We start from the raw sequence: 115,343 nt of genomic DNA, 5'->3' as shown, positions 1-115,343 counted from the left end.
TTTGCATCACGAAAGGTACTAAATTATTCGGAACTCCAATAGGTAACTCCCCTATTTTTGCTGAAGGATGCGCTCCGATCGGATTGAAATATCTTAATAAAGAAATTTTGCGGTGATATGCTTTTGCAAAATCAATCAGGATCTCCTCTCCCATCTGCTTTGTCTTTCCGTAAACGCTTTCAGGCATTTTTAACGGAGTATTTTCGTGGATCGGCATTTCATCCGCCTGTCCGTAAACCGTGCAGGATGAGCTGAAAATAAAGTTTGAAATTCCTCTTTCTTTAAATTCCTGTAAGATATTGATTAATGAAAACAAATTGTTCTCATAATAATCAACAGGTTTCACCTGACTTTCGCCCACCGCTTTGAATGCCGCAAAGTTGATACATCCGTCAATTTCATGAGCATCAAAAACCTGCGTTAAAAGTTCTTTTCTTTTTAGATCGAAAGGATAAAAAACAGGTTTTTTTCCTGTAATTTCCTCAATATTTTTTAATATAAATCTCTCGGAATGCGATAAATCGTCTACAATAACAACCTCAAAATTGCTATTCAGAAGCTCAACAACTGTATGCGAGCCGATATATCCTAAACCTCCTGTTACGAGTATTGCCATTTAATTATTTTTTAATCTTGATTTTCTCCTATTTGATTAATTTCTAACTGAAGATAATCAATTTTGAATCTATATTTTATTATTAAGAACTGCAGCCCGAACAATATTGAGTAAACAATTGGAGTCATAATATAATCCATATCGTTATTTCCAAAATCTCCCAAAAAGATTTTTTTAGAAATACCAAAAGAGATAATTAAAAAAATCAAAATTAGTGATATCGAAAAAGTTAAAACTGATATTTTATTCTTCTTAACTAATAAAATCAATGATTGAAAAGAAAGTATTTCAATTATGAATATCAATGCTGTATATATATCAAAAAGCAAATTACTTATTATTTTATTGTAAAGACCAAATCCAAATGCAATACAAAAAATAATATTAGTTAAAATAGCGATCCAATAAACAAATTTATATTTAAAAACCTTCTTTTCCATTTATCTCATTTCCCCATAAACTCCAACACCGCATCCGTAATATACTTCAGTTGCTCATCATCCAGTTCCGTATGCATCGGAAGAGAAATTACCTGATCTAAAAGTTTGTCTGTATTTACAAAATCAGCGTCGTTACTTTCCTGAAAATAGGCTTTTTGCTTTCTTAAAGCTACCGGATAATAAATCATTGCGGGAATTTCCTTTTCAGCTAAGAATTTTTGCAAATCATTACGCTTTCCGTTCAGAATTCTTAAAGTATACTGGTGGAAAACATGAGTAGAATATTCCGCTCTTTTTGGTGTTAAAATATGTTCGTGTCCGGCAAAAGCTTCATCATAATAATCTGCTGCTCTTCCTCTTGCTTCGTTATAGTTATCCAGATGCGGAAGTTTTTTTCTCAAAATAGCAGCCTGAACACTGTCCAATCTTGAATTTACTCCAACCTCATCATGATAATATCTTTGGTACATTCCGTGGTTTACAATTCCTCTTAAACGGTGCGCCAGATCATCATTATTCGTGAAAATTGCTCCACCGTCTCCATAACATCCTAAATTTTTAGAAGGAAAGAAAGAAGTCGTTCCCACCGTAGACATGGTTCCCGCTTTTTTTACAGTTCCGTCCGAAAAAGTGAATTCAGAACCGATTGCTTGTGCATTGTCTTCAATTACATATAAATTATGCTCTTCAGCAATTTTTAAAATTTCTTCCATATTCGAGCACTGCCCAAAAATATGTACCGGAATAATCGCTTTTGTTTTCGGAGTAATGGCTTTTTTAATCGCCTCTGTTGAAATGGTGAAAGTATCATAATCCACATCTACCAAAACCGATTTAAGTTTAAGCAAATGAATAACTTCCACCGTTGCCGCAAAAGTAAAATCTGCCGTGATGATCTCATCACCTTCCTTCAGATCAAGACCCATTAAAGCAATCTGAAGTGCATCAGTTCCGTTTGCGCAGGGAATAACATGTTTTACGTCCAGATAGGACTCTAATTCATTCTGGAATGACTTTACTTCAGGACCATTGATAAAAGCCGCTGAATCCATTACATTTAAAACGGCATTATCCACATCATTTTTTATCTTGTAATACTGACTTTGTAAGTCAACCATTTGAATCTTTTTCATAAATAAATATTTCTGTAAAAATAAGGAATTTAAAATCCCTTCAAAAATTTTATTGATTTTGTTTTATCTTTATACAAAATAAATACATGAAAAAAACTTTACTTTTTTGTCTTTTAGCAGGTTACTCTGTCAGTTTTGCACAGACATCGCTTGTTTTTGTATTTTTTAAGGACAAACCGAACAAGGCTGCATTTTATGCAAATCCGTTATCAGAATTATCTCAAAAATCCCTTAACAGACGTGCTTCGTTAGGAATTGCACTCAATGATCAGGATGCTCCTATAGAACCGACTTACATTACCAATATTCAGAATTTAGGGTTCACCGTAACCGATTATTCGAAGTGGCTGAATGGTGTCGCCGTGAATGCAACTCCGGCTCAGATTACCACGCTTCAGGCGCAGAATTATGTACAGTCTGTAGAAAGTTTTGCAAGAAATTCTTCGGGAGGAACAAAATTATGTCATCAGAATAAGTGGGATAATCCAACAGATTCCGCTAATAAAAATTTAACCACTTTTGACTATGGTTCTGGTTCTGCACAGATCGACCAGATCAATCTTCGCCCCCTCCATTTAGCTGGCTACACAGGAAGCGGAGTTACCATTGCAGTAATTGATTCCGGATTTCCTTACGTCAATACAGGTTCTGCCTATTCAAGATTATGGACGAACGGACACATCAAAGGCGGATATGATTTTGTGGCTAAAGGAACAGACATTTACAATACTTCACTCAATAATCACGGTTCTGCTATTTTGGGTGCAATCGGAGGTTACATTCAGGATACTTTTGTAGGTTCCGCACCGGATGCCGATTTTTATCTGTACCGAAGTGAAAATGCTACAATCGAAATTCCTGAAGAAGAACTGTACTGGATTGAAGCTGCAGAAGAAGCCGACCGTAAAGGAGTGGATATGATTACAACTTCTCTGGGCTATGCTACTTTTGATGATCCGAAATACAACTACACTTATGCCAATATGAACGGAACCACTTCCTTTATTGCAAGAGGAGCCGAAATAGCTGTTAACAAAGGAATTTTCACATTATTTGCCGCAGGAAATTCAGGAGCTCAGACTTGGCATTACATTTTAACTCCGGCGGATAATGCAAAAGTCTTTACCATCGGAGCCGTAGATTCTTCAGGAGCTTCTTCCACGTTCTCATCTTTCGGTCCGAATTCTGCGGGTGTTGTAAAACCCGATGCGAGTGCAAGAGGAACCGCTGCAACAAGTGTTATCAATAATAATTCAACCATTTCAGTTAACGGAACATCCATTGCCACTCCCATTGCTGCGGGAGGAGTCGCCTGTCTTATTCAGGCTTTTCCTACCTTGAACAGAGATTTAATGAGGGATAAATTAAGACAGAACGCTTCTCTTTATCCGAATCATACCGATCAGATTGGATTTGGAATTTTAAATTTCGGAGGTCTTTACAATAACGTTTTAAACACTTCGGAACTGGTAAAGAAAAACAATATTGCCATTTTCCCGAATCCTGTTAAAAATATTCTGAATGTGGCTTCGGAAAGTGATGTTTTATCCTTGGAAGTTTATGATAACTTAGGAAGATTCATTACAAAAGCCGATAATCAAAAATCTGTAAAAGTCGAAGATTTTGCAAAAGGTGTTTATTACCTGAAAATCCAGACGAAGGATAAAATTTATTATGAAAAATTCATAAAAGAATAAACTGAATCGCAATCCAATAACTTGAGTTGTTCGGCGTAAATTTTTACATTCTTCTTTTCATTGGTTTTCAATATATTTTTGAATGAAATTTTTTTTACTGACCAAATCCTTAAATTATTTAAAATCTTATGTGACTTAAGTGTTTAAAAACACTGTCGTTTAATCTGCAACACTGTCATTTTGAGCGCAACAAAGTGGAGTCGAAAAATCTCAAATAACTGCATTTTAAGAGATTCTTCATTGCATAATGCTTCGCAAAATTTCATTCAGAATGACAGATTTCCTTTACGGATTTCGTGGTTAAATTTAAAAGGCTGTTATTTAAAAAAATTACGTTCAGATCAATCTTCAGATTCTCTGAGATTGTGATGAAAAAATACGGTTAAAAGCAACAGATTGTTGAAATCATCTGCTGTTTCGATCTTCGGCTTTTGTTTAAAAAAAGAATTTCTGAAGCTGAATGTCATCATTAAGGCATCATCCTGAAAACGGTATAAAGAAACAGTTATATTGATAAAACCCTTTGATCTGTAGAAATATATTTCGGTATATCGATCCTGATAATGAAATATTCTTTGGTTTACGCGATCAATCATTACGACAACATTTCCCTTTTCATCAAAGTATTCAGTTTTCTCCCAAAAAAGACCTGAATATTTAATCCTGTATATTTGATCTTTGATTTTCAGTCTTTCATTAGTTGAGAAAACAAAATTAGCCAGCCTTTCCGCAACGATATTCCCTGCTTCATCTAAAAGCTGACAAGAAGATAAAATTTGCTTTATCGTGAATAATTTCATCCTTTAAAAATATCATTTTCCTGATGAAAAACAATTTTTACTTTACAAATAAATCTTTGCAGGTATACTGAAGCTTTTTGTTATTGATGCTTACTCTTCCGTTATATTCGTAGAGAGAAACCGAGTCGAAATGCACTGCAATTTTATGAATCTCAATTTCAAGATCCACATCATGGTTGTTCGAAAATCTTAAGATCTGTTTTTTCTGGTTGCCCAATGAATCTGTAATCTTTTTATTCTCGCTTAATTTTACGGTATCTTCATAGACTCTGTAATCTTTTTTCCATCCCTGAAATTCATCAAGCCCGATGTAGAACAATGAATCATTGATCCTTTTTACAGAAAACAGATCATACATACAGTGCATCGTAAGATCGCTCAGGTTTTCTTTGTTATTAAAACTGCTGTTTAAATAATCCCATTCGTCCTTTTTCACCTCATGATCTTTTTTACAGGAAACCAGAGCCAGAAATAGAAAAATGTAAAATATTTTATTCATAAAAAACAAGTTGAGTACTTTAATTATTAAGCAAATTCATGATTAAAGTAAAAAAATGCTGTTGAACTAATATTCATAGACATCAATTAAATCAATCTTTTCGGGTATTTTTAAAGATTCCCGTTTTCTTTTGAAATCATTCTTCTTTAAATTTTTTAAGACATAATTTTCCTCAGTATTTAAAATCCAGTAATCTGTACTCTCTTTATCCGGAATCTCAAGAGTATCCATACTATCGTGTACATTCATCCTTTTCATTCCGTGTCTTTCTGCAATAATGAATTCCTGATAAATATTCACTTTAATAACTTTTGCAGGAATGATCGCTGTTTCCGAATCCCATCCGTCATCCGGAGCTATAAATATTTCTTGCGCCGAATTTCTGTAAAGCGTATAATTTCCTGTTAAGTCCTTTGTAAAATCCTGTACTCCCGGACCAAAAGCGAAAGGCAGTCCCAATGGAATTTTATTACTTCTTAAAAGTCCAATTATTAGCAGAAAGAGAATAATTCCAATAAAAAACACAGTTACTTTCAGATATTTTCTCATGCAAAAACAGTATTTAAACTTTAAAAAATTTTCTTTCTGAATACAAAAACAATCACTCCCGAAAATAGCAGATACGCGATTGCTACACAAAAACTAATCAGTTCGGTTCTTCGTATGGGTTTGGTCTGAAACTTAATTTCCTTAATTGCTTTCTTTTGTACATGATCGATTACAGGCGGTGTATACAACGCCAGTCTTTCTTCAAGAACAGGCTTATTAAAACCGTACTCTTTTGCCATTTTATAAGTTTCTGCAGCTTCTTCTTTTTCCTGCATCAGATAAGAAATATTTCCGAGATCAAATAAAAGCTGTGCTACGATTTTATCCTTCGGTTTTACAAAAGAAATCCTCTCATTAAGTTGGTAATACAATTGCTTTCTTAAAACAAAAAGTTCCCCATTACCTCTTTCCGATTCAGGAAATTTTCCATTTCCGAAATCCATGCCGATTAAAAATCTGGAATTGATCAATTTTCCGCCTTTCATTTTGGCTTTCAGAATATTGATGTGAATCCATTCGGAGCCGTAGTGAGAATTGGGGTTTATTTTTACTGCTTTTTCGATCCAGCGCAACGCTTCGGCATTATTACCGAAAAGTTCATAAGCTGTACCGATATTGGAAGCGGTAGAATATCGGTTGGGTTCCGCTTTTTCAATCTTTTTGTAAAGTTCAATGGCTTCCTTATATTTTCCCTGAATAATCAGGATCAGTCCTTTATCTGAAAGATAATTCAGTTTTCCTGTTTCCCTGTAACCCTTTTCCAGCGATAACAGTATTTTATTCAGTTCTTCGGTATTGGTAAAAGAATGACCATAAGGAACATATCCTTCATAATCTTCATAAAGAATGGTTCCGTCTTCGAGATGCAGTGTTTCTCCGTTCAGGCATCCGAATGCAGGAACAGAAAATAAAACACCGAACAGTACACTAAAAAAATATTTCCTCATATACAATTTCTATGGTTACAGGTTTTAAAAAGTTTTTATCTGCAAAAGATACAAAACCTGCCGCATAAAATTAATTTTAATAATCAAATAAGTCACATTATTTTAACCAAATATAAAAGATCACACGAGAAGAAAATCAAAGATTTTTAAAACTAATGTGTTCTGATCTAAAGCTTAGAAATTATAATAAAATCTTATGTGACTGATGTGTTTAAAAACACTGTCATTTAATCTGCAACACTGTCATTTTGAGCGCAACGAAGTGGAGTCGAAAAATCTAAAAATAACTGCATTTTAATAGATTCTTCATTGCATATTGCTTCGCAAAATTCCATTCAGAATGACAGGGAAATTTAATCGCAAAAGGCACAAAAGATAATGAGAAAGCTGATTTTTAGAATTATAAAAGTCCTCAAAAGCATAAAAATCAAAGATTTTTTTTAAACTGTTGTGTTCTTTTATTCTTACGCTTGTTGACTTTAATAAAGCATCAAAATCTTTTGTGGCTTTTGTGATTAAAAAAAACCTTCTTAAGCCGCAACACTGTCATTTTGAGCGCAACGAAGTGGAGCCGAAAAATCTAAAAATAGATTTATTTAAAGAGATTCTTCATTGCATAATGCTTCGCAAAATTTCATTCAGAATGACAGGGAAATTTAGTAACAAAAGATAATTAAAGCCCAGTTTCAGAATAATTAAAGTCCTCAAAAGCACAAAAATCAAAGATTTTTTTAAACTGTTGTGCTCTTTTATTCTTACGCTTGTTAACTTTAATAAAGCATCAAAATCTTTTGTGGCTTTTGTGGTTAAAAAAGTACGTGCAGCAATCAACAAATCGTTGATTTTACGGCTGGTTTCCGGAAGTTCCGGTTTTTCCTTCGCTGTTCGTCTTTTGCAGGGAAGAATTTTTGGCGGCCTTTACCAGTTCATTCGTGTCGCTGTACAGAAGTTCCCAGCCGGAAACGCCCTTCATCACAGTTAATAAACTGATGTAGGTTTTCAGGTTTTTCTCAAGGTCTTTGCGGATCGCACTTGCGCTTGTCATTTGTCGGAGGTCTGCATTGGCTTCAGCCTGATCGGCAAATAAGGTCTCAAAATCCTCATGCTTGGTTTTCATTTCTGTGAATGCAGCATTGATGGAAAGCAGTCCGATTTTCTGAATATTTTCAGGAGTTTCGAGTTCTTCGATGAGCTTTTTCATCTGTGCGGTCTGCGAAGAATAGCTTAAACGGTCGAGAGCCAGTCCGTACTTCTTCAATACATTGTACAAATCTTCGGCAGCCTGATAATTGGGTGCAGAAGAAAGTTTGCGGTATCCGTTGAGAAAAGCTTTCAGATTGGTGTAAGCGACATCCCTTTCATGATCTGCCGTTGCCACATCCTTCCCTTTTCCGCTGTAGCTCTGCTTTGCATAGACTTTATCGTATTCTATGTACGAATTCTGTAAAGCCAAAGTAAGAGGATGATTATCAACTATTGTATATTTCCCTGACTGTGCATTTGAGAGAATACGTTGAGATAAAGTAGCGAGATCTTTAGTACTCAGTTTTGTGAGTGCAATTTTCATTTTGTTTGCGTTTTTTTTGATTAATAATTTAAAAAACCAAATATAAAAAAACTTCTTTGATTACAAACAACTCTGTTTTAAACCTCCGGAGTTCTCCGAAACTTACAAACACTATTGTTTTAAACGACAGAAGTCCTCCGGAGGTTTCCCGCAACTTGCAGGAGAATTCCGGAGATGTACGGAATTCATAAACAACATTGTTTTTAATCTCCGGAGTTCTCCGGAAGTTTCCTGCAGATTGTTGGAGAGGTTTTGCGGTTGGAGAAGATTAATAAGATTTTACGAACTATAAATTTCCGTAGAAATACGGAAAGGATTATAATCATCGTTTTTTTATATTTGAAATATAATATTTATAACTATAAATCAAATAATTATGGATTACGATTATATTATTGTACAAAGTGTTTTAACAAATGAAAGAGGCAAACATGGACCGGTTCATATAAAACCGCTTCCAAATCAAGATCCTTATTTAGAAACGATGTTTGTGCAATGTTCCAAAGTTCTGTCAACTGATTTTCCAGTTGGAACAAAATTTAGAATAAAAGCAAAGATCATAGTTCCAACAAACGGAAATCGACCTTTTGCATCTAGCCATTATACCTGGCCTTTTGAGGTAATTACAGATTAATGATATTAGTTAATAATGTAACTTTTAAAAATGAAGTTTAAAATAAATGAAGAAGTATTAGAAATAGCTTCTGGGAAAAAATGCATTGTTGTGGCAACAAAAGAAGAGCCATATACGCATACGTATAATCAAAAAGAAATGTATCCCCCAAATAATTTCGATTACATTGTTTTAATAAAAATAGACACAAATCAATATAAAGGGGAAATGTATGTATATGAGCATCAATTGATAAAAATAATTAATTAACCTAAAAAATAAGTATGAAAAAAAATTATCTATTCATTTTGCTTTTATTTGTTTTTAATATTACTCTTGCTCAAAACATTTTAATCTTTGGAGGAAAAAATCATGATGTTTTTCTGGGGTGTTTAGATTGTGACAAATATAATGATAACTCTATATGGAATAAATATGGTAATAATGGTTCTAAATATAGTTCCAATTCTATTTGGAATAAGTATGGAAACTACGGAGGCAAATATAGTAGCGACTCACCCTTTAATAAATATGCTTCTAATCCTCCTGTTCTAGTTGACAGAGATGGTAATTTCTATGGATATTTTACTGCAGATGTCTATTTTTCAAAAAGAACCAATAACAAATTAGCTCTATTTATTATTGATTATTGGGAAAGTATTCTTGAAGATGTTGGAGAAGCTTATAACAAAATATTTAATTAATATGTATTACCTAAATATTTGAAAGCTTATAATTTGTAATAACAAATAACAATATCCTTTTAAATAATCACATGTTATGAATAATAAAATTCTCTCATTTATTTTTATTTTGTCTCTAAATTGTTTGCCTGCCCAAAAAAAAATAAACAATTCAGCCTATCATAAACAGAGTGCTGATAAAATGTATCAATTATTTCCAACTAAAAACTTTTGGACATTTATAAAATTAAATACAAGAAATGGTAAAATGTGGCAAGTTCATTTTGCAGTAAAAGAGGGAGATAATCGTGTTATTTTAAATTTAAATTCTATATCTCTTGTTGCAGAAGAAAAAGAGGTAAATGGAAGATTTACTCTTTATCCTACAGAAAATACTTATAACTTTTTATTGCTTGATCAAATTGAAGGAACTGCTTATCAAGTTCAATGGTCAATGGAAGAAAACAATAGAGGAATTCTTCCGATTCAATAACTTAATTTCAATCCCATTGAGTTAATAATTTAATAAAGTATAAACCTAAATTATGGAAAACCGTATTTTTCATTAAATGATACTATTTATTTTTGAAAAAACAAAAATATTATGATATTACAATTTAAAACATCAAATGCAATTAATTTTAAAAATGAAATCATTAAGCTAGTCGAAGCTGGTAAACTTTCAACTTGGGATATATCGACTATTAATGGAGTAAAATATTTAAAACATTTGGGACAATGGGGTGAAAAAGGTGTAGCAAAACTAACATCAAATAATAACAATGATTATTTATCTTTAGAAATTTTTAAATTTAGTTCTTATAAAGGAGAAATTACGGATTTTGAAGGTTATTATTTAGGAAGATTTTGTGAGTTAATTTTTATAAACTTTCCTGAAAAATTTACAAGTATTGAAAAAAAAATAATTTAAAAAAATGAAATTTCAAGTACATGATTTAGGATATTTAAATGGTGGAGAAATAGTTGAGATAACTCTATTAGGAAACGCTGCGAACGTCAAACTAATGGATAATTTAAATTTTTCAAACTATAAATTAGGAAGAAATCATAAATATTATGGAGGCTACATAACTCATTCACCTTACAGAGTTTTAGTTCCGAATTCAGGGAGGTGGTATATAACTGTAGATTTAGGAGGCTATTCAGGAACAGTACGTTCTTCCATTAGAATTATACATTAATAGTAATAAATAAAAAATTTACTTACGTCGATTCATTGTCTGAAGATTAACATACAAAAAAACCTGCCTCACCGCAGGTTTTTTCATATCCATTCCCTACGCTCAAATTTTCTATCTTTGAAAAGCAATTCTTAGAAAAAACGATAGCCTTCATGAACAAAAGAATACAAAAAATTGAGAATCATGTTCAGGATAGAAATTCTGTGGCATGGAAGAAAATTTGTGATTATATCGATCGGGTTGCCGAAGACGGAAGGGAAGAATTTTCGCCTGCGGAAGAACTTGGCTATGATCTTTTTTCCCAGATTCATACGCTTCCGGAAACGATTTCAAAGCTTAAAAAGGTCAAAAAAGTCCGGCTGTACGGAAGTAAACTCAAACGCATTCCACCTGAAATCGGACAGATGGAAGCACTGGAATATTTTGATGTGTACACTTCCTACGATTTGCATTGGTTCCCTTATGAGATCATCCACTGCAAAAATTTAAAAGACAGCAGAATGAGCACAAGAGCCGTCTACGGCAATTATAAAAACAGAATGGGCTTTCCTGATTTAAGCCAAAATTCTGTCCGTTACTCAGGCGAAACCGTACAGTGCAGCGTGTGCCGCAAAACAATGAGCTATGAACAGACCAATCAGCTCTGGATTTCCCTTTGGGTAGGAACCGATGTGATGCCTTTACTGGTGAATGTCTGCTCAGAAGAATGCAGAAATGCACTCCCACAACCGCCAGAAAATTATATTCAGCACGCCCATAAAGGAAGTTCCGCCTTACAACAACCCTTCCGATGAAAATGAACGTTTTCAGCAACAATTGAAAGCATATAAATTGAAGAAAATACGATTGAAACTTTGCAGGAAAAGGAAGTCCCGACGAACGAAATAAATACAGATGAACCGCCAAAACTGATCAGATTCATCAGAAAAATATGGGAGCAATAAGCGTTAACACTTATGACATTTAATTTATACTGCTGTCATTTTGAGCGCAACGAAGTGGAGTCGAAAAATCTAAAATCACAACGTTTTTAATAGATTCTTCATTGCATATTGCTTCGCAAAATTCCGTTCTAAATGACAGTTTTACTGCTTTAAAATATAACACATTAGTCACATAAGTTTAGTTAAATATTTAGAAGATCACATAAGAAGAAAATCAAAGATTTTCATAGACTAATGTGTTCTGTATAAAGCTTAAAATTATTTTAAATCTTATGTGACTGATGTGTTTAAAAACTCTTCAACCTGCAAGGCTGTCATTTTGAGCGCAACGAAGTGGAGTCGAAAAATCTCATATTAAAAGATTCTTCATTCCATAATGCTTCGCAAAATTTCATTTTGAATGACAGAGGGATTTTACTGTTTGAAGATATAACACATAAGTCACATAAGTTGTTATTTTAAATATTTAAAAGATCACATAAGAAGAAAATCAAAGATTTTCATAAACTAATGTGTTATGATATAACGCTTAAATTGTTTTAAAAGCTTATGTGACTGATGTGTTTAAAAGCTCTTTCATTTAATCTGCAACACTGTCATTTTGAGCGCAACGAAGTGGAGCCGAAAAACCTCAATATTAAGAGATTCTTCATTGCATAATGCTTCGCAAAATTCCATTCTAAATGACAGTTTACTATTTTAAATTATAACACTTAAGTCACGTAAGTTTAGTTTAATGAAATATTTAAAAGATCACATAAGAAGAAAATTAAAGATTTTCATAGACTAATGTGTTCTGATCTAAAGCGTAGAAATTATTATAAAATCTTATGTGACTTAAGTGTTTAAAAACTCTTCAACCTGCAAAGCTGTCATTTTGAGCGCAACAAAGTGGAGCCGAAAAATCTAAAAATAGATTTATTTAAAGAGATTCTTCATTGCATAATGCTTCGCAAAATTTCATTCAGAATGACAGGAATAGTTTTGAAATGTAATAATGAAAGTATTGTATTAAATAAAAAATTTAAAAAGATCTTTCATTCATCACCCTTCTCAACTTTTCATTACATTTGTTTCCTCAATTCAATAAATAACCACGAAATTGCTTTCTTATTTTATGCAAAAAATTGTCATTCTGTTGTTTTTCGTTTTATCGGCATCTGTTTTCGGTCAGGATTATTTAAATAAAACCGAAAAATATGACGTGGAACTGTTTAATTATTTAGACAGTTTGACGGTGGAGAAAAAAGTTCCTCTGGAAGAGTATCTGAAGTTTTCAAAGCCTTTTTCGAAATGGGATATCCGACCTTTGCATCATGAGAGAATCTACGCGCTTGATTCGGTACGCACATCAAGTGAAATCTCCAATTTCTTCTGGGGTGGTTTTTCTCAGAGGTATGAACTAACGGAAAAGGAAGCGGCAGACAAACCGAATCAGTTTTTAAAACAAGGCATGATTAACGAGGACAGGCATATTCAGTTTCTGAAGGATCATTTTTCGGAGTTTAAAACACTGGCTGCACTGGTGGGGAAAAGCAGAAATTTAATTTATGTAAACCAGAGTTCTCTGCAAAGGGTAGATGGTATTTTTAAAGAAAACAATGGATACTGGTCTTATGTGATTCCGCAAAAATCGCCTTTCCCGATCTCGGCAAAAATAAAAGCGGAAGGGAATTACCGTTTCAGCTCGTTACAGCAACAGATCCTTGAACAGATGAAGAAGGTAAATATTTATTCGATTGTAAAAACAGACTTGGGAATGTTCTTTCTTCTGGATGGATTTTCAGATAATTCTTACGGCTATTATTTTTCCCCGTCGGGAATGCTGGAAAACAACAATCACTTGTTTGAGATCATGAGTTCCCGGAATATCAGCGACGGATTTTACTATTATATTGCGAATTAGGGAGGATTCTACAATTGAGAGATAAAAGATACGGTTTTCGACTTTGGATATGTGATCTGTAATGGCGAAGATGATAACGGAAACACTGTTGATTTTGACAAGGAATATAATAAGATATTATCGAAAGTTTTAAAAAACAAAGATTACTCTAGATAAAAAAACTGCCTAATGAAAGGCTTCTTTTATATTATGTTATCATAAAGCACGAAATATTACGTTTGGCATATTGAAAAACTCTTCATTATCCCTCCTCATAATTGAAGCAGAAAATGCACATCAGATTGTTTCTTTAAAATAATCCACTATTTTCTGAATAACAGGAGGTTGAAACCAGAAAATATCTCCATGTCCCGCATCTTTTACCATAACAAGTTTAGCATCGTTATTTTTTGCTTTCAATTGCTCGAACAACTGGATACTCTGTACAGGAGAAACAAGCTGATCTTTGGTTCCGTGCATGATCATAAAAGGAGGATGTCCGGATTTAATATGTCCTACAGGACTTGCAAATTTTGCTTTATCCAGATCCCCGAATATAGTGTTGCCCGGAGAATTGTAAAATGCAGGACCATGAAGCAAAAGAGCCTCCGTAGAAGCCGGTGAACGGTGAAATGCCTTTAGTTTTTCTTCATATCCTTCTCCAATATTAGTAAGATCGCTTATGCCAAACATAGATACAACAGAAGCCACATCGCTATTCTCATCAAGGTACTCTCCTTCTTCGAAAAAAGTTTCGCCCATTGTGGTTCCAAGCATCTGAACGAGATAGCCTCCCGCAGAATCGCCGAGAAGCCCTATCCGTAATGGATCAATTCCAAAATTTTCAGCATGTGCCTTTAGATATCGTATCGCTGCTTTACCATCAACCACAGGCGCAGGAAAAGTATCGGGAATGGTTCTGTATTCTGCTCCTGCAACTACAAAACCTGCCTGAGCTAATGCGTGTCTGATTTCATAAAACTTATTATAATCTGCTGATGTAAAACCACCTCCGGGAAAATAGAGAATAGCCGGTTTCGGTTCGTCGTTTCGCGGAACAAGCACCGTCATCTGCAACGATTTTACAGAACGCTGAGAAATAATCTGGCGGTAAACGATTCCGGTAATCATATCAATCTGTCCGTTACTGATCTCGACACAGATTTCTTCTTTATCCTGGCTGCTCATCTTTAAGTTTTTTAGAGTTAAAAAGAATTAACAGATGTCCTGTAATATTCAAATTCTTATATCAGGAGTTACTCTTGTACACTTAAAAAAGTGCCAAACTTAAAATGATATTGATTTAATGATAATTCTGGTACTGTTACCCGATGTAATTTAAAAAGGAATGTTTTGGTTCTTAGTAACTCCAACAACATAAACTAACCTGAGTTCGGGATAAGAAATAAATTTAGATAATTGATTTATAGAATTATATTAATTTATCGCAAAGAAAAACAAAAGATTTTTCTACTTATTGAAAGTTTGCAAGCTAAACAAAGGCACTTCGTTTATGTAAAAAAGACAAAAATGGTATTACTTTGATAAGTTTTACGCCTTTGTATATCTTAAAAGCTGAATTCCTGATAATTGAATCTCTTTGTTTGCCCTTGCGGTTAAGAAGACTTATCCCGAACTCAGGTTAAACTATTAAAAACAGACCATTAAAATCCTTTACTTTAGCTCAGAATTTTGTTCAGAAGCTTTACATTTTAGTTCAGAATGAAACTTTTTGAAAGTCTCTGAATAAAAAAACCGGTTTTGAAGCCGGTTTGTTGTGAAACTTTGTCAAAGTTCTTAAACTTTGACAAAGTTGATTTCATTTCTAAATTAAAAAAGATTTTCATCTACAAAATTAGGAAGCGTTACTTTCAGATTCGGTTCCATTTCCATGGCTCTTTTGATGGCGAAAACAGCACCTTCATTTCTTGCCCAGCTTCGTCTTGAGATTCCGTTGTTCACGTCCCAGAACAGCATGGATTTTAATCTTCTGTCGGCATCATCGCTTCCGTCCAGCAGCATTCCGAAGCCACCGTTAATCACTTCTCCCCATCCTACTCCGCCTCCGTTGTGGATCGAAACCCAGGTTGCCCCACGGAAACTGTCGCCAATCACGTTGTGGATCGCCATATCTGCCGTAAATCTGGAACCGTCATAAATATTGGATGTCTCTCTGTACGGCGAATCTGTTCCGGAAACATCATGATGATCTCTTCCCAAAACTACGGGTCCGATTTCTCCGTTTTTAATGGCTTTGTTGAAGGCTTCTGCAATTTTCATTCTTCCTTCTGCATCGGCATATAAAATTCTCGCCTGCGAACCGACCACCAGATTATTTTCCTGTGCTCCTTTGATCCACTGAATATTGTCTTTCATCTGCTGCTGGATTTCTTCAGGGGAATTCTGCTGAATTTCTTCTAAAACCGCACATGCAATATCATCCGTTTTCTGTAGATCTTCCGGTTTTCCGCTCGTACAAACCCAACGGAATGGCCCGAAACCGTAATCAAAACACATCGGTCCCATAATATCCTGCACATAAGAAGGGAATTTAAATTCTCTTCCCAATGTAGGATTTTCCGCCATTACATCGGCTCCGGCTCTGGAAGATTCCAGCAAGAAGGCATTTCCATAATCGAAGAAATAGGTTCCTTTTGCCGTATGTTTATTGATGGCTTCTGCGTGTCTTCTTAAACTTTCCTGAACTTTATCTTTGAACAGTTCCGGATCTTCCGCCATCATTTTATTGGATTCTTCAAAGCTCTGTCCCGCAGGATAATATCCTCCCGCCCAAGGATTGTGAAGCGAAGTCTGGTCTGAACCGATGTCGATTCTTAAATTCTCCTGATCGAATTTTTCCCAGACCTCAACAATATTTCCCAAGTACGCCAGAGAAACAGATTCTTTATTTTCCTGTGCCTGTCGAACTCTTGCAACTAATTCGTCAAGATTTTCATGAATTTCGTTCACCCACTTCTGCTCATGGCGGATTTTGGTAATCTTTGGATTGACTTCGGCACAAACGGTAACACAGCCTGCAATATTTCCTGCTTTCGGCTGCGCGCCGGACATTCCGCCTAATCCTGAAGTCACGAACAGTCCGCCTTTCGGATCTTTATTGATTTTTCTGAACGCGTTCAGTACCGTAATGGTTGTTCCGTGAACAATTCCCTGCGGACCGATGTACATATAGCTTCCCGCCGTCATTTGTCCGTACTGTGTAACGCCCAAAGCATTGAATTTCTCCCAATCGTCCGGTTTGGAATAGTTAGGAATCATCATTCCGTTGGTTACCACTACTCTCGGCGCATCTTTATGGGAAGGAAACAATCCCATCGGATGCCCGGAATACATGACCAAAGTCTGTTCATCCGTCATTTCAGAGAGGTATTTCATCGTTAAAAGATACTGCGCCCAATTGGAAAATACTCCCCCGTTTCCACCATACGTAATCAGTTCATGAGGATGCTGCGCTACGGCATAATCCAGATTGTTCTGAATCATCAGCATGATGGCTTTTGCCTGCTCCGATTTTCCGGGATATTCAGAAATCGGTCTCGCCTTCATCTCATAATCCGGACGGAAACGGTACATATAAATTCTTCCGTATTTTTCCAGTTCTTCCCTGAATTCCGGCAGTAATTCGGCATGAAATTCTGGCTCGAAATAACGCAAAGCATTCTTCAGTGCCAATTTTTTCTCTTCCTCTCCTAAAATTTCTTTACGCTTCGGCGCATGATTGATGTTGGTTTCGTAAGGTTTCGGCTGTGGCAAACGGTTGGGTATGCCCTGCTGTATCTGTTGTTGGAATGTCATGTATTTGTTGATCGTTGTTAGTTTAGCAGATTTATTTTTGTGGTTTTAAAGATATTCAAATTAGAAAATCCCTGCAACTAATGTGATAAAATTTGAAACAGTATGAAAGATTCCCCTCCTCTGGAGGGATGGCGAAAATTCGGAAGAATTTTTGACGGGGTGGTTTTAATAATCACCGAGTGATGTTTTTGTTTATAATTTTTCCACCCCGTCTTCTCCCTTTGGTCGAATCCACCCCTCCGAAGGAGGGGAATTTTGTGATGGATATTTTATTTGTATTTATAATGTTCAACAATGAAATATTCTAAATCTTTCATCACAACAGACAAATTATGTCGTACATCAAAATCTGTTATCCTGAATATTTTCAGACCTAAAGATTCCAGATATTTCTGCCTTACCTCATCATCAACTTCTTTTCCTTCGTGGCTCCAGCCATCAATTTCTATAACTAACCCCAGCGTTTTCACATAAAAATCAACAATGTAATTGCCGATGATTCTCTGTCTGTCAAAATCAATTCTATGAAATATTCTTGCGCGAACCTGTTTCCAGAAAATGACTTCACTCAAAATTCCGGCTTTACGTTTTCCTTGCAACAGAGGTTTTAATTTTGGATTGTAGGGCAGATTTTCCACAAAATTCCTTCGAACAGGAACTCCATTGATGATGGTAAGGATTTCTTTCATTATTTGTTGTTTTTATTGTTTTGTGTTCTTCGATTAAACCACCCCGTCAAAAATTTTCATCAATTTTTGCCACCCCTCCAGAGGAGGGGAATTTCCATTATGGATATTTCGAAGGTTTAAGATTTTCAAAAATAAAAAACCTCACTGAAAATTTCAATGAGGTTTAGTATGAAAGGATTTTTTAGATTTAATTATGATTTTTCACCACAACCCAGCCGGTAAATGTTCTGCCGTCCGGTATGGTAATTACGTACCAGTAACTTGCGGTTGGAAGCACTCTTCCTTTTATCATTCCGTCCCAATAGAACTGTGTATTTGAATTCTGTTCAAAAATCAGCATCTGATAACGGTCGAAGATTTTAAGGTTAGACATTTTTGTTCCGAATACCTGAAGATCTTTAATTACCCAATGGTCATTAAGTCCGTCACCGTTTGGTGTAATTGCATTGGTAATATCCAGTACCAAACCGTCTTTTTTCACAATACAGTCGCTGTCGGCAAATCTCACATAGAATGTGGTAATTCCTGTCGGTAAATTATTGAAACTGTTGCTTGCCTGCCAGTTGATACCGTCTATAGAATATAATATTGTTTTTGAGCCTGTAGCATAAATCATCACATTATTACCGCTAAACTGAATGCTTGTAATAACAGGAACTTCATAATGTTTGATTTCGAAAGTCTTGGTGTAAGAACATCCGTTATCTGCCGTCACGGTTAATGAATAAGTTCCTACCGTGTTAATTCCTGTAATTGTATTGGTGGTAGAGATGGTCTGCCCTGCAGGATTAGTCCACTGATAGCTTACAATCGTGTAATTGGTAATGTTTACAGTATAACTGCTCAATGAGCCTTCCGGACAGAAATACAATGTCGGGATATCGAAAATAGGCGTTTTCTTCAGTGAAAGCTGAATCTGCACGAGATTGGAACAGGAACCCGGAACGCTTACTTTCACATAAATGGTACTGGAACCTGAAACCTGATTATAAAGATACGCTGAAGGATTGGCAATGGCATTGGTTCCCGCATTAAGATCTGCTAATGAAGCATAATACGTAAAGGTAACGTTTGCGCCATTGTAAATCTGTGTCTGAAACTGGGTTAGATTGACCGTCTCAGATCCGTCATTTCCGATATCACAGGTTGCTAAAGGGAAAGGTCCGTTGTTCAGCAGGGTTACTTTATTTCCGTAAGTGAAAGTTATGGTTGCAATATCGTTACAGCCCGGAATATTCTGCACATTCACCCACATCTGTGCAGGGAAAGGATTGGCTGTAAAGTTAGAAGGATTGGCAATAGGATTGGTTCCGTTCTGCGCATCCAGAAGTGTAAGATAGAAGGTAAATGTATTTGCAGGATTCGGTGCATCAACCATTAAATTGGTAAAATTCAAAAGGTTCACTTCATAACCTCCGTCGAGATTTTCATCACAAACTGAAATGGTAGAATTGATGGCTTTCGGAGGGAAATACGTATTCAGCTCAATTGACGCTACGGAATAGCATCCCGTTGTATTCACCTGAAATCTTGCCCAGACCTGAACGGTAGATATATTGGTTGTAACGGTATTTCCGATCTGGTTGGCAGGGTTTCCTGCATTGGCTTCCGCCTGTGTATTATAATAAGTAACGGTGATATTCGATAAAGGATAGGTGTTCTGAGCCGGAATAAACATCTGAGAAGTAGCATCACTCAACTGGAAAGTTTCACTTAAATTAAAATCTTCATCACATTTATTTAATACCGCATTGTTCAGAACTACAGGAGGTAAGAATGACATCTGAATGGTTAATTTAACGGCTGAAAAACAATCGTTGTTATTAAATTTAACCTTTACATAAACTGTTGCAGTTCCTCCGGTAACCACAAACTGGGTAGGGTTTGTAATTTCATTGGTGAAAATGTGTGTCACCGGATCATAGTTCAGATAATACGTGAAATTCACATTGGAACTTGTTGTAATCTGGCTTTGTGCCTGTGTAAGATCATAGATTTCCGTATTGTCATTATTGTTGTCACAAATATTGGTCAGGTTAACCGTTACCTGAGGATTTACGGCAGGTGTAGAAGTTAATCCTACGGTGAAAGGATAAATCTGCTCACAGTTATACGAGTTGATTTTCACAAAAAACTGCTGTGTTCCGGTAAAGGTAACGTTATTCACAGGATTGTTTCCACTTGCAGCGTCCGCAGCAGTAAGGTAGAAAGTTACCGCAGCATTCTGGCTTCCGATCATCGCAGATGAAAATTGTGATAATTGTACATTTTCTGTATTATCATTATTAAAATCACAAACCGTAAAACTGGACTGTTCAATCACCGGATGAACCAAATTGATCGTGATAGGTCTTATGGTATAACACGAATCTGAAATTTCGAAACGTACATAATACGTCTGCGTAACAAAGTTTCCGTTGGTCGTGATGATCTGATTCGGGCTTATAGGATTTATTCCGAAACTTGCATCGGGATAATTTGAATAAAACTCTACCACAGGAACTGTTGCCGGAGAAACCAGCATTCCGCTTGAAAGGGTATTTAAATTGATACTGATGTCATCCGTTCCGTTAAAGCAGATGTATTCTGTTTTAGAATTCACCACAATTTTATTAAACGTAACATTCAGATTTACGGTAGCAACCGCAATACATCCGTTCGGAATCTGAACTCTGATAAAAATGGTATAAGTTCCTTCATGCACGGTACTTAAAACACCTCCCGAACCTGTAAGTGCCTCATTGTAGGTGGCGTATGCGGTAAAAACAGCTCCCGGTTGTGATGAAATCAGCGGTCCGAAAGTTAAAGGAAAATCAAAAGGCTCTGCATCATCATTGTTGATATCACACGTTGAGTAGTTATAGTTAATCGGAGAATTGAGATTAACTCCCGGTTTGAACTGGAAAGTGACCGGACCTAAAACATAGGTACAGTTTCCTTTCTGCAATCTTACCCAAACCGTTGTTCCTGCCGTTACATTGATGGTGCTGATTGCATTGGTGTTGTTCTGAGCATTTGCCTGTGTTGCAAAATAAGAAATTCCTGTAGTTCCGGGTGGGAAAAGTTCAGGATCCAGAAACGATAAATTATAGTTCGCTTCTACTCCATCGTTATTGGTATCACAAATCTCAACTGTATTTTTGAGTAAGCTTTTCGTCTGTAAATTTAACGTTAAAACAGCAACCCGGTAACAGCCAGGAACATTGGGATTCTGAATTCTTACATATAAAACCGTACTTGCTGTTAAGGTATAGTTATTGGGAAGCGGACTGACGTTATTTTGGGCATTCTGTAAGCTTGTATGAAAGCTGAATACAAAATTCGCCGGATTCTGTGTGGTTACATTTCCCTGAAAACTACTTAAAGTAAGGTTTACGGGATTGTTTCCGCAATAATCCTGAGTGAAATTTTTTGCCGCCGGATACGTAGGATCAAATGTTAAAGGAAAATCATCTATTAAAGTTATGGTACTGGTTCCGCAGGTATTAAATACCGCAGTTGCCGTATACACTTCATTCTGGGTAGGGCAAATTGTTGCCTGAATTCCTGTAGCAACCGTCTGTCCTGCAGAATTCGTCCACGTTACATCCGGTTGAATGGCATTTCCAAGCGGATTAAATCTATATCCTTCCTGCAAAGCCTGCCAAACGCCCGTATTTCTGTTGGGAGGAGAAACACCGAGTGTTCCGTCTGCATTAATTACGCCTATTAAAGCATTTTCAAATTTTCTTGTCGGACACGGCGTTGGTTTTTTATCCACGAAAACCTCAATCACATTTGTAGTTTCATGCAGAACAATCTGTGAGGAAGCTCTTTCTGTACATCCTGCAATTCTTCCTTCATAAAAACTGATTACGAATTTTCTGTAAGGAGCCGTTCCGATGGTGGAATAATATATTTCGGAGGGATCATTTGCCGAAAAAACCATGTCGTTGTACACTCCGAAAATAGAATTTTTGGGAAGACTGACATTGGGATTCTGCCACTGAATATTGGGATAGTTAATGTTTCCCAACTGGCTCAGATCAAAAGTAACCATTCCGTTCGAGCCGACAACCAAGGCATTGAAATTCTGATTATAAAAACAGAACTGAAAAGGCAGATCCAGTTTGGTAGGAAAAGCATCATCATAATTAGCATTAAGCGGAGTTCCCTGATTCAAAGCAACGGGAGGGGCAAAAGCCTGTGAAACGACTTCATAATTTGTGGTCTGCTTAATGACAGAATACTCCACATGAAGATCAATACAGCCGTTTGCATTAAGACCATTGGTACAGGTAACATTAAAGCTCTCGTTGCCGACTGCGTCTTTGATGATGATATTTCCGGGAGTTTGGGCAAGCCCGAAAACACTCATCCATACAAGGATAAATTGTAAAGGTTTTATCATAATCAAGTTTTCTTTTAATCACTATTTATTGATAAATTTACCATTTTTTATGACACAATTACCAATTGTAAACAATTATTTACATGGTATTCATAACAAATTTTTAAATAAGTTCAGAATATAATAATTTACAATATAAATATAGACAAAAAAAACCTTGCCTGAACAGCAAGGTTTACAATTATTTGATACTGAGTTGATATTACGTTAAAACATCGTCATTTTCCTCTTCATGATCGTCGTCATTATCGCTTAGACTCCAGTAGTTATTTTCTTCATCTTCACTCCCGATTTCTTCCATTTCATCATCATCTTCCACTCCGGGAATATCCAATCCTTTATCCAGTTTGTCATCATCATTTTTTTCATTAAAAATTGGTTTTCCGTTTCCGTCTAAGGAAATATGCTCTTCCTGATTAAAAATATCTTCACTGGATTTATACTCTCGCTGTTCCAGTCTTCTTTCCTGTTCCTGTTCGCTGTTTTCGGGTATCATAATGCTATTTTTTTGGTGTTACTTATTATTAAACAAAAATAGTTCCAAGATATTAACCGTAAATTTCCGGATTTACACAGGCAGGCATTTTTTCTCCTTTCGAAAATGCGATAAGATTTTCAGCCGCCAGTTTTGACATACCGTTTCTTGCTTCTTCCGTTGCAGAGCCAATGTGAGGAAGCACACAAACGTTAGAAAGTTCTAAAATAGGATCGTCTTTAAAAATAGGTTCAGGATTAGTAACATCCAGTCCCGCTCCCCAGATTTTGTGCCCTGAAAGCGCATCGTAAAGATCTTTCTGATGATGAAAGCCTCCTCTTGCGGTATTGATGAAGATTGAATTCTTCTTCATTTTATCGAAAACAGAAGCATTAAAAAGCTCTTTCTGCTCTGTTTTGAAATTGGCATGAATGCTCAGAACATCGGCTCGTTCAATAAGCTCATCAAAAGAAACATATTGGGCTCCCAAATTCTTTTCCGCCTCTTCATTGCGGTGACGATTATGATAAATAATATCCATCTCAAAAGCAGCTTTGGATTTTTTTGCCATTTCGTACCCAATTCTTCCGAGACCAAAAATACCGAGCGTTTTTCCGTATAGTTCCTGACCTAAAGCGTGGAGAGGATCAAAATCTCCCCAGTTTCCGGATTTTACTTTTTCAAAATTATAACTTGCTCTTCTTGCAACCGACTGCATCAGTAAAAAGGCAACATCTGAAGTGGCTTTGCTTAACACATCGGGCGTATTTCCGACCGGAATTTTTCTTGCACTTGCCTCCTTAATATCAACATGATCAAAACCTACGGAATACAAAGCGATCGCCTTAATATTCGGGCATTCGTTGAAAAAGTCTTTATCGAATTTAAACTCTCCTCCCACGCTTAAAATGGCATCATTGCTTTTGCAGTAACTCAGCCATTCTTCATGTGAGAGATTTTCATGTTCAGGAATGAATATTTCAAGACCTGCGTTTTTAAGAAGTCTCATTCCTGCTTCAGGAATTCTTTTGTTGATGAATATTTTCATATTTTTTTGTGATGGTTAAATGATTTCTTCAAGTAAAAAACCTCACTTTTCGCAAGCAAGGTTTTTCAACTTTAATATTAAAAATATACTTTAAATTTATTTTTTCTAAGATTCGGATGCCAGTTCTTCTATTTCTTCCCAGATTTCCAGTGCAGATCTTCTTACTTTTCTTTTCGGTTCCGACTTTTTAGCTTTGAAATCCTTTATCTGAAGATTATTTTCGGATTCTTTTTTATCCGGATTATCTTCTGCTCTGTTTCGGAAATTCATTTTAAAACTGTTCTGAATATTACTGAAATCTTGTAATATTTTAAATCTTTTGGTATTCATCATATTAAGATTTTAGTTAATTAGACAATTATGTATATTCAATTTTCGTTCCGAAACGTTATGTAATATTTGTTTTTTTAGTTGATTTTAATAACAGATGATTATAAATCGAAGATTTAAAGTTTAATAATAAGACTTAAAATTATAATATATAAGTCAGTAATAAAGTTTGCTTACAAAAAAAGATACTACCTTTTAAGACAGTATCTTTTCTTATTCTCATTGTCCGGTTAATTAATTGTGATTATACTCGTAATTAGTCGTATAAGTCCCCGTTAATGTATTATTATTGTCATAGCTTTTTAGGACACTCTGTGTAGGAAAATTATTAGAGTTATACTGATAAGTTTGCGTGAATATATCAGAACTTACACCACTTGACCCACTTCCTGTAGTAGTATTGACTAATTTGTAAGACAGTACATTATGTTCAGATGATTGATCTACCTGATAATAAATCTGAATATTCCTTAAACCTGTAACATTTTTGAAAGGATTGTTTTTATTATCATAAACAATAGGTTGCAGATTACCTGTTCCACTTTCAACCACAGTTCCGTTTTGTGTTGCTTGTATCGTTTGGGTATAGCTTTTTACAGATCCGTCAGTATTTAAATAGGCGTCTCTGGTATATGTTTTTACATAATTTCCACTTGTGTGTTTTTCTATTATGGTAACATGATCGGCCGATAAATAATTAAACGTTGTAACTGTACTGTTCGAACCCGAAGTATCCTCCGCTTTTATTAAACGATTAGAACTGTCGTAAGTGAAGGTCTCTGTAGAAGGTAATCCGCCGGATGAGATGGTAGCGATTTTTGTAATCAAATCACCTGTATAAGTAAAGTTACTTATATCTCCGTCAACTAAACCTTTTTCCTGTATCATTTTTGAACCATTGTATGTATAAACATAGGTTTCACCATTATCCATCATTTTGGTAAGAAGAATCGGGGTTGAATCTACAGGATCTACAGTATTTGAATCATTAGAGCATGATATTGCAAGCAATGCAACAGACAGAAGCATAATTTTTGTTCTCATGGAGTTTTTTTTTAAAAATTTCGGCTAAAATAGTTTTTTTTAATTGTCTTTTTGATATTTTTTTTGAAAGATTTCTAAGAAGCTGTAGCTGATTACGAAACACACACTGTAATAAAAATCTTCCTTATGTGATAATTATAAAATTTTATTTTCTGAACGTTGACTTATACCATTTTTTATCCTAAAATAAAGCTTTTAATCAAAATTCATTTTTTTTGAAATTTCTAACATTTAAAAAGTTTCAGGGCGTCTGAAATTAGTCTGGAAATTTATTGATTAGTTTTCCCCAACATCGGAACAAATTTATAAGCCCCGAATTCCTCTTTTTCAAATTCAGTCTGCGAGATTTTTGTAAATCTGTATAAAACCTGCTCATCGGTTGGCCCGAGAGGAATGACCATTTTTCCTCCGACTTTAAGCTGTTTCAGAAGTTCGGTTGGCAAAACGGAAGCGCCGCAGGTCACGATAATTTTATCAAACGGAGCAAAAGTAGGAAGTCCGGCAAAGCCATCCCCAAAACTCTGAAATTTTGGATATAAATTCATTTCACGGAGTTTCTTTTTGGAAAAATCGAAAAGATCTTTTTGTCGCTCAACCGTGTAAACATGGGCTTTCATTGCCATTAAAACGGCGGTCTGATAACCACAACCGGTTCCTATTTCCAACACTTTTTCTCCTTCTTTCACCTGCAGAAGTTCAGACTGCTCGGCAACAGTTGAAGGATGCGAAATCGTCTGATGCGCAAGAATAGGAAAAGCACGGTCTTGGTAGGCAAAATCTTCGAAAATACTTTCAATAAAAAGGTGTCTCGGAATTTCATTCATCGCTGAAAGTACGTTTTCATCCGAAATTCCGATTCTGTTTCGGAGATATTCCACTAAAATCTTTCTTTTTCCTTTATGTACAAACGAATCTTGCGCCATTATAGATAGTAGTTATTAGGTTGCAGGTAACAGTTCGCACAAAAATATGAAATTTTGTCGGGGGTTAAAAACTGTTGCATACAGTTTTTAATTTTCTGATAGGGGTCTACGTACAACCAACAACAAATTGTTATATTTACAGAAATTTAATACAGCTATGTTGAAAGCAGGTTTGGTAGGAGCCGGACATTTAGGAAAAATACATTTACGACTTTTAAATCAGTCAGATAAATACGAATTCATCGGTTTCCACGATAGAGACGCAGAAAACGGAAAAAAACTGGAAGCAGAATTCGGGTATAGATATTTTGAGAATTTTGAGGAATTGCTGGAGCAGATTGATATGCTGGATATTGTAACGCCAACTATTTATCATTACGATTACGCGCTAAAAGCAATTGAAAAAGGTCTGCACTTTTTCATTGAAAAACCTGTAACCCAAACTCTTGAACAGGCGGAAGAAATTCTTCAAAAATGTCAGGAAAAAGGTATCAAAGCTCAGGTAGGACACGTTGAAAGGTACAATCCTGCGTTTATTGCAACGAAAGAGTACATTAAGAATCCAATGTTTATCGAGATTCACCGGTTAGCAGAATTCAATCCGCGCGGAACAGATGTTTCTGTAGTTCTGGATCTGATGATTCATGATCTGGATATTTTATTAAGCATTGCTAAATCTAAGGTTAAAAATATTCACGCAAGCGGCGTTTGTGTGGTTAGCAAAACACCGGATATTGCGAATGCGAGAATTGAATTTGAAAACGGCTGTGTTGCAAATTTAACGACTTCCAGAATTTCGATGAAAGCAATGCGAAAGAGCCGTTTCTTCCAGAAAGATGCTTATATTTCCGTTGATTTTCTTGAGAAAAAAGCGGAAGTGATCCGCATGAAAGATGCTCCTGAAAACCCTACTCCATTCGATATGATTATTGAAAACGCAGAGGGAGAGAAAAATCAGATTTTATTTGAATATCCGAATATTCAGCCGAATAATGCCATTCTGGATGAGCTGAATTCTTTTGCAGATTCTATTACTGAAGACAAACACGTAGAAGTCTCTATTGAAGACGGAACGGAAGCGCTGAAAGTGGCTTTGGAGATTATGAAACTGATTTCTTAATCTCCAAGGTATTATACAGATAAAAGAATTATTTCATATATGAAAAAGGGAATAATCTTAACTTTTAGCTTTTTAATCTTAATTTTTTTTGGATTTTACAGCTATAAAAATAATTATTTTATTCCTGAAAGTCAAGAGAGCATTGACCAAAGACGAATAAAAATTTTTGAAAAAACAATAAAAGAATTTAAAAATTCCAAATCTGGAAGAATTGATTTGACAAGCACAATAAATCTTCGTTGGAGAATTAAAGATTTTAAAGCCAGTGAAAATGACATTGAATATTGTGAAAACGAATCTCAAAATGTAAAATACATCTGTGAAATTAATAACGAAGCTTGGTATGGCTCAGAAACAAAAACAGAATTACCAAAAAACGAATTAAAGTCTCTTGCGATTTTCATTGATGGGAAATATATTAAATTAGATGTATCACAAATGTTTAATCCAAATTTTAGTGGAGAATTAAATAAAAGTCAATTTCAAATTAAAAAATTTAAACATTATTATTTACTCTTTGGCTTTTTCTCTGATGGCGCAGGAACATACACCGCTCATTGGAAAATTCAGAATGAAAAAACTGAGAGAATAAAAATATCTAATAATGATGAAGACTTTCAATGGCAAAATTTTAAATAAAACTTATTAAAAACGGGCTAAAAACCCGTTTTTTTTGTTTTCAATTGGCAATAACCAAACTTAATCCATTTCATCGAAACAATACTAATTTTCTCATTCATCCCGATCCCGATTTGCACCACACAATATTCGTAATCATGATTATTTTTTCAATTCAATTTCTGTTTTTAATATTATTCAACATATTTTAAATATATTTGCCATTATTCAACAATAATTTCTTTATAACAATCCCTTAACAATTCAATAATTAAAATCACTATGAAAAGAGCCATCCTATTATCCGCTTTTTTATTGTCTCAATTTGGGACATCACAACTTTTAAAAACACAAGGTGAAAAAATTATTAATGATAAAGGTGAAAATATTCAGTTGCGAGGTCTTGGCTTGGGAGGATGGATGCTTCAGGAAGGATATATGCTGAAAACGGCTGACTTTGCAGGTCCGCAATACAAAATCAAGGAGAAAATTGCTGAACTGATTGGTGAAGACGGAATGAATGAGTTTTATAAGGCTTATCTGAAAAACGGAATTACCAGACAGGACATTGATTTTCTGAAAAAAGCAGGATTTAATTCGATCAGACTTCCAATGCATTATAATCTTTACACTCTACCGATTGAAAAAGAATCTAAAAAAGGAGAAAATACATGGCTGGAAGAAGGTTTTAAAATGACTGATGATCTTCTGAAATGGTGCGCTGATAATAAAATTTACCTGATTCTCGATCTTCACGCAGCACCGGGCGGACAGGGAAATGATGTGAATATTTCTGATAACGACAAATCGAAACCTTCTCTTTGGGAAAGTGAAGAAAATCAGAAAAAAACCATCGCATTATGGAAGAAATTAGCTGAAAGATACAAAGATTCTCCATGGCTTGGCGGTTATGATCTGATTAACGAACCGAATATCAATTTTACAGGAAAAAATATAAACGGAACGGATGAAATGTCGAATGCTCCGCTTTGGAAACTTCAGAAAGAAATTACGGAAGCGATCCGTACTGTTGATAAAAAACACATCATTATTATCGAAGGAAACGGCTGGGGAAATAATTATAACGGTTTAAAGCCGCTTTGGGACAATAATATGGTCTTCAGTTTTCATAAATACTGGAATAATAATGATGACGCTACGCTGAAATTTGCGCTGGATTTAAGAGAGAAACACAAAATCCCGATCTGGCTGGGCGAAACAGGCGAAAATTCGAATGTATGGTTTACAGAGCTTATTCAGCTTTTGGATAAACACAACATCGGTTACGCATTCTGGCCGATGAAAAAGATAGACAATATCGCAGGAATTACCAACGTAAAAATTACTCCGGAATATCAGGAATTATTGGATTACTGGAAGAACGGAGGTGAAAAACCATCTAAAGAATTTGCCAAGAAAGCTTTGATGCAGATCGCCGAAAACTACAAATTCAGCAATGTGGAAGTTAAAAACGATGTGATTGATGCGATGTTCAGGCAGACAAAAGACGGTTCCACAAAACCTTTCAAGAATCTTCAGGCTCCGGGAAAAATATTTGCAACCGATTATGATCTGGGAAGAATGGGTTCTGCTTATTCGGATAAAGATTTCATTAATCTTTGGGTAAGTGATCCCGCAAAAAGATCGGAATGGAATTCAGGAAATCAACTGAGAAATGACGGTGTTGATATTTACAGAACAAAAGACAATGAATATTACGTCGGAAAAACGGAAAGCGGAGAATGGCTTCAGTATACCATCAACTCAAAAGCAGATAAAACGTATACTTTCGACATAAAATATGCGAGTGAAAACGATGTGAAAATACGGATTGAGGATGCTTCCGGAAAAAAATTAGCTTCAGTTTCATTAGCTTCAACAGGCGGAAATGAAATTTGGAAAACGGCTTCTGCAAAAGGAATCCATCTTAAAAAAGGAGAAAATAAAATCAGAATTTATTTCGAAAATGATGGGGTCAATCTGAATTATTTTGAAGTGAGATAAAGAAAAAATCATAAATTGCAAATCCCTTTTAGTTTCTAAGAGGGATTTATTTTTAAAACTATTTTAAATTTTATTTTAACCGCAAAAGAAGGAAATTTTTAACACTTTAGTTATTTTAAGTTCAATACTTAAATAAAAAAAAGAACACATAAGTTTAAAAATCAAAGATTTTTATCCTTTACAAACTTCTGATCAACTAAAAAGTATTTAAACATTACAGAATTTCTTTTGCTTCTTTTGCGGTTAATAAAAATATGATTAAACAAATATTATGAAAAAAATCACCTTATTATTTCTTTTGATTTCGGCATTTGTTTTTGCCCAGAAATCTTCTTTAGACACGCAAATCAACTCCATTATTAAAAATAAGAAAGCAACGGTCGGAATTTCCGTTCTGGGATTCGAAAACGGCTTTACCTACAACAAAAATGCAGACAAAAAACTTCCGATGCAGAGTGTTTTCAAGTTTCACATTGCCATTGCGGTTTTAGATTATGCAGATAAAGGAAAACTTTCTTTGGATCAAAAAGTTACCCTTAACCAATCGAATTTACATGAAAACACATGGTCGCCTCTTCGCGAAAAATATCCAAATGGCGGTACTGTTCCTCTAAGTGAAGTTATTGAATACACCGTTGCTAAAAGTGACAATAACGGCTGTGATATTCTTTTAAAATTATTAGGCGGAACGCAGGTTGTTCAGAAATTTATGAATGCTAAAGGGGTGAAAAACTTTCAGACCAAATACAATGAAGAAGCGATGCATAAAGACTGGAATGCACAGTATGAAAATTATAGTACAACGAATTCCGCGGTTGATGTGCTGAAAAAGTTTTATGACGGAAAATTATTATCAAAAAAATCGACCGATTATCTGATGAAAGTAATGCTCTCCACTTCCACAGGAACAAATAAATTAATTGAACAGCTTCCGAAAGATACGCCTATCGCAAGAAAAACGGGATCTTCCGGCAAGAATAATGCAGGTTTAACGGGTGCTGAAAATGAAATTGCGATCATCACTTTACCGAATGGCAAGCATTATGCAATAGCTGTATTTGTCAGTAACTCAACGGAAACAGCCGAAGTGAACTGTAGAATGATTTCAGACATTTCAAAAACAGTCTGGGATTATTTTAATAAGTAAAAATTTAAGCTTAATTTTAAAACCATTAAAAATGAAAAAAATAGTATTAATCATCGGGTTATTCACTTCCGCAGTATTTTTTGCACAGAAAAGCGAAAATTATCTGCAGGTAGGCTATCACAGCATTTGCTGCGGTACACCTTCGGCTAAACCTGTGATGGATTTTATTAATCAGTTTCAGAAAAAAAACAAAATAAAAAATTTCGAAGTGTACAAACAAAGCGGTTTGGGAAGAGAAGGTGAATTTAACATTTACATTGGAACAGATACATTCTCCAGAACCCAGAAAACCAAATTTGTAGAAGGACTGAAAGCTGCCATCAATACTCAGAATCAGATGAAAAGACCCAACAGAGACGGGAATGTAAGTTTTGACGAAACGATGACGGTAAAAAAAGCAGATCTTTCCAATGCACGAAATTTAACTTTAATCAACAGCAAATAATTAAAACTTAAATAAGGAAAAATGATCAAAAACATTGTAGTTATCGGAGCCGGAACCATGGGAAATGGTATTGCGCACACATTTGCACAAAGCGGTTTTAAAGTAAATCTTGTAGATGTTTCTCAGGAAGCTTTAGACAGAGGTCTTAAAACCATTACCACCAATCTCGACAGAATAATTGCAAAGGGAAACCTTACCGAAGAACAAAAAGCAGAAACTTTAGGGAACATCACCACATTTACAGCACTTCAGGATGCAGTTGGATCTGCCGATCTTATTGTGGAAGCTGCTACTGAAAATCAGGAATTAAAACTGAAGATTTTCGGACAGATGGATGAATTTGCTCCTGAAAACTGTATTTTGGCAACCAATACTTCGTCTATTTCGATCACTAAAATTGCTGCGGCTACCAAAAGAGCCGACAAGGTAATCGGAATGCACTTTATGAATCCGGTTCCCATTATGAAACTGGTTGAAATCATTAAAGGCTACTCCACTTCCAAAGAAACTTTCGATGCGATCTATGAAATGAGCAAAACGTTAGGAAAAGTTCCTGTAGAAGTAAACGATTATCCGGGATTTGTTGCCAACAGAATTTTAATGCCGATGATCAACGAATCTATCGAGACATTGTACAACGGAGTTGCAGGTGTTGAGGAAATCGATACGGTAATGAAACTGGGAATGGCGCATCCGATGGGACCGCTTCAGCTTGCCGATTTTATTGGTCTTGATGTTTGTTTAGCGATCTTAAACGTAATGTACGACGGCTTCAAAAATCCTAAATATGCTCCGAATCCATTGTTGGTAAACATGGTAATGGCAGGGAAATTAGGCGTAAAATCAGGCGAAGGTTTCTATGATTACTCCGAAAGCAAAAAAGCGGAAAAAGTAGCGAAAATGTTTTCTAAATAATTTTTAAGTTGTGACTTATAAGTTATAAATTTAGACTCTAAATCTGCAATCTATAACCTAATAACTGCAACCTTGATAAAATTTAAAGAAAAAAATATTCAGATATCAATGGTCATCATTACTTTAGTGATGACCATTTTGCGTTTTCTGCTTAATGAAAAAGGGCGTGTAAATCCGGATTCCATCCGTTATATGAGATTTGCGCACGTTTTCCCGACGATCGACAATACCACGACTCCTTTAGGATATCCTTTAGCAATAAAATTTTTTACGTTTTTCGGGTTTGATGAATTCTGGGGAAGTAAAATCGTAGGAATTTCCGCATTTTTCTTCATTCTTTTTTTCACCTGGAAAAAGAAATTTTTCTTTAGAGAATCCGTTGTTTTATGTGCTTTATTCAGCTTTTTGTCTATTTTCTCCTACACCATGAGCGAACCGCTGATTTTGCCGTTCGTTGTTTTATTTTTATATATTTCAACATTAATTATTGAAGGAAAACTAGAAAAAGGAAAAGCTGTTTTTTATCTTTCGTTAAGCCTTATTGCATTGTATAACATAAGATACAGCGCTCTTTTCATCATGGGCGGAACCGGACTTTTCGGATTGATTTTCTGGAAAAGAAAATATTCGGGAATATTTATTATTTCAGGACTCATCGGAGGAATTTTTGTGGGTCTGTATAAATTTCTTTTTATCGATTACTTTAACGAAAACTATGTCAGTCAGTTTCTGGAAATCGGTCTACATCCTACCTCTAAACTTCTTGCTGAATTGTTTCAGGGATTGTGTACCACTTTCAACCCATTTATTCACATTGCAGATCCGGGAGGCGGAATGATCAATTATGCGATCTACGGAATCGGCTTTTTAAATATTCTTCTGATTGTATTTTTTTTTATTAAATATAAACTTTCAGAAACCGAGGCGTTTTATATTTTCGTGAGTGTTTTCGGGATAATCTGCTCGTATTTTATTCAGTATTTTTATTCTGTAAATGCGATCGATTACAGATTAATGGCTCCTTTCAGTCTTCCGGTCTGGCTGGTTTATTTCAGGAAATTATTCATGATTTTTGAAGTTAAAACATACGCTTTAGGCTTTTTAAGTCTGCTTTCCGGAATGTTATTTACATGGCTTTCCAAAGGCAATTATCTTGAAAACAGAAAAGAAATGAGACAGTTTCTGCAATCTGAAAAAATGGAGAAGATTCCGCTGAAGTTTTATCTTGAAACAGCAGAAGATCTTGACAAAATACAGGTTGCCGAACTGATGAGTACCATCAACCCGAATGTTACGTTAACTTTTAAACCGAAAGATACGCTTCAGAAAACAACGTTAACAAGGTATAAAGTTTTGCAAAAAATAAAGATTGACAAGAACAAATACCAATAATTTTATTATCTTTGATTTAAAGTTAAAACATTAAAAAAATGAAATTACCAAAGTTTTTATTAGCAGATAATTCGGAATTTCCAGAAGATTTATTCGTGGTTCATACAGAATATCCAAGATTTATCTTAAACGTTGAGGAAGAAGAAGTTGAGTGGCTGGATGATCTGGAAGGTGACGACGAAGAAACAATGGCAGACGAGGCTACAAAAGTAGTAGAAGCTGCGTTTAAATGGTGTGATGAAGAGTTGGCTAAGTACGACGAAGAAGAGGAAGATTAATAACAATTTAAACATAAAAAAGGAACTCGATTGAGTTCCTTTTTATTTTATTCAGCTTTATTGAATTTTAAAAGTAAAAGATTGTCCTGATACAATTCCAGAACATTTCCGGTTACTACATATTTATTGGCTTTTCCTACCATATCCATAAAGTTTTTTTCTACACTCATGTTATCGCACGCCATTCTTGTAGAACCTAAAGCTCCCGCAGAAAAATTTCCCATAGAAGGATCTACTTTTGCCGTTCCGAAGTAATTGTTGCATCCCGCATTACCGCTGATTTTTTCTCCCTCAATATTCAGGGTGGGAATTTTACCTTTCACATTATCAGCCAAAGCCCATTTTGTACCCGCAAGAGAAGGCTGCGCTTTTCCTACTTTGGAAGCAGAAGAGCTCGACATTGTTCCACATGAAACCAAAACTGCAGCAGTACATATACTTAAAAAAAGATTCTTCATTGTTTACTTTTTGATTTAAACCAAATTTACGGAATTATTATTATTTAAACGGGTTTCGGAAGATTTTATTATTCTTTAACACTTCAGATAAAATTGTAATTGAATATGATTTATCCTAATTTAACCTGAGTTCGGGATAAGTATTAAACGCAAGGTTAAACAAAGAGATTCAATTATCAGGAATTCAGCTTTTAAGATATACAAAGGCGTAAAACTTATCAAAGTAATACCATTTTTGTCTTTTTTAAATAAACGAAGTGCCTTTGTTTACCTTACAAACTTTCAATAAGTAAAAAAATCTTTTGTTTTTCTTTGCGATAAAATAATACAACGCTATAAATCAATTATTTAAAACTTTTCTTATCCCGAACTGAGGTTAATTTAATAAAACATTCAATCTTTAAATTGCTGTCAATTTTAATTTTGTCCATAAAAAAAACGGACAAATGTCCGTTTATATTGTATTCGAAAGATAATTTTTTTAACCTCTTAATTCTGCATTGAATTCTTTCTGAAAAGATTTGATTAATGAATCCATTACCGCAGTAATTTCTTTTTCTTCCAATGTTTTCTCCTCGTTTAAAAGTTCGAAACTCATTGCATAAGATTTCTTGCCTTCCGGAAGATTTTTACCTTCGTAAACGTCAAATAAATTAATATTTTTCAGGTACGGAGATTTATTTTTCTTTGCAGTCTGATAAAGATCTTCGTAATTCACGTTCTTATCAATCAGTAAAGCAAGGTCTCTTCTGATTTTATTGAATTTAGGAATATCTTTGAATTTCAATTGATTTTCAGAACGTAATTTCTGCGCAAATTCAAGTTCGATTTCAGCGTAGAAACATTCCTGCTCAATATCGAAATCTTTCAGCATCTGAGGAGCTACTTTCCCGATCCTTACCAAAGCTTTTCCGTCCGCTTCATACGCCAAAGCATCAGAAAATCTTTCATCAGACAAAGCCACTTCTTTATAATCAACTGCTAATCTTTCCAGTAAAACTTTTACATAAGCTTTCAGATTATAGAAGCTTGTCGCAGATTTCGGCTGCAGCCAGTTTTCTGCAACGTCTCTTCCGGAAACAAGGATAGCCAATTGCTTTCTCTCCTCGTATTGATCTCTCTTATGATAAATTTTCCCGAATTCGAAGAATTTTATATCCTGATTTTTTCTGTTGATATTGTAAATTGCATTCTGCAAAAGCCCTTCCAGTAAAGACTTTCTCATAAATGCCAAATCGTTGCTTAAAGGATTTAATAATTTTACAGCATCCGTTTCATCTTTCAGCGAAGTCAATGAATTGTTCATTACTTCATTGAAACCTAATCCCTGTAACGTTCTTGCCCAGTTATTTTCAAGTTCATCCTGATCCTGTGCAGCCAGTTTTACCGGCGTAAACGAAATTTTCTGAGGAGCATCGATCTTATTGTATCCGTAGATTCTTAAAATCTCCTCGATCACGTCAATTTCTCTGGTAACATCTGCTCTGTACGCAGGTACAGAAATTTCATACCCGTTCTGAATTTCATTTAAAACCTGAATTTCAAGGGCTTTTAAAATTTCTTTTACTTTTTCTCTGTGAATTTTGGTTCCTAAAATCTGCTCGATTTTTGAAAATCTGATGATGACATACTGATCTTCAATTTTCTTAGGATACTGTTCCAGCAATTCTCCCACAAGTTTTCCTTCAGTAAGTTCCTGAATTAATTTAATAGCGTGCGTAATTGCTGTTCTTGTAATATTAGGATCTACTCCTCTCTCGAATCTGAAAGAAGCATCGGTATTCAATCCATGGAATTTTGCTCCTTTTCTCACCGCAACCGGATTGAAATAAGCACTTTCCAAAAAGATGGTAGTTGTTTCAGCAGAAACACCGGAATTAGCACCTCCGAAAACTCCGGCAATGCACATCGGTGTATCTTTTCCATCTTTGATGATGATTTCAGAACCGTTCAAAGTTCTTTCAACGCCGTCTAAAGTCGTGAATTTTGTTCCTTCTTTTACTGTCCCTACTTTTACTTTTTTATCTGCAATTTTATCTGCATCAAATGCATGAAGCGGCTGTCCGTAACCGTGAAGAATATAGTTGGTAATATCTACAACATTGTTGATCGGGCTTAATCCGATGGCTTTCAGTCTTTCTTTCAGCCAAGCCGGAGAATCTGCCACTTTTACGTTTTCGATTACCGCTCCGATGTATCTCGGACACAGTTCTGCATCTTCCACTTCTAATGTAAAATCGTGAGAGCCTTCGTTGTTCAGTGCAACAGAAGATACTTTTTCGAACTCAGATTTCTGCTTGTTTGTGGAAAGATAAGCATGAAGATCTCTTGCAACACCGTAATGAGACATTGCGTCGGTTCTGTTCGGCGTTAAACCGATTTCCAGAACTTCATCGTTTGTTATTTCAAAATAATCTGCGAAATTTTTTCCGACTTCAAACTTTTCTTCATCCAAAACCATAATGCCGCCGTGATCGTCGCTAAGACCCAATTCGTCTTCTGCACAGATCATTCCCTGAGAAACCTCTCCCCGGATTTTTGCTTCTTTGATCTCAAAAAAGTTTCCGGTTTTATCATAGATTTTTGTTCCGACAACTGCAACAGGAACGGTTTGTCCTGCTTCCACATTGGGAGCTCCGCAAACGATGTTTAAAATCTTTCCGTTTCCTACTTCTACGGTTGTCTTTTTTAATTTGTCTGCATTCGGATGTTTCTCGCAGGTTAAAACTTTACCTACAACTATTCCTTCCAGGCTTCCTTTTATGCTTTCAAATTTTTCTATCCCTTCAACTTCAAGTCCTATATCTGTAAGGAACTCACCGATTCTTTCAGTTTTCAGGTCCGTTTTGATATAATCTTTAAGCCAGTTGTTTGATATTTTCATCTGATAATTTATTATTTTTCAAGGTTAAAAGAAACCTTGCTTATTTTGAAAATTTTACTTGAATTTTTCGCGTTACAAATATCGTGTTTTTTTAAGAAACAGAGAAATGTGAGAGAAACTTTAAGAGTTATTTAGCAGCTTTCTTTTTCCTGCCGGAGCAGCAAGGCATTGTCATTACGAAGAGCGAAGCGACGGGGCAGTCTAAAAAACCTTCTTTTTAACGCAAAAGATCGCTAAGAAAAGAATTGTTAAATTTCGAATATTTTTGTTCGCTAAGGCGTTCTACTCAGCAAGTGACAGCAGAATTTAAATCTGTTATTACTGTTTCTAAAACTAAGCCTCGATTTCTACTTGTAGATGTATTCCATAGATTACTTCTTCTCTTTGTTCATTGCAAAACGGCGGACTGCAATTCTAGCCCCGATTGAAGCTTTGTTTGAGCTCATTTACTTAGGAATCGGCTGCGGCAGCGAAGCTGCCGCAGCCGATTCCTAAGTAAATAGCGAGTGCGGAAAGCGGGAAACAGCTCCTAAAAAATAAGAGGTTCTGAAAAAATCAAAACCTCTTATCCTATTTTATTTACGTTAAAATTACAATCCGATGACCGGCATTGATAACATTAAAATACTTTCGTTTTCTTCAAGACCATCAAGAGGTTCGATAATTCCCGGTCTGTTTGGCTGAGACATTTTCATCGTAATATCGTCTGAACCAAGAATCGTTAACATTTCCGTTAAGAATTTAGAGCTGAAGCCGATGTTGATGTCTTCTCCGTTGTAATCGCAAGGAATCTGCATATCTGCTTTGTTTGCGTACTCCGTATCTTCTGCGTGAAGGTGAAGTATGTTTGCAGAAAGCTTAAATCTTACCTGATTGGTGGATTTATTAGACATGATGGAAGCTCTTTTAATCGCTCCTAACAAAAGATTTCTGTTGATGGTTAATACATTCGGGTTCTCTTTTGGAATTACCGCTGTATAATTAGGATATTTTCCGTCGATTAATCTACAGATCCAAACGTGCTTTCCAAAAGTGAATTTTGCCATATTCTCGTTGAATTCGATCGTTACGTCTTCATTGGAACTCGCTAAAATATTTTTGAAAATGTTTAAAGGCTTTTTAGGCATGATGAATTCCATAGGTTCGGCATTCATCAGATCTTTTCTTTTGTATACTACCAATCTGTGAGAATCTGTAGAAACGAAGTTGGTTTCATTTTCTCCAAACTGGAACAGTACTCCCGTCATTACCGGACGAAGAGAATCGTTACTTGTGGCGAAAAGCGTATTGGTAAGGGCTTCAGATAAAACTCCTGCAGGCATGGTAACACTTTGTGCGGCATCAAATTCCGGCAATTCCGGATAATCGTCTGCGTTATCCAATGCTACGGCGAAGTTATCTTTTTCATCTAAAATCTCAAGCTGACTTCCTGTTCCTTCCGCATTGTCCTTCACAACCAACGTAAGAGGCTGTTCTCCATAAGTCTTGATGAAGTCCTGAAAAATCTTTGCAGGAACGGCAAATTTACCCGTATCATCAGACTTTGCCTCAAGAGAAGTTACAAGAGTCGTTTCGCCGTCAGATGCGGTAATGGTAACCTGAGTTCCGTCTAATTCAAAAAGATAGTTTTCTAAAATCGGTCTCGACTGAGAGCTTGATATTACGCCACTTACAGTTTGCAAAGCCTTCTGTAGTTCACCACTTGAAATAATAAATTTCATAGATTTAAAAATAAATTTTTACAAATATAATAAATAGAAAACAGAATGAAAAGAATAATTCTGAGAGTTATTAACATCCATCAAAATAATTTCACAACTTCTCCTGCTCTGCTTTTTGATGCCCGAAAACATCCTAATGCACTAAAGATAAGGATTTTCTTTTAGCAATTGACTATATTTGTAAAAAACTTTCAATATGCGAAAACCTCCTGTACATAAGAGTTTACGAAATGCTTTCCGGGGTGTTTTTCTCATGATGAAGCATGAAAGAAATTTTCAGCTTGAATTTGCCACTTTCTTTGTTAATTTGTTTCTGATTTTTTACCTAAAGCTTTCTTCTACAGATACTATTTTAATTTTAATGGTTTCCTTCGGCGTTTTAGCAACTGAAATTCTGAATACCGCTATTGAGAAAATCTGCGATTTTATTCACCCTGATTTTGATAAAAGAATTGGTTTCATCAAAGATATTTCCGCCGGAGCCGTAGTTTTGATGGCTATTTTATCGGTTATGGTTGGAATAATGGTTTACTGGAAATATGTAGAGTTCATATTCAATAATTTATAGATATTTTTCTATAATCGGAATGGCAATTTCAGCCATGATTCCATAACCTTTTTCATTGGGGTGAATGCCGTCTTCTGAAAGCAGGATTTCTTTATCCTGCAGAAAAGCAGAATGAAAATCTATATAATTCAGAGAATTTTCTCTGGCAATTTGTTTTAGAATCTGATTGTATACCAAAACCTCATCACTTGTTCTTAATTTTCCGGAGGCAGTGATAATTCCGTCTAATTTTTCAGCAATCGGAAGAATGCTTATTAAGTAAATTATTGGTGAATATTTTTCCGCTTCCTGAACCGCCTTTAATATATTTCCCCTGAACTTTTCCGGTTTTACAAGGTAATTATCTTCTTTTACAGCCAGATCGTTTGCGCCGTATCCAAGAAAAATAATATTTCCTTCATCTGAATTTCTTGCTGCCATTTCGGAAGAAATTCTTTTTACCAAACCTTCGGTTGTTTCGCCGCCGATTCCAAGGTTGAAAATAATCAGTTCTTTGCTTCCTTCATTGTATTTTTGCAGAGCATATCTTTTCAGAATGTCGACCCAGCCGCCAAAAACACCATCGTATTCTCCATAAGTAATGCTGTCGCCAAAAAATAATCCGTACATAATTTAAGCAAATGTTAATTGTTCAATTAAAAATTAATCCAAAATTAGGGTAATATTTTTATGCGATTCTATAATTTCTATTAAAATTTCAAATAGCGTTTGTCCGTTTCCATTGATTAAATCATCCAGTTTTTGCTGAATCAATGTAACGTTGAAGGGTTTTCCCTGTCGGATTTTATTTTCGTAAAATTCCTTCGTGAGATCAAAACCTAAATTTTCTTTTGATTTTTGGACATTTTTCCAGATAATTTCACCTTCATATCCATATAAAATATCATCAAAACCATCTAAAGTTCCGACTTTCCAATCCTCATCTTTCAAAAAAAGTGATGAAACTTCTTCGTAGAATGCTTCCAGATTTGAAAAATGACTGCCATTGATGACAGTCATTTTGTTTTTATGATGTTGTTTGTTCATATACTCAATATCAAAATTTTGCTTCCTTTTAAAAGCTATCCTTTTTAAAATTACAAAAAATTAATTATTTAAAGATGGGTATGAATTTTAAATCGCCTGTATATATTGTATCTGTCCCTGAAATTTTAAAACTTTCCTTATTGTTTTCGAAAAGCTGTTTGGAATAGTCTTTCTTTTGATATTTATAATATTTTTCTACGCTCTGCGGATTCGCCTTAAATACAAAACCTGTAACAGAATCAATTTTTAAGTCTGTCGTCAGCTTTCTGTTCATTTCATTGAGGATCAGAAATTCTGCTTCTGAATTAGGTTTTGGATTCAGTGCAGAGACTATAAGCTCAGAAACCGGCTCTGTTGTTACTTCTGGCTCCTGTTCTTTATAAACAATTTGTTTTTCAGGCTCTTTAAAAAACTGAAACCATGCTAAACCTGAAACTGCAGCGAGCAAAAAAACAGAAAGAATGACTGTTGCTGTTTTAAAAATATTGGACTGCTCTGTTTCCTTTTCTTTTCTGCCGGAGTTGTTGTAATAAGAAGATGAATATACGGGAATTTCACGTTCCCGAACTGATCTTGGCTGCGAAACAGAATCCAGTTCCGGTATTCCTAAGTTTCTGATGTTGTCTAAAAAAGTATTTTTATCTGCCTTGTAAGACTGCGTTATATTATTCAACATAAGACTGTCGGCCGTTTTCAATTGGTTCAGAAATTCATCAATTTTCTGAGAGAATGCATAATAAACTTCGTTTAATTTCTCTAAATTTTTCTCAGATTCTTCTATCTTTCTGCCGTTAGCAAGATGCAGTTCTTTGTTTCTTTCAATTTTAGATTTAAAATCTTCACCATTCTGTTTTCTGGAATTTTCCCATTTTATTTTTTCATTTTCAAATTCCGTAACGGTTTCCTGTATTTTACGTTTTCTTTCGTCGTTCAGTTTTTTGATTTCATTTTCAAACCCATCTTTCTGAACAAACTGAAAAATATTTTTCTGATGAACAAATTTTGCAATGTCCGAGCTTTCTGTGAAGTAAATTGTATCATATACATTCAGCAGATCAACTGCTTTTTTCAGAATGATCTGTAATGCGGAAGGATTGGTTTCACAATATACCATCAGTTGACGGTTTGTACTCTGTACGGAATCGAAGATATCTATTTTTTTCAGATTAAAATTTATTTTATCAAAATCTGCAGGTTTACCAATTGAGAAATTTTCTGAGTGATTTACCGTAAGTGTATCGTTCTGAACGTTTCTGCTGATAAGATTGGAGTGGAATTCGTTAAGACAGCGGACGGTAATATTTTCTTCTGCAATTTCGTCTGTAAACATAATACTGGAGCCTATAAAAGACCCTTCCCGCGCCGAAGTAGGTTCTTTGGCATAAGTATAAATGGTGTAGGTTATTATATAAAAACCATCTTTATATTCTTTCCGTAGAGAATACAGTTTACTGTTCGGATAAATAAGTACAGCTCCTCTTATGTCTAAAGTCTTTATTTCTACGGGTGTTCCTGCAAAAAAAGTCTGGGTAAAGCCATTGGGATTTCCAAAAGTTCCGAATGCAATTAAATTAACACTGCTCATTAATTTGTAAGACTAAATTTTATACGTTCCCAAAAAGTTCCTTCATAAGACAGCGGATAACCCACGATACTTTCATACAGCCACTCTGATAATTTCTGCGCTCTGTCTAAATTCAGAATGGTGATCTGATTGGTTTCTTCATTAAGCTCTCCCACGGTGTAGAATGTTTTTGCCAGACCATAGGTATCCATCGCAGTAGAAGTCATCGGAAGCCTTTCCTGAATAAAATCATCTAGCTCCGCCGAGGCTTCCACATTGGCTCTTCCGGATTTATCCCATTTTGAGATGACCAGAATAATATTGACGGATTTTAATTTTTTCTCATACTTTTCAAGCTTATTTAAAAAAGTATTGATTAAAATATCATCTTTATGCGCGCTTTCATAGCTTGTTACAATTATAAATGTAAGAGGAAGATTGGCAGAAAGATAGGTTTCTATGCTGCTGTGATAGCTTCCTCCCCTTTTTATTTCGTTATGATTTTCTCCTGAAGTTTCTAAAAAAGTAAGGTTAATGGGATTTATTTTCTTCGATTTATTGTTAGGTTCGAAAACAAGATCCAGTCTCGTTACCTGATCTTTTACTGTTCCTGCAGGTAAAATTCCTTTACTGATATTTTCAAAAAAATCATAAAGAAGGCTTTCTGCTTCAGCGGTATTTGGTGTCCCTATTTTGGGTCTTATAACTCCTGCTTTCGATCTGAGATAATAAAGCATGGTTGCCAAAATAACAGATTTTCCGGAAGAAGCAGTTCCGAAAAAAAACACGAAGTTGCTGTCTTTATTTTTAATTTCCGAGACATTGCCTTTTGCAATAGGAACAAAACGATCGTTCACAGCTTCTTTGTTATGGTCTAAAGACAAAGGCTTCAGTGCGTCTTCTTCATCAAAAGTCAAAGGTTTAAGAACTTCCTGATCTTTATCAAAAGACAATGGTTTCAAAGGTTCATTTTCCCATTCCATATTTTATACTTTGTATTAGATTATTGTTTTTCCGCTGCGTTTGCTGGTAAAGATACTTTCGCTGCTGTTTCCTGTATTTCTGTTAGTTTCTGTTGGCATTAAAAGAATGATAAACATAATACCGAAATCCAGTAATATACATCCTGCTAAAACAACCAACTGAAACATCCCGAAATTCTTGATGGCATGGCTAAAAGCATATCCTATTTTTCCTACTTCCTGCGTTTCAGAATGGGTAGGCTCAAATTTCAGTTTATCTTTTCCCAAAATAGATTCTGCTTTTGATCCGAGTCTGTTATACTCTGTTAAAGATTTATCAATCTGCCCTTGAGCCATTAGGTTTATTACATCAGGATTCATCTGTAAAAGATTCTGAATTTCTTTATTCCATCGTACGGAAGCATTATTAATATCACTCATCAGATTTTTTTCTTCCGGAGTAAGGTTATAAACCATCTGTACGATCTGTTCTTCCATTCTGTCGGCAAGATCTGCATATCCGTCAGGAGTTTCACTTACAGGTGTAAGAGGCGTTACTTTTTTGCCGATCATTTTTTCAATTCTTGCAATAATTTGTCTTGCTTCCGGTCCGATCCCGACATTTTTAGGATCACTGATCTGAATTTTCAAAAGATTTAATTCACTTCGGATCGCCTGTCTTGTCTTAGCATCGGGGACGGAGTAATTCAGCTTAGATTCTACATCCGTTTCCAGCGCACTGAATTTTTCGTTAACATTACGCAGTTCTGTTGTATAAATATCGGTTCTCATAAACCTTGTATACAATGCATTAAAATTGGCAACGAAACAAAATGAAGCAAAGAAAAAATAGATCCAGCTTAGTGAAGACGGAGACTGTCCGCTGGTTTTTGCCCTTCTTATCTGCCAAAGTAAAAAAAGCAGGATAAGAGAAAGCACCAAAGCAATAACAAAGGAGCTCCCTCCAAAAATCTGCTGTAAACCGAGCCAGGTCTGGTAAAAACTAACACCGATAAGCATTACAGCTAAAATACCGAGAAATAAATCGGTTGCAGTAATTTTTGTTTTCATAGTTAAAATTTTTGTTTAAATCTTTATTTACAGCGGCAATTTATTACGGTTTTCAGCATTTTCTTTACGGTTTTCCGTAAATCAGGAAAAATTACGGTAAAAAGAAAAATGCCTCCGTTATGTAACGAAGGCATTTTATTATTTATTGATGATCTTTTACTTGAAGTACTCCACTCCATTTTTAAAGATGTTGTGATAATTTGCGGTTGGAATATTTTTAAACAGACCTTCTGCAAAACGTTCCGGATGTCCCATTCTTCCGAAAATTTTTCCGCAAGGACTTGTGACACCCTCAATTCCGAATAATGAATTATTGGGATTGAAAGGCATTCCGTGAGCAATATTTCCTTCTAAGTCTAAATATTGAGTGGCAATCTGTCCATTCTCATACAGCTTCTGAATTTCCGCTTCCGAAGCCATGAAACGACCTTCACCGTGAGAAATCGGGATGGTGAAAACCTGATCTTTCATTCCTTTTAACCAAGGCGATTCGTCATTGACGACTTTTACATTGACCATTTGGGAAATATGTCTTCTGATCGCGTTGTGAGCCAACGTCGGCGAATTTTCATCCAAATCTTTGATTCTTCCGTAAGGCAATAATCCGGATTTAACCAACGCCTGAAAACCGTTACAGATCCCGATAATCATTCCGTCTCTGTCGAGCAATTCGTGAACGGCATTTCTCATCTTCTCGTTTTTCAAAACGTTAACGATGAATTTTGCAGAACCGTCTGGTTCGTCACCCGCTGAGAACCCTCCTGAAAAAGCCAGAATCTGAGAAGTTTTGATCTCTTCAACCCAAGCATCAATGCTTTCATCCAGCAATTGGTGATTGATGTTGATTAAAGGTAAACTGCTGATTGCAGCGCCTTCTTTTGCGAAAGCGTTCAATGTATCGTATTCGCAGTTTGTTCCCGGGAAAACAGGCGCAAATACTTTTGGCTGAGCAATTCCGTGTTTTTTGATGATGATATTTCTAGGATTGATTGAGTTTAATTTCTCATCAATAGCAACTGTAATTTTTTCTTTTTCAACAGTTGGGAAAAGGTTTTCGAATGTATTCGTATTTGCAGCTAATAATTTGTCTATGGTTGTTGGTTGATTGTTGATCGTTAAAACTTCGTCTGAAACAACTTGACCTATCAATTGAAGATTTACAGAACTTAATTCTTCTTTAGATTCGATGATTAAGCTACCGATATTTTTCGCTAATAATGCATTTTCAGCAACCGTAATTTCAGCGCCTAATCTGTTTCCAAAGGTCATTTTTGCTAAAGCAACCGCTACTCCGCCTTCTTTTACGGTTTTTACAGAAACGATTTTTCCTGTTTTGATATTTTCGAAAATAAATTCATAAATATTTTTTAAAGCATCGTAATTTGGAAGTCCGTTTTCCTGAGCGATATGACTGAAGAAATACACTTTATTTCCTTCGTTTTTAAATTCAGGAGAGATCACATTTTTCTTCTCGCCATTCGCGCAAGCGAACGAAATCAACGTTGGCGGCACATTCAGATCCTGATACGTTCCGCTCATTGAGTCTTTCCCACCGATGGCTGCTAAACCGAAACTGATCTGAGCATCGTAAGCTCCCAAAAGTGAAGCCAAAGGTTTTCCCCATTTTTCAGGATTCTGACCTAATTTTTCAAAATATTCCTGAAAACTGAATCTGATGTTTTTATAATCGCCACCCATTGCAACGATTTTCGCCACACTTTCTACAACAGCATAAGAAGCTCCTAAAAGTGAGTTTTGCTTTGAAATTTCTGCATCGAATCCCCAACTCGCCAGAGAAACGGTTTCAATATCTTTTGCTCCGATGATCGGCAATGTCTGAACACTTCCTTCCATTAAAGTCTGCTGATATTTTCCACCCAAAGGCATTGCAACCGTAGTTGCACCAATCGATGAATCGAACATTTCCAGCAATCCTTTCTGAGAAGCAACATTTTTATCGCTTAAAATCTTTAGGAAATTCTCTTCATTAAATGCAGGTGTTTCTTCTTTTACTTCATTCAGATGGGTAATTTTAACTTCCTGACTTTTTGAACAGCCATTCGTATCTAGAAACGCTCTTGAAAGGTCAACAATTTTATCGCCTTTCCAGAACATCTGCATTCTTCCTGAGTCTGTTACTTTTGCCACCTCAACAGCAACAATGTTTTCAGCCTCACAGAATTTGATGAACTGTTCTTTATCTTTTGGTTCTACTACAACCGCCATTCTTTCCTGAGATTCGGAAATAGCAAGCTCGGTTCCGTTTAACCCTTCATATTTTAATGGTAAAACATCTAAATTAACTTCTAAAGAATCTGCGATTTCGCCAATTGCCACAGAAACACCTCCCGCTCCGAAGTCATTGGATTTTTTAATCAGTCTCGTTACTTCCGGATTTCTGAACAATCTCTGAATTTTACGTTCTTCAACGGCATTTCCTTTCTGAACTTCAGAACTCATGGTGTGGATTGAAGTTTCGTCCTGTTCTTTCGAACTTCCGCTTGCACCTCCAACTCCGTCACGACCTGTTGCTCCTCCTAAAATAATGATAGAATCACCATTTGCAGGTTTTTCACGTCTTACCCAATCCACAGGAACGGCTCCGGCAACGAAGCCAACTTCCATTCTTTTCGCTTTGTAGCCTTCGTCATAAATTTCAGAAACCATTGTTGTCGCCAAACCAATTTGGTTTCCATAAGATGAATATCCGTTTGCTGCCTGTTTCGTGATTGTTTTTTGAGACAATTTTCCCGGTAATGTTTTATCAACCGGTTCCAAAACGTCTGCAGCACCCGTTAATCTCATCGCTTGGAAAACAAAAGAACGCCCAGATAATGGATCTCTGATCGCTCCACCTAAACAAGTTGAAGCACCACCAAAAGGTTCGATTTCTGTCGGGTGATTGTGGGTTTCGTTTTTAAATAATAAATACCACGGTTCTTTTTTACCATCGTATTCAGCTTCAATCTGGATTGTACAGGCATTGATCTCGTCAGAAACCACAAGATTCTCCAAATTGCCTGTTTTATGGAAATATCTTCCGCAAACAGTTGCCAGATCCATTAAGGAAATAGGCTTCAATTCACGTCCTAAGAATTTTCTTTTTTCGATATAATCATTGAAAATGGTTTCCAATGTATGTTTAAACTGTCCTTCGAATTCGATATTAGACAATTCCGTTTCAAATGTTGTGTGACGACAGTGGTCGCTCCAATAGGTGTCTAAAACTTTAAGTTCCGTTTCTGTAGGATTTCTCTGTTCCGATTTAAAATATTCCTGAATGAATTTCAAGTCATCCAAACCTAAAGCAAAACCGTGATTATTAAAGAATTCCTCAAGCTGAGCATCATCAAAATTGATAAAACCTTCATGAACAATAACTTTTGACGGTGTTTCTTCCGCAGGAATGTTTAAAGTTGATAAATCTTTTTCCTGAGATTCCACTTTATTAATCAAAAGGTCTTTGATTTTCACCAAATCAGATTCGGAAATACCTTCGAATTCGATCAGCTTTCCGCTTCTTACTTTAGATTTTTCATTTCCAGTCAGCAAAGCAATACATTGTTGGGCAGAATCTGCACGCTGATCGTATTGCCCCGGTAAAAATTCCAATGCGAAATAAATTCCCTGTGCAGGATTTTCTTCGATTAAAATATCAGTAACCGGATCTACGAAAGTACTGTTAACTACCTTTTCGAATTCACCGTCATTTAATCCGAAAATATCGTACACGTTGTATACTTTTACTTTTTGGATGGACGGAATAACCGCTTTTACTTCATCAAAAATTTTTGGACTTTCCACATCGAAAATTCCTCTTTTTTCTACGAAAATTCTTTTGTTTTGAGACATTAGATGTCAGATATTTAAATATTATTAGACTTATTAGTTAATTTACTCATCTTTGTTAAGATCAGTTATCTTGCGGGAATTTACAATAAGATAATACTTTTGAGAAGTATTATATTCGATTGAATTTTCCTGTTTCCACTTTTGGTAGCCTTTGTAATCAAATTGATGATTTTCAGGAGGAATTAATAAATAATAGTAACTCTCCATCAAAAATTCATCTATAAAGCCGGATTCTCTTAGTTTTATAAAGAAGCCAATTAGATTATTTGTTTCGTAACCTCCTTTGCTTGGTTTCGGATTTTTTTCCGTTTTATAGTCAATAAAACCATTAATACCAGCAATCTGATAGTTTAAAAGTATACCCGGAATTCCTGATGCTCTTTCATATTTATTGATATTTTCATAGATCCACCTCATCTTATTAGTTGCACTACTCATAGCACTTCTAAGCATTAGAGAATCACGAAAACAGGCTTTTGCGTAATAAATATTTGAATATCTCGTCAAAGGATTTTTTTCAACAATTTTTGATGGCATTATTTTTTTCAAAAACTCATCCTGTCTGTTATCCAGAGCCAAAGTATCATTTCCTTTCTGACTTGTTTCTGAAACAAAGATCCAAAATCCTGCATCATAAACTCTTACATTTATTAATCTGTCAAGATGCGAAAAATAAGTGCTAATTCCATTGAGTTTAAAATTGCCGTCATTAAAACTTATTGTTTTATTGATAGCCTCTTTAGGACTGTATCTTCTGCTTTTAAGATTTTCGAAATAATAATTAAAAAGCCTCTCTTCATCTAAACCTCCTAAAACTATTTTGAACTGAAAAAGAACATCATTATTTTCATTTTTATATTCTGCAGAAAAGACACTATCATTTTTAGAATTTGCAAATAAAGCTATTCTTGAAAAATTACCCAAATTCATTGGCGCAGAAATTCCAGAAATAGGATGTTCAAAATCTGTATTTGATTTAATTTTTTTATTCAGTTTTAATTCCTGCGAAAATATCATCACAGGTAATAAGAGCAAAACAAAAAAGATACTAATCTTCATACAATTATTAATAAAATATGCAGCCCAAAAAGACTGCATATTGATTTATACTTTAAGATCAGCTTCTAATCCTATCAAATCTTTGTTGGCATCAATAATCGGCTGAACTTCATTGGCAATGAATTCTTCCGTTTGAATTGGTGCAAAACCGATGAAGTTTTTAGGATCGAGAACTTCTTTTAATTTTGATTTATCTAATTTCAACGAATCGTCGTTCAGGATTCTTTCGATAAGGTCGTTTTCTTTACCTTCTACTTTTACCTGCTTGGAAGCTTCCATAGAATGAACTCTGATTACTTCGTGGATTTCCTGACGGTCACCACCAGCTTTCACTTCTTCCATAATGATGTATTCTGTCGCCATGAAAGGAAGTTCTTCCATAATATGTTTGTTGATTCTGTTCGGATAAACAACGATTCCGTTCATGATGTTGTTCCAGATCAATAAGATTGCATCAACCGCTAAAAAAGCCTGAGGAATGGTTAATCTCTTGTTTGCAGAATCATCCAAAGTTCTTTCAAACCATTGGGTCGAAGCTACCATTGCAGAACTTGTGGTTAAAGACATAACGTATTTTGCCAATGCCCCGATTCTTTCGCTTCTCATTGGATTACGTTTGTAAGCCATTGCAGATGAACCGATCTGGTTTTTCTCGAATGGTTCTTCAATTTCTTTCAGATTTTGAAGCAAACGTAAATCGTTGGTGAATTTATGTGCCGATTGAGCAATATTTCCTAATAAAGCAACTACTTTAGCATCGATTTTTCTGTCGTAAGTCTGTCCGGAAACGCCAAAAACTTTCTCGAAACCGAATCTTTTTGACAATTCTTTATCTAAATGTTTTACTTTAGAATAATCACCGTTGAAAAGCTCTAAGAAACTTGCAGCCGTTCCTGTTGTTCCTTTTACCCCTCTGAAACGTAAAGTTTCTAAGAAGAAATCAAGCTCTTCGATGTCAAGGACTAAACTCTGAAGCCAAAGGGTTGCTCTTTTTCCAACCGTTGTTAACTGAGCTGGTTGGAAATGTGTAAATCCTAAGGTTGGTAAATCTTTATATTGAATTGCAAAATCCGCTAAGTTTTTAATAACGTTAACCAACTTTTTCTTTAAGATTAAAAGTCCGTCGCGAATCTGGATTAAATCTGTATTATCCCCTACAAATGCTGACGTTGCTCCCAAATGAATAATTCCTTTTGCTGAAGGTGCTACATCACCATATGTATGAACGTGAGCCATTACATCGTGTCTGAATTTTTTCTCATATTCAGCTGCCTTTTCGTAATCGATGTTTTCTGCATTGGCTTTCAGTTCAGCGATTTGCTCGTCTGTGATTTCAAGTCCAAGGTCTTTTTCGATTTCAGCAAGGGCAATCCAAAGCTTTCTCCAGTTCTGGAATTTATTGTTATGAGAAAAGTTAAACAACATTTCTTCGCTTGAATAGCGTTCTTCCAAAGGATTTTTGTAGGAATTCATTCTTTTCTTTTACTTTTTTAGATATGCAAAAATACGGTTTTTCAATGAGAGATAAAAATTAAGGGAGTTGATTTAGTATTTTTTTGATTTTTATCTTAAAAAACTCATTTTTAAAGGGGTTAAAGTCGAATTTTTGTTTCAAATTTAACTAAACACACCTGATTTACTAGTCCCGATTGCAATGAAAATCCTTTTTTAAAAAAAAAGATTGTAATGGAAAGCGGGAAATAGCTCCAAAAAAGATTATGATTAATGGTTGATAGCTGATGTACTGTTGTTCAGATTATTTTATGTGAAATACTGTCTCATAAAAAACAAAAAGTCACTCTTTCGAATGACTCTTTCATTTATTGATAAATGGCAACATCATTTTTCTTAATCTGATAGCCTGTCTTCTTATAAGGTACCAAAACATAGGTGTCTTTGATGTGCTTTCCGCTTTTCCAAACCTTGCTTTTTCCCTTCCTGTCGAGAATAATGCTGTTTGCGCTTCCGTCTGGAATAAAAATTTCGGCTTTCTTCATGTTTTTACTGAAAATAACCGCTGTTGATGTGGTATAGCTTTTATCTGAACTTATCTCGTTTAATTTAATTTTCTGTTCAAAAACTCTTACGCAATCATTTTTGATCTGAGAATAAGTATAACCTGCGGAAGCTTTGCAGCCATGAACATCTTTATCTCCGCCCACGATATGCGTTTGCTGTGCAAAGACTAATGAACCAAGGAACATTGTACTGAATAAAATTGTTTTTCTCATGTTTTAAATTTTAAGTTTTCAATTGTCTAAAAATTATGCCAAAGCACTTTATAGTGAGTGTTTCTTCAAAAATACAAAAAAAGCCACTCTAATTGAGCGGCTTATATGATTTATTTTGTCCAGTTGATTTTGGAATGTTTCACATCGGATGAGTTGGTTCCGATCATGATATCAAATTCACCCGGTTCCCAGTCGTATTTCAGATCTCCGTTGTAGAATTTCAGGTTTTCCGGAGTAATATCGAAGGTAACTTTTTTAGATTCTCCTTTTTTCAACATTACTTTCTGGAAGCCTTTCAGTTCTTTTACGGGTCTTGTAATGCTTCCTACCATATCTCTGATATAAAGCTGAACGACCTCTGCTCCATCATAATTTCCGGTATTCGTTACAGTAACAGATGCCTGAATGGTCTGATTTCCTTTTGGATTAGCATTGGAAACTGTAACATCAGAATAATTGAATTTTGTGTAACTTAATCCATAACCAAAAGGATACAACGGCGTGTTACACTCATCCATATAATTGGAACGGAATCTCTGGTACTCGCATTTATCAACCAATTTCTGATCTAACGGGCGGCCTGTATTTTTAGCATTGTAATAAATCGGCACCTGCCCTAAACTTCTTGGGAAAGTCATCGGCAATTTTCCTGAAGGATTTACTTTTCCGAACAGTACATCAGAGATTGCATTTCCTGCTTCGGAACCTGCAAACCAGACATTAAGAATTGCATCCGGAGTATCTTTAATGTTTGTTAAGGCTAAAGGACGACCTGTGAAAAGAACTACTGCAATTGGCTTTCCTGTCTTTTTTAGTTCATTTAAAAGATCTACCTGAGACTGAGGAATGGTAATTTCTGTTCTTGAAGACGATTCTCCGCTCATTTCAGCAGATTCTCCGATTGCCAGAACAATAACATCGGATTTATTGGCAACATCTACCGCTTCTTTTAATAAAGCTTCTTTTGAACGGTTGTCTCTGTCGGTTTTTTTACCGTGCGCTGCATAGATATCTTCCAGTTTTGCATCATAATCAATATTTGCTCCTTTTGCAGAAAGGAATTTCACTTCTTTACCGAAGTTTTCCTGTAATCCCTGCATCAGATTAACGGCTTTCTCATGTTTTGCTGCAACGCTCCATGTTCCTGCCATGTTCAGAGAGTTATTTACCAATGGTCCGATTACGGCAACGGTTCCTGATTTCTTTAAAGGCAATACCTGATTGTCGTTTTTCATCAAAACCATGGATTGTGCTGCCACATTTCTGGCAATGTTGCGGTTTTCCATATTGTACACCTCTTTTGCAGCCAGTTTTGCATCTCCGAATTTATATGGATCTGAAAATAAACCTAAGTCGTATTTCGCCTCAAGAATTCTTTTTGCTGCCATATCGATTTCAGCCTGAGTTATTTTTCCTTCTGCTAAAGATTTTTTCAGGGTGGTTAAGAATCCTTCGCCTACCATATCCATGTCTACACCCGCTTTTAAAGCCAATGCGGAAACTTCCTGAAGATTTCCCATCCCGTGATCTACCATTTCATTGATTCCGGTATAATCGGTCACTACGAAACCTTTGAAGTTCCATTTGTTTCTTAACACTTCGGTTTGCAGCCATCTGTTTCCTGTTGCCGGAACTCCGTCCACTTCGTTGAAAGAGGCCATTACAGAAGCTACTCCTGCATCTACTGCTGCTTTGTAGGGCGGAAAATATTCGTTGAACATTCTTACGTGACTCATATCCACTGTGTTATAGTCTCTTCCTGCTTCACCTGCACCGTACAGTGCGAAATGTTTAACGCAAGCCAGAATATTGGTTCCATTGGCAAGGTCTTTTCCCTGATAACCATAGACCATATTTTTTGCAATTTCGCTTCCTAAGTATGGGTCTTCACCGGAACCTTCGGAAACCCTTCCCCATCTTGGTTCGCGGGAAATATCCACCATTGGCGAGAATGTCCAGTTGATTCCGTCGGAAGCTGCTTCTTTAGCGGCTATTCTTGCAGACTGCTGCACCAAATTCATATCCCATGAAGCGGCTAATCCCAATGGAATCGGGAAAGTGGTTTCGTAACCGTGGATGACGTCCATTCCGAAAATCAATGGAATTTTAAGCCTGCTGTTTTCCACTGCCACTTTCTGAACGGCTCTGATTTTATCTGCTCCTTTTATATTGAAAAGCCCTCCTACTAAACCCTGTTCGATTTTTTTTCCGATGTCTGAACTTTTAGCCAAACCGGTTGTAAAATCTCCTGAACTTGGTAAATTAAGCTGTCCGATTTTTTCATCTAAAGTCATTTTCGACAAAAGATTATCCACAAAAGCTTTCTTTTTAGCCTGATATTGAGCCGTCTGATAAGACTGAACGGGTTTCGTTACCATTTCCTGTGCCGAAAATACAGGAGCCAATGCTAAAGTGGCGATTACAATTAACTTTTTCATAACTCTATCTTCTTTTAATTATAGTTCTATTTTTAATTTTTTTATCTAAACGAAAAGTCGAAAAGTTTTTTTTAATTATCCTGCCTATTTTCTGTTTGCGAAGGTAATTCTATAAGGTAAAAGTATGAACTATTCATTCAGCAAACACTTTTCGTTTAACGATTTATACTAAATTATTTTTCTTTTCTTTTTGACAGCATCCATTCGTATAATTTAGGATTGGAATAGGTAGAATCCCAAGAATTATGGTTGTCATTTGGAAAAATTGTCAATTCGGCAGAGGGATTTACAGGATGCAGTGCCTGATAAAAATTAAATGCATTTTCCGGTAAAACAACATCATCCATTCCGCCATGAAAGATTTTCATATTCAGATTTTTGTACTGATGGATGTTGGCGTACATTACTCTGTCTGTAGGCGCGCAAACCGGAACGACCGCCGCAAACATTTCGGGATGTTCCATTGCAAGTTTCAGTGTTCCCCAACCTCCCATTGAAAGTCCGGTAAGGTAAATTCTTGAAGAATCCACTTTATATTTTGACTGAATTTCTTTGATCAAATTATATACGGTAACGGTATCCCACCACATATTTTCAGGACATTGAGGTGCTAAAATTGCCACCGGTTCTTTTATTAAGTTTTTATAGGTAAACGGACTGTGCGCTTTTACGATTTCCAAATTATTGCCTCTTTCTCCGGAACCGTGAAGAAAAACAATAAGCGGAACGTTTCCTTTTGCATTCTGAGGAAAATCCAGAATGTAAGAAATTTTTTCCTGTCTTTTTACTTCTTTGTTGAGCTCTGCTTTTATTTCCTGAGCATTTGCTTTTAAAGAAAATAAAAACGGCAGCAACAAAGCGTATTTTAGTTTATATTTCATATCAGAATTTGTATGTTTTGGATATTCTAATTTAACCATTCTTTTTTAATAGCCCCGATTGCAGCATTTGTCTGAGCTCATTTTAGGGTTTCGGCGGCGGCTGCGCCGCCGCCGAAACTCTAAAATAGCGAGTGCGGAAAGCGGGAAACAGCTCCTAAAAAATTATTTAATATGATATTTTTCCGATTTGAAGCTTAGTTTCTTTAATCCCTGCTGAATTTCGGGTGCATTCATGAATAGTTTCCACAAAAATCCGGTTCTGTAATTTTCTATCATCGGCGCAATCGTTCCCTGATCAATCGCGAGATATCTCGGCGTTGTCCAGTTATTGTAATGAATGGACGTTGCATCGTAAGGTCCGGCTAAGCCAATAAATTCAGGTTTTTGGGTATAAATAAATCTTAAAAAATCCATTGATTCTTTTGGAGAATACGGAAAACTGCTCAACGCCGCAGTAGGAGTAATTACCCCACGGTCATTTTGCGGAAAATGTGCATCATATCCTGCGCTTCCATCCTCATTTCTTGAATAACTGGCTGTTAATCCCCAATAATTGGATCCATATCCTTTCCAGTTTTTGGGATTTTCAACGCAATATTTGTAATCAATAAGAACCTGATTTTTATTTAAATCAAAATAGTTTTTGATTAATTTATCTGATAAGTTCGTCGGATCCAGACCGATATAGGAATAATGCGCCCAAAATAAAGGCCCTCCATATTCTGCTGCACCATTGTGCTTTACGTACATCGGTAAACCATATTTTTCTTTATCTGAAAGGTAGGTTCCGTTTCTTGTCCAGCCTTTGTAGTAGGTTTCGGCATCAATCGGATAAGTAGGTGACGAAGCGGCTAAAATATAGGTAATTAAACATTCGTTGTAGCCTTCCAACGGGAAGTTCATTTCCCACTGATAATCGGGCGACCAATGCCAGTAAAGGACTTTCTGCCCTCCTTTTGTGTACCAGTTCCATTGGATGCCTTTCCAAAGCTCGTCACATTTTTTGGCTAAAGCTTTTTCTTCAGTATTTCCGTTTTTAAAATATTCGCGAACCATTAAAATTCCTGAAGTTAAAAAAGCGGTTTCTACCAGATCTCCTCCATTGTCTTTTTTGCCGAACGGCACTGTTTTTCCAGTTTCACCATTAATCCAGTGCGACCAGGCTCCTTTATGACGATCTGCCTTTGCAAGAAAATCCATCATGGTAGTCAATCTTTTCACCGCATCTTTTCTTGGGATAAATCCTCTTTCTACGCCGACTAGAATGGTTGCCAATCCAAATCCTGATCCTCCTGTCGTCACAACATGTTTATCATTATCCGGATAGATATTATCTTCGTGATAGCGTTCTCTTCCTAACATTGAATTGGGTTCTGCATAATCCCAAAAATACTTTAAAGCATCTTTCTGAACTTTATCCATTAACTGCTCGTCTGTGATGTTGTTTTTTACAATCTGAACTTTTGATGCTTTCTGTATGGAAATCTGTGAGTTCTTACACGAAACCGAGAGTGATGATATAGCGATGACTGAAAGTATTATCCTTTTCATAATTTAATTTTGTTTAAAATCCATACTGTGTAGAATGGAATCCTAATTTTATTAATCCCTGCTTAATATCGGGCGCATTCATAAATAACTGCCATAAAAACTGGCTTTTATAATTTTCTACCATTGGTGCAATCGTTCCCTGATCTATTGCAAGATATCTTGGTATAACCCAATTGTAATGAACAGAATATGCATCATAAGGTCCCGCTACACCTACATATTTATTATAATTTTCATTATAAAGGAATCTTAGCATATTCATACTTTCCGTTGGTGTGTATGGCATACTCGACAATGCTGCTGTAGGAGAAATAATTCCTAAATCGTTATTTGGCTGATGTGCAGCGTAATCGTCTCCTCCTGTACTCGGATTTCTGGAATAACTTGCTGTAAGTCCCCAACTTTTTGAATTATAACCCTGCCATCCTTTCGGATTGGCAACGCAATACTGATACATTATTTTAGCATGATTGGTTGTAGCATCACCATAATTTACATATTCATCAGACAAGCCTCTCGGATCCAGTCCTAAAAAAGAATAATGTGACCAAAACATCGGACCTACCGTGCCATTTGCGACGTTATGATTCACCACAACAGGTAATCCAAACTGAGATCCTGTATTTTTTATGCTTCCGCTTCTTGCCCATCCCTGCTGATAAACAGGTTTATCAATTGAGTAATTTGGAGATGCAGCAGCCATGATGTAGGTAATTAACGTTTCATCAAAACCTCTTAACGGCATATTCATCTGCCAATCGTAATTGGGAGACCAATGCCATGTAAGCATATTGGGAGCTGCGGGGTTTTGTGTATACCAGTTCCATTCAATTCCTTTCCATAGCGCATCGGCTTTCTGAGAAATTGCCAGTTCTGAAGCATCTGAAGAGTTTTTAAAATATTCTCTCACACAGATCAGTCCCTGTGCAAGAAATGAAGTTTCTACCAAATCTCCTCCGTTATCTTTCTGACTGAAAGGTACAACCTGACCGTTGGTTCCATTGATCCAATGCGGCCATGCTCCATGAAAACGATTAGCATTCTGAAGGAAATTAAGAGAAGTTGTTAATCTCGAAACCGCTTCACCTCTGGAAATATATCCGTTTTTAATACCCACTAAAATAGTCATGAGTCCAAAACCTGAACCACCAGTTGTCACAATATTTGCATCCTGAGAAGGATTATCGGTATGATATCTTTCTCTTGCCAATTTTGATCCCGATTCGGCATAATCCCAAAAATACTTTAAAGCATCTTTTTGTACCATTTCGATGAGTTGTGCATCTGTGTAGTTGTTGGTGGGAGTTCCAGTATTTCCGCCACCAATTGGCGTTCCTGAAGTTGGTGATGAATCTTCTGAAGAACATGAATTGATTAACAATCCTGTAAATAAAACAATTGTTAGAACTTTAGTCATAGTATAAATATAATAAAAGGAAGATTTCTCTTCCTCTTATTATGGTCTATTTATTTTTTATTAATATAAAGATCATTAACCTCCGCAGGTGTTAGAGCACTTACATACATTCTAAACTGGTCTAAGCTTCCGGACCAGGATTTCATCCAGCCCTCACTAGGGTTTCCAGAACCACCAATTCTAAATCCGTTAATTTTAGAAGTATTAAATTTAACTGCGCCGTGTCCTGCCCAAGTCTTGGTAGATTTTGCAACTCCATCTATATATAGTGTCATTCCAGAAGTCGTAGCATCATAAACAAAAGCTAAATGATGCCATTGATTATCATAAATACCTGTCAAACTACTGTCAGAAGGCCATTCAAACCATTTATCACCCGGCTGCTCATCAACAAAAAATTTAATTGTTGGCATTGCTGCTGTTCCTTCAAATAGAGCAAACATACTTGCTTTTGCCCAATTATCACTTGTCATACTAAAAGCAAATTCCGTGTTACTAGAATCACCATTCTTTTCCCAAAATGCTACTGTAAAACTTCCTGCTTTATTTGCAAAATCATTAGAATTAAGGTATTTCAAGAAGACTTGAGAGCCTCCCCCTTTAAAAGCTTTACCAGCAATTCCATCCACTTGAGTAATTGTATTATCCGGAGCAAAACATGGATATCCTGATAACTCCTCAGCAAATTTGTTTTTTAAATCTGTACCGCTCTTATCAAATGGGACAAAAAACCTAAGATTTCCAGCAGGTAAATTAGCCTGATCTTTAGGGTATTCTCCTAATTCCGGTCTTTCCATATCTTGGCAGTTTGTCAAAATTAAAGACAAACATGAAATACTTAAAATTTTTAAAATACTATTCATGATTAAAAAATTAATAATTAGGATTTTGGATTAATACACCTTGGGCTTTATCAATAGCCGTTTGTGGAATAGGAAAATATTTATTTCTGTCTTGATATCCTAAAATACCTAATACATTAACAGCATCTCCCCAACGAACTAAATCGTAGAAACGTTCACCTTCCATTGCAAATTCAACTCTTCTCTCTTGTTTTATTGCATCTCTTATTTGAGCTTGAGTAGTAGCGGTAGTATTTGACAGACCAGCTCTTGTTCTTATTAAATTCAGATAAGTTATTGCCTTTACCGTATTCCCCATTTCATTAGCACTTTCAGCAGCTATCAAAATAACGTCCGCATATCTCATCAATTTTATATTAGTCCAATGATTTTTATTTTCCCCTTCCTGAGCTCTTCTCGCAGGATCGGTATAAGCTTTCTTATTCCAATATGGTTGAATTGACGATAACGTTGAAGGAACACCTTCAGCACCACCTGAAGCTAATATAGTTGCTCCCTTACGAATATCTCCTGGTTCGTAGGCGTTTATTAAATTCATTGTAGGTACATTAAATCCCCATCCTAAATCCCAAGTACCTGATCCTCTTACACCTTGTGATTCCCAATAGTTATTAGAATAGTTTACTTTATTAATTCTTGCAAACTGTACCTCCCAAATAGACTCAGATTTATTGTCTCCCTGATCAGTAAATAGTGTTGAATATGATGGGTATAGTGAATAGATACCTGAATTAATAACAGTTTCGGCAAATCCTAATGCTTCACCCCAGCTTTTTTGGTAAAGAGCTAACTTTGCCAAATAAGAGTAAGCCATTCCTCTTGTAGCTCTACCTTTCTGACTTGACCAATCCGCCGGTAAAACAGAAGCTGCAAATTGAAGATCATTTTTTATTTGTACATCAACTTCTGCTACACTCGATTTTGCTTTAATTTCATCTTGAGGATTGACAACCTTTTTTGTAATGATAGGAATTTCACCATAATCTCTCCTAAGATCAAAATATGCGAAAGCCCGCATTGCTTTTGCTTCTCCTAAATTTATTAGTGTAGCCGCATCCGGGTTTTGGATTGCTTCAATATCTGCAATTACGCTGTTACATGCAAAAATTAATTTATAATGACCATTCCAGTTTGCTACTGCAGTACCTTCTGTTTTAGAATACTGAAAATTATCCATTATATTACCCATCGCAGAAGCATCGGCAGGAATACTCCCTTTCATTGCATCATCTGAACGGATGCTTTGAAACCAGTGACGGGTCCAATCTGTTACTCCTCCTTCTGTTCTTAATTGGCTGTATAATCCAAAAATCTTAGCTTCCGCACCACCAATACCAGCTTCACCTTCTGTTGCGATTCCTAAAGGTTTTCTATCTAAAAAATCGTCACCACAAGAAGTTAAACTTAAAAAACTTATTGCCGTAAAAAAAGAATATTTAATTATTGTATTTATTTTCATAATTTAAATGTTAAAAAGTTACATTTACACCCATAGTCGTTATAATTGGTAAAGGATATCCTCCATTATCAACTCCAAATTGTGTTGGTGTGCCACCAGCTTCAGGAGTAAATCCTGAGTTATTTCTCCACGTAACAAGATTTTGAGCATTTAAGTATAGCTTAAGACTGCTTAAACCTATTGATTTTGCAACACTTGGATTAAAATTATAACCGAGTTGAATATTTCTTAGTCTAACATAACTTCCATCTTCAATCATATAATTTGAAACATTATTTGTATTATAATTGTTTCCATCATTAATAATTGGCTCCCAGTTAGATGTTCCCGGACCATTCCAAGCTGCTAACCTATCCTTTCTATAATTAAACTGAGCAAACGTACTTCCGTTACCCCAATTTCTTAATACTTCGTTTCCGTATACTCCTTGTACATCAATACCTAATGACCAGTTTTTATAATTTAAATTTAGATTTAGTGCATAAGTAAAATCTGGAGTTGGATTACCAATAATAGTTCTGTCTTTATCATCAATCTTTCCATCTCCATTCAAATCTTTAAATTTCAAGTCTCCTGGACCATAAGTACCCAGTGTACTTGTTGGGGATAGCAAAACATCTGCATTTGTTTGATAAACTCCTTCCACTACATATCCATAAAAATATCCTATAGGATAGCCAGCTTCAGTTACTGAGTTTCCATCAAAAATTCTATATCCCGGCTCAAATACTGAAATTACTTTATTATTGTATGTTGTAATATTTCCACCAATTGAATAACTAAAATCTGAACCAATTTTATCTCTCCAAGATACAGACCCCTCAATACCTTTATTTTCTATTTCTCCTGAATTTCTAAAATAATTTTGCACTCCTGTAACATAGTTAAGAAGATCTTTTGTTCTCTTGTTATAATAAACTCCTTCAACACTTAATCTATTATTAAATGCTGATGCTTCAAATCCTGCCTCATAACTTGTGATTACTTCCCATTTCAAATCAGGAGAATTTTGCCAAGCCAATACATATCCCGGATAAAGATCTTTTTGAAATCCTACATTTGCAAATACAGCATTTGCTCCTGAAACATAGCCAGGGTAATTAGGATATCTGTAAGGAGAGAATCTATTTCCTAATTGCCCATAAGATCCTTTTAACTTTAATGAACTGAAGAAACTATTATTCATAAATTCTTCTTTGCCTAAATCCCAAGCAGCACCTAAAGCCCAGAAATTCTGATATTGGTTAGGGTTATCTGCAGCAAAAGTAGCAGAACCATCACGTCTGAATGATGCGTTGAAAATATATTTCCCTTTGTAGTTATACAAAACTCTTGCAAGATATGAAATACTCGCACCGTCATCATATTCAGATGAATTTGCTGTTCTTGTGGCCGGATCTCCAAAAGGATAAGTGTCTAAATACCAGAATCTTTTATTCCAAGGGATTGCATTTTGATCACCTGCTTTCTGTGTAACATTCCCAGTCATCTGTTCAAATTTTTCATCATAAACAGTATAACCTGCAGTAGCTGTGATATTATGCCCTCCGAAGTTTTTATTCCAAGTTAATAAATATTCCTGCTGAGTGATGATATTATCGGTAGAATTTTGATAAACAGATGTTAGCTGTCTTCCTCCAAATGCATTTGTTGTTCCGCCTGTTTCTCCAACATATAATTTTGTTACAGGATTATAACCTCTTGCACGTGTCATCCCAAAATCCACCATATAGTTTGTTCGGAAAGTAAAATCGTTCCAAAATTTCACCTCTGCAAATGCATTGGCAAGTATTCTATAGGTTTTTGATAATTGAGTTCCATTAAGATAATCAACTGAAAGTAATGGATTTCCAACCTGAGCATCACCTAATCCTATCGGTAATTGATTATATAAACCTGCTTGAGTATTAAATGGTTGTACAATCGGGACAGCTACTAACGAAGATGCATAACTTTGAAGTCTGGGATTATTTGTATAAGATCCATTAATTGAAAATCCAACTTTAAAGTTTTTACTAAAGCTAAATTCATTATTGAAATTAACATTAAATCTCTTTAAAAGCTCATTATTAATTATTCCTTGTTCTTCTAAATGCCCTATTCCAAAATATGTCTTATTTTTTTCAGTTGAACTTGAAAAGCTAAGGTCGTTTTTGATGATAGTAGCTCCATTATTAGTAATAGCATCTATCCAATCGGTATCTGCATTAAAAACATTATAATAACTATACGGTGCAAGTCCTTGATTGGCTCTGTTACGATCATACAATGATCTAAATTCTGCAGCATTTGTTAATTCTGGCTTCCCTGTCAAAAATTTTGTCCCTAATGAAGAGCTGAAGTTTATTGTCGGTTTACCTGTTTTTGCTCTTTTTGTAGTTACTATAATAACACCATTAGCTCCTCGAACACCAAAAATGGCAAGTGATGAAGCATCTTTTAAAACTTCAATGGATTCAATATCATTTGAATTTACAAAATCCATATTATCAGACCATATTCCATCTACTACGTAAAGAGGTCTAGAATTGTATCGGCTAACAGTTCCTCTGATCCTAATATCGGGAGTTGAACCTGGTTGACCGGAATTCACAACTGCCAAACCGGCAACTTTACCTTGTAATGACGCAGCTGCATTTGCATTGGGTTTATCAGCAACATCAGACCCACTTACTTTAGCTATAGATCCCGTCAGATCTCTTTTCTTAGCAGAACCATATCCAATCATCACTACTTCCTCGATCTTCTGCTCCTTCGGAACAGTATCTTTTGGAGTAGTTTGCGCATTGACATTCATACCGAAGTATAAAACCGCAATGAGACATGAATACTTTAAATCACTTTGTTTCATATAGTTTAATTTTATTCGTACAATCAGTTCTGAGATCGGAAGCCTTACTTCCGACTGTCTTTTTACAGGAAAATAATATATTCTCAATAAAAGACATTAGTCAAAATTATAAAAATATCTTCAACAATGTTAATTATACTTAAATTTTTTATCATTCTGTTAATATTTGATATTTACAGAAAGACATTTAATAATTGATTATAATTACTAAATTGCTCAATATAAATTCAATTATTAAATATTTCTCAATTTTAAAGGAATAATATTCAATTAAAAATTTTCGTCTTATTTACTTATAATAAATATCTTAACAACTATAACTCCACAAATTCAGATTTTATTTTGTTATATCATCAATTTAACAATATGAGTAATAAAATTTGTTAAACTAATTCTACTGTTATAAATTTGGTTCAGTATTTGACAATCATTAACGTTTAATCAATATCAATGAAAAAATATATTATAGCGGCGGCTCTTATCATAGGAACCGGAGCAGTTATCAATACAACAATGCAGTCCTGCACGACTCTCGCTACGTCTGATCTTGGATTATCGATTATTAAAAGACTTCTTTTAAACGGAATCGATAAAGGAGTTAATGTATACAGCAACAGAGATGCTTTTCTGCAGAACAATATGGTGGATAAAGCTCTTCCGAAGCAGCTTAGAGACATCAACTCAATGCTGGAAAAAATTGCACCTTCTCTGGTTGCAAAAGAGAGAGCTTATATTACGGATGCGGCAGTTTACACCGTAAATATTTCAAAACCAATCCTTGTGAATGCTGTTAACAGCCTTAATGCAAATGATGTCACAAGAATTATTCAGGGAGAAAAGGGAACGGCAACTTTAATTCTGAAAGAAAAAACTTCTCAGCAGCTTATTGCCGCAATTACTCCAAAAGTGGAAGAACAGCTTAATCAATACGGCATTGTGAAAAGCATCAACACCGCTTTATCAGGCAGCAATTTATTGGGCAGTCTTTTAGGAGGCAATAAAACTTCTGTAAATTCAGGAGGATTAAGTCAGTTGGCTTCCGAGCAGCTTGTGAATGGGATTTTTAACATCATCGAAGATTATGAGATCCAAAATTCCAAGTCGCTTCTGGGACCGCTTGGGAAATAGAAAAATTTTGACTATATTTATATAGATTTTTAAAAAGCAGATGGATATATTACAAGGAAATCAACACGCAAACCCTGAAGATTTTTATAACTCTTTGAGGGAAAAACTGGAAGGTCATCACGATTTTCCGGAAGATTATTTATTTAAATTTATTATTCCTACCGATCAGGCAAAACTTACAGAGATTTATAAGGTTTTCGACGGAATCAAATTTACACTGGGAAACCGAGAAAGTAAAAACGGAAAATACACAGCCTGCAATATTAACGCATTCGTTTTAGATGCAGATCAGGTGGTAACCATTTATCAGGAAGTCGCAAAAATAGAAGGCGTCATTCTTTTATAAAAACAAAAAGTCAGCTTTACGGCTGACTTTTTTAGTTTAAATTATCAATGAATTTATTTATTTCTCAATAAAATACTTTACGTTTTCAATCGGTCTTCCGAGCATTGCCACCGAACCTTTAATGATGATGGGTCTTTGGATCAGCGACGGATTTTCAGCCAGAACTTTAACCCATTCTTCTTCAGATAAATTTTTGTCTGCGAAATTTTCAAGATACAATTTATCTGTTTTTCTGATGATATGAAATACGCTCTGATTCAGCTTTTTTAATACCGTTTTAATTTCCAACTCACTCAGCGGATCTTCAACAATGTTGATGATCTCAAACGGAACTCCGTTTTCGTCGAGGTATTCCAAAACCGCATTCGATTTTGAACAATTTCCATTATGTAAAACCTTCACCAACATGATTATTTATATTTAAAAATTAACTGTTTCTTTAGCAAATTTAGAAAGAAATAAAACGATTCCTGCTTTAATGTATGATAAAAGTTTGTTAAAACAAACCGTTCAGTTCTGCTTCAATCTTTTCTAAAATAAACCCGAAATCTTCAGGCTTTTCTACAAAATCAAGATCATCCACTTCAATAATCAAAAGTTTACCTTCCGTATAATTGGAGATCCATTTTTCGTATTTCTGATTCAGTTTTGAAAGATATTCGATGCTGATAGATGCTTCATACTCTCTTCCTCTCTTATAAATTTTCTTTACCAGATTCGGAACGTCAGATTTAAGGTAAATTAATAAATCCGGCGCAGAAACGAAAGATTTCATCAGATTGAAAACAGATTCGTAGTTTTTAAAATCACGGTCTGAAAGAAGATTCATATCGTTCAGGTTTTCTGCAAAAATGTGTGCATCTTCATAAATCGTACGATCCTGAATAATATTTTTCCCGCTCTCTCTGATCTCTTTCACCTGCCTGAATCTGCTTCCTAAAAAATAGATCTGAAGCGCGAAACTCCACTTGCTCATATCTGCGTAAAAATCCTCCAGATATGGATTATGATCTACATCTTCAAACTGGGCATCCCAACCGTAATGCTTAGAAAGCATTGTGGTTAACGTGGTTTTTCCTGCTCCAATATTTCCTGTAACTGCAATGTGCATATTTTCCCTAGTATATTTTTAATTTAATAAAGATCTAAATTCCGGCAGCCTGAATCTGAGAAGTATCTTCAAGAAGCTTCTGAAGAGAACTTTCCGCAGGATTTTTGCTTTCAATTTCCTGAGTTTTCTTTTCCAGTTTTCCTTCAGGACTATCGGGTTCCGCTGCTTTCTCAGCAGATTTTTCTACCTCCTGTTCCGCAGCTTTCTGCTTAGGATCAGGCTCTGCCTGTGGTTTGGACTCCCTGTTTTTTTCAAGGCTGTAAAGGTAAAGTTTATTAGCTTTTATTTCAAAATAAGACAGTGTATTTTTATCCACAATCTGCGCATCCGGATCTTCAAAGATTTTCACCATTTCTTTTTCCGGAATGTACTTTAATATAGAATTATTGGTGACCACCAGTATAAATTCATTCTCCCGTCTGAAACGTTTTCCGTTTTCCAGAGGTGCTTCAAAAAGCTTTTCAAACTTTAATGAATACACACGGATGTATTTTCTCGTTAAAATATACACCTTGCTTTCATACACCAAAAGATCCGTTAAATCATCAATTGCGGCATCGAAAGGATAAGAATTAATCGTCGTTTCGTTTCTGAAATTATACTGAATAAGGCGTTTTGTACTCTCATCCAACAACCAGAGCTGTTGAAGATCTTCCGCATAAGCCATTTTGATAAAGCCAAATTTCTGCTTAAAATCGACCTTTTGGATTTCGTTAAGATTCTGATCTACAAATTTCATTTCCTGAGCATTTTCAGAAAACAAAGGCACACTTAGCGGGTTTTGTACCGTCTGTACTTTATAAGGAACCGTAAGCATCATTTTCCCGATCTGCTTTCCTAAGGAATCGTACTTGGTAAAGCTGAAATCTTTGTTTTTATAGATGTACAGGTTTCCGTAATCGTCGGCAAGCATATCTTTTGCTTCCTTCAGTTTCAGCGTGTCTAAAGGAAGGGCTTTCTGCGCGGATAACGAACAGAAAACCAATGCAAATATGAAGGATAATAATTTCAAATTCTTTTACTAAGATAGCGCTCCGAAAAGGAACGCTACCAATTTACTGCTTTTATTTATTTCAACAGAAATTGCGGTTCATTTTAACTTATTTAATCGCAACTTCGTAAATTTTCGACCAGTTTTTTCCTGTTATCAACATATGATCTCCTTTGAAGGCGATTCCGTTAAGAACGTGTTCGCTGTTATTCTGAGTATATTCTTCCGTGATCTTTGTAAAATCAAATTTACCTACAGTTTCACCGGTTTGAGGATTGATCTTTAAGATATAAGGTTTATGCCAAATATTGGCATAAATAAATCTGTTGTGATATTCAAGCTCGTTGATTTGGTTGTAAATTTCCTTATTCCCACCCACAGAAACGGTTTTCACCACTTTTGAAGGATTATTTACATCCAGAAAATACAGTTTATTCGAACCTGTATCAGCGATAAGATTTTTCCCGTCATAGGTCATTCCCCAACCTTCTCCGAATTCATTCGGCAAAGGAAATTCCGAGATTTTCTTTAACGTATTTTTATCATAAACAAATCCGATTTTATTTTGATAGGTCAACTGATAAATTTTATCTCCCGCAATAGCAATTCCTTCGGAGAAAATATCTGCCGGCTGTTTTTCAGTCTGCGCCGGAACCGCACTTCCCAAAGTATATTTTATTAGTTGTGAAGCTTTTTCCAGCCCGTCACTTTCATAAATCGTATTTCCTTCCATTACAAACCCTTCCACAAAATTATTAGGATCATGAGGATATTCTGCTACAATTTCAAAAGGAATATTGGCTTCAGGATTTTTGGTAAAAACGTTGATGGTGGCATCCTGATTTAAAATCTCTCCGCCCTTTGTTTTAATATTGAAGGTCACCTCATTATCGCCATACGCAAAAAACTTCGGATCAATCGTTAAATCTGAGGTTTCCTTATCTCCGAAACTTATGGAAATACTTTCTGCATTTTCCGTAACTTCCTGTGGAAGATTAAGCTTATCACCAAAATGATATCCCTTCTGCTCCATCGCATTGTTATAATCCGCTAAAGAATCAAGGATTTTTTTATCGTTTTTACAGGACATCAGCAGCAAAGCTGCTGCAAAACCTGTGATCAGGCTTTTCTTCACTTTAAGTTTTTTATTTTCATTACCAAGAAACAGAAGACATCAAAATTTATTTAATCGCTACTTCATAAATTTTAGACCAGTTTTTACCGGTTATCAACATATTATCTCCTTTAAAAGCAATTCCGTTCAGTACGTCGTCGCTTCCTTTGGTATTTTGCTTGGCAATTTCTGTAAAATCAAAAGTTCCTACCACTTCTCCGTTCGCAGGATTAATTTTCAGAATAATGGGTTTCTGCCAAACATTGGCGTAAATAAATCCGTTATGAAACTCGAGCTCATTCAACTGATCGTAAGCCTGAGAACTTCCCGCAACGGCAATGTATTTCACCATTTTTGAAGGATTGTTCGGATCAAGAAAATACAATAATTTACTTCCATCTGAAGCGATCAGGTTTTTTCCGTCGTACGTTAATCCCCAACCTTCACCCAAAACATTAGGATAAGCAAATTCCTTCAATAATTTTAAAGAGCTTTTATCGTAAATATATCCTTTTTTGCTCTGCCATGTTAACTGATAGACTTTATCGCCAACAATGGTGCTTCCTTCAGAAAAATCTTCCTGTGGCTGTTTGGTTGAAGCCAAAGGCGTTGTGGTTCCTAACGTATATTTTAAAATCTGCGAAGAACCGTTCTGTCCATCGCTTTCATAAATCGTGTTGCCTTCAATCTGGAAACCCTGCACGAAATTTTTCGGATCGTGAGGATATTCGGCGATGATTTCGTAATTGATTTTCTGCTCAGGATTTTTGGCAAAAACATTAATGGTTGCGTCCTGCGTTAATGTTTCGCCGCCTTTTGTTTTAATATTAAAAGTAACAGCATTGTCGCCTAATGTAAAGAATTTAGGATCTATCGTAAGACCAGATGTTTCTTTATCTCCGAAACTGATCGAAATGGTTTCTGCATCTTCTGTTACCTCTTTCGGCAAATCCAGTTTATCTCCGAAATGGTATCCTTTTTCCATCATCGAGTTGTTGTAATCTGCCAAAGAATCGAGTATTTTTTTATCATCTTTACATGAAGCCAACAACAAAATCGCTGCAAAACCTGCTATTATATTTTTTTTCATTGATTTCTAAAATAATTTCCCCAAAATTAGCAAAATTTATTCCTCTGAACTAATTTCATGAAGATCTTGACCAAATTGTAATATGTAACCGTTGTTATCGTAGATCGCAAACTCTCTCATTTCCCAGTCGAACGTTTCTATTTCGTAGCAGATTTTCGTTTTGTCTTTCAGTTCGTCCCATAATTCATCTGCATTTTCTATGTTAAAATAAAACGAACCTGTAAACCCTATTCCGTTGAATTTCTCATGCTGATTCGGTTTAGTAAGCATGATCTCTACCTTATCTTTCTGTAAAGAAGCCCATTGCCAATCATCATTTCTTTCCTGTAAGGTAAAACCAAGAATCTGCGTATAAAAGGCGATTGTTTCATCGAATTGTTCCGACCATAAAACAGGACGAAGGGAATTGAATTTTGCCATCATTTATATTTTAATTCCACGAATTGAGATCAGTTTTCCAGATATGGTTTCAAACTTTCCTTCAAAATTCCGTTCCAGCCCTCAGTAAAAGATTCTCTTGAAAAATGTTCGCCCAGATCGTTAAAATAATCAATATCCTCGTGAATAAGCTTTACTAAAGTTCCGTTTTCATCGGGTTTCAATTCCCAGGTTACGGTTGTTTTTTTATCGGAAAATTCGGGATAAGCCCAGGAATATTTCAGTTTTTCATTGGGAACAATTTCTAAAATTTCTCCCTGATGATGATACTTTTTCTCTTCCCCCGGTTCATAAAAGTTGAATATTTTGCCGGTTTGCAGTTCAAAATCAAAAATATCGAAATACCACGACTGCATTTCAGTTTTATCGGTTAATGCTCTCCAGACTTTATAAACCGGAGCATTTATTTTCTGCTCTACAATAATTGGTTGACTCATATTTTTGTTTTTTTAATGATTGAATGCAAAAATGATGACAGAAGGGAAGACTATTTGTTATTTATAAAACCTCAGAGGTTTATAGTATTTAAATTTTCTGAAATTATTTTTTCAACAAACTTTCGATAAGCTTACTTTGATTTTCTATTATTTTTGCCATTTGCTCCTGATTTTCTAAAATCTTTTCAATAAGATCTTGAGATTGAAAGTTAAATATATTTGATTCTGTTGGATTTATAACAATTGGATTTACAATGTAAGAATTTCCTTCAAATTGTGAATTCGATAAATCTACATTTGGAATTTGTTCCTGAATCAAATCAAAGAAATCCACTTCAAAAATTTCTGCAATTTTCTGAAGGTTTTGCAAAGTGGGTTTAGCTTGTCCTGTTTCCCATTTATTATAAGCAGGCTGGGAAATATCAAGCTGATGTGCGATATCCATTTGCGACCAGCCTTTCTGTTCTCTTAGCTTTCGAAGCTTTGTTTCTAAACTCATACATTCAAGATTTAAATGCTAAAGTAATGTTTTTTAAAATTATAACCAACGGTTATCGATTTTATAACTGCCGGTTGTTGTATAGAAAGGGAAAAGATTATATCTTGGCAACGTGATTTAAAAACAATCACTTTTTTAAAAATATTTATTAACTTTAAAAATTCAATTACATGAAAAAGAAAATTTTGATTGGTGCTTTAGCTTTAGCATCTGTGTTTACATTAGCATCTGCAACGGATGGAAACGGTTCATCCTCCGAAACGGAAAGAAGATTTTGGGGAAGCCAAATTGTAGGAGTTCAGAGTTGTGTTCAGAGTGGAAATAATCCTGATGGAAGTCCAACTTATACAGTAACGTATATAGTAGAATACTATGTTTTATGGATAGGGGTACAAACATCAACAGAAAGCCGTCCAGGAATGTCGCATTGTGAAGCACCATCAAGTTGTGGCTGTTAATTTATTAAAATTATGAAGAAATCAACGCGGAAAAGAGTTTTACTCTTTTCCTTATTTATTATTTGCACATTTTATAAAAGTCAAATTTTTAAAAGGTTTTCAGATCAAAAAGAATTTGATAGCTTATGGATAGTTCAAAATCAAAAAGAGTTACTTCTTACAAAAAATAATTACAAAAACTTCAATTTTGATAAAATTGAAAAAGTTTTCTATAAAGGAAAGCATATTGATTATTCTTTAAATAATGATACATTAGTTTTCTTTGATAAAGTAAGGGAGATTGAAGAAATTTCTATAAAAAAAATTAATTTAGATGATAAATTGGAAAAGGATGTATCTACTACTAAACTGAAAAATAACTATTTTTGTCTTCAGACAAATTATTCAACCGCAATATTGATACAATTCGATACGGAAAATAAAGAAACATATGTAAAAAACATTACCCTTTTTCCGAAACTTATTTATAATTTATTAGAACGTGCAACAATAGAAATATCTTTATTACCAATTGTAAATAATCTTCCTGACAGTAGCAATCCTATATTAACTTTTTCTAAGGATTACAATGATGTGAAGAAAAACAAATGGGTAATTCAATTACCGAGAATAATAAAATATCCAACAGAAGGTTTTGTTTTATCATTAGAACTTAAGTATAATAAAAACAATGTTGATGCCCTATTTTTTCAATCAACATCTGATGTCCCGACTTACAATTATAATTTGAAATATTATGGAGGTTGGAAGATGACACATCCAACAACTGGCTTCATGTATAAATTAAAAATTCTACAATAATTCTAATTCTCTCAAAACAAAAAAATCAGAAGGTCTATATAACTTTCTGATTTTTTTGCTGAATTTTTAATAAAAAAAGCTGAAATTTTTGCCAAAACATCTAAAAATTTCACTGAAAGACTTAAAACTTTGGTAAAAACACCTAAACAGAATGCAATAAGACTTAAACGGAACGTAAAAAGACTTAATGAGATATTCAATTCACCTTAACGTTTAAGATTTTAGTAAATTAAGCTTTAAAAATGCTCTTACAACACAATATTATTCTTAGGAACAATGGCAGGAGGAAGATGGGTTTCGTCCAGCATATCTCTCATGTCAATTTCAATGGTTCGGCTGATCTGCGTGATCGGAACATCATTTGCGCTTCCCTCAAAAGGATTTACGGAAGCCTCTCCCACATTATCCAACGTATGAAAACACCACGTTACCAAAAGCGAGAAAGGAATATTAAACCATATTGTAAAACCTTCAAAAGAAGTTCCTTCTCCTAATTTATCAAATTCTTTCAGAAGTCCGAAAGGTACGAAGATGATAAACAGCAACAAAAGATAGGTGGTTATAGACGAAAAATTTCTCGGATAAGGAAAATTTTTAATTCTCTCTGCTTTTCCCTGACTGTCTGTAAATTTCACCATCTGCTGATTGATCTGCGTCCACTGAAAATCATTAATTTCGCCATTTGCATACGCTTCAGACAGTTCTTTACTCTGAAATGCCATTAATTGTGTCGCTCTGTTCTTTTTGCTTAAAATATACTTCAGTTCATCATCCGAAAGATAATTTTTTAGTTCATCATCCAGTTTTGAAATTCTTTCTGAAACTTCATATTTTCTGGCATATTCGTCAAACTGAGGCGTATTCATATTTTCCCAAGCTCTCGGCTCACGAAGCTGAAAACGAAGGGCAGTAAGCCATGCATAGTGACGTTCGAACATTGTTTTTACTTTCTCAGGATTTTTCCCGCGCAAAGAATCTCTCAGAATATATCCGAAACTCCGGCTGTCGTTAATAATAGCTCCATAAATTTGTCTGGCTTCCCAAAGACGGCTGTAACTTGCATTGTTTTTGAATCCTACGATGAATGCCACTGCTGTTCCCATGATGGCAATCGGCTGCCAAGGAAAGGAAATAAACTTCCATCCTAAAAAATACATCGTGGTAGGAATTGCCGACAAAACGGCTAAAATAATGATGCTTCTCTTGGTCCAGAGTATAAATTCTATGGCTCCAAATCTTTTTCCTGCGTGCATAAGTGTTTTATTTTTAGTTTAAATGTTTAAAATGAATTTCGGATTTAAATATACAATTCATTTTTAGTTTTTGGTGAACGGAATGTTGTTGTAAAATCCGATCTGGATTTGTCCGCGGTTTCTGTTTTCCTGAATCTGGTTCATGTATCCCGCTTCAATTCTCATATTTTTATTAATGACATATCCTAAAGCGCCGTAGACTCTGTTTCTGTCGAAAACCGGACTGTCGAAATGAAGAAAAATTTCGTTGTAAGCCGATGCGTAGAATGTTTTGGGCAACATTTCCTTGTTATTGAGCGGAATATTAAATCCTAAAAAATAACGGAATCTCATCCTGAAATCATCTTCCAGAAAACGCTCTTCCAGACGATAGCGGTGCTGAATATTAAAACGTCCGAATTTCTGCCTTGTAATATACTGCTGGAAAATCCGGTGCTCAATATTTTCTGTTTTTTCTCCTTTCACGTAAGGCTGACTCAGAATGAACCCGTATCCCAACAAAACATTGTTATTGTTTTCCGTAAGATCATAGCCGATTCCGGTACGGATTAGCAGTTGCTCCAAGTCTCCTATTCCGTCGAAATTTCTGTACTGGATTTCGTTGTGAAAGTTCAGTTTTTTACTGATTTTATTGTTTCCGAAATACATATACCACGCTCCCAAATCGCTTTTCTGAGCCTGTGAAAAAGTTGCTCCCAACGTAAAAATTCCCAAAACAGCCTTTTTTAAAATATTCCTCATACAGTTATATTACTATTATCTATCGTTTTCAACAAATTTAATATTTTAAATCAATAATAACAAACTGCATATTTTATGCTGCCTTAACTTTTTATTTAACCACAAAAGTCACAAAAGATGACTAAACTTTTATTTAAAGTTGATCATTATAAATCTAAAAGTTCACAATAGTTTTTAAAAATCTTTGATTTTTATTCTTTTGAGCGCTTTGATTATCAATGAAATTCGCTTTAACATTGTCTTTTGTGCCTTTTGTGGTTAATTCTGAAATTAGTTTAAAATGAAAAAATGTCGATAATTATAAAATGAGCCTGTAGAAGTTATGTTGATTTTATGAATAGGAGATAAAAAAACTGACAAAAATTCGTCAGTTTTAAGGTTCTACTATCATTCTAAGGATGCTGCTGCATTTTTGCCGGATCGTCATAATTTACCATCCAGTTGATTCCGAATTGATCGGCAAACATTCCGAAGTATGCTCCCCAAAATGTATCTGACATCGGCATCGTTACCTTTCCGCCTTCGGAAAGTCCCGCGAATAATTTGTCCGCTTCTTCTCTGGATTCTGCATTAATGGAAATTGAAAAGTTATTTCCCATCACCAGATGAGCAGCGTGATCGCAACCTGCATCACTTCCCATTAAAATCGTTTCTTTAGAAATCGGAAGCGAAACGTGCATGATTTTGTCTCTGTCTTCTTCTTTCGTTTCCTGACCTTCTACTGGAGGCATTTCTCCGAATGTTCCGATGTAAGGATATTCTCCGCCGAAAACAGATTTGTAAAAATCGAATGCTTGTCTGCAATTTCCGTTAAATGTTAGGTAAACGTTTACAGTTGCCATAGATGTGTCTTTTTTTATAGTTTAGTTTTAATTTTTAACTTGTCTAAGCTTTTTTACCGCAAAAGATTTTGACACTTTAGTTTTTTAAGTTTATTGATTGTCCGTTTATTAACCTAAAGCTTCGACAGGCTCAGCTTGACATCGCTAGAAATCAAGCATTTAGTATTAGAGATATCACACTGAGCTTGTCGAAGTGCCTATTATAGATGATTGATTTTCATATCATTGCATAGTAATAGGTTGTTTAACGGATATTCAATTAAGTTTTATAGTTAAATGGAAAAAAAAGCACGTAAGTTAAAAAAATCAAAAATTTTTTCTCTTTGCAGACTTTTGAAATACTTTAAATACAATAAAGTCTTTTGTCTCTTTTGATTAATTTGTCTAAGCTTTTTTATCGCAAAAGATTTTGACACTTTAGTTTTTTAAGTTTAATAGTCAAATGGAAAAAAGAGCACGTAAGTTAAAAAAATCAAAGATTTTTTCTCTTTGCAGACTTTTGAAATACTTTAAATACAATAAAGTCTTTTGTCCCTTTTGCGGTTAAATTTAAAATGAGTTTAAAATAATTTTTAAACCTGATAAAAAGAACAATTTAGTTATTAAAAACCTTTGATTCTGCTATTTTGTGAGGTTATAAAAAGAGTAAAACCTTATCTGTGCTGATCGATCAGAATCATGTTTCCGTCCGGATCTTTCAGGTAAATATGTTCAGGACCGGAAGTGTTTTCATCTGCTTCCTTCTGTAATTCCAGACCCTGTTCTTTTAATCTTTTCTGAATTTCGCGAACATCATCGAACGTTTCAAGATTCTGTGCATTCTGATCCCAACCGGGATTAAAAGTAAGCATATTTCCATCGAACATTGCCTGAAAAAGACCAATGATATGATCTCCGTTTTTCATGATAAGATAGCTGTGATCTATGTTTCCAGCCATTTGGCTGAATCCTAATTTTTCGTAAAAATCTTTAGACTTCTGAAGATCTTTTACACTGAGACTGATTGAAAAAGCGCCTAAATTCATACTTGTTTATTGTTTAATGCCAATTTGTATCCTGCCAAAACCAATCCCCATACAGCAATTCCTAAAACCCAGAACCAGAAAGGAGTCGGAAGCATCACCATATTGTAAATGGTAAAAAAAGTGAAAATAACTCCACAGATAATTGCAGAAGTCGGTTTTCCGTTGTTGGCAACTTTAGTGGAAATAAATCCTGCGAGCAAAGCTCCCAAAGCGTAACCGAGAATCACGATAAATTTTCCCATGAACGGTAAATTTTCCACATACGCTCTGAATCCTTCAATATCATCCGGTCTTAAACCTGAAGGAAACGGATACAGCGCATGACCGAGTCTTTCCATGAGCCAGACTCCGATGGATCCAGTGATCATTCCTGCGATTACGGCTAAAATTCTTCTTAACATGATGATTACTGATTGTTAATTCTTGTTTTAAAATCAAGTGTTCCGTCGTAGCTCTTCCAGTCACCGATCATTTCGATATACTGGGATTCCACTTTTTCAGCATCTTTATTCCATTTAAAAGTATAGATGAATTTACCTTTCAGAATTCCGGAATGTTTTCCTTTGTTTTCTTCCGCCAGTTCGTATTCCCCGAAAACGGTTCCTCTTTTTTTAGCATCCTTATATTTGGTAATGATGAATTTGCCTTCGAATTTAGCATACGTTTTATCAACAAGAGTATATCCTGAAACAAAATATTCCTGATCGTTTTTTTTATTCTGTTCAGAAATGTTGATTTTCAGTTTTATTTCCTGATTTTTATTTCCGATGGTTCCTGTGTACGCTTTGCTGTTATTCAGCCAGACATTGGAAATATCGGGCATCTGTGCAAAGATGAAATTGGAACAAAATACAAAAAGTAATAAAAGTTTTTTCATATTGTTTATGTTTTTTTAAACGCCGAATTGTGCAAGATGATGATTGAGATGTTTTGCAAACATATTGTTCCATTCCTGTGCTTTCAGTTTTCCGAAAGAAAAAGATTCTTTCCCGTCAAAAGCAGAAGCTCCCAATTGCTGTGTTTTCTGGATAAAACCGATGAGTCTTTTTTTCTCTTCTTCAAAGTTTTTATGATCCGAAATAATAAATTGCGGTGCAGTCGGTCCGTTTTGAGGATACGCTTTCTCTCCCACCACTTTAGATTTCACGAACGATTTAAGGATGAATTTTGCAATAGCTCCCGGTTTTTTATGCTTTTCCGGTTCGTAAACCATTTCGTAAGACACGTTACAATGCGCCAACATCTGATCTACTGACATTTTCCCCCACAATCCTTTGGTTTCCGGCGTTAGATTATTTATCCTATCAATGTAATTCTGAGCATCTTTAGCATCAAAAACGTTTTCCATAGCTTATTTAATTGTTAAAAAAACAAATATATCAGTTTTTTACTTACACTCTTTAAAACTAAGTACAGAATGATTAGTAAATTCTTCCTTAGATTCTATTTTTTAATTTTATTTAGAACAATTTTCGAAAACCGATCGGCTCCAAAACCAAAAAACCTTTTAGAAAAAAATTCTTCCAATTGAGCGCTGTCATATTTCGAAACTAAAAAATCTGCCAGAATATTTTCTTCCTCTTCAGAACCGTTCCATTCTGTTCGTGAGTTTGCTGAACTTAAAAAACTCCGCTTATTTGTAAGAAACATCTTTTCAGCGTATTGATTTATGATTGAAGTCGGAACATCACGATTGATAACATCGAGCATTTTTTTATAGTTCTTCTCATAATCCATAATAGCAAAGTAAAGCTCCGTATTTTCCGGATAGCTGTAAAAAGAGCCTCTTAAACCTGACAAAATTCTGTTTCTTAATTTTTTTAAAGCCTCAGTATCTTCATCATTTTCTGCAATAAAGATATAGTTTTCAATAGACGGGTCTTCCCAAAACTTCATTCTTTTTATATATGCCAGATCTTTGATGCTGTTTCTTTTCTGATAGATTTTTTCAAGAAGATTATAATAAGGAAGATTGTATTTTTCATTTGTATTTGTTTTGATAACTGCTTTACAGACTTTTTCTGCCTTATCTTCATCAATCTTTAAAATTTCTTCAATCACTTTTAGATTGTAGCTGTTCTCATAACGATCCACAGGAAAGTATTGTTGCAGTTCTTCAAAAAAATTATTTTCGGCAACAATTTCCAACAGATCTTCTCTAAGAGAAACTTTTAAATTAAACTTATTTTTAATCCAAAACAAAATTTCCTGCCTTATCAACCCGGCAATGTGCAGTTTTTGAAGACGATCACCAGAATGATACATTTCTTTAATGAAATAATAAAAATGAAAACGTATAGAATCTTTGCCTTTCAGAAAGACATTCCAGTTTTTGGTTGCAATTTCTTTCCAATACTCAAAATCTTTTATAGCATTGAGATGAGCGACGAATCTTTCTCTTAGCTTTTCATGAAAAGTATCAAACCTCGTGCTTGAGAAAGAAACCTTCATCTTATATTTGCTGATTTCATCATTAATAACCATAAATTTATCAATACTTTCCTGCTTATCATTATTCTGAAAAAGATACTGTTCTACAGGTTCTAAAGCTTTTGTAAGAAGATCAACTATTTTTTTTACATCCTGTGCTGTAAGATTTCTTTTTTTACCGGCAACAGAATTGGTGGTATTTTTTATGATTTCAGAAATTTCCTCATTGGAAAAAGACTTTTTCTTTTCTCCAAAGTCCATCATAAAAAGAACTTCTGCTTCTTTATTTTTCTTAAAAAACAACAGCAGCCAATTTTTCAATTCTTCTGCATTCAGATTTTCCATAGCTATTTCAGCTTCAGAAACCTTTTTCTTTGTCGTTTTTTGAGAACTTATTTTTCCCGATTTATTTTCTGACATGAAAAGTCCCATTGCCAAAAGATGCAGACAAAAATCTTTGCTTTCGCAATCACATGAAGATTCTGTAATTTCGGATTTCGGATTTAATACAATTCTAGCGTCATAAGATTCATTTTCATCATCAACAAAACAAATGAAATGATTTTTTTTCTCTTCTTCAAATTCCCTTATCAGTAGTTTTTTTGCCTTGTTGATCTTTTGTTTTGAGAACCGGCTTTCTAAATCCAATATCGTATACATTATTCTTCTTTTTTCAAAGATAAAAAAAAGCCACTTCATAAAAAGTGACTTCATATATATTTTAATTTATCTCTGAACAGCTTTCTTCATCGCATCGGGACGAAGAACCCTGTAACGGACTTCCATATCTTTCGGAATGTAGAAAACCAATGGTAATTTGCTGTTGTATCGTACAGTTTCCGGCTGAAGATAAACAAATTTTTTAGTAAGTTTCTGATCCGGACAAGCCATTAAAGTTCCTCCGGTTTCTCCTTTGGATTCTACTTCGTAATAATTATAACCCCATCCCTGAAGATCCTGCGTATTGACTTTTCCTATTAAAAAGTGTTTGTTACAGTCGAGCATTTTTTCTGTTCCTACAAAAAATTCCACTTTAAGGTCGTTTTCATTTTTAGCAATCGGAAGCTGAATATAAACCTGCTTAAAACCTTCTTTCGCTTTTGGGAACATTTCGATCTGTAACTTCTCGAATTTTTCTGTTTTCTTTTGTGCAAAGGTATTCACTGCTGCAAAGAGCATTAATCCTGAAATAATTGTCTTTGAAAATCTCATAAGCTTTGTATTTATTTTATAAGTTTATTCAGGTCAAAAACTGTTCCAAATTAAACAATTGTTTAACTTTAGAAATCTTTATCATTAAAAAATCACCGCAAATCCTAGGATTTGCGGTGATTTTATTATTTAGTTGCTTTTAATTTCAACGGCATCTCCCTTCGTATGCGCATTCATCTGCGGAGCGTAATAATTCTGAATCGTGGTAATTCCGTTTGAGAATATTCCGGATGCATTGGCGACGTAATCGTATTCGAAAACATACTTTCCTTTCGGCATCTGTTCAATATAGAAATTCGTGGAAGCATCTTTGGTCGACCGATAATATCCTAAATTATTCTTCCATTGATACCCTGAAAGTACATCCAAAGGTTCAAATCCTGCTGCTCTCATGTCTTTGATGTGGATGAATTCCATTGGACGATCGGTGTTCAGAATCATTCTTACAGTCACTTTATCACCCACTTTTAATGGAGTTTCCGGAGTGATTTTCTGCAATTCTTCCCCGTTCACGGTTTTTATTTTTCTGTACAGTTCTTTGGTGACGGACAGGTAATTCTCGGAAGATTTGATCTTATCCAGATCTTCGTAATATTGCCAGAACAGCCCTCCCTGAACAATTCCTGCGCCCGGTTTTGTGATGGTAACGGTGGCTAAATTTTTATCCAAAACATCCGATTTCACGGTAGATTTCACATAACCTGTTGCCTGAGTCTGTGGCTGAAGTTCTTTTCCGCCCCAAATAATGGTTGCTTTATCGCTTTCCGCAGTCGTCCATGATTTTCCTGAATTTAAAATCGTAAAAATCACTTCTGAAGTTCCTCTTGAGCTTCCCCATGAATTCACTTCTTTCTGCGTAACAAGCCAGATTTTCAAATCTTCAATGAATTTCTGATCGTTGGGTTTTAATTTGTTAAATGCTTCCAGTGCTCCTGCATGATTCACCACTTTCGAGCTGAACCAACCCCAGTCATCAAGATTCTGTTTCCAGTACACTCCCTGCGTTTTTGAATCTACGGAAGTTTCTTTCAGGTAATTTAAAAGTTTATCCGAAACTTCTTTTAATCCATAATCGTTCATCAGTAAAGCGGCACGATGCAGTCCGAAGAAGGTAAAATCTGTAATTTTCATCGTTTTTACTTTCTGTTTTACCAGGGATTTTAAAGTGGCTCCTTTTCCTTTTAACGGATACTGTTTTTCCCAGTAATTTCGGGTGTCGAGATAGTCTAAAGTCCAGTTATTGATTACATTTTCTTTTCCCGCACTGAGCGAAGTCGAAGTGTATTGTTCAATTTCATTATCTACGTATTTGATCAGATTGGAAACCATTTCATTCTGTTCAGTACTTTGGTAATCTTTTATGTTATCTTTCAGCCAAAAATTGATTTTTCCTAAATTTTTAAGAACGTACAATGACGTAGAATATGAACTCGGATAACCTTTATACCACGAAAATCCTCCATCAGGATTCTGCAGTTTCTCTAAATCTTCCCAATCCTGATGAATTAAATTTTTCATTGAATTGACATCGAACAGCAAAGCCAGTTTCGACATCTGTTCTTCTTCATTTTTGCTTTCCAGAACCCACAGTGTTTCTTCTAATAACAATTGTTTCAGTTCCTGATTTTTTTCAAGATTGGAATTCAATAATCCTTTATTCTGGTATTCTTCGAAAACAGTTTTCAGCTTTGGATTGGCTTTAAAGATTTCTGATGCCAAAACATCGGCAAACCATTTATTAAAGATGACATCTGCAGAATTATTCTGGTCATTTTTAAGGCTCGGAAGCGCAAACATAATTTCCCAGATCGGGTTGGTCGTAAGTTCCAGCGTATTGGAGGCATTGGAAATCGTGGTGGAAGTTGCATTTTTAAGGTTTTCCAATTCGAAAGTCTTAGTTTCGCCTTCTTTTACAAAAACAGGAACCGCATCGGTTACGAGCATTCTGTTCGGTAAAACCGCAACAGCTTTCTGTTCTCCATCGGAATATTGTCCTGCTTTTGCAACGACTTTTAAAATAATGGATGAAACATTATCCGGAACTTTTATTTTCCATGTCAAAGCGGAGTTTCCGTTTTCATTTAATTCAAAGTTCTGAATGCTTGAATTTAACCCAAACAGAGACGAAATATCTTCATTGGTAAATGCATCCAGAATCTGTAAGCTTGCCGAACCGTTTAATTTTTTGTTCGTTAAGTTCGATAGTTTGGACTGGAGATTCAGTTCATCTCCTTCTCTTAAAAATCTTGGGTAGTTTGGCGTTACCGAAAATTCTTTCTGCGTTACGACTTCTTTTTCCAGTGTTCCTGCTTTTGCGTCTTTGGTATGTGCCAAAAACATCAGCTTCCATTTTGTCAGTGCTTCCGGAGAAGTGAATTCAAAGCTTACATTGCCTTCTGAATCGGTTCTCAAATCCGGATAGAAAAATGCGGTTTCGTTGAGGTTTTGGCGGACGGGAACCAATGATAATGCTTCTTTTTGAGCTGCAAGAGGATCTATTACATCCGTATATTCTTTCTTTTCCTGCTCAGTTAATTGTCTGCCTGAATTTAGAATATCTATTGCCGCATCATCCATTCTTACACTTAATAATTTCATTCTTGGAGACATTTCAGATTTAGGAGCTCTAGCTGGCTCTGGAACAACATTATTTTGTACAGATATTCCTGCAACTGCACCTTGTAAAGAATATATAAAACTTCTATCGAACCAATTAAATTGAGGAACCTCTATATTATTTTCCTTGAAATATTGAATACTTTTCTGGTAATTTTTTTGTCGCAGATAATCTCTCAGTTCGTATGATACTGTACTTATAAACGGAGCATATAAAGTGTACCAGTCATATCGATTAACAGCAAATTTATCCAAAGACATATCATACATATTCGCTAAAACTTCGGCGTTAATTTTCTCTTTCTCATTTCCTGAAATTTTTACAGACCATTTTTCTTTTGAATTCGGCTGAATTTTATCTCTGAAAGTAAGGGTTTCAATCGTTAAGGATTGATCAGTATCATCTATATCCAGATTTACAGATTCTGTCTGAACGTCATTAAAGGCAACTACCTGAAACTGTATATTCAAAATTCGTACATCTTTATCTTCTGGAATAGCTGCTGTATATTCCAGCATTCCGTTTTTGAAAGGCAGAACCTCAGAAACCGTTTTTCGGGAACCATTTTGTACAAAAATATTCAGAAGAGCGTTCGGAACCGAAGAATAAACTGTAAATAAAACTTTTTCCCCTCTTTTCAGTTCTTTTTTGGACTGCACAACCGTCAGGAAAGTTTTTTGATCGGGTTTAAGCAATTTTTTATCCCAAACACTGAAATTCTGCAGCGTTTTTATCGTGTCTTTTCCTTCAATATTATACAGTTCCAACTGATAATCTCCGGCTTCCAGTTTTCCTAAGTCCAGATTGGTTGTTGGTTGTTGGTTGTTAGTTGCTGGCTGTTGTATTTTCTCAAGAATTACGGTTGATTTCCAGTTTGTAGGTTCATCATTTTTATCATAAAAATCATGCGGAAATCTGCTGATGAATTCTTCTTTTGAGAATTTTGGTAAATCCTGAACTTCCGATTTGAAATTCTGTCTGAAAATTCTGTCCGGAGACACCAGTTTTGATAATTTTACCTGATACGATTTTTTAAGAAGCTGTTCGTTATAATTTTTTGTTTCAACATTCAGTTTTACATTTTCATCAGAAAAAACATTCTTTATTTCTTCAGCCTGAATATAATGAGAAACGGAAGCCACTTTCAACTGGGTATCTGCAGTCTGTGTCTCGCCGTTGATATCTGTAACGGATGCATTGATTTCATAATTATCAATCTGAATTCCTTCTACATTTTCGTCTTTTTTAGGATCAATTTTAATGATAAATTCTCCTTTTTCATTGGTTTTTGCTTCACCCAAAACTGAGTTTTCATGATCATCATCATTTTGCGGATACCACGAAAAATATCTCCAGCGGATATTTCGTTTTTTAATTTCATAATTAACGGTTGTATTGCTTAAAGCGACTCCGGAAAACATCATGGCTTTCCCTTTCAGCTCTATGGTTTGTCCGTATTTGTACTCATCTTTTACAGGATCAAAAGTCACTTCAAATTTCGGTCTTTTATATTCCTCCACTCTGAAATTTTTATACCCGTCATTTCCATCTGTTCTCAGATAAAAAGTTCCGTTCAGTTTCCCTTTCGGAAGCACAAAACTTCCGTGATAAGAACCGAATTCATTGGTGGTAAATGTCTGCGAAGAAACTTCCTGTCCGTTAGTGTCGGTTAATGTAATTTTCTGTTTTAATCCGGCAACTACAGATTCTATATCTTTATCACGCTGTGTATTAATGACTTTAAAATAAACAGTCTGTCCCGGTCTGTAAATTGCCCGGTCTGTGAAAATCTGTACCTTGCTTTGTTTTGTTTCTATGTTCAGATCACTATTGTAACCCCTTTCTCCATAGACTTCCATGATCTGCACATCATTGGTTTTTGGCTGTCGGATTAGGAATGTTCTATAATAATCATTGTTTTTTGTTGCAGGAAATTTGAAAATACCGTTATTATCTGTTTTACCGCTTATTTTGGTTAAATTATTATTGGAAACAAATTCATAAAACGTGAGATTTTCGTTAATTACGGGTTGTCCGTTTTCACTGTTCACTAATTTTAATTGATTGGACAACTGATCTCTGCCTGTTTTTGACTGATAAATAATTCTGTTATCCGAAACCAGAAAATAAAAGTCTTTTTCCGCTTCGGCTTCATTGTCGCTGATTCCGGCAACGTTGTATTCGGCAAGATAAATTCCCGGCGGAAGAGATTGTATTTCTAAGGACGTTTTATGGTTTTTAAAATCTTTCGGGTCATCCAGTTTATAAGTTTCTTTCCTAACCAGATTTTTTTTAATCTTATTAAATTTAGTAGAATACGAGTTTTTGGCGTACTGCAAAAAAGTAGTGAGATCCTCTTTTACTTCGTAAATCGTAATAGAAAAAGCGGAAACATTTTTATATTCTGCCACAAAATGAATCGGCTTATTGCTTTGGGTCTGCTGCTCATATTTAATATTCAGAAACGGATTTAAGATCTGATTTTCTTTATTTTTAATATTATCAATAAAAGGAGATTTGGGATACTGCTTTTTTGCCTGATCCGCAATTGCAAGGGCTTCTTTTTCCTTTTTTTGGGAAAGTAACTGCTCTATGATATCTTCCATGATCAGAACTTTATAATCGCCTTCCGTTTCGGTTTTCAAAAGGTTTTGAAGCTGAGTCAGACGATCTTTACACAGCGTCCGATCACAGTTGCCCTGCAATTTTTTATGTATGAAATACAATTTGGAATTGCCCGAATTCTGCGCTATCAGATCATCATAGATCGCATTAATCTTTATCTGATTTTCAGTAAGTTCATTTTTGGTAAAGAGACCATTATCAGAAAGAAATTTGATCTTTTTGGTCGAATACCAATCCCATAAAGTCGGGAAATAGGAAATATAATCGTTGAATGAAAAAGCTTTCTCATATTTGATCAGTGAAATTTTTCTCATTTTATCTTTTTGCAGATCAAGTTCCTGATATTTTTTATTCAGATAATTTTTAAAATCAAGCTTGCTCCATGTCTCGATCTGCGAGAGATCCAGAGAATTGATATTGGTACGCTGTTCGATCTCCCAGGAATGTTGGTTGTAATAATCGAGGAAAAAACCATTCAGCAGAACTTCAAATAATATCCTGTCATCGTCTTTCAGTCGTTTTTCTACCTCACTCAGTTTTTTGAAAAGCCTGCTTACGGAATCGTTCTTTTCATCGTCCTGTGTTTGGTTTACGATACTGAATTCTGCCTTTAAAGACTGGATAAGCTGTAAAGTATTGTTATCTTTCATCGCCTGTTTCTGTATTTCTGAAATGATGGGAAGATTAGATTTATACGCTCCTTTCTGGGAATTTGCTGATATTTTTTTCCATTGCTCTTCATAATATTTCTGGGCGGAAATCCCCGAAAAATTCAGCAGGAGAAGCAAAAGCATAAAAATCTTGGAAAATCTTTTCATATATGTTATTTTTGATAAATGAATTTCTTAAAAGTACTGAAAAAATCCGTTATAGACAGTCAGTTTTACGTATCCTTAACGGGAACTCTTTTTGCAGTATTTTTCATGTTGGAGCAAAACACGTTCCGATATCCGACGGTTTCCCTCCTTTTTATAACGTATTTCAGCGGTTATCTGTACACCAAATACCAGAAAACAAAGCATTTTTTTAAAATTCTGGTTCTGAATGCTGTTGCAGGAATTATCTGTGCTTTTTTAATTATTCATAACCACAACGAAATACGGTTGATGAAATGGTTTGTCATCGTTGTTTTAGGTTTACTGTACAACAGCTTTTTTCTTGATGTTTATATCCGGAAGATTCCTCTGCTGAAGGTATTTTATGTAGGATTGGTTTGGGGACTGATGAATTGCTGGCTTACGTTGCCGGAATTCAGCATCCCGATCTTCCTGATCAGCTTTTTCTTCATTACGGCTTTGGTTTTACCTTTCGACATTCGGGATATGAATTTTGATACCGTGAAAACGTTTCCCAAGATGATCGGCATTCAGAACACAAAATATCTGGCTTATCTGCTTATTTTTATCAGCAATATTCTGTCTGTCTTTTATCTTGATTTCAATTATACTCTTGCTTTTTTTCTTTCAAGCATCATCACCTATATTTTCATCTATTTCTCTGAAAATGAAAGAGTTGATCTGTACTTTTCTTTTGGTGTAGAAACTTGTTCGGCACTTCCTTTTTTATTTTTAGGAATAATGAAGTATTTTTGACGAATGATTATCAAGAAGCTTTCCCTGTACAATTTTAAGAACCACACCGAGAAAAAATTCGAATTTTCGCCGCAAATCAACTGTTTTGTAGGGAATAACGGCGTGGGAAAAACCAATATTCTGGATGCGCTTCATTATCTTTCCGTAGGCAAAAGTTTTTTGGGAAATACAGATCTCAACAACATTAAAAATGACGAAAATTTCTTCACGATAGATGCTGAAATTCAGAATGATGACAGTGAGGATAACATCAAAGTACTTCAGCCTAAAGAAGCAAAAAAAGTCATTAAGAAAAACGATAAGAGCTACGACAGAATGGCGGATCACATCGGCTATTTACCCAGTGTGATGATTTCGCCGTATGATTCAAATTTAATTTCAGATTCGGGAGAAAGCAGAAGAAAATTTCTGGATTCGATGATCTCACAAACGGATTCTGAGTATCTTTTTGATTTAATTCAGTACCAGAAAACCATTCAGCAGAGAAATGCTTTGCTGAAATATTTTGCCAAAAACAGAGTCTGGGATAAAGATTCACTGGAAATCTATGATGATCCGATCATTAAATTCGGAACAAAAATCTTTACTAAAAGAAAAACATTCGTTGAAAAATTAAATCCGATCGTTCAGAATTTCTACAGGATTATTTCCGGAGGAAAAGAAGCGGTTTCTGTACTATATGAGTCTCATTTGCTTGAAAATTCCTTTGAAAATCTGCTGAAAGAAAGTCTTGAAAGAGACAGAATGCTGACTTATACTTCAAAAGGAATTCATAAAGATGATCTGCTTTTTGAAATGGATGCTGTCTTAATTAAGAAAATCGGTTCTCAGGGACAGCAGAAATCCTTTTTAATTTCTTTGAAACTGGCGCAAATGAGCCTTATAAAAGAGTTAACAAAAAAAACGCCAATTCTCTTGCTGGATGATATTTTTGATAAACTGGACGACAGCCGTGTTTCTCAATTGATAGAACTGGTGAATCAGGAAAATTTCGGACAGATTTTTATTACCGATACGCATCGGGAACGCACGGAAAATGTAGTAAAAAAGATTAATGAGGAAAGTATCATTTTTGAGATTTGAGCCATGAAAAATATACTGTTTTTATTTTTTGCTTTTTGTTCTTGTTTTCATTCAGGTCAAAAGAAGAAAAATCCGAAAGACCTGCTTGATGCTTTTGCTTTTTCAGAAGGCGAAATCAATAAAAATTACCATCCGGTTTCATTCGGTCAGAGAATAAAAAACTACTCTTTTAATAAAGCAAGTAAAATCAAAATCGTTTCTTATAACTTAAATTTTAAAAAGAGTTCAGGATATATACCGCCACCACCGCCGCCAAAAACAAAAGAAGATTCTGTACAATTGAACGAATTTTATCATCTTCCCAAGTCCATAGATTTCAGAGAGATTATAGAAAATCAATCTGAAAAAGAAATTGAAGAATCTAAAACTCTGAATTTAGAAGAAATATCAAAACTCAGTCATATCATTTTTAACACCTGTAATAAACATGTTATCACCATGTTTTCTCAGTCAGGATGCTTTTTCCCAAGAAATGCAATTGTTTTTTATGATGAAAACGACAGAATATTCGAAATAATTGAAATTTGCTTTGAATGCGGAAATATCGAAAGCTATCCTTCAAAATTTTTCAACTGGAAAAAAGCCTGTGAATTTATATATTCTGAATTAGAAAAATTTTTCCAAAGCAAAGGTTTGCAAACACAATACATCAGTAAATAATGAAGAAGAAAAAACGTGAATTCCAGTCCTCGGAACTTGTAAAATCTTTTGCCAAAATTCATGGTTTTGAACATAAACTTTTAGCTTTTGAGATTAAAGATTTTCTTTCGGATTATCTTGATGAAAGTCTTTTCAACGAAATTAAAAGCGTAAATATTGAAAATAAATGTGTTTTCATAAAGATCAGTTCACCTTTATTAAAGCACGATTTTCAGATGCGGAAAAGCTTTTTCCTGAGAAAATTTCAGGATAAATTCGGTGTGGAGAAGTTTGATGATCTTCAGATATTGTAAAAATCAGATTTTACTCTTCTTCAGGTTTGGCAGATTTCGTATTGCTCATGAGTTCGTCTGCTTTTTTATCAAGACCGGATCGTATCGGAAAGAAAAACTTCAGCGGATGTTTTAAAAAATACCTGAAAATTCCTTTGTAAAGTTCTCCCACCTGTCCGAAATTCAGTTTTCTGGATCTGAAAGCCAAGAACATAGACAGGCTGAAACTTACAAGAAAGTTGAAAAACCCAATCAGGAAAACCGTTACCAGAGAAATGAAGAAGGTATAAGAATCGATTGTGAAATCTTTCCCGTACAATCCCAAAGCTAAATTTCCTGCGGCAAAAGTGATGTGGCGAATATCAAGATCCAGTCCTAAGAATAATCCTACCGGAGCTGTTGCCCCAAGAAATACCCCGAACCAGAAGTTAGATACAATTCCGGGCCAGTTTTTAGCGTAGTATTTGGATAGTCCTTTGGCAAAATTTTTACCGAATAAACGACTGATGGAAATACTTTTTGCTATTCTTTCCGGAATCTGATAGAACACCGAATTGTTTCCGATATTCCCTGAAATAATTCCTGAAATAAAAAGATAAAATCCTGCAATACAGGCGTGAAGAATGGCTTTGGATTTAAAAGGATCCAGATCTTTCAGCAATTTATCTGATCTTTCTATGGCTAAATTTTGCGAGAAAAATACATCCAGTCCGTAAATAATCAGCAAAGCAATCGGGAAGGAAAGCAAAACATTTCCGACAAAAGCAATAAACTGGCTTCTGAATAATTTGGAAACCAAATGGGCAAATTCTGTACTGCTGCTTTTAATATTTCCTTCTTCTGCCAAAACTTTCGTCATCGTTGCCGCCGTCATTGCCGGTTGTTTCGTTGCTAAGGTGAAACCCATGAGATAGATCATCACGAATCCCATCGCATAGTTCATGGAATACAAAAATGCATGGGAAAAATCGCTTCCGGGAATGTATCCGTACAGCATTTTCAGTACACACAAAGCACCTACGATAATTCCTCCTCCACTCGCTTTGTAGAACATCGTCATGTACTCTTTCCGGCTCGAAGTGATGTAGTGGGTTCCTGTTTCGGCAGTGTGATTCGTGATCAGGTGCGAAATCAGCCTTGTACTGTCGTTGATGAGTTCAGAAATGTTATTTCTGTGAGATTTATAGCTTAAAATATTAAAAACCAACTGTTTGGAATTTAACAAAACATCTTTCTCTTCATCAATAACCAAAAGCTGAATGATGTCAAAAATTCGCTGTACCTGTTGGCGGATTTTAAGAAGCGACTGATTGATTTTCCCCGAAATTCCGTATTTTGAGGAGTTTTTAAAGGCAATATTTACAAATTCCAGACATTGCTCGATGTAAATTTTAATCTGCTTATAACGGCTGTTTTTGGAACTGAGCTGAAGCTGATTGTCTTTTTCGAAATCTGCCGCCAGTTCTTCCAGCTCATTTTGCAATGCCAGAAAAGGATTATCGAAATTTTTGTACTGAGGAGCCATTCTTACTACTTCAACTTCCATCGCAGAACCGGTAACACGCCACGAAAGGATGTTCATGGAGAACAGCATTTCTTTCTTCACTTCCGGACTGATGATGAAATCTGAAATTCCTAAAAGTCTGAAGAGTTCATCCAGTTCATTTTCGGGAAGATTATGAAAGAAGCTTAAATCTTTTTTGGGAGTAAGACTTACATTATCAATCATATACCAGATCGTATTTTCGTTAACGACCGGTGGAAGCACTTTATTCAGAATTCTTTTTTTAAGCTCCGGAATAAAGGCGTTTTCCGATAAAATATTGGCTTCTGTAAGTGATAAATTGAACGCTTTTCCTTTGAAAATATTTCGAAGATAGTATTTAAAATTCTCAAGAATTTCAGGATTTTCTCTGAAAAAACGGAGAACCTCTGCAAAGTCTGACTTTTTTGCACTGTCTAAAATTTCGGCAAACGGATCGAGCGAAAGCGTTTCATTCTTAAAAGAAAAATATTTTTTAAGAACCGACTCAAAGTTTGTGCTGGAATTAAAGAGTTTCATTGGTGCAAAGATACTATTTCAAACGCACATTCCTCATCTGTCTCATAATCCAGTTGTGCTTCTTTCTGAGATAAGGAGATGGATTTTTAGGATCGTATTTTTTAGGATTGGGTAAAACGGCTGCAATCCACGCTGCTTCCGAGGTGTTGAGATCTTTGGAAGATTTCCCGAAATAGTATTCCGAAGCGGCTTCTATCCCGAAAACTCCCTGTCCCATTTCAATGGAATTCAGATATCTTTCAAGAATGATGTCTTTATTCCAGACTTTTTCGATGATGAAAGTATACACCGCTTCCAGTCCTTTTCTGATCCAGCTTCTGCCCTGCCAAAGAAAAATATTTTTTGCAGTCTGCTGAGAAATGGTGCTTCCTCCTTTTAATCTTTTGCCTTTTTCGTTGTTTTTCATGGCTTTTTCAATCGCCTGATAATCAAAACCATCATGATCGAAAAATTTCTGATCTTCAGAAGCAATTACTGCTTTTTTTACATTACTTCCCATTTCATCATAGGAAATATAATCTCTCTGCAACCTTCCGTATTCGAAGAGTCCGCCAATCTGGGTAAGCGTGATGGGAGGATTGAAAAACCTGCCCCACACAATAAAAACTACGTTCAGAATAAGAAGAATAAATATAATCTGTTTAATTTTTTTCCACATAATTTTTAAAAAAGAAAGTCAAAAATAAGGAAATACTCCGAGTTATCGCAATTCTTTCATATAAGTAAGCTGATAATCGGGTAAAAGTTCCGGATGAAAAATTTTAATATAATCTTTTAATACCAAATCTGCACGTACCACGCCGCTTTCAAAGAAATCGTTTGCCTGCCCTTTTTCCTTGCCCGTAATTACATAGATTTTTCCTTTATTGAATACCTCCAGTTTGCTGTAAAAAGGATTCATGCCCAACATTTCTTTTTTGGAGATATGATTTCCTGCATTAATCCAGTATTGTACTTTTCCGGATTTTGCAAAAACCTCTTCAAAGCTCATGGTTACAGCCTTCTGATCTGTATTATCTTTAAGAATATATTCTGCATTGGCATCAGAAATAAAATTGGCTGCAGAAGTCTTTCCTCCGGGAAGATACCATACATCTCCATACATTTCGTTCGCCAAAACAGTTGGCTTTTCTTTTGCAGTAAGCGCCAGTTTTTTCAGATCACTGTAATTTTTTTCCACCTCATCAAATTTTGCATCTGCTTCTTTTTCTTTTCCGAAAAGTTTTCCGAAAAGCTTGATATAGGCTGTTTTTTCCAAAGGTTTCTGTTCCAGATATTCATCCAGGAAAATGACCTGAATTCCGTTGTTTTTCAGCAATTGGTACGTATTGTCAAAACTTGCGATATGATTGGTAAAAATAGCGTCGGGTTTCAGCGAAATAATTTTTTCCACGTCATATTTCTGCTCGCTTCCCAAATTCTGAATTTTTCCCTGTTTAATTAAATTCTGAATTTTTTCTGAATAAATATATTCCGGATTTGATACGCCGATAATGAGATTTTCTGCATTCAGCTCTGAAATATAACCCATCATACTTGCATTCAGCAGGATAATTTTTTTAAACGGAATCTGATTTTTCTTGAAATCATAGGTGAAATTTCCGGATTTGATGTGTATTCCTCCATTCTCTTCTTTGTACTGCACCAAATTTGAAACTGAAACAGCTTCCGAAGGTGAATTTTTTGTCTCTCTTTTACAAGAGGTTAGCGCGAAAAACGCGATTAATAGTAAAATTCTCGGTTTCATCTTTCAAAGAAAAGAAAAAAGTGCTATATTTGCAAACCTTTAAACGATAAGGAAACAACGGGCTCGTGGCGCAACTGAATAGCGCATCTGATTACGGCTCAGAAGGTTACAGGTTTGAATCCTGTCGAGCTCACAAAATCGGCATTAGAAGTTTACTTCTTGCCGGTTTTTTTATTTCCGCTTATTTTACTTGACTCTTTAAATTAAACCATGAAGCTATAATTTTCTGATCGCGTCTGATTGAAATGAAATATTGTCATGACTGAAGTTCAGCAATTGACTCCTCCTCATATGGAAGTTTTTCCCTGATATTTTCACGTTCCAGAATGAGCCATGCTGCATCCAGCATTTTGGTGAGGTGCAAATACAGATCTACGATATTGCGCTCCGGTACATTATTGAAGGTTCCGAGCGAGAAATACACGACTTCCGAAAGAAACTCCCCGAATTCCTCAAGACGGTATTTTTTAAAAGCCTTTCTGAAAACTTTTGCCGGATCGCAATATTCTTTTTCCGACAATGAACCCTGCAACATCGGGTTTTTATGTTCCGAAAGTTCATGAACCAGCCATTTTCCGTACTTTTTTCTAAGGAAATATGCTGCGCGAATAAACGACCGGAGCGACTGGTGAAAATAAAAGATAACGGAAGGATCTTCCGGAATCCGTGTTTTGCGCTGTGCGGCGTATTGCATGATGAGATTTAGGCGTTCTTTGGCGGTTGCCCAATCTTGAAACTGGAAAAATACTTCCATCAGCGAAAGTGCGGAATGTTTCTTCCGACCGCACCAAAAACGGGATTCAAAGTCTATGCTGTTCTTTTTCATACGAAACTGGTTTTGTGTTTTTATTGTTTTTTGGGGTTGCTTTGATTTAATCTGCTTACAAAAGTAATAAAAAAACAATTAAAAACACATATATGTGTTGTTGAATTTTTTAAGAAAGCGTAAAATTTACTGAATGTATATATGGAAAATAGAAGAATTAAAACTTCAAATTGGAAAGTTATTTCAATTTTACAGATTAAAGAATAAACTTTCTCAGCTACAACTAGGAAACGAGATAAACCTTTCAAGCAATCAGATTGGTAGAATTGAAAGAGCAGAAACAAATCCAACACTAGAAAGTCTTGTTAAATTCTGTAATTTTTTTAAAATTGACATATTACATTTATTTACAAAACTAAATGAAGAAGAATTAAAAAAAATTGAAAGTGATATTTATTGCTTACAAAAAGAATTTAAAAATCAAAATAAGAGAAAATCCTGACGAGAGTTGGGATTTTTGTTTGAGAGATTAGTAAATAATTAAGATAGACTTCCAAAGACAGAAAGCTTTCCAAACATGATCTCTACACAGATAAAACTCACCAAAGTTTCTTATTCTTAGTCTAAAAATTTCATACACAAGAAATTTTCATGCACTAAAACGATGTAAGAATACTGAAAATCAATTTTTATTTCTAACACAGGTTAAATTACAGTACTTTTTGTCTACAAAGGTAGCATTGTCAATTTTTATCATTAGTTTTGTTCCTTCTAATGCAAAAAACGTTAAACACTTTTTTTCTTGTTTCAGTGTTACTCATGTTTATTTATAACGTGAGCGGCATTAGCATTTGCATAGATCACTCGCAACACCAGAGTAGCAAAACTTTTGATATTAAAAATTCAAAAGACAATCAGCAGGCAAAAATTTCTAAGGAAGATCATTGCCAGTGTGCACTTCATTTTCAGATGAATCATAGCTTACTGCCCGATTTAACCTCACTGGATTTTTCAGTTTATCAGACGAATAAAAGGGAAATTCCACAATCGAAGTCGAAAACCTGTCGCTGTCTGCTCGATTATTTTTCATCGAGAGCTCCACCCTGTTTTTCATAACTTTAGCTTTCTTTAAAGTTAAAATTCTTTACCTACAGATTTTTTTAAGTCTGTAACGTCTTTTTGCGAATATCTGGGTTTAATAAGATCCTGAATATTCTTATTCTAACTAGGTATTTTTTAATACTACTTTACTAATTTTTATGTCATTCAATTCTCATCAAACCGGAATAATACATTTTATTTCCTGTAAGCCTTTTCATTGGGCAACCTTCAGCTTCTTTTTATCATCAATTGCAGTTCATGCACAGAAAGCAAAAGGAGATACGGTCTCAACAACCATTCAAACCGTAGAGATTGTAGGAAGAAAATCAAAAGCTTACACTTCAGATTATTCATTTGCAGCCACAAAGATCGCAATGAAAAATAAAGATCTTCCTCTTACACTCAATACCGTTACCAAAGAACTCATCAGCGACAGACAAGCCTTCAGACTGGGCGATGTCCTTAAAAATGTTGCAGGTGTTTCCAATGCCAGTTTTTATAATCAGTACAGCATCCGTGGAATCAGCCAGAATGAAGAAGGGCAGATCATTAATGGTATGAGAACCAGGCAATACTATTTTCTTCAGCCCATGACGCCGCATATTGAGCGTGTAGAAGTTTTTAAAGGTCCGGCAAGCATCACGATGTCGAGTGTAGATCCGGGTGGAACGATTAATATGGTAACCAAAAAACCATTAACTAGCCCTCGCTATGAAATGAGCCTCTCCGGCGGAAGCTTTGATACCTATCGTCTTTCCGCGGATCTTACAGGTCCTTTGAATAAAAGCAGAACACTTTTGTACCGGTTCAACGGAGCGCACCAGAATGCCAGATCTTTTCGTGACAATGTGAAGAACAACGGACTTTTAATCGCGCCTTCAATTTCTTTTGTTCCGAATGATAAAACGTCTGTAAATGTAGAGATGATCTACAGCGAAATGAACGGTAATCTCGACCGCGGACAGCCTATTTTCGGAGCTGTTGCAGGAAAAACAAATCTTAACAGTACACCAATTAGTCTAAATTTAGGCGCACCGGGAGATTATTTCAAAACCAAAGACCTAACTTTAATGGGAAGCTTATCTCATCACTTCAATAAAAGCATCAGTTTCAATGCTTCGTATATGAAACAACGTTGGGATGAAGACACCCACGAAACAAGGACAACCAATTCTTTTGTTCCCGACATTAACAATAAGCCGATTTCCAGTCTGGCAATGATGCAGTATCTTGAAAGAATCCAGCACTGGTCTGTAGATAATATCAATGCTTATTTCAATTTTACATATAAAACCGGAGCATTTGAACATCAGACTCTTATGGGATACGACAGCCATATCTGGGAGAAAAAAAGTGGTGGAAAGCAGGATGCGGCAAGAGGTTTTCTGCTGAAAGACGGAACTGTTGCTTCATCGTATAATGCAGCTAATGCCGCATTGTATGAAACAATAATTTACAATGGAATTATCCTTCCGAAACCGAATGTAACCCCTTTTGACCTTACGCCCGGAGCGGTAAATCATCAGGGAAAAGATTACGCAGTTTTAAATATCATCAATCCTTTACCTACGGCTTTAACGACCACTCACGCGGCGTACATTCAACATTTGGTAACATGGAAAAAGCTGAAGCTTTTAGCCGGATTAAGGCAGGAATGGTTTCAGGATATTACCAATTACAAAAAACAGGAAGAAAGCTCATTCAGAAATCAGAAAATGCTTTACAGAGTGGGTCTTACCTACAGCATCACCGAGAATACCAATATCTACGGAACCTATCTTACGGGTTATCAGCCGCAATCTAACACGATCTCACTGATGCCGCAAACGGCAAATTTCACCGGTGCAGTTTCTGCTTCATTATACAAGCCTTTATTGTCGGATTTAAAAGAATTTGGAGTAAAAACAAAACTTTTCAAAAAGATTGATGCCAATTTTTCAGTGTACGAAATCAATCAGAAAAATATTCTGGTGAATGCAAATAATCCCGCAGAACCCGACCAACTGATACAGCGCGGCGCAGACATAAGCCGTGGTTTTGAAGCTGAATTTACAGGATATCTTCTTCCGCAATGGCACATTTATGCAGGTTACAGCTATATTGATGCTAAAGTTAAAGATGACTCCAATCCTGCTCTTATTGGTCTGGCTAAAGAAAATACATCGAAAAATTCTGTCAATCTCTGGACGAGATATAATTTCAATATTCAGGCTTTAAAAGACTTCGGAATTGGCGCAGGAATGCTTTATCAAAGTAAAAAAATACCTTGGTTTACAAGAAGTTTTGAACTTCCGGCTTATACCACACTGGATGTTGCACTGTATTATTCTGTACCGCAAACCAGACTTCAGCTGGCACTTAATGTTAACAATATTACCAATACAACTTATTGGGTAGGAGCTCAGAATTACCTGAGACTTTTTCCCGGAGCTCCAAGAAATTATCTATTTACAGCAACTTTTAAAATTTAAACAATGGCTTTTTCACACCTGAAATTAATAGTAAGAAAAACCAGACAGGATTTATTTAAAGGAAGACAAAACCTGCTCATTGTGGTTACCGTTCTCCTGTTTTGTTTTCTAAGCATAGGAATAGGATTTACAAAATATGGCGAAAACTATTCTAAAGTAAAAGAATACCGCAAAGAAACACGTGAAAACTGGGAACACAGACCCGATAAACATCCCCACAGAATGGCACATTACGGCTATCTGGTTTTCAGGATCGGGCATCCGCTGAGTATTTTTGATAATGGTCTGGATGATTATCTGGGAAATGTTATTTTCCTTGAAGCACACAAACAGAATACCGCCAATCTTTCTGAAGCCGGAAGTTCGGGAATACTTGTCCGTTTCGGGGCTTTCAGTTCGGCATTTATTCTTCAGGCAATTGTTCCTTTAATTATATTATTTCTCGGTTTCGGGCTCATTGTTCGTGAAAGAGAGGATGCCACACTGAAAATCCTGACTGTTCAGGGGGCTTCTCCAAAAGCTATCTTATGGGGAAAGATTCTCGGGCTTTGGCAGTTTTCTCTGGTGTTTTTAATTCCGGTGATTCCTGTGGTTTTACTGATGGGAATCTGGACTGAAGATTCTGATTTTTCAGATATTTTATCAAGAACAGGGGTAATTTTTCCGGCGTACATGATCTATTATTTCTTCTTCAGTACGTTAACTGTTTTAATTTCTGCCCAAAGCAAAGCTTCTTCATCAGCTTTAATCAGTTTAATCGGTTCCTGGCTCGTTCTGGTCATTTTCCTGCCGAAAGGAATTCAGTTTGCAGCACAGAATCTTTATCCTACCCCATCCAGAATTGCGTTTGAGACTCAGGTGGAAGAAGATGTTTTGAAAATCGGCGACAGTCATAATCCCGACGACCCGCATTTTAAACATATTAAAGATTCTTTATTAGCAAAATACAATGTAAAAACCACCGACGAACTTCCTGTTAATTACGGTGGAATTGTGATGAAAGAAGGTGAAAGAATAAGCGCAAAACTTTATGTTGACCATTTGAAAAAACTTCAGAACCAATATCAACAGCAGCAGAAACTGAATGAGATTTTTGGTTTCATCAATCCTGTAATGGCAATTAAAAACCTTTCTATGACGGCTTCCGGAACAGATTATTTTGCGTACCGGCAATTTCAGAATCAGGCAGAAAGCTATCGTTACAAACTTGCACAGCAGATGAATGATCTGCAGATTGAACACATCAGTAACATCAAACCGAAGGAAGGCGAAAAACCAGCCTCCGTAGGACACGAAAACTGGCAGAAATTCCCCGATTTTCAGTATGAATTTACCTCACTGAAAGAAAGTTTAAGCCATCAGTTTCTTTCTCTTGCAGCGATTATTTTCTGGCTTTTAGTCTGTGTTTTAATGATTGAGCTAAGTACTAAAAATTTAAAATTAATCTAATGAATCATTATTTATATAAACAGTTTTACCGCAACAAAGCCTATCTTATTTCTTTGTTGATTCTGCTTTTTGCAGGTTTAAGTTCTTTGTACACGGGTAAAAAATTTCTCGACAGGAATGAAGATATCATCGCAAAAAGCGCGGCATATCAAAAAAACAGCATTGATAAAAATGTGGCATTACACAGCGACGATATTGGTCTTTTGCTGTACTACGTAAAGTTTAATCTGGTGAATGAAATGCCCAAATTAGCTGCTTTAAATATTGGCTTAAGAGATTTAAACCCTTCTATTCAGGGGGTCACGATAAGAAATCTGGAGGAGCAAAAAAACAACTCAGATTTTTTTAATCCCGCCAATGCGGCAGTGGGAAATTTCGATTTTTCTTTTGTTCTGGTTTTTCTTTTTCCGCTGGTCATTATTGCGTTCTGCTACAATCTTATTTCCGAAGATCAGGAAAAAGGAACCTGGAAACTGCTTTCGGTACAAAGTCAAAATCTGAGAAAACTTATTGATGCTAAATTATTAATCCGTCTAATGGCGGTAAGTTCGGTTTACTTTTTATTGTTGATTGTTGCTGTGGTCTATATTCATATTCCGGTAGATTCAGCTTTTATTATTTTCACTTTAGCGGGTTTACTCTATCTGGCTTTCTGGTTTGCACTTTGCAGATGGATCATCGGTTACCAGAAATCGTCTTCGTGGAATGCTTTGGCTTTGGTTATTTTCTGGATGGGAATGAATTTTATTGTTCCGATGACAGGAAATATGCTCATTCAGAAACTTATTCCGGTAAAAGAAGGTTTGCAGGCGCAAATTGAACAGCGTGAAGGCTATCATAATAAATGGGACGAAGCAAAAATTCCTACGATGCAGAAATTCCATAAGATCTATCCGCAGTTCAGGCAATATACCGTTGCCGAAAACAGCAGTTTTTCCTACACATGGTATTACGCAATGCAGCATATGGCAGATATGGAATCTGAAAAATCTTCCAGACAATATCAGGAAAAAAAGCTTTACAGAAACAAGGCAGCAGTTTACTTGGGTTATCTTTTACCCAATATCCAGACGCAGCTTGTACAAAGCGAAGTTGCAAAAACAGGAATGGAAAACCAACTGAATTACGCCGAAGGTCTGAAAAAATTTCACGAAAAACAGAGGCTGTATTTCTATCCGTCCATCTTTAAAAAGGTAAACGGAAACACCATCGACTGGACGAAGCAAACCGTAAAAACCTTTACAGATGAAGGGAAAATAAATCTTGCAGGTATATTTCTTCCTTATTTTATTATTATTTCTTTATTGTTAATTCTTTCACACATCAAATTCAGAAAGCTATGTTAAAAACCATTAATCTCCATAAAAAATACAACGATTTTACAGCCTTAAAATCTCTTGATCTCGAAATTCAGGAAGGTGAAATCTTCGCTCTTCTCGGGCAGAACGGCGCAGGAAAAAGCACCACCATTAATATCCTCTTGGGTTTAATTAAAGCCACTTCGGGAGATGCTTTCATCCATAATATATCCGTAAAAGATCATCCTGAAAAGATTAAAAAACATCTGGCTTACATCCCGGAAACGGTATTGCTTTATCCCAATCTTACAGGAATTGAAAACCTTGATTTTTTCTCGAAGATTGCCGGATTTAATTATGATAAAAATGAACTTTCCGCTTTGCTGAAACGTACCGGATTGCAGGAAACTGCCCACGAAAAACCTTTGGGCGGTTACTCGAAAGGGATGCGGCAGAAAGTAGGAATTGCCATTGCACTCGCCAAAAACGCCAAAGTTCTTCTTCTGGACGAACCTACGAGCGGACTGGACCCGATTGCCACCGCAGAATTTACAGAAATTGTAAGGCAGTTAGGAAACGAAGGCAGAACCGTTCTTATGGCAACCCACGATATCTTCAATGCGGTAAGTGTTGCTACCAATATCGGGATCATGAAGCAGGGCGAACTGGTACAGCATCTTCCTTCAAAAGCTTTTTCGGCGGAGGAATTGCAGGAATTGTACCTGAAAACAATTTAGAAAATTAAAAGCCTGATTACATTTAACACTTTCATACAATAATGGAAGTGTTTTTTTTGTTATAAATTTTATTACCGAATTGCCTTCTATCTTTAATCAAAACAACCTCAGTTCGGGACAAGAAACAGATTAAATGATTGATTTATAGCATTATGTTAATCTGTGACGAAAAAAACAAAAGATTTTTTTTCCTTATTGAAAGTTGGTAAGCTAAACAAAAAAGCATTTCGTTTATTTAAAAAAGACAAAAATATTTTTGATTGCCCGTTTATTAACCTAAACTTCGACAGGCTCAGCTTGACATCGCTAGAAATCAAGCGTTTAGTATTAGAGGTGTCACACTGAGCTTGTCGAAGTACCTGTTACAAATAATTGATTTTCATATCAGTGCATAGTAATAGGTTGTTTAACGGATATTCAATAAAATATTCCTTTGATAAGTTTTTCGCCTTTCTATATCTTAAAAGCTGAATCCTTGTTTGAGTCTCTTTTTTTAATAGTGCGTTTAAGATAACTTATCCCGAATTCAGATTAAAACAAATTCTGATCATGGCTGAAGTTCAGCGATTGATTCCTCTTTATGCAGAATTTTTTCCCTTTTGTTTTCACGTTCCAGAATGAGCCATGCTGCATCCAGCATTTTGATGAGGTGCAAATACGGATCTACGATATTACGCTCCGGTGCATTGTTGAAGGTTCCGAGCGAGAAATACACGATTTCCGACAGAAACTCTTCGAATTCCTCAAGACGGTATTTTTTAAAGGCTTTCCGGAAAACTTTTGCCGGATCGCAGTATTCTTTTTCCGACAACGAACCCTGCAACATCGGATTTTTATGTTCCGAAAGTTCATGAACCAGCCATTTTCCTCGATCTTTTCTAAGGGAATATGCTGCGCGAATAAACGACCGGAGCGACTGGTGAAAATAAAAGACAACGGAAGCATCTTCCGGAATTCGTGTTTTGCGCTTTGCGGCGTATTGCACGATGAGATTTAGGCGTTCTTTGGCGGTTGCCCAATCATGAAACTGGAAAAAAACTTCCATCAGCGAAAGTGCAGAATGTTTCTTCCGACCGCACCAAAAGCGGGATTCAAAGTCTATGCTGTTCTTTTTCATACGAATAAGATTTTGTGTTTTTATTGTTTTTTGGGGTTGCTTACATAACTTATTCTACAAATGTAATAAAAAACTTCACATTCGATACAAATTTGTATCGAATAATTATATCTAATATTTCAAATTTTACTGTATGCAAGAATATAGTAATGAAGAAATTGACGCATTAGGTTTACAGATAGGTTGTATAATCAGAGTAGAAAGACTTAGAAAAAAATTATCACAAGAAAATCTTGGACTTCTAATTGGATCTAATAAAACAACAATAGGTCGATTAGAAAGGTATGAGCATTCTACAAGTTGGAAAATTCTATATAGAGTAAGCCAATCATTAAGCATTGATTATAATGAATTATTCATTCTTAAACCATTGGATTTTATATTATCTATAATTAAAGAATCTTTTGATTTAGAAGAAAAACTTACTGCTGAAAAAGAATTATTTTACAAGAACTTAGAAATTGATGCAAGAAAAATTTTTGGTAGAATTAAATAATTACTACAACTTTAAAATATACATTTTAATAAATAAAATTGAACGCTTTGGTATTGAAATATTTAAAAACATATCAAACTTGCTAATAAATCCTTACGAGAGTTGGGATTTTTTTGTTGTTTACGGAAAGCCGTAAGGTAATATCAATCATTAATTATAAATTTGATTTAGTTAACAATAAAATATTAATATTATGGCACTTAAACCAGGACCAAAAAGAATAGCTGAATCAACTGGGAAACCAGATAAACGACAACGTGATAATAAAGAAACACCGGGAAATACCCCTTCTTTGAAACCACCTAAGAAACAGCAAAGTAAATAAACTTATACTTAGAAATAAATCCCAGCTTTTGTTGGGATTTTTAAAAAAAATTGATTTGATTTAAATTATTTAATATACCTTAAAATGTTAATTAATTTTCAAAATTTTTGGAAATTTTTCATATCAGAAATTATATTTTTATATATATTTAATTAACTAATAATTAATCAAACTAAACCTGAAGATCAAGTATGGCACAAGAATACATTTATAAAGATTTTATTTATCAATTAGATGAAAAATTAAATCATATTGTAAAAACAATTCCTCCACGAAATAATCCCGAAGTTGTTTATAAATATTATTCTATTTCTGAAAATTCAATAAGTGCACTACAAAATTTGCGTCTTTATGCTACTCATCCTTATTCTTTTAATGATTCTATAGATAGTTCTGAATTAATATTAAATTTTAAAGATATTACCAAAGAAAGATTTGAAAATTTCCATAAACAAATGTTTTCTCCTGTTGAATTAAGTAAATTAAATTTAAATGAATTATTTGAACAAGATATAAAAAGAAATTTCTATACTTTTAGAAATTTCACCTACAATTATTTTACAAGAAATATAGGATTAATTTCTTTAACAACAGTACCTTTTAATATTTTAATGTGGTCACATTATACACACGAATCTGGATTTGTAATTGAATTTGATACAGAAAATTTATTAAACGATATTAATATTAAAAATAATGACATTGATAACTATTGTTTTCGCCCAGTTCAATATGTAGAAGATATAGAGTTCATTAATATGTTTGATCAAGAATTTTCAACTCCTGATATTCCACTTTTATATTCCACAAACATAAAACGAAAGGAATGGGAATATGAAGACGAATGGAGACTCGGTATTTATAAAAGAAATATGGGGATTCCTTTTAGTTCTTTATATCCAGGAGAATCGGATTACGAAGGAACAAACAGTAGATTTTTTTATTATTCAAAAAAATCAATTGAATCTATTAGTTTAGGAAAACATTTTTTTTCCGGAATTAACTGTGATGAAGTCATTAATAATAACGGCATAATAGTTACTCTTAAAAATAGAAGTGAAGAAAAATTTAAAGATATAGATAAAAATTTCATCACACTTGTAAACCATCTATTTGAAAACTATAATGATAAACTTTATATGTCCGGAGAATATGAGGAACAGGATAAATTAAAAAGAAGTTTAGGGCAAATTTGTCTGGAAAGAATAGATAATAAGACTTTTAAAATAATTGATTTAAAAAAAATAGTAATAAAAGATTAATAATATTTTTTCCCTTTTATGCTTATTAAGATTCTTTATCGTAAAGTATCAATTAGATTAAATAACGGAATTAACATTTACCATTACTGGACAGGAACTATTTTATTTTCTAATATTTACCATTCTAAAATTACTCTATGACTGATTTAAAAAAAATGCAAGAGCATTTTGCTCATTTTCATTTTTTATTAGATGAAGAATTAATATATATTTTAAACAAATATGATCAAACAGGGCAAATTAATAATGTTATTATTGGATTAAATAAAGAATGTTATGGAGTCCGTCTACATGAAGAAAATAATGAAGCAATATTAATTGAAATTTTTTATATAAATTATAAATCTAATCTCCGAGGTAATCTCATACAAATTAAATTAGATGACCCTAATTATTCTCATTTACTCTTAATATTTTGCAAAATATTAGCAATAGAATATTTAGAAATAAATGAAATTCATGCATTTAATACCTTTCAAAAACAGCTCCGATCTATTTTGGAGAAAGATGGATTTTTTACAATAACAAATATAGATATTGAAGGGTTAAAAAAATTTGGACCAAATGTAGCATTAATCAACGTACATTATAAAGCTATCAAACAAATTGATTTAATTCCAATTGTGGATTTTTACAGGGAGATTTTTAATGATAATTACAAAAGAGTTTCTGAAAATCATACTGACTATGTTTATTTAATGATTAATACAGAAACTGCATTAGTAAAAATTGGCTATAGTAAAAATCCAAACTATAGAGAAAAAACATTACAATCTAAAGAACCTCAAATTTATTTAATTGCATGTTGGAATGCAAACAGACAAGTTGAAACAGAACTTCATCGAAAATTTAAACAACATAGGATACGTGGTGAATACTTTAGATTGAGCTTTGATAATCTAAAAGAATTAAAAGACACTATGGAGATCTATAATTAACATTTATAAATACTATCTTGTCATTTTCATATTTATGATTTACAAAAATAAAAAAAATCCCGAAAACTCGGGACTTTAAATTTCATATTCAAGCTTACTTAATCTCCACAGGAACCGATATTTTATCCCAATCCATCGAGAATCCGTTATTATTTATTTTGTACACCAGAGTTTCCTGTTTTGCAGGCAGTACTTTTGTTTTTACGTCTACACGTAAAGCATCTTTTGCCTGTTCGTATTTGTAGGCGCCCCACTGTTTTGCTTCCTTGTTGAAGATGGCAGTCCATGTTCCGCTTTCTTTAGGAATTAAGAAAAAGCTGTATTTTCCGGCAGGAAGTTTTTTACCCTGAACGGTAATATCTTTGTCCGTTTCAAAAGTGGTGGCTTCATTGGCTCCCGCACGCCAAACCTGATCATACGGTTCCAAACCTCCCCAAATGGTGCGCCCTTTAACAGAAGGACTGCTGTAAGCGATCGTAATATTGGCATCCTTAATCTTTCCGGTTGCCGTAGCAGGAGGACTTGCAGGTTTTTTGGTGTCCTGCGCAAAAGCGTTTACCGAAAGCGTCATGGCTGCCACAAGAACGGTAGCCGATTTAAAAATTGTTTTCATAATACTATTATTTGTCTGTTTATTTTTATGATTAAAATTGTTTCAACTTAATAAAAAACTTGTCTACACTTTTTTACTGCAAAAGATTGTAGCACTTTAATTGTTTGAGTTAACTACTTAAATGGGCAAAAAAGAGCATACAAGTTAAAAAAAATCAAAGATTTTTTCTCTTTACAGACTTTTTGAAATACTTTAAATATATCCAATAAAGTCTTTTGTCTCTTTTGTGGTTAAATTTAAAATGAGTTTAAACAAACCCAAAATATAAAGCGCTCCAAAGAATAAAAACCGAATATTTTTTAAGCCATTGTGATCTTTTCTTTTTTTGAGTATCTGTTATTAATCATACTGCTATTTAACGCAAAGAATTGCTAAGATTTTATTTATATATCAACTGTTTTTAAGTTCGCAAAGGCGTTTCACTCAGCAAAGAACCCAAAGTTTTTTTAATTATAACAAATTGCGGACAACCACTTTCTTTTAGATCCTGCTTAAATTTATAATTTAAAAACGCTTTTATTATCTGCTTACGAATTTACTGCTTTCGGCTTATAAAACAGTAACACGATTGCAGAAAATACAATCACCGCCGCTGCGCCGATCACATTAAGCCAAAGGAAGGAAACAACATCGAACTGATAAACGGCAATCACCGCAATTTCAGATAAAATAGCTGCAATAAATACATTCGCCCCGTTGATTTTTTTAAAGTAAAAAGCAACAAGGAAAATCCCCAATATTGGGCCGTAGAAAAGGGAACCCAATACATTTACCGCTTCAATAAGAGAACCCATCTGTGTGGCAAACATCGCAACACCGATGGAGAAAATTCCCCACGCTAACGTGTGAAGTCGGCTGTATTTCAGTTCGGTTTCGTCATCCGGAATTTCTTTTTTAAAGATAAGATGAACATCTTTTAAGGAACAGGCAGCAAGGGAATTCAGCGCAGCCGAAATAGAACCCCAACTGGCAAGGAAAATAACGGCAAACAGCAACCCGATCATTCCAACAGGTAACGTATTTTTCACGAAATACAGGAAAATATAATTCGTATCCGTTTTCTCTGCATTAAAGTTTGACTGATTGATCGCTTCTTCTACTCTTCCGTGAAGTGCTTTTACCTGAGACTGCGTATTTTTAAAATCCTGAATTTTTGTTTCAAGCTGTGAAGAATTGTTTTGTTTTAATTGCAAAATTTCCTTCGATTCTGCATTAAATTTTGTCTGCAAATCCTGATGTTCTTTTTCAAAAACCGCTGCCTGTTCGGGTTTCGTTTCCTTTAAATGCTGATAAGAACGTTCGTTAAAATAAATCGGAGCCGGTTTCAGAGAAAAGAAAGCAAAAAGCAAAGCCCCAATTAAAAGAATTGCAAACTGCATCGGAATTTTGACCAATCCGTTCAGCAGCAACCCCATTTTTGCATTCGTATTGTCTTTCGCCGTAATATATCTCCCAACCTGACTCTGGTCTGTCCCGAAATAAGACAATGCCAGAAAAAAACCGCCAATTAATCCGCTCCAGATATTGTATTTGTCTTTCCAGTCGAATTCTGTGGTAATGACATTCAGCTTTCCGGATTTCCCCGCCAGATAAAGCGCATCCTTAAAACCAATTCCATTCGGCATATTATCAATAAGTAAATACCCTGCAAAAGCCATGGTTCCCAGAATAATGAGAAACTGTAGTTTTTGGGTGTGCGCAATGGCTTTTGCTCCGCCAACATAGGTATAAATCAATAGAATTCCGCCTGTTAAGACATTCGTCAGGTAAATATTCCAGTTTAAAACGCTGGATAAGATGATACTCGGCGCATAAATGCTGATTCCTGTTGACAAACCTCTCGAAAAAAGAAAAAGCAGCGAAGTAAGAACCCTTGTTTTCTTATCAAAACGGTTTTCTAAATATTCGTAAGCCGTGTAAACATTTAACCGCTGAAAAATCGGGATAAACGTAATACAGATCACAATCATCGCCAAAGGCAACCCAAAGTAATACTGAACGAAACGCATCCCGTCTGTATACGCCTGTCCCGGCGCCGAAAGAAATGTAATGGCACTTGCCTGAGTCGCCATAATTCCGATCAGCACAATGTACCATGGCATTTTATTGTCTGCTTTCAGGTAAGATTCGTTGCTTTTCTGTCCACGCCCGATAAATACGCCGTACACAACCACTGCAACCAGTGTACAAATAAGAACTGTCCAATCTATCGTACTCATGCCCAGAATTTAGTAAACCAATAATAAAAAGCAATCTGCACTACCAAAGCGAGTGCCAGTAAAATGTACCATGTATTCCAATTTTTAAGTGGCTTATTCATCAGTTTTTCTGTGCAGATAAAAAGTTTAAAAATAAACGTGACGCCCCAACATTTCCCGCAGGTAACTGCCTGAAAAATGCCAACGGGGTGTAAATAAAATTCCCCTTTCCGTATGGAGCATATAATGTAGATCCCTGCAAAGGCTCTTCACCGGTGTCGTGCATTTCAAAAAGCGGTTCATACGCCGTATCCCACTGATCAGGAAAATACGCACCGCGTTCCTGTACCCAATCCTTGAAATCATTTTGAGTAATTTTATTCGGAAAATTCAGTAATTTATGATTCGGATTTAAAAATGTAACCTCTGCATTTTCTTCAGTAACGCGTTTACTTGTGGCAATACGGAATTTGTAGATTCCCAATTGATCGACGGTTGTATCCTGACTGGTGTTGTACTGCATCACCAGATTTCCTCCGGCTTTTACATAAGACCATAAAAAAGGCATCCAGCGACCCAGCTTTTTCTCTGTGTTATTGGCACGAATTCCCAATATGATGGCATCATACTGTGAAAGTTTATTTTGGCTGCCGATTCCGCTGTAAAAATCTTCGTCTTTCAGAACATCAACCTGAATTCCCGCAATGCGCAGGAACTCAGGAATAAAATCTCCTGCACCTTCTATATATCCTACTTTTTTAACCTTTGTCTGAATGTCACCTTTCATTACAGTTACCGTTGCAGGTGCAAAATATTGCAGGGAAGGTAAATGCGGATATTGAATTAATACTTGTTTTTTATTGTAAGTGACTCCATCTGCGACAAAATTAGCATCCAATTGTAAACGAGATGTATTTATTTTGCTGAGTTTACTTTTTGGAATTACATAATCGATAGTTGTTTCTTTTCCATTAAATGAATTTACATCTGTACTGCCTAATTGTTCTCCGTTGTACATCAGATTAATTTTTCCATTGCTGAACGGCTTATCTGAATTAACTTTAACATTCAGGCTCAAATGTAGATCTTCATTTTCTTTTGCTAAATAAAGAGGTTGTGTAAATTTCAGTTCCAGAGCAGGAACAATGCGCAAAGGTTCTACCACATCTCCTCTTACCGGATCTAATTTTTTGAACGATAAAGGAAGCTTAACCTGAAACTTTTCCGAGCCGATTTTTAAATCCACCCAAACATTCAGTAGAGATTCTGCTTCCGGCAGACCGATTAACGTATCATCTGGAACTGAAAAAGTTGCCGCATTCACAGGCGGTTTTGCCAACCAGTAAGGTTCCGTAAGTGCTGCATCTGATGGGATATGAATATCATGCTGAATAGTAATTAAAGAATCTTTTGAAAGGTTTCTGTTAAAACTTTCTGATTGATTTAGCCATTTTACATTTTCTAATACAACAGGATTGGAAGCTCTTGAAATGAGATTTAACCTGAATTGATAATGATTTCCGGCAACCGCTTCAGCCTGATTGGTCACTACTTCCCCCATAAATCCGGCGCAGCTTAAAATAATCTGGTCAAGAGATTTAATTTTATCTTTTTTCAGCTCTGCATCTTTCAGCGCCATAATCTTTTTTCGTAAAGCAAGCAAAGCAGGTAAGCTGAGATCCGGATTGTTGAAATTAAAATTTGAAATAATCTGATCCAGTGATTGATCAATATCAGCATTTCCCTGTGAAGTCCATGTTTTAGTGACACCGTCAAAAAGTGTCGATTTTGCAGGATCTCCGATAACGTGGGAAAAATATTCAGTCTTTATTCCGGCAACAGATTGTGTTCCTGCACCCTGACTTTTGTGTAAACTTCTACTGAGGCCTGCCAATTCACCATAACCCATTCCCAACAACGCATCGTATTGCCCAACGGTAATTTTCAGTTGATTTTCAGCGGTCGTATTGACTGCACCAAACCGGAATGTGTTCCACAATACACGTTTTGGCTGCCATACATTTACGTATTTTAGCTGATCAGGAAAAGCGGTCTTATCACCTGCCAGTTTAAAAGCTTTTTCGGCAACCACAGCCGAAGCCGCGTGTTGTCCGTGTCCTGCCGCAGCGGTAGGCGGAAAACGGCAAATAATGACATCCGGACGGAATGTACGGATTACCCAGACAACGTCTGCTGTAATGCTGTCTGCATTCCATTGTTTAAAAGTATCGGTGGTATTTTTAGAGAACCCGAAATCAATCGCGCGGGTAAAAAACTGTTGAGCACCGTCTAATTTTCTTGCCTCCAAAAGCTCATGCGTTCTGATTAATCCCAATGCAGCACCTTGCTCTGTCCCCAATAAATTCTGCCCTCCGTCACCTCTGGTTAAAGACAAATAGCCTGTTTCTACGTTTTGATCATTAACTAGCCATGAAAGTAATCCTGTATTCTCATCATCGGGATGAGCGGCAAGGTATAACACTTTTGGCAGGTGTTTAAGGGTTTTAAGTTCGCGGTAAATCTCAGATGATTTTGACGGCCGAAGCTGCTGAGCCGGACAAAAAGCCGCATAAAAGACAAGGATAAAAACAAGGATTACTTTTCTGAACATTTGAATTTGCTTTGCAGGGCAAATATAAGTAAATCGTTTTTGGTTTTGATGCTAAAGATATTTTGCTGACCTCTTTGTATGAAAATAAAAAATCGAAGCGGAATCTGCCAGCTTCGATTTTTTATACTGTTTAAACTTTTTATTTAAAGCTGATCACTATAAATGAAAAAGGTTACCATAGTTTTTAAAAATCTTTGATTTTTATTATTTTGAGCTCTTCGATTATTATAGAAATTCGCTTTAACATTGTCTTTTTTGCCTTTTATGGTTAATTATGAAATAGTTTAAATAAGTTTACGCTTAAAAAAGGAGTCATTTTTTACAAAACTTTTTTACTCCAGACCAAATTCATCCGAAATCAAACTCTCCGAGTTTCCGCCTACCATTACTTTAAAGGCTCCTTCTTCTACGATAAAGTTTCCTGAATTATCATAGAAACCGAGTTCTTTTTCAGTTAAATTAAAGGTGATCTTTTTACTTTCACCAGATTTCAGTTCTATAATCTGGAAGCCTTTTAGTTCTTTTACAGGTCTTGCAACGGAAGCAGATTCGTCCTGAATATACAACTGAGCCACTTCCTTTCCTTCGTATTTCCCTGTATTTTTAAGGGTAAAAGTGACCTGAATGTTTTCTCCTTTTGAAAACAACTTTTTATTGATTTTTAAATCGGAATACTCAAATTTTGTGTAACTCAACCCAAATCCGAACGGATAAAGCGGTGTTTTTTCTACATCGGAATAATGACTCCAGAACACATTTTTATCTTTATCAAAAGGTCTTCCGGTATTAAGATGATTGTAATAAACAGGAATCTGACCTACGTTTCTCGGGAATGTCATCGGCAATTTTCCACTTGGATTGTAATCTCCATAAAGAACCTGCGAAACGGCGTTTCCTGCCTGTGTTCCCAAATGCCACGCTTCTACAATGGCAGGTATATTTTCTGAAGCCCAGTTGATGGTTAAAGGTCTTCCGTTGTTTAAAACAAGTACGATATTGGGATTTATTTTAAAGATTTCTTTTAAAAATTCTTCCTGAAGTCCGGGTAAATCTATGTTTGTTCGGCTTCTTGCCTCTCCGGACGAAAATCCGTGTTCTCCTAAAACCATCACAACAACATCGGCGTTTTTTGCAGCGTTTTTTGCTTCTTCCAGCCCTTTTCTGTCGGTGGTGTTGTAATCCACTTCGGTAAGGAAAGTAGGTTCGGAGGTTGATAATTTTGGTCCTTCCACAAAATTAAGCTGGTTGCCTTTGTAGGCTTTCATACCTTCCAGAACAGAAACTGCGGTATTGTTGTCTGCTGCAATTCTCCAGCTTCCGAGAGGGGAATTTTTACTTTCTGCCAAAGAACCCAGGAGGAGAATTTTTTGTCCTGATTTTTTAAGCGGAAGAAGATTTTTTTCGTTTTTAAGAAGAACAATGGATTTTTTTGCAATATCCAGAACGGCTTCATGGTTTGCCGTGCTTCCAACTGTTTCCTTTTCGCGCTTTTCATCGAGAAAACGATAAGGATCATCGAAGAGTCCCAGTTCAAATTTAACGCGAAGAATTCTTCTTACGGCATCATCTATATAGCTTTCTTTAACTTTGCCCTGTTTAACCAGATCAATGAGGTACGGAAGATAAATTCCGCTTTCCATATCCATATCGGTTCCTGCTTCTACGGCAGATTTTGCCGCTGCTTTTTCGTCTTTTGAGAATCCCCATGAAATCATTTCACGGATAGAAGCCCAGTCTGATACCACAAAACCGGAAAAGCCCCATTTATTTTTCAGCACATCTCTCAGAAGATATCTGTCGGCTGTTGCAGGAGTTCCGTTAATGGTATTGAATGAATTCATCACACTTCTTATTCCCGCGTCCACAGCGGATTTGAAAGGCGGCAACACCTGATTGAATAAAGTATTGTTTCCGATTTCAACGGCATTATATTCCAGTCCGGCTTCTACAAAACCGTACGCAGCAAAATGTTTTGCCGTTGCAGCAATTCTCAACGGAGATCTGAATGTATTATCTCCCTGAAAACCTTTTACGCGTGCTGCGGCAATCTTTCCTCCCAAAAAAGGATCTTCTCCGGCTCCTTCCATCACTCTTCCCCATCTTGCATCTCTGGAAATATCCATCATGGGACCGAATGTCCAGTTGATTCCGGATGCGGCAGCTTCTGAGGCGGCAACTTCCGCAGATTTTTCGATGGCTTTGAGATCCCAGCTTGCCGCTTCTGCCAAAGGAATCGGCGAAATCGTTTTGTATCCGTGAATAACATCAAAACCAATAATTAACGGAATGCCGAGTCTTGTCTGTTCCACAGCGATCTTCTGAACCGCTTTTACTTCTTTTACTCCGCGAACGGTAAGCATAGAGCCTACCAGTCCTTTTTTTATATTTTCATATTTTTCTTCAGCACTTCCTCCGACGGGAGCAGGTCCCGTAACATCCCAGAAACCGTTGTACTGATTCATCTGCCCTACTTTTTCTTCCAGTGTCATTTTAGACATCAGAACATCGATCTTCTTTTCTGTTTCGGGGTTGAGTTTTTGCTGTGCGCTGACTGTGTTCACTGTAATGATGCTTATTATGGAGATGATTACTATTTTGTTTATTTTCATTTTATTTTTGATTATTCTTTGTTGATTATGATCTTTAATTTTAACGTAAGGTTATGAGATAAAAACTCAAATATTTTTTAACGGTAAAAAATTAATGATCACAATTTATGAATGTCCGTTTTTAAAATTCAATCAATATAAAAGAAATATCTGGTGTTTTTAAAATTTTTCAGTTAAAGTTCTGACTCTATGAATTTTTCTGTTTTATTTTTCGGTTGAAAAACTGGAAGCGGGCAATTCAGACTTATTAAATAAATCAGGAACCGCGGTGTTGCTCCAGTCATATCTTACACGAACAGGGCTTTTCACTTCTTTGGATTCTAAGATGATCTGATTTCCCTTTATAACTGCGGTTGCCGGAACAAATTGACCCTCCGTTCCTGCGATTTCAAAAAGTTTTGATTCTTTATCTTTAAAATGCAATCCGTCTGCAAAATCAAAAGCCAGAATGGCTTTATTTCCTTTATATTCTACGTTTTTAAGCTTAGGACTTTCTACAAGACCGTTATTTTTACCGTATACATTTTTCAGAATAAGGTTTGCCATTCTTATCCCGACCGGCTTTTTATTTTTCGGATGAATGTCGTCTGTTCTGTCGAGATCTGAGGTAATGACAAGACCTGAATTTTTAACGGTTTCTGAAACTATTCTCTGGGAATTCTGAATTTTAACGGTAGTATCGCCCCAACCTGTATATTTGGCAATCTGAATGATGTAAAAAGGAAATTCTTCTCCTCTTGCCTGTCTCCAGGATTGTATCATGGAAGAAAGCAGGTCTGTATATCCTTCGGCATTTCCTGTATTGGTTTCACCCTGATACCAGAGTGCGCCTTTTATTTTATACGGATTCAGAGGGAAAATCATTGCATTGTACGCTCCGCTCATCTGCGTAGGATAATATTCTGAACTTCCCAGCTTTTTGTAATTGTCTGCTAACCGTGGATTTTGGCGGAATACCTGTTCCGGAGCCCATAATTCTGCTGCACTTCCTCCCCATGCGGAAGAAATCATTCCTACCGGAACACCGTTGAGGTTTTCCTGTATTTTTTGGGCAAAGAAATAGCCTATCGCACTGAAGTTTTTCATGGTCTCGGGATTGCAGGAAACCCAGCTTCCAAAGAAATTATTCTGTGGATAGGGTGATGAGAGTTTCGGAACGGTAAAAAATCTTATGTCCGGAAAATTGGCTTTGGCAGTTTCTGCATCGGCATCTTTCATTCCCCAAGCCGGTGTATATTCCATATTAGACTGTCCGGAAATCAGCCATACTTCACCCAGCATTACATTTTTAAGCTTTACTTCGTTGTAGCCTTTCAGGGTAATGGTGTAAGGTCCACCTTCTTTTCCTGTGGGTATGGTGAATTTGAAAACAGCATCATTGCCTGTCACGGTTTTGTATTCTTTATCGAGAAAATCTGCTTTCAGGGTGATTTCTTCTTTTGGATTGGCATTTCCCCAAATAACGATTTCTGCATTACGCTGCAACACCATATTGTCTGTAAAAATTGCCGGAAGATTGATGTTGGCGAACAATAGATTCGTGAGTAATAAAGAGAAAAGACTTATGATAGATTTCATGTGAGATAGATTAAAGCTTAATTAAGGTAAGTATTTCTGTAAAAAAGGAATTAACTGGTTTGCCATTATCTGGTCGTCTTCTTTACCTGGATGATATCCGCATCCTTTCGGAGTCATTGGCTTAAATTCAAATATTTCGATTGGCTGATGTTTTTTATCATTCCTGAAAGAATTTTTCACGGCATTTAAACATTCTACGAGAAGTTTATTATTCTCGCCTGAAACCATCGGACTGTTTAATAAAACAACTCTGGTGTCCGGATATTTTTTGTAGATATTCTGAACGAATTCCACATAATTTCCGATGAATTTTTCTTTATTGAACGGCAGACGTTCTTTTTTACCATCGCCATTCGACAAGTCATTTGTTCCCAGACATATACTTACCAGATCAGGCTGATAATCGTTTCCGAAAAGTTCCGGCTCGGAAGTTCTCAGATAAAGATAAGGATAAACATCGGGCAGAATATTTTCTTCCGATTTCTCTGTGTTCCAGTTTCTGTACATCCCGTATCCTGAAACAGAACTTAAAAGATAATCTGCTCCCAAAGTTCTGGCTGCTACAGGACCATAAGCAAAATACGCATTATGCTGATCAAACCACTGTCCTTTTCCGCATGGGAGCCCACTTTCATCATTTCCGAATCCGCAGGTAATAGAATCTCCTATGAATTCAATTTTTTTTCCAGGTTTCGGCTGAAAAGAGACAGCATCGATTCCGCTGCCGTCAAAATAGACTTCTCCCATTGCCGCTTCCGTTGCCTTAACGATTTTGATGGTGTGTACTTTCAGATTTTTGTCTGAAACATCGTAAGTAAATTTTTTAATCTCGTTATTGTCTATTTTAAATCTACCGATATATTTACCGTCCAGTTCAATGGAAACATAGTTGTAATAGCCTTGGAAAGGAATATTTTTTAATCCGAAACTTACGGAATTTCCGGTAAACTGAAATTCGGTATAAGATCCGGGACCAATAAGTTTACCTTCGTTAAAAGAAGACTGAAGCACTCTTCCGTGCCAGTAAAATTTCTGAAGAAAGTTTCCTCTGTCGTCAAACTGTTTAAGATATTCTCTTGTTCTTATTCCGGATTCGTTAAGATCGGATAATTTCCAGTTTCCGTCGGAGGAAGCGGTTGGAAGAAGCATTGAGCAGGTTTCTTTTTTGTCGGAAACCGACCATGTAATCCAGCTCAGCTTATTTTTATTCATCCAGCTAAAATAGCTCTGCCATTCAGGATAATTAAATTTTCCGTCTCCGCTAGCTTCCATTCCGGCAGATTCTGAAATGAAAACCGGAATGCCCGATTTTATGGCTTCATCGGTTCTGTCGCGCAGCCATTTTCCATGAGTTCCTGCATAAAAATGCACGGTGTACATGATATTTTTTTTGTCTTTTAAGGGATTTTTCTGAACCAGATCTATTCTTTGATCCCATTCCGGACAGCCTACGAGAATAATATTGTCGGCATCATTTTTTCTGATGGTCTTTACAATTTCTTCCGCATAACTTTTAACTTCTTCCCAGGATTGTTTTTCAGGCTCGTTGAAAACCTCATAGATCACGTTCGGGTATTTGCCGTATTTTTTGGATATTGTATTAAAGAATTCTTTCGCTTCTTTCGTATGAATTTTATGAGCGTGCCAATCGATAATTACATAGATGCCTTCTTTAATGGCAGCATCAATTACCGTTTCTATGCTTTTGAGGTTTGCCTGAGGATTTTGCAGATACGCACCTTCAGGATCAATTCCCATGGAAGCACGGACAACATTTACGTTCCAGTCATCTTTCAGCCATTTTACGGTTTTCGGGGTATAAAATCGGGGATGAAAATTGCTCCAGCCGAAACTGGTGCCCACTAACCTCACAGGTTTGCCTTTTGCATCGGAAAGCTGGGTTCCCACAAGCTGAAGATTTCCGATTTCCTTTATAGGATTTCCTGCAAATGTAAATATGGAAATTAAAATGAATAGAAGTGTAATGCGTGAAGATTTCATTTTACCTTTTTTATTGTTATTTCTGTTCAAATAATTTCAAATTTATCCAACATAAGACACTGGTAAATTGTTTGTTAAAATCATTTAAACTGCAAATAGTCCTGTTTAATTGTTATCTTACTAATGGATTATGC

General features: G+C 35.5%; 100 protein-coding genes and 1 tRNA gene (1 of these 101 only partly in view). 36 read left to right on the top strand and 65 right to left on the bottom strand.

Annotated features, from left to right (window positions below; all coding sequences use genetic code 11):
• The 3 genes in view from galE to B0E34_RS02155 are tightly spaced (at most 11 nt apart) and all read right to left on the bottom strand, a layout consistent with a single transcriptional unit that may run on beyond the window.
• On the bottom strand, positions 1–616 hold the 5' portion of the coding sequence (gene galE, locus B0E34_RS02165; protein WP_087706370.1) for a UDP-glucose 4-epimerase GalE. 407 nt of this gene lie to the left of the window's left edge; only the first 616 of its 1,023 coding nucleotides appear in the window; the start codon lies at positions 614–616; its stop codon lies beyond the left edge, outside the window.
• Between the two features lie 11 nt (positions 617–627).
• Positions 628–1,056, bottom strand: a complete 429-nt coding sequence (locus B0E34_RS02160) for a hypothetical protein (RefSeq protein ID WP_087706368.1) — start codon at positions 1,054–1,056, stop codon at positions 628–630.
• Between the two features lie 5 nt (positions 1,057–1,061).
• The gene (locus tag B0E34_RS02155; protein WP_087706366.1) at positions 1,062–2,189 is read right to left on the bottom strand and encodes a DegT/DnrJ/EryC1/StrS family aminotransferase; all 1,128 of its coding nucleotides are present in this window, start codon (positions 2,187–2,189) and stop codon (positions 1,062–1,064) included.
• Between the two features lie 86 nt (positions 2,190–2,275).
• Between B0E34_RS02155 and B0E34_RS02150 the strand changes: the two genes are divergently transcribed.
• Positions 2,276–3,886 (top strand): S8 family peptidase, encoded by a 1,611-nt coding sequence (locus B0E34_RS02150; RefSeq protein ID WP_087706364.1) that lies wholly within the window; start codon positions 2,276–2,278, stop codon positions 3,884–3,886.
• Between the two features lie 341 nt (positions 3,887–4,227).
• Here the strand turns inward: B0E34_RS02150 and B0E34_RS02145 are convergent, their stop codons facing one another.
• From B0E34_RS02145 to B0E34_RS02125, 5 genes are all read right to left on the bottom strand, one after another.
• On the bottom strand, positions 4,228–4,686 hold the full coding sequence (locus tag B0E34_RS02145) for a hypothetical protein (RefSeq protein ID WP_087706362.1): 459 nt from the start codon (positions 4,684–4,686) through the stop codon (positions 4,228–4,230).
• 37 nt (positions 4,687–4,723) lie between these two features.
• Positions 4,724–5,185, bottom strand: a complete 462-nt coding sequence (locus B0E34_RS02140) for a hypothetical protein (protein WP_087706360.1) — start codon at positions 5,183–5,185, stop codon at positions 4,724–4,726.
• 66 nt (positions 5,186–5,251) lie between these two features.
• Positions 5,252–5,734, bottom strand: a complete 483-nt coding sequence (locus tag B0E34_RS02135) for a DUF3997 domain-containing protein (RefSeq protein ID WP_087706358.1) — start codon at positions 5,732–5,734, stop codon at positions 5,252–5,254.
• A gap of 20 nt (positions 5,735–5,754) precedes the next feature.
• Positions 5,755–6,681 (bottom strand): tetratricopeptide repeat protein, encoded by a 927-nt coding sequence (locus B0E34_RS02130; RefSeq protein WP_087706356.1) that lies wholly within the window; start codon positions 6,679–6,681, stop codon positions 5,755–5,757.
• Positions 6,682–7,525: 844 nt separating this feature from the next.
• The gene (locus tag B0E34_RS02125; RefSeq protein ID WP_087706354.1) at positions 7,526–8,248 is read right to left on the bottom strand and encodes a DUF6261 family protein; all 723 of its coding nucleotides are present in this window, start codon (positions 8,246–8,248) and stop codon (positions 7,526–7,528) included.
• A 376-nt stretch (positions 8,249–8,624) separates the two neighbouring features.
• On the opposite strand from B0E34_RS02125, the gene B0E34_RS02120 reads away from it, so the two are divergent.
• The 8 genes from B0E34_RS02120 (at position 8,625) to B0E34_RS02085 (ending at position 13,596) form a co-directional block, all read left to right on the top strand.
• Positions 8,625–8,882 (top strand): hypothetical protein, encoded by a 258-nt coding sequence (locus B0E34_RS02120; protein WP_087706352.1) that lies wholly within the window; start codon positions 8,625–8,627, stop codon positions 8,880–8,882.
• Between the two features lie 30 nt (positions 8,883–8,912).
• Positions 8,913–9,131, top strand: coding sequence for a hypothetical protein (locus B0E34_RS02115; RefSeq protein WP_087706350.1), 219 nt, complete (start codon positions 8,913–8,915; stop codon positions 9,129–9,131).
• A 14-nt stretch (positions 9,132–9,145) separates the two neighbouring features.
• A complete protein-coding gene (locus B0E34_RS02110) occupies positions 9,146–9,565 on the top strand; it encodes a hypothetical protein (protein WP_087706348.1) in 420 nt (139 codons plus the stop codon).
• Between the two features lie 76 nt (positions 9,566–9,641).
• On the top strand, positions 9,642–10,037 hold the full coding sequence (locus B0E34_RS02105) for a hypothetical protein (RefSeq protein WP_087706346.1): 396 nt from the start codon (positions 9,642–9,644) through the stop codon (positions 10,035–10,037).
• 111 nt (positions 10,038–10,148) lie between these two features.
• Positions 10,149–10,475 (top strand): hypothetical protein, encoded by a 327-nt coding sequence (locus tag B0E34_RS02100; protein ID WP_087706344.1) that lies wholly within the window; start codon positions 10,149–10,151, stop codon positions 10,473–10,475.
• A gap of 4 nt (positions 10,476–10,479) precedes the next feature.
• Positions 10,480–10,746 (top strand): DUF1883 domain-containing protein, encoded by a 267-nt coding sequence (locus tag B0E34_RS02095; RefSeq protein ID WP_087706342.1) that lies wholly within the window; start codon positions 10,480–10,482, stop codon positions 10,744–10,746.
• Positions 10,747–10,898: 152 nt separating this feature from the next.
• Complete coding sequence (locus tag B0E34_RS02090; protein ID WP_087706341.1) at positions 10,899–11,540, top strand: hypothetical protein; 642 nt, start codon at positions 10,899–10,901, stop codon at positions 11,538–11,540.
• Positions 11,541–12,807: 1,267 nt separating this feature from the next.
• Positions 12,808–13,596, top strand: coding sequence for a hypothetical protein (locus tag B0E34_RS02085; RefSeq protein ID WP_087706339.1), 789 nt, complete (start codon positions 12,808–12,810; stop codon positions 13,594–13,596).
• 276 nt (positions 13,597–13,872) lie between these two features.
• Here the strand turns inward: B0E34_RS02085 and B0E34_RS02080 are convergent, their stop codons facing one another.
• The 9 genes from B0E34_RS02080 to B0E34_RS02040 all read right to left on the bottom strand — a co-directional run bounded on the left by B0E34_RS02080 (position 13,873) and on the right by B0E34_RS02040 (position 26,290).
• Positions 13,873–14,763, bottom strand: coding sequence for an alpha/beta hydrolase (locus tag B0E34_RS02080; RefSeq protein ID WP_087706337.1), 891 nt, complete (start codon positions 14,761–14,763; stop codon positions 13,873–13,875).
• A gap of 642 nt (positions 14,764–15,405) precedes the next feature.
• On the bottom strand, positions 15,406–17,391 hold the full coding sequence (gene hutU / locus B0E34_RS02075) for a urocanate hydratase (protein WP_087706335.1): 1,986 nt from the start codon (positions 17,389–17,391) through the stop codon (positions 15,406–15,408).
• A gap of 269 nt (positions 17,392–17,660) precedes the next feature.
• Positions 17,661–18,080 carry an endonuclease domain-containing protein gene (locus tag B0E34_RS02070; protein ID WP_087706333.1) on the bottom strand — a complete coding sequence of 140 codons (420 nt, stop codon included), beginning with the start codon at positions 18,078–18,080 and terminating at the stop codon, positions 17,661–17,663.
• A gap of 187 nt (positions 18,081–18,267) precedes the next feature.
• The gene (locus B0E34_RS02065) at positions 18,268–22,470 is read right to left on the bottom strand and encodes an FIDD domain-containing protein (protein ID WP_087706332.1); all 4,203 of its coding nucleotides are present in this window, start codon (positions 22,468–22,470) and stop codon (positions 18,268–18,270) included.
• Between the two features lie 202 nt (positions 22,471–22,672).
• Complete coding sequence (locus tag B0E34_RS02060) at positions 22,673–22,966, bottom strand: hypothetical protein (protein WP_076394522.1); 294 nt, start codon at positions 22,964–22,966, stop codon at positions 22,673–22,675.
• A gap of 52 nt (positions 22,967–23,018) precedes the next feature.
• Positions 23,019–23,993, bottom strand: coding sequence for a 2-hydroxyacid dehydrogenase (locus B0E34_RS02055; RefSeq protein WP_087706330.1), 975 nt, complete (start codon positions 23,991–23,993; stop codon positions 23,019–23,021).
• 105 nt (positions 23,994–24,098) lie between these two features.
• Positions 24,099–24,326, bottom strand: a complete 228-nt coding sequence (locus B0E34_RS02050; RefSeq protein WP_087706328.1) for a prevent-host-death protein — start codon at positions 24,324–24,326, stop codon at positions 24,099–24,101.
• Between the two features lie 231 nt (positions 24,327–24,557).
• Positions 24,558–25,367, bottom strand: a complete 810-nt coding sequence (locus tag B0E34_RS02045) for a hypothetical protein (RefSeq protein ID WP_087706326.1) — start codon at positions 25,365–25,367, stop codon at positions 24,558–24,560.
• 269 nt (positions 25,368–25,636) lie between these two features.
• Positions 25,637–26,290, bottom strand: coding sequence for a protein-L-isoaspartate(D-aspartate) O-methyltransferase (locus B0E34_RS02040; RefSeq protein WP_087706324.1), 654 nt, complete (start codon positions 26,288–26,290; stop codon positions 25,637–25,639).
• A gap of 157 nt (positions 26,291–26,447) precedes the next feature.
• Between B0E34_RS02040 and B0E34_RS02035 the strand changes: the two genes are divergently transcribed.
• The 8 genes from B0E34_RS02035 to B0E34_RS02000 all read left to right on the top strand — a co-directional run bounded on the left by B0E34_RS02035 (position 26,448) and on the right by B0E34_RS02000 (position 34,209).
• Complete coding sequence (locus B0E34_RS02035; RefSeq protein ID WP_087706322.1) at positions 26,448–27,410, top strand: Gfo/Idh/MocA family protein; 963 nt, start codon at positions 26,448–26,450, stop codon at positions 27,408–27,410.
• A 39-nt stretch (positions 27,411–27,449) separates the two neighbouring features.
• Entirely contained in the window at positions 27,450–28,049 is a 600-nt protein-coding gene (locus B0E34_RS02030) for a hypothetical protein (RefSeq protein ID WP_087706320.1), read from the top strand.
• Between the two features lie 261 nt (positions 28,050–28,310).
• Positions 28,311–30,032: a cellulase family glycosylhydrolase gene (locus tag B0E34_RS02025; RefSeq protein ID WP_087706315.1), complete on the top strand. Its 1,722-nt coding sequence runs from the start codon at positions 28,311–28,313 to the stop codon at positions 30,030–30,032.
• A 271-nt stretch (positions 30,033–30,303) separates the two neighbouring features.
• A complete protein-coding gene (gene bla-A, locus B0E34_RS02020; RefSeq protein WP_087706313.1) occupies positions 30,304–31,179 on the top strand; it encodes a CGA/CIA family class A beta-lactamase in 876 nt (291 codons plus the stop codon).
• A gap of 31 nt (positions 31,180–31,210) precedes the next feature.
• Positions 31,211–31,624 (top strand): hypothetical protein, encoded by a 414-nt coding sequence (locus B0E34_RS02015; protein ID WP_087706311.1) that lies wholly within the window; start codon positions 31,211–31,213, stop codon positions 31,622–31,624.
• A 24-nt stretch (positions 31,625–31,648) separates the two neighbouring features.
• Positions 31,649–32,539: a 3-hydroxybutyryl-CoA dehydrogenase gene (locus B0E34_RS02010; protein ID WP_175608832.1), complete on the top strand. Its 891-nt coding sequence runs from the start codon at positions 31,649–31,651 to the stop codon at positions 32,537–32,539.
• A gap of 72 nt (positions 32,540–32,611) precedes the next feature.
• Positions 32,612–33,931 carry a hypothetical protein gene (locus B0E34_RS02005; RefSeq protein ID WP_087706309.1) on the top strand — a complete coding sequence of 440 codons (1,320 nt, stop codon included), beginning with the start codon at positions 32,612–32,614 and terminating at the stop codon, positions 33,929–33,931.
• Between the two features lie 38 nt (positions 33,932–33,969).
• On the top strand, positions 33,970–34,209 hold the full coding sequence (locus B0E34_RS02000) for a DUF8828 family protein (protein ID WP_002977986.1): 240 nt from the start codon (positions 33,970–33,972) through the stop codon (positions 34,207–34,209).
• 47 nt (positions 34,210–34,256) lie between these two features.
• Here the strand turns inward: B0E34_RS02000 and B0E34_RS01995 are convergent, their stop codons facing one another.
• The 3 genes from B0E34_RS01995 to dnaN all read right to left on the bottom strand — a co-directional run bounded on the left by B0E34_RS01995 (position 34,257) and on the right by dnaN (position 39,272).
• A complete protein-coding gene (locus B0E34_RS01995) occupies positions 34,257–34,667 on the bottom strand; it encodes an META domain-containing protein (protein ID WP_087706307.1) in 411 nt (136 codons plus the stop codon).
• A 481-nt stretch (positions 34,668–35,148) separates the two neighbouring features.
• A complete protein-coding gene (gene pheT / locus B0E34_RS01990) occupies positions 35,149–37,551 on the bottom strand; it encodes a phenylalanine--tRNA ligase subunit beta (RefSeq protein ID WP_087706305.1) in 2,403 nt (800 codons plus the stop codon).
• A gap of 590 nt (positions 37,552–38,141) precedes the next feature.
• Positions 38,142–39,272: a DNA polymerase III subunit beta gene (dnaN, locus tag B0E34_RS01985; RefSeq protein WP_076394496.1), complete on the bottom strand. Its 1,131-nt coding sequence runs from the start codon at positions 39,270–39,272 to the stop codon at positions 38,142–38,144.
• A 196-nt stretch (positions 39,273–39,468) separates the two neighbouring features.
• Between dnaN and B0E34_RS01980 the strand changes: the two genes are divergently transcribed.
• The gene (locus B0E34_RS01980) at positions 39,469–39,840 is read left to right on the top strand and encodes a diacylglycerol kinase family protein (RefSeq protein WP_087706304.1); all 372 of its coding nucleotides are present in this window, start codon (positions 39,469–39,471) and stop codon (positions 39,838–39,840) included.
• Here B0E34_RS01980 and B0E34_RS01975 read toward each other — a convergent pair.
• From B0E34_RS01975 to B0E34_RS01900, 16 genes are all read right to left on the bottom strand, one after another.
• Positions 39,835–40,449, bottom strand: coding sequence for an SGNH/GDSL hydrolase family protein (locus tag B0E34_RS01975; RefSeq protein WP_087706302.1), 615 nt, complete (start codon positions 40,447–40,449; stop codon positions 39,835–39,837). The two genes, B0E34_RS01980 and B0E34_RS01975, sit on opposite strands and share 6 nt — an antisense overlap.
• Before the next feature lie 33 nt (positions 40,450–40,482).
• On the bottom strand, positions 40,483–40,866 hold the full coding sequence (locus tag B0E34_RS01970) for a barstar family protein (RefSeq protein WP_087706300.1): 384 nt from the start codon (positions 40,864–40,866) through the stop codon (positions 40,483–40,485).
• 64 nt (positions 40,867–40,930) lie between these two features.
• Complete coding sequence (locus B0E34_RS01965; protein WP_087706298.1) at positions 40,931–42,451, bottom strand: hypothetical protein; 1,521 nt, start codon at positions 42,449–42,451, stop codon at positions 40,931–40,933.
• The gene (locus B0E34_RS01960) at positions 42,451–43,413 is read right to left on the bottom strand and encodes a hypothetical protein (protein ID WP_087706296.1); all 963 of its coding nucleotides are present in this window, start codon (positions 43,411–43,413) and stop codon (positions 42,451–42,453) included. Before B0E34_RS01960 ends, B0E34_RS01965 begins: the two co-directional genes overlap by 1 nt.
• Positions 43,414–43,428: 15 nt before the next feature.
• On the bottom strand, positions 43,429–44,463 hold the full coding sequence (locus tag B0E34_RS01955; protein WP_087706294.1) for a hypothetical protein: 1,035 nt from the start codon (positions 44,461–44,463) through the stop codon (positions 43,429–43,431).
• 156 nt (positions 44,464–44,619) lie between these two features.
• Positions 44,620–48,315: a phosphoribosylformylglycinamidine synthase gene (locus B0E34_RS01950; protein WP_087706292.1), complete on the bottom strand. Its 3,696-nt coding sequence runs from the start codon at positions 48,313–48,315 to the stop codon at positions 44,620–44,622.
• 42 nt (positions 48,316–48,357) lie between these two features.
• Positions 48,358–49,413, bottom strand: a complete 1,056-nt coding sequence (locus B0E34_RS01945; protein ID WP_123956505.1) for a hypothetical protein — start codon at positions 49,411–49,413, stop codon at positions 48,358–48,360.
• A 6-nt stretch (positions 49,414–49,419) separates the two neighbouring features.
• Positions 49,420–50,847 (bottom strand): adenylosuccinate lyase, encoded by a 1,428-nt coding sequence (gene purB, locus B0E34_RS01940; RefSeq protein WP_087706288.1) that lies wholly within the window; start codon positions 50,845–50,847, stop codon positions 49,420–49,422.
• A gap of 347 nt (positions 50,848–51,194) precedes the next feature.
• Positions 51,195–51,605: a hypothetical protein gene (locus tag B0E34_RS01935; RefSeq protein WP_087706286.1), complete on the bottom strand. Its 411-nt coding sequence runs from the start codon at positions 51,603–51,605 to the stop codon at positions 51,195–51,197.
• Positions 51,606–51,715: 110 nt separating this feature from the next.
• Complete coding sequence (gene bglX / locus B0E34_RS01930) at positions 51,716–54,043, bottom strand: beta-glucosidase BglX (RefSeq protein ID WP_087706285.1); 2,328 nt, start codon at positions 54,041–54,043, stop codon at positions 51,716–51,718.
• Between the two features lie 173 nt (positions 54,044–54,216).
• On the bottom strand, positions 54,217–54,924 hold the full coding sequence (locus tag B0E34_RS01925) for a carboxylesterase family protein (protein WP_087706481.1): 708 nt from the start codon (positions 54,922–54,924) through the stop codon (positions 54,217–54,219).
• A 162-nt stretch (positions 54,925–55,086) separates the two neighbouring features.
• Positions 55,087–56,475, bottom strand: a complete 1,389-nt coding sequence (locus tag B0E34_RS01920) for a glucoamylase family protein (protein ID WP_087706283.1) — start codon at positions 56,473–56,475, stop codon at positions 55,087–55,089.
• A gap of 13 nt (positions 56,476–56,488) precedes the next feature.
• Positions 56,489–57,892: a glucoamylase family protein gene (locus B0E34_RS01915; protein ID WP_087706281.1), complete on the bottom strand. Its 1,404-nt coding sequence runs from the start codon at positions 57,890–57,892 to the stop codon at positions 56,489–56,491.
• A 50-nt stretch (positions 57,893–57,942) separates the two neighbouring features.
• Positions 57,943–58,755, bottom strand: coding sequence for a LamG domain-containing protein (locus B0E34_RS01910; protein ID WP_087706279.1), 813 nt, complete (start codon positions 58,753–58,755; stop codon positions 57,943–57,945).
• 10 nt (positions 58,756–58,765) lie between these two features.
• A complete protein-coding gene (locus B0E34_RS01905; RefSeq protein ID WP_087706277.1) occupies positions 58,766–60,214 on the bottom strand; it encodes a RagB/SusD family nutrient uptake outer membrane protein in 1,449 nt (482 codons plus the stop codon).
• 10 nt (positions 60,215–60,224) lie between these two features.
• The gene (locus B0E34_RS01900; protein ID WP_087706275.1) at positions 60,225–63,065 is read right to left on the bottom strand and encodes a SusC/RagA family TonB-linked outer membrane protein; all 2,841 of its coding nucleotides are present in this window, start codon (positions 63,063–63,065) and stop codon (positions 60,225–60,227) included.
• A 450-nt stretch (positions 63,066–63,515) separates the two neighbouring features.
• Here B0E34_RS01900 and B0E34_RS01895 point away from each other — a divergent pair, with 450 nt between their 5' ends.
• A complete protein-coding gene (locus B0E34_RS01895; protein ID WP_087706273.1) occupies positions 63,516–64,193 on the top strand; it encodes a DUF4197 family protein in 678 nt (225 codons plus the stop codon).
• Between the two features lie 40 nt (positions 64,194–64,233).
• A complete protein-coding gene (locus tag B0E34_RS01890) occupies positions 64,234–64,539 on the top strand; it encodes a DUF493 family protein (protein ID WP_087706271.1) in 306 nt (101 codons plus the stop codon).
• A gap of 57 nt (positions 64,540–64,596) precedes the next feature.
• Here the strand turns inward: B0E34_RS01890 and B0E34_RS01885 are convergent, their stop codons facing one another.
• From B0E34_RS01885 to B0E34_RS01850, 8 genes are all read right to left on the bottom strand, one after another.
• On the bottom strand, positions 64,597–64,947 hold the full coding sequence (locus B0E34_RS01885) for an ArsC/Spx/MgsR family protein (RefSeq protein ID WP_087706269.1): 351 nt from the start codon (positions 64,945–64,947) through the stop codon (positions 64,597–64,599).
• An 88-nt stretch (positions 64,948–65,035) separates the two neighbouring features.
• Entirely contained in the window at positions 65,036–65,650 is a 615-nt protein-coding gene (locus tag B0E34_RS01880; RefSeq protein ID WP_076394463.1) for a deoxynucleoside kinase, read from the bottom strand.
• 34 nt (positions 65,651–65,684) lie between these two features.
• Positions 65,685–66,662, bottom strand: coding sequence for a hypothetical protein (locus B0E34_RS01875; RefSeq protein ID WP_087706267.1), 978 nt, complete (start codon positions 66,660–66,662; stop codon positions 65,685–65,687).
• A gap of 88 nt (positions 66,663–66,750) precedes the next feature.
• Positions 66,751–67,776 (bottom strand): glutaminyl-peptide cyclotransferase, encoded by a 1,026-nt coding sequence (locus tag B0E34_RS01870; protein WP_087706266.1) that lies wholly within the window; start codon positions 67,774–67,776, stop codon positions 66,751–66,753.
• Positions 67,777–67,822: 46 nt separating this feature from the next.
• The gene (locus B0E34_RS01865; protein ID WP_087706264.1) at positions 67,823–68,845 is read right to left on the bottom strand and encodes a glutaminyl-peptide cyclotransferase; all 1,023 of its coding nucleotides are present in this window, start codon (positions 68,843–68,845) and stop codon (positions 67,823–67,825) included.
• A gap of 36 nt (positions 68,846–68,881) precedes the next feature.
• On the bottom strand, positions 68,882–69,265 hold the full coding sequence (locus B0E34_RS01860; RefSeq protein WP_306460654.1) for a VOC family protein: 384 nt from the start codon (positions 69,263–69,265) through the stop codon (positions 68,882–68,884).
• Between the two features lie 29 nt (positions 69,266–69,294).
• Positions 69,295–69,720 carry an SRPBCC family protein gene (locus B0E34_RS01855; protein WP_087706260.1) on the bottom strand — a complete coding sequence of 142 codons (426 nt, stop codon included), beginning with the start codon at positions 69,718–69,720 and terminating at the stop codon, positions 69,295–69,297.
• A 103-nt stretch (positions 69,721–69,823) separates the two neighbouring features.
• Complete coding sequence (locus B0E34_RS01850; RefSeq protein ID WP_087706258.1) at positions 69,824–70,219, bottom strand: helix-turn-helix domain-containing protein; 396 nt, start codon at positions 70,217–70,219, stop codon at positions 69,824–69,826.
• 185 nt (positions 70,220–70,404) lie between these two features.
• On the opposite strand from B0E34_RS01850, the gene B0E34_RS01845 reads away from it, so the two are divergent.
• Complete coding sequence (locus B0E34_RS01845; protein WP_123956503.1) at positions 70,405–70,677, top strand: hypothetical protein; 273 nt, start codon at positions 70,405–70,407, stop codon at positions 70,675–70,677.
• A gap of 12 nt (positions 70,678–70,689) precedes the next feature.
• Positions 70,690–71,478, top strand: coding sequence for a hypothetical protein (locus tag B0E34_RS01840; RefSeq protein WP_087706254.1), 789 nt, complete (start codon positions 70,690–70,692; stop codon positions 71,476–71,478).
• A gap of 248 nt (positions 71,479–71,726) precedes the next feature.
• Here the strand turns inward: B0E34_RS01840 and B0E34_RS01830 are convergent, their stop codons facing one another.
• The 10 genes from B0E34_RS01830 to B0E34_RS01785 form a co-directional block, all read right to left on the bottom strand.
• Complete coding sequence (locus B0E34_RS01830) at positions 71,727–72,731, bottom strand: bestrophin family protein (protein WP_087706251.1); 1,005 nt, start codon at positions 72,729–72,731, stop codon at positions 71,727–71,729.
• Positions 72,732–72,794: 63 nt separating this feature from the next.
• Positions 72,795–73,472, bottom strand: coding sequence for a DUF2490 domain-containing protein (locus B0E34_RS01825; protein WP_087706249.1), 678 nt, complete (start codon positions 73,470–73,472; stop codon positions 72,795–72,797).
• A 392-nt stretch (positions 73,473–73,864) separates the two neighbouring features.
• Positions 73,865–74,314 carry a VOC family protein gene (locus tag B0E34_RS01820; protein ID WP_087706248.1) on the bottom strand — a complete coding sequence of 150 codons (450 nt, stop codon included), beginning with the start codon at positions 74,312–74,314 and terminating at the stop codon, positions 73,865–73,867.
• A gap of 653 nt (positions 74,315–74,967) precedes the next feature.
• Positions 74,968–75,339, bottom strand: coding sequence for a VOC family protein (locus B0E34_RS01815; protein WP_087706246.1), 372 nt, complete (start codon positions 75,337–75,339; stop codon positions 74,968–74,970).
• Complete coding sequence (locus tag B0E34_RS01810; protein WP_087706245.1) at positions 75,336–75,740, bottom strand: hypothetical protein; 405 nt, start codon at positions 75,738–75,740, stop codon at positions 75,336–75,338. Before B0E34_RS01810 ends, B0E34_RS01815 begins: the two co-directional genes overlap by 4 nt.
• 5 nt (positions 75,741–75,745) lie before the next feature.
• Positions 75,746–76,216 carry a hypothetical protein gene (locus B0E34_RS01805; RefSeq protein WP_087706243.1) on the bottom strand — a complete coding sequence of 157 codons (471 nt, stop codon included), beginning with the start codon at positions 76,214–76,216 and terminating at the stop codon, positions 75,746–75,748.
• A 15-nt stretch (positions 76,217–76,231) separates the two neighbouring features.
• A complete protein-coding gene (locus tag B0E34_RS01800; protein WP_087706241.1) occupies positions 76,232–76,687 on the bottom strand; it encodes a DUF1569 domain-containing protein in 456 nt (151 codons plus the stop codon).
• 95 nt (positions 76,688–76,782) lie between these two features.
• Positions 76,783–78,429, bottom strand: coding sequence for a hypothetical protein (locus B0E34_RS01795; protein WP_087706240.1), 1,647 nt, complete (start codon positions 78,427–78,429; stop codon positions 76,783–76,785).
• A gap of 66 nt (positions 78,430–78,495) precedes the next feature.
• Positions 78,496–78,981 (bottom strand): serine protease inhibitor ecotin, encoded by a 486-nt coding sequence (gene eco / locus B0E34_RS01790; RefSeq protein ID WP_087706239.1) that lies wholly within the window; start codon positions 78,979–78,981, stop codon positions 78,496–78,498.
• A 129-nt stretch (positions 78,982–79,110) separates the two neighbouring features.
• On the bottom strand, positions 79,111–85,041 hold the full coding sequence (locus B0E34_RS01785) for an alpha-2-macroglobulin family protein (RefSeq protein WP_087706238.1): 5,931 nt from the start codon (positions 85,039–85,041) through the stop codon (positions 79,111–79,113).
• A gap of 18 nt (positions 85,042–85,059) precedes the next feature.
• Here B0E34_RS01785 and B0E34_RS01780 point away from each other — a divergent pair, with 18 nt between their 5' ends.
• The 4 genes from B0E34_RS01780 to B0E34_RS01765 are packed head-to-tail and all read left to right on the top strand — an operon-like array spanning position 85,060 to position 87,851.
• Positions 85,060–85,815 carry a UbiA prenyltransferase family protein gene (locus B0E34_RS01780; protein WP_087706237.1) on the top strand — a complete coding sequence of 252 codons (756 nt, stop codon included), beginning with the start codon at positions 85,060–85,062 and terminating at the stop codon, positions 85,813–85,815.
• Positions 85,816–85,818: 3 nt separating this feature from the next.
• Positions 85,819–86,898, top strand: a complete 1,080-nt coding sequence (recF, locus tag B0E34_RS01775; protein ID WP_087706235.1) for a DNA replication/repair protein RecF — start codon at positions 85,819–85,821, stop codon at positions 86,896–86,898.
• A gap of 3 nt (positions 86,899–86,901) precedes the next feature.
• A complete protein-coding gene (locus B0E34_RS01770; protein WP_087706233.1) occupies positions 86,902–87,558 on the top strand; it encodes a hypothetical protein in 657 nt (218 codons plus the stop codon).
• A complete protein-coding gene (locus tag B0E34_RS01765) occupies positions 87,558–87,851 on the top strand; it encodes a hypothetical protein (RefSeq protein WP_087706231.1) in 294 nt (97 codons plus the stop codon). Before B0E34_RS01770 ends, B0E34_RS01765 begins: the two co-directional genes overlap by 1 nt.
• A gap of 10 nt (positions 87,852–87,861) precedes the next feature.
• Here the strand turns inward: B0E34_RS01765 and B0E34_RS01760 are convergent, their stop codons facing one another.
• The 3 genes from B0E34_RS01760 to B0E34_RS01750 are packed head-to-tail and all read right to left on the bottom strand — an operon-like array spanning position 87,862 to position 91,639.
• Positions 87,862–89,892: a transporter-like protein gene (locus B0E34_RS01760; RefSeq protein WP_087706229.1), complete on the bottom strand. Its 2,031-nt coding sequence runs from the start codon at positions 89,890–89,892 to the stop codon at positions 87,862–87,864.
• A 13-nt stretch (positions 89,893–89,905) separates the two neighbouring features.
• The gene (mtgA, locus tag B0E34_RS01755) at positions 89,906–90,550 is read right to left on the bottom strand and encodes a monofunctional biosynthetic peptidoglycan transglycosylase (RefSeq protein ID WP_087706227.1); all 645 of its coding nucleotides are present in this window, start codon (positions 90,548–90,550) and stop codon (positions 89,906–89,908) included.
• A 42-nt stretch (positions 90,551–90,592) separates the two neighbouring features.
• Complete coding sequence (locus B0E34_RS01750; RefSeq protein ID WP_087706225.1) at positions 90,593–91,639, bottom strand: ABC transporter substrate-binding protein; 1,047 nt, start codon at positions 91,637–91,639, stop codon at positions 90,593–90,595.
• 59 nt (positions 91,640–91,698) lie between these two features.
• On the opposite strand from B0E34_RS01750, the gene B0E34_RS01745 reads away from it, so the two are divergent.
• Positions 91,699–91,772: transfer RNA gene (locus B0E34_RS01745), tRNA-Arg, on the top strand.
• 123 nt (positions 91,773–91,895) lie between these two features.
• On the opposite strand, the gene B0E34_RS01740 is transcribed toward B0E34_RS01745, so the two are convergent.
• A complete protein-coding gene (locus tag B0E34_RS01740) occupies positions 91,896–92,465 on the bottom strand; it encodes a hypothetical protein (protein ID WP_123956502.1) in 570 nt (189 codons plus the stop codon).
• Positions 92,466–92,598: 133 nt separating this feature from the next.
• On the opposite strand from B0E34_RS01740, the gene B0E34_RS01735 reads away from it, so the two are divergent.
• The 5 genes from B0E34_RS01735 to B0E34_RS01715 all read left to right on the top strand — a co-directional run bounded on the left by B0E34_RS01735 (position 92,599) and on the right by B0E34_RS01715 (position 99,461).
• A complete protein-coding gene (locus B0E34_RS01735) occupies positions 92,599–92,907 on the top strand; it encodes a helix-turn-helix domain-containing protein (protein WP_087706221.1) in 309 nt (102 codons plus the stop codon).
• A gap of 757 nt (positions 92,908–93,664) precedes the next feature.
• Positions 93,665–95,977 carry a TonB-dependent siderophore receptor gene (locus B0E34_RS01730; RefSeq protein ID WP_087706219.1) on the top strand — a complete coding sequence of 771 codons (2,313 nt, stop codon included), beginning with the start codon at positions 93,665–93,667 and terminating at the stop codon, positions 95,975–95,977.
• A gap of 3 nt (positions 95,978–95,980) precedes the next feature.
• The gene (locus B0E34_RS01725) at positions 95,981–97,426 is read left to right on the top strand and encodes an ABC transporter permease (RefSeq protein ID WP_087706217.1); all 1,446 of its coding nucleotides are present in this window, start codon (positions 95,981–95,983) and stop codon (positions 97,424–97,426) included.
• The gene (locus B0E34_RS01720) at positions 97,426–98,772 is read left to right on the top strand and encodes a DUF3526 domain-containing protein (protein WP_087706216.1); all 1,347 of its coding nucleotides are present in this window, start codon (positions 97,426–97,428) and stop codon (positions 98,770–98,772) included. Before B0E34_RS01725 ends, B0E34_RS01720 begins: the two co-directional genes overlap by 1 nt.
• Positions 98,766–99,461, top strand: coding sequence for an ABC transporter ATP-binding protein (locus B0E34_RS01715; protein ID WP_087706214.1), 696 nt, complete (start codon positions 98,766–98,768; stop codon positions 99,459–99,461). Before B0E34_RS01720 ends, B0E34_RS01715 begins: the two co-directional genes overlap by 7 nt.
• Before the next feature lie 547 nt (positions 99,462–100,008).
• Here the strand turns inward: B0E34_RS01715 and B0E34_RS01710 are convergent.
• The gene (locus B0E34_RS01710) at positions 100,009–100,578 is read right to left on the bottom strand and encodes a hypothetical protein (protein ID WP_123956500.1); all 570 of its coding nucleotides are present in this window, start codon (positions 100,576–100,578) and stop codon (positions 100,009–100,011) included.
• Positions 100,579–100,711: 133 nt separating this feature from the next.
• Here B0E34_RS01710 and B0E34_RS01705 point away from each other — a divergent pair, with 133 nt between their 5' ends.
• The 4 genes from B0E34_RS01705 to B0E34_RS01695 all read left to right on the top strand — a co-directional run bounded on the left by B0E34_RS01705 (position 100,712) and on the right by B0E34_RS01695 (position 103,599).
• Complete coding sequence (locus B0E34_RS01705; RefSeq protein WP_087706210.1) at positions 100,712–101,074, top strand: helix-turn-helix transcriptional regulator; 363 nt, start codon at positions 100,712–100,714, stop codon at positions 101,072–101,074.
• Between the two features lie 193 nt (positions 101,075–101,267).
• Positions 101,268–101,399 carry a hypothetical protein gene (locus B0E34_RS21705; RefSeq protein WP_262484714.1) on the top strand — a complete coding sequence of 44 codons (132 nt, stop codon included), beginning with the start codon at positions 101,268–101,270 and terminating at the stop codon, positions 101,397–101,399.
• A gap of 191 nt (positions 101,400–101,590) precedes the next feature.
• Entirely contained in the window at positions 101,591–102,661 is a 1,071-nt protein-coding gene (locus B0E34_RS01700; protein ID WP_106408100.1) for a DUF2971 domain-containing protein, read from the top strand.
• A gap of 137 nt (positions 102,662–102,798) precedes the next feature.
• Positions 102,799–103,599 (top strand): GIY-YIG nuclease family protein, encoded by an 801-nt coding sequence (locus B0E34_RS01695; protein ID WP_087706209.1) that lies wholly within the window; start codon positions 102,799–102,801, stop codon positions 103,597–103,599.
• Between the two features lie 94 nt (positions 103,600–103,693).
• Here B0E34_RS01695 and B0E34_RS01690 read toward each other — a convergent pair whose 3' ends face one another.
• The 6 genes from B0E34_RS01690 to B0E34_RS21210 all read right to left on the bottom strand — a co-directional run bounded on the left by B0E34_RS01690 (position 103,694) and on the right by B0E34_RS21210 (position 115,209).
• Positions 103,694–104,212, bottom strand: coding sequence for a DUF2911 domain-containing protein (locus B0E34_RS01690; protein WP_087706207.1), 519 nt, complete (start codon positions 104,210–104,212; stop codon positions 103,694–103,696).
• A gap of 527 nt (positions 104,213–104,739) precedes the next feature.
• Positions 104,740–106,431: a sodium:solute symporter family transporter gene (locus B0E34_RS01685; RefSeq protein WP_087706205.1), complete on the bottom strand. Its 1,692-nt coding sequence runs from the start codon at positions 106,429–106,431 to the stop codon at positions 104,740–104,742.
• Positions 106,432–106,531: 100 nt separating this feature from the next.
• On the bottom strand, positions 106,532–109,021 hold the full coding sequence (locus B0E34_RS01680; RefSeq protein ID WP_087706203.1) for a PIG-L family deacetylase: 2,490 nt from the start codon (positions 109,019–109,021) through the stop codon (positions 106,532–106,534).
• 332 nt (positions 109,022–109,353) lie between these two features.
• On the bottom strand, positions 109,354–111,630 hold the full coding sequence (gene bglX / locus B0E34_RS01675) for a beta-glucosidase BglX (protein WP_087706201.1): 2,277 nt from the start codon (positions 111,628–111,630) through the stop codon (positions 109,354–109,356).
• A gap of 204 nt (positions 111,631–111,834) precedes the next feature.
• On the bottom strand, positions 111,835–113,208 hold the full coding sequence (locus B0E34_RS01670) for a sialate O-acetylesterase (RefSeq protein ID WP_087706200.1): 1,374 nt from the start codon (positions 113,206–113,208) through the stop codon (positions 111,835–111,837).
• Between the two features lie 21 nt (positions 113,209–113,229).
• Positions 113,230–115,209, bottom strand: coding sequence for a cellulase family glycosylhydrolase (locus B0E34_RS21210; RefSeq protein WP_165762934.1), 1,980 nt, complete (start codon positions 115,207–115,209; stop codon positions 113,230–113,232).
• Between the last annotated feature and the right edge of the window lie 134 nt (positions 115,210–115,343).

Source organism: Chryseobacterium mucoviscidosis, from assembly GCF_002177115.1.
Lineage (GTDB): Bacteria > Bacteroidota > Bacteroidia > Flavobacteriales > Weeksellaceae > Chryseobacterium > Chryseobacterium mucoviscidosis.
The sequence above is the reverse complement of the archived record's forward strand: the minus strand, read 5'-3'. Positions and strand labels throughout refer to the sequence as shown.

Bases quoted from the DNA above. Each gene is read 5' to 3' on its own strand.
- B0E34_RS02160 (WP_087706368.1), bottom strand. From the start codon at position 1,056: ATGGAAAAGAAGGTTTTTAAATATAAATTTGTTTATTGGATCGCTATT.
- B0E34_RS02155 (WP_087706366.1), bottom strand. From the start codon at position 2,189: ATGAAAAAGATTCAAATGGTTGACTTACAAAGTCAGTATTACAAGATA.
- B0E34_RS02150 (WP_087706364.1), top strand. From the start codon at position 2,276: ATGAAAAAAACTTTACTTTTTTGTCTTTTAGCAGGTTACTCTGTCAGT.
- B0E34_RS02145 (WP_087706362.1), bottom strand. From the start codon at position 4,686: ATGAAATTATTCACGATAAAGCAAATTTTATCTTCTTGTCAGCTTTTA.
- B0E34_RS02140 (WP_087706360.1), bottom strand. From the start codon at position 5,185: ATGAATAAAATATTTTACATTTTTCTATTTCTGGCTCTGGTTTCCTGT.
- B0E34_RS02135 (WP_087706358.1), bottom strand. From the start codon at position 5,734: ATGAGAAAATATCTGAAAGTAACTGTGTTTTTTATTGGAATTATTCTC.
- B0E34_RS02130 (WP_087706356.1), bottom strand. From the start codon at position 6,681: ATGAGGAAATATTTTTTTAGTGTACTGTTCGGTGTTTTATTTTCTGTT.
- B0E34_RS02125 (WP_087706354.1), bottom strand. From the start codon at position 8,248: ATGAAAATTGCACTCACAAAACTGAGTACTAAAGATCTCGCTACTTTA.
- B0E34_RS02120 (WP_087706352.1), top strand. From the start codon at position 8,625: ATGGATTACGATTATATTATTGTACAAAGTGTTTTAACAAATGAAAGA.
- B0E34_RS02115 (WP_087706350.1), top strand. From the start codon at position 8,913: ATGAAGTTTAAAATAAATGAAGAAGTATTAGAAATAGCTTCTGGGAAA.
- B0E34_RS02110 (WP_087706348.1), top strand. From the start codon at position 9,146: ATGAAAAAAAATTATCTATTCATTTTGCTTTTATTTGTTTTTAATATT.
- B0E34_RS02105 (WP_087706346.1), top strand. From the start codon at position 9,642: ATGAATAATAAAATTCTCTCATTTATTTTTATTTTGTCTCTAAATTGT.
- B0E34_RS02100 (WP_087706344.1), top strand. From the start codon at position 10,149: ATGATATTACAATTTAAAACATCAAATGCAATTAATTTTAAAAATGAA.
- B0E34_RS02095 (WP_087706342.1), top strand. From the start codon at position 10,480: ATGAAATTTCAAGTACATGATTTAGGATATTTAAATGGTGGAGAAATA.
- B0E34_RS02090 (WP_087706341.1), top strand. From the start codon at position 10,899: ATGAACAAAAGAATACAAAAAATTGAGAATCATGTTCAGGATAGAAAT.
- B0E34_RS02085 (WP_087706339.1), top strand. From the start codon at position 12,808: ATGCAAAAAATTGTCATTCTGTTGTTTTTCGTTTTATCGGCATCTGTT.
- B0E34_RS02080 (WP_087706337.1), bottom strand. From the start codon at position 14,763: ATGAGCAGCCAGGATAAAGAAGAAATCTGTGTCGAGATCAGTAACGGA.
- hutU (WP_087706335.1), bottom strand. From the start codon at position 17,391: ATGACATTCCAACAACAGATACAGCAGGGCATACCCAACCGTTTGCCA.
- B0E34_RS02070 (WP_087706333.1), bottom strand. From the start codon at position 18,080: ATGAAAGAAATCCTTACCATCATCAATGGAGTTCCTGTTCGAAGGAAT.
- B0E34_RS02065 (WP_087706332.1), bottom strand. From the start codon at position 22,470: ATGATAAAACCTTTACAATTTATCCTTGTATGGATGAGTGTTTTCGGG.
- B0E34_RS02060 (WP_076394522.1), bottom strand. From the start codon at position 22,966: ATGATACCCGAAAACAGCGAACAGGAACAGGAAAGAAGACTGGAACAG.
- B0E34_RS02055 (WP_087706330.1), bottom strand. From the start codon at position 23,993: ATGAAAATATTCATCAACAAAAGAATTCCTGAAGCAGGAATGAGACTT.
- B0E34_RS02050 (WP_087706328.1), bottom strand. From the start codon at position 24,326: ATGATGAATACCAAAAGATTTAAAATATTACAAGATTTCAGTAATATT.
- B0E34_RS02045 (WP_087706326.1), bottom strand. From the start codon at position 25,367: ATGAGAACAAAAATTATGCTTCTGTCTGTTGCATTGCTTGCAATATCA.
- B0E34_RS02040 (WP_087706324.1), bottom strand. From the start codon at position 26,290: ATGGCGCAAGATTCGTTTGTACATAAAGGAAAAAGAAAGATTTTAGTG.
- B0E34_RS02035 (WP_087706322.1), top strand. From the start codon at position 26,448: ATGTTGAAAGCAGGTTTGGTAGGAGCCGGACATTTAGGAAAAATACAT.
- B0E34_RS02030 (WP_087706320.1), top strand. From the start codon at position 27,450: ATGAAAAAGGGAATAATCTTAACTTTTAGCTTTTTAATCTTAATTTTT.
- B0E34_RS02025 (WP_087706315.1), top strand. From the start codon at position 28,311: ATGAAAAGAGCCATCCTATTATCCGCTTTTTTATTGTCTCAATTTGGG.
- bla-A (WP_087706313.1), top strand. From the start codon at position 30,304: ATGAAAAAAATCACCTTATTATTTCTTTTGATTTCGGCATTTGTTTTT.
- B0E34_RS02015 (WP_087706311.1), top strand. From the start codon at position 31,211: ATGAAAAAAATAGTATTAATCATCGGGTTATTCACTTCCGCAGTATTT.
- B0E34_RS02000 (WP_002977986.1), top strand. From the start codon at position 33,970: ATGAAATTACCAAAGTTTTTATTAGCAGATAATTCGGAATTTCCAGAA.
- B0E34_RS01995 (WP_087706307.1), bottom strand. From the start codon at position 34,667: ATGAAGAATCTTTTTTTAAGTATATGTACTGCTGCAGTTTTGGTTTCA.
- pheT (WP_087706305.1), bottom strand. From the start codon at position 37,551: ATGAAAATATCAAACAACTGGCTTAAAGATTATATCAAAACGGACCTG.
- dnaN (WP_076394496.1), bottom strand. From the start codon at position 39,272: ATGAAATTTATTATTTCAAGTGGTGAACTACAGAAGGCTTTGCAAACT.
- B0E34_RS01980 (WP_087706304.1), top strand. From the start codon at position 39,469: ATGCGAAAACCTCCTGTACATAAGAGTTTACGAAATGCTTTCCGGGGT.
- B0E34_RS01975 (WP_087706302.1), bottom strand. From the start codon at position 40,449: ATGTACGGATTATTTTTTGGCGACAGCATTACTTATGGAGAATACGAT.
- B0E34_RS01970 (WP_087706300.1), bottom strand. From the start codon at position 40,866: ATGAACAAACAACATCATAAAAACAAAATGACTGTCATCAATGGCAGT.
- B0E34_RS01965 (WP_087706298.1), bottom strand. From the start codon at position 42,451: ATGAGCAGTGTTAATTTAATTGCATTCGGAACTTTTGGAAATCCCAAT.
- B0E34_RS01960 (WP_087706296.1), bottom strand. From the start codon at position 43,413: ATGGAATGGGAAAATGAACCTTTGAAACCATTGTCTTTTGATAAAGAT.
- B0E34_RS01955 (WP_087706294.1), bottom strand. From the start codon at position 44,463: ATGAAAACAAAAATTACTGCAACCGATTTATTTCTCGGTATTTTAGCT.
- B0E34_RS01950 (WP_087706292.1), bottom strand. From the start codon at position 48,315: ATGTCTCAAAACAAAAGAATTTTCGTAGAAAAAAGAGGAATTTTCGAT.
- B0E34_RS01945 (WP_123956505.1), bottom strand. From the start codon at position 49,413: ATGCAGTCTTTTTGGGCTGCATATTTTATTAATAATTGTATGAAGATT.
- purB (WP_087706288.1), bottom strand. From the start codon at position 50,847: ATGAATTCCTACAAAAATCCTTTGGAAGAACGCTATTCAAGCGAAGAA.
- B0E34_RS01935 (WP_087706286.1), bottom strand. From the start codon at position 51,605: ATGAGAAAAACAATTTTATTCAGTACAATGTTCCTTGGTTCATTAGTC.
- bglX (WP_087706285.1), bottom strand. From the start codon at position 54,043: ATGAAAAAGTTAATTGTAATCGCCACTTTAGCATTGGCTCCTGTATTT.
- B0E34_RS01925 (WP_087706481.1), bottom strand. From the start codon at position 54,924: ATGAAATATAAACTAAAATACGCTTTGTTGCTGCCGTTTTTATTTTCT.
- B0E34_RS01920 (WP_087706283.1), bottom strand. From the start codon at position 56,475: ATGAAAAGGATAATACTTTCAGTCATCGCTATATCATCACTCTCGGTT.
- B0E34_RS01915 (WP_087706281.1), bottom strand. From the start codon at position 57,892: ATGACTAAAGTTCTAACAATTGTTTTATTTACAGGATTGTTAATCAAT.
- B0E34_RS01910 (WP_087706279.1), bottom strand. From the start codon at position 58,755: ATGAATAGTATTTTAAAAATTTTAAGTATTTCATGTTTGTCTTTAATT.
- B0E34_RS01905 (WP_087706277.1), bottom strand. From the start codon at position 60,214: ATGAAAATAAATACAATAATTAAATATTCTTTTTTTACGGCAATAAGT.
- B0E34_RS01900 (WP_087706275.1), bottom strand. From the start codon at position 63,065: ATGAAACAAAGTGATTTAAAGTATTCATGTCTCATTGCGGTTTTATAC.
- B0E34_RS01895 (WP_087706273.1), top strand. From the start codon at position 63,516: ATGAAAAAATATATTATAGCGGCGGCTCTTATCATAGGAACCGGAGCA.
- B0E34_RS01890 (WP_087706271.1), top strand. From the start codon at position 64,234: ATGGATATATTACAAGGAAATCAACACGCAAACCCTGAAGATTTTTAT.
- B0E34_RS01885 (WP_087706269.1), bottom strand. From the start codon at position 64,947: ATGTTGGTGAAGGTTTTACATAATGGAAATTGTTCAAAATCGAATGCG.
- B0E34_RS01880 (WP_076394463.1), bottom strand. From the start codon at position 65,650: ATGCACATTGCAGTTACAGGAAATATTGGAGCAGGAAAAACCACGTTA.
- B0E34_RS01865 (WP_087706264.1), bottom strand. From the start codon at position 68,845: ATGAAAAAAAATATAATAGCAGGTTTTGCAGCGATTTTGTTGTTGGCT.
- B0E34_RS01860 (WP_306460654.1), bottom strand. From the start codon at position 69,265: ATGGCAAAATTCAATTCCCTTCGTCCTGTTTTATGGTCGGAACAATTC.
- B0E34_RS01855 (WP_087706260.1), bottom strand. From the start codon at position 69,720: ATGAGTCAACCAATTATTGTAGAGCAGAAAATAAATGCTCCGGTTTAT.
- B0E34_RS01850 (WP_087706258.1), bottom strand. From the start codon at position 70,219: ATGAGTTTAGAAACAAAGCTTCGAAAGCTAAGAGAACAGAAAGGCTGG.
- B0E34_RS01840 (WP_087706254.1), top strand. From the start codon at position 70,690: ATGAAGAAATCAACGCGGAAAAGAGTTTTACTCTTTTCCTTATTTATT.
- B0E34_RS01830 (WP_087706251.1), bottom strand. From the start codon at position 72,731: ATGCACGCAGGAAAAAGATTTGGAGCCATAGAATTTATACTCTGGACC.
- B0E34_RS01825 (WP_087706249.1), bottom strand. From the start codon at position 73,472: ATGAGGAATATTTTAAAAAAGGCTGTTTTGGGAATTTTTACGTTGGGA.
- B0E34_RS01820 (WP_087706248.1), bottom strand. From the start codon at position 74,314: ATGGCAACTGTAAACGTTTACCTAACATTTAACGGAAATTGCAGACAA.
- B0E34_RS01815 (WP_087706246.1), bottom strand. From the start codon at position 75,339: ATGAATTTAGGCGCTTTTTCAATCAGTCTCAGTGTAAAAGATCTTCAG.
- B0E34_RS01810 (WP_087706245.1), bottom strand. From the start codon at position 75,740: ATGTTAAGAAGAATTTTAGCCGTAATCGCAGGAATGATCACTGGATCC.
- B0E34_RS01805 (WP_087706243.1), bottom strand. From the start codon at position 76,216: ATGAAAAAACTTTTATTACTTTTTGTATTTTGTTCCAATTTCATCTTT.
- B0E34_RS01800 (WP_087706241.1), bottom strand. From the start codon at position 76,687: ATGGAAAACGTTTTTGATGCTAAAGATGCTCAGAATTACATTGATAGG.
- B0E34_RS01795 (WP_087706240.1), bottom strand. From the start codon at position 78,429: ATGTATACGATATTGGATTTAGAAAGCCGGTTCTCAAAACAAAAGATC.
- eco (WP_087706239.1), bottom strand. From the start codon at position 78,981: ATGAGATTTTCAAAGACAATTATTTCAGGATTAATGCTCTTTGCAGCA.
- B0E34_RS01785 (WP_087706238.1), bottom strand. From the start codon at position 85,041: ATGAAAAGATTTTCCAAGATTTTTATGCTTTTGCTTCTCCTGCTGAAT.
- B0E34_RS01780 (WP_087706237.1), top strand. From the start codon at position 85,060: ATGAATTTCTTAAAAGTACTGAAAAAATCCGTTATAGACAGTCAGTTT.
- recF (WP_087706235.1), top strand. From the start codon at position 85,819: ATGATTATCAAGAAGCTTTCCCTGTACAATTTTAAGAACCACACCGAG.
- B0E34_RS01770 (WP_087706233.1), top strand. From the start codon at position 86,902: ATGAAAAATATACTGTTTTTATTTTTTGCTTTTTGTTCTTGTTTTCAT.
- B0E34_RS01765 (WP_087706231.1), top strand. From the start codon at position 87,558: ATGAAGAAGAAAAAACGTGAATTCCAGTCCTCGGAACTTGTAAAATCT.
- B0E34_RS01760 (WP_087706229.1), bottom strand. From the start codon at position 89,892: ATGAAACTCTTTAATTCCAGCACAAACTTTGAGTCGGTTCTTAAAAAA.
- mtgA (WP_087706227.1), bottom strand. From the start codon at position 90,550: ATGTGGAAAAAAATTAAACAGATTATATTTATTCTTCTTATTCTGAAC.
- B0E34_RS01750 (WP_087706225.1), bottom strand. From the start codon at position 91,639: ATGAAACCGAGAATTTTACTATTAATCGCGTTTTTCGCGCTAACCTCT.
- B0E34_RS01740 (WP_123956502.1), bottom strand. From the start codon at position 92,465: ATGAAAAAGAACAGCATAGACTTTGAATCCCGTTTTTGGTGCGGTCGG.
- B0E34_RS01735 (WP_087706221.1), top strand. From the start codon at position 92,599: ATGTATATATGGAAAATAGAAGAATTAAAACTTCAAATTGGAAAGTTA.
- B0E34_RS01730 (WP_087706219.1), top strand. From the start codon at position 93,665: ATGTCATTCAATTCTCATCAAACCGGAATAATACATTTTATTTCCTGT.
- B0E34_RS01725 (WP_087706217.1), top strand. From the start codon at position 95,981: ATGGCTTTTTCACACCTGAAATTAATAGTAAGAAAAACCAGACAGGAT.
- B0E34_RS01720 (WP_087706216.1), top strand. From the start codon at position 97,426: ATGAATCATTATTTATATAAACAGTTTTACCGCAACAAAGCCTATCTT.
- B0E34_RS01715 (WP_087706214.1), top strand. From the start codon at position 98,766: ATGTTAAAAACCATTAATCTCCATAAAAAATACAACGATTTTACAGCC.
- B0E34_RS01710 (WP_123956500.1), bottom strand. From the start codon at position 100,578: ATGAAAAAGAACAGCATAGACTTTGAATCCCGCTTTTGGTGCGGTCGG.
- B0E34_RS01705 (WP_087706210.1), top strand. From the start codon at position 100,712: ATGCAAGAATATAGTAATGAAGAAATTGACGCATTAGGTTTACAGATA.
- B0E34_RS21705 (WP_262484714.1), top strand. From the start codon at position 101,268: ATGGCACTTAAACCAGGACCAAAAAGAATAGCTGAATCAACTGGGAAA.
- B0E34_RS01700 (WP_106408100.1), top strand. From the start codon at position 101,591: ATGGCACAAGAATACATTTATAAAGATTTTATTTATCAATTAGATGAA.
- B0E34_RS01695 (WP_087706209.1), top strand. From the start codon at position 102,799: ATGACTGATTTAAAAAAAATGCAAGAGCATTTTGCTCATTTTCATTTT.
- B0E34_RS01690 (WP_087706207.1), bottom strand. From the start codon at position 104,212: ATGAAAACAATTTTTAAATCGGCTACCGTTCTTGTGGCAGCCATGACG.
- B0E34_RS01685 (WP_087706205.1), bottom strand. From the start codon at position 106,431: ATGAGTACGATAGATTGGACAGTTCTTATTTGTACACTGGTTGCAGTG.
- B0E34_RS01680 (WP_087706203.1), bottom strand. From the start codon at position 109,021: ATGTTCAGAAAAGTAATCCTTGTTTTTATCCTTGTCTTTTATGCGGCT.
- bglX (WP_087706201.1), bottom strand. From the start codon at position 111,630: ATGAAAATAAACAAAATAGTAATCATCTCCATAATAAGCATCATTACA.
- B0E34_RS01670 (WP_087706200.1), bottom strand. From the start codon at position 113,208: ATGAAATCTATCATAAGTCTTTTCTCTTTATTACTCACGAATCTATTG.
- B0E34_RS21210 (WP_165762934.1), bottom strand. From the start codon at position 115,209: ATGAAATCTTCACGCATTACACTTCTATTCATTTTAATTTCCATATTT.